Here is a 115,343-nt window from a genome sequence, read left to right on the forward strand (position 1 = left end):
TGAGGCGTTCAAAAACGCGAAGATCGGTCCCAAACGCCGCATTTAGGGCTGTATTGACAAAAGGTTTCTCAAATCAGAAAGCGACAGGGTCAGCCATTTCAAGAAAGCGGCAAAATGCATTGACTAGTTGAATGTGACTTGGCGTTTTACAGTCCGCTTCGAACACTTCCGGGCAAGCTACCAAAATAGCCATGCATTGCGCTCGGGATATCGCAACATTGAAGCGATTGGCGCTATAGAGGAATTCCATGCCGCGTGGGGCATCAGCATGGCTTGATGTTGCCATGGAGTAGATAGCGATGGGTGCTTCCTGCCCTTGAAACTTGTCCACGGTTCCGACGAAAGCACCGGGCAAGCGCTCCTGAATTTCAAAGACTTGGGCGTTGTAGGGTGTAATGATGACGATGTCGCCTAGCGTCAGCGGTTTCTCATTGCCCGTGCGGTCAACCCAGCTTGTCTTGCTTGCAAGAATGTCTTGAACAAGGCGTGCGATGACTTCTGCTTCCTCGATAGATGCGCTCTTGTTACCGGTATGCGTCACCGGAAGGTAACGAAGGCCGCTTCCTGATATCGGGCCGGTAGATTTGATGGTTTGGTTCTCGCAGCCTCCCTTGGCGGCAAGCTTGCCGTCATAGAACAGCTCGGAATGGAACGCGCAGATGTCCGGGTGAAGGCGGTATGTCGCCTCGAGAAATAGGCCACGATCCGGCGCAATCGTATGATCGCCGTCCAGCACATGTTCGAGCGAGGAAACTTCAGTTCCGTCCGGATGGCTGCCCTGCGTCGGTTGATCAAGCTGTTGTGGATCGCCAAGCAGAATAAGCGTTTGCGCGGCTGGCGCTACCGCAGTCACATTGGCCAGCGACATCTGAGCGGCTTCATCGACAACCAGAACGTCCAAGGCATTTGTCGCATCCTCGCGCGCCCACAAGAAATGCGTTGCCCCGGCGATCTGGGCGCTACCAGAGGCGAGCGCCTTGAACAGATCACTATTGCTCTTCGCAAAGATCAGCCTGTCCTGATTGGGCTCCATTTCTTTGGGCTTCTGGATGCAGCGGAGATCGATATTCATCTCTTCTGCGGCTTCGATCACCTTATCCAGAAGGTTCCGAATGACCTTATGACTGTTGGCAGTGATGCCGACCTTTTTGCCTTCCTGAACAAGGCGGCAGATCATCCGCGCGCCGGTGAAGGACTTGCCCGTGCCGGGTGGTCCTTGAATCGGGAAGACGCCGCCCTCAAGTGCTGATGCCACGCGTTTTGCTGAATCTAGCGCCTCTTCGCCAGCGGCTCTGATCGGCTGGGTTCCGATTTGAGGAGGCTCATTCAGGAGCAGGGCGCGGGCGGCGCGGAAATCGCCGACGCCTTCGATCCCGTGCTCGGCAACATAGGCGCCCAGACGGAACAGCGAGCCTGCCTGTTCTATGCCAGGGATGAGCTTGTGCGCAAAAACTGCATCAGGGTGGTTGTTGGCGGTTGCGCCCGTCTTCTTTATGTCGATAGTTCGGTTCTCGGTATCAACGGCCACAGCCTTGCCGATCTTGTCGCCGCCCATTGCTCTGAGATCTTCATCACCGCGCAAATCCGTGTCTTGCAGGGTGAAGCGGTAGCGGTGCGTTGGAATTCCCGTCTTCGTTTGATCGACTTCGCCAACAAGCGTGAGGTTTGCGAGCGCGGCGCGTTCATCAACGAGCTCATGTGCCATCAGACCTGCCAGCCGGAAATACTCCCACCAGACGGCCTTTTCTTCGCGGCGGTGCCAGTCAAGAAGGTAAGCCAGAACCCATCGAGCCTGCTGTTCACTCGTACGTTCTTCTGGGTCCACCGGAATATCGACCGTCAAGCGTTCGATCAGGTCTGCAATTTTCTGTTGGCGTTCGCTGAGCTCTTCGCTCGGTCCTTCCTGTCCAGGGGCCGGGCGAGGAACGTCGGTTCCGCCTGTGACCAATTCGGTGCGGCACTTTTCCAGCCAGTCGCGAAGGAACTGCGTCGATGCGCAGTCATCTTCGTTGTAGCCTTGCACCGTTTGGCGATCCTCGACGCTGATTGAAGCAACGTCCGCAAGTTCGAGCCCCGCTTGCAGGCTCGCCAGCGCGACATTGGCGTCGGGCAGTGCGGTTGAGCGTTCAAAGCCATAGAGCGGCTCAAGCTTCTTGATCGAGTAACTCTCAACACCGGCGCGAAGGCCATTGCGAACAACGCTGTAGAGGTCGACGAGGAGTTTTCCGCGCAGGAAATTGTCGATCTCGTCCTCGCGCGAGGCATAGCGACCCATGAGCCGTTTCAGCGTGCCGGGCTCGTATGGTGCGTAGTGATATACATGCAAATCCGAATAGGTTTTGCGGCGTTCAGTGACTAGATCTACGAAGCGCTCGAAGATGGCCTTCTCGTTCTCGCGGTCGAATGCCCAGTCGCCGGTATAGGTCCATTCTCCGTTCTCATCGCGATAGCGATAGCCGAAGAGATATTCGAACCCATGTTCCCCGACATGAGGATCACCTTCGATGTCAAAGAAGATATCGCCCTCGGAGGGTACCGGCAAAAGGCACAACCCTGTCTCAGGAACTGGAGGCAAAAGTTCGAAGCGCAAGGCACCAGCTTCGCGGCTTTCGATCTGGATGCGGGCTTGCTCTCTCACTCTTTCATAGGATTGGGCAGCTCCCCGCACGGGCTTCCAGGTCAGCGGGGTCGGCATTTCCGCGAGCGCGGTTGTGGTGTTGATCCCTTGAGTCTTTAGCTCGGCAATCTGGTTGGTGCTCAGGCCAGCCACCAGACACAAATGGTCATCATCGCGGCGGCTCTTGTCGCACTGATCCCGCCACCGGCAAATATCACAGTGCTCTTTGGGATCGGGATAGGCGTCCGGCGGTGTTTCGGCAGATGTTGCTGCTTCTATCGCGGCCTTCGCCTTGCGGAAGTAGGCCACGTAGTCTGCGAAGCGGAATTGCTGCGGTTCATAGTTCGACCAAGGCGCAACAACGTAGACATATTCCGGGGCTATGCCTTGCGCGTCCTCCAGAAGGTCGGCATAGAGACAAAGCTGCAATACCGTTCCACCCTTGGTCTCGCGTGCAAGCTTGGTGTCAATGATCTCATAGGACCAGGCTCCGAGGTTGCTTGGAGTTTCCACGCGCCGCAGCACATCGGTTCGGCCCGACCACCGTCCATGCTGCAACGCCCCTTGAATGATGATTTCCGTACCCGAAGCCATTGCCGCTTGTGTCGCACTTACACTGGCAGGCGTGATGTCAACGCCGTCGATTGTTGCGATCGAGACCCCTTCGGCTTTGAGGTGGTCAACAAATCCCTTCTCATGCCGACGGCCCCGCTCTTGAAGGATTTCCAACAACGGGTCCCATCGTTTTGGTTTGGGAAGGGAGCCTTCAGCTACTCCGATATCGAGCGCCGTCAGGTGTTTACAGTTCAGATGGCCGACAAGATCGGTAGCACTCAAATGAATTGAGGTGTCGTTGATCCTCATAACAAACCCTCATGCAAATTGGAAATCAAGTTGACAAAGAGCCATTCCGAAACCCATCGAGAATTTACCTCAACCTCGCTTCGTAGCTGTTAGGGACGACTCGATTAATAAAAGAATTCAAGCCCTCTCCCGCTCTGGCAAGTTGGATCATCTGATTGAGATTGGCTGCGCCCACAGAGCGTGAGCTGTAGCGATAAGCCGCGCCACTTTTAAACTGAACATCTATATAGGATGAACCAATTTCATACGCAGCCACGCCAGAATCGTGGTCAGAATCTTCGTAAGGGGTCATGTTGTCCTCCATATATATTTTACACCTTAGCTTGCGCTATCTATAAACTGCAATCAATTACTCACCTTGCCGCGTGGAACTTTTCTAGAAGCTTGATGCTGACGAGTGGACCTTGAAACTGAGAAATAGCAATCACCCCCACGCTCGATGGTAACGTTTACCTTGAAACATTGGGACCGTAGTAGATTGGCTTTGATCTGGAAGTGCTGTAGCGGCATTGACACCCTAGGTGCTTCCATCAATGTCCGCTTTTCCATTTGGGATCCGACATTTCATATCTGCGGAAAACATCTCAACTGTTTGCCGTCCAGTCATCTGCCCACCAAGAATGCTGCACCTCGCTCCAATGGCGGCAAGGGGGAGGTCGTCTTGCAGCATATACCGACCAACGAACGGCAGGTAATGGGATATTGCGACGCGGAATCCTTTAAGGATCGAATGTCGGGATTGGTGAAGGATTTTCGATGCGGGTCGCGGCGCGATTTTTCGGCTGGATGGAATTTCGACCCGCGTTGGAAATCCTCCCAAGGAAGAAGCCTGCGGGGACTGCGCTCAGTCTATGGGGAAAGTGTTTCGAAGGTTGGTGCGATGGTGCAGCACGGCAGATGATCAGGAGGCAGGCTCATCGTTACCCAGGCGTCTGAAGCTGGCCAAAACATCGAGCTTGATGTTGTTTTCTGTCGTGACAAGCCGCTTGAGACCAGATTTCCGAATTTGGCCGCAGGCGATCCTGTCCGGCATAACTGAAGCAGCCGGTTCTGTTTGGACCAGATGTGCAAGATATCTTTCATGCAGCCTGTTCCCTTGGAGGTGCCCGGGATAGAGGTTTCTGACCTCGCCGGAAGATCTCGATAATCCGCATGGGGCCACCGCAACAGGGACAGGGTTCTCGCAGGGTTGGCGGGCTGACCTCTGCAGCCGGTTCCTGTTTGTTATCTTCCTGCAGTTGCTCTACTCCAAGGATTGTGCGGATCCTCGCAATGTTGGCTTTGCGATTGGCGCTGGCCAAGAACCCGTAATGCCGGATCCGATGGAAGCCGGCAGGCAGGACATGGAGCAGAAAGCGACGGATGAACTCGGGCGTTGCCAACTGCATGATCTTTTGTCGATCTCCCGATTTGATACGGTAATCCTTCCAGCGGAAAGTCACAGTGCTGGCATTCGCACTGATCAGCCGGTTATTCGAGATTGCCACCCGATGGGTGTATCGACTGAGATAGGCCAACACAGCTTCAGGACCGCCAAAGGGAGGCTTGGCATAGACCACCCATTCGGTCCTGCGGAATGGTTGGAGCCAAGCGGCAAACGCCTTCGGTTCCGACAGTCCTGCCAAATCTCCGAAGAAGGCGAGCTTGTCAGACTGATGCAGATCCAACAGTCCTTCCAGAAACAGCCGTCGGAACAGCCGGGATAGCACCCGCACATGAAGGAAGAAGCCGGGCTTGGATCCCACCCACCTTGTGCCATCTGGTGACAGGCCTCCGCCGGGCACGATCATATGGATGTGGGGATGATGCATGAGGGCCGATCCCCATGTGTGCAGCACAGAGGTCATACCCAGCCTGGCACCCATGCGTTTGGGATCGGCAGCGATGGTCATCACCGTTTGTGCAGATGCCCTGAACAACAGCCCATAGAGTGCTCGCTTGTTCCAGTAGGTAATCTGGGCAATCTCCGCAGGGAGGGTGAAGACGAGGTGGAAATACTCGACCGGCAACAAGTCCTCGGCGCGTGCCTCCATCCAGTCACGGGCAGCTGGACCCTGACACTTCGGACAGTGGCGGTTCTTGCAGGAATTATAGGCAATGTGATGGTGGCCACACTTGGCACAGCCTGCCACATGCCCGCCAAGCGCCTCCGTTCGGCAGGTCTCTATTGCTGACATCACCTTGAGTTGGTCAAGGCTTATATGTCCTTGGTTGGCTTGGCGCCAGGCTGGGCCGTATCGTCGAAAGATATCGGCTATCTCCAGCTTTGCACGCGGCACCACAAGGGCCGCTTATTCCAGGCTTCGCTTCACGGTTTGATCCTGCAAGCTGGCCAGCATCTCAAAGGGGCTGACGGTGTCCCGGATTGTCTTGGTGGCAACATGGGTATATTGCGCCGTCGTAGACAGCTTGGCATGGCCGAGCAAGACCTGTATCACCCGCACATCCGTGTTGGCTTCGAGCAGATGAGTGGCAAAGCTGTGCCGCAATGTATGCAGGGTCGCGGTCTTCCGGATCCCGGCCATATTCTTTGCCGACCCAAAGGCACGGCTCAATTGTCGTGGTGAAATCGGGTTGATCGTCGGCTTGCCCGGGAACAGCCAACCTCCCGGGCGAGCCTCGCGCCAATAGGTTCGCAATAGATGCAGCAAGCCCGGAGACAGCATGACCTTGCGGTCCTTGCTTCCTTTGCCCTGTTCGACATGGATCAGCATCCTGTCACTGTCGATGTCACAAACCTTGAGATTGCAAACCTCGGATGCCCGCAGCCCGGCCCCATAGGCGATGCTGAGTGCGGCTCGATACTTCAGCCCCGGTCCTGGTGCGGCCATCAGCAGATCTGAAACCTCTTCAATGCTCAGAACCACTGGCAGCTTGCGCGGCTCTCTGCGGAACTGCATATACCGCTTCATCTCCTCGCGACCACAGGTCATGGTGAAAAAGAAGCGGAGCGCCACGATACGGGCATTGAAGGTTGTCGGTGTTATGCCGGCATCTGTCATGTGAAGTTGGTAGGCACGTAATTCTTCCGCTGTGGCGTCGTCCGGGGAATGACCAAGAAAAGCTGCAAAATCCTTGATCGCTCTGATATGGGCCTTTTGCGCTTTGTCGCCCATTCCGCGTATGCGCATATCTTCGATCATTCGTTGGCGTAAGGGTGTGGTTCTCTCCTCCGTCATGGAAACCTCCTGTCTGATAATTGAGAACGCCTCAATCGTCAGACAGACGGCGGTGATCGCAAAACAGACTTATCTCAGAGGGTTAACGGAGCCTCCCCAGAGCACCATTGCCGCGCGAGCGGCTTCGTCCTTGGGCCGCTATCGAAGATTAGGAGCTGGGATCACACTATTCCATTGACGCTCCACCTAGGACAACTTCGAACTCCTTCGACAAACTTGTAGCAATTTTTGCCAATTCTGCATCGCCGGGATGGGGAAGGGATTTATAGGTCAGATTCTTTTCGACTATATATCGAGCAGAAGTGATATCGGTCTCCTCAACCACTGGTACAAGATGACAGTGTGCGTGGGCAATATCGCCGCCGGTGAAAAGAAGAGCGACCCTCTTGACGCTGAAAAGAGATTTCTGTCGGCGAGCAATTTTCTGACCCAAATCTATAATTTTATGGGCAATACCAGATGGCAAATCGTCAAAGTAATCGTAGTGCTGGATTGGAATGATCTGGATATGCCCGGGCCTGATCGGCCCTATATCCAAAAATGCGACCAAATCTTCATCCCGATATACCTCGTGCACTTTAATTTCGGATTTGGCAATCCTGCAGAACACGCATTCTTCGCTCATTTTATCAAACCCAGACAGCACTGATTGTGAAACATAGAACACCACTGTCTTATCATTTCATGTCTTCTTTGTCCGCAAAGTCCGCTCACCTGTCACCCGGTATCTGAAAATGCTGCGGTTTGCACGAGTGGCAGCTTCCAGAAAGCCGAAATCAAAACCCGAAAGTCGCCTATGGGCCGCGATTGCAACTCACGACCCAGATGAGCAATTTCGGGTGATGATGCGCTGCGCTAGGCCGCTTGGAGCCCTTTGCGGACAGTGGGAAGGTTATGTTAACAAGCACCATGTTTACTTTCAGACCTTCAACAGTTCAGGACTTGCCGCGCGTCATGGAGATATGGCGTCGGGCGGTCGACGCCACTCATCACTTCCTTGCGCCCGTCGACAAGTCGGCCATTGAGGCCGAGCTTATGGAGTTCTTCCCACAGGTGTGTCTGCAACTTGCAGTCGATGCCGCAGACATACCACAGGGTTTCATGTTTCTGCATGACGGTCATCTGGGGGCACTGTTTATCGACCCGGATCAACATGGAAAGGGTATCGGCAAAGCCTTCATATCGCGAGCTATCGCGGCCCATCCTGAGCTGTCAACCGATGTGAATGAGCAAAACCCAGAGGCGCTCGCGTTCTATGAGCATGTCGGTTTCGTCCGCACGGGAACGTCTTCCCATGATGGGCAGGGAAGGCCTTATCCCCTCATTCATTTGCGGCATCAGTCACGTATGTGAGCGGCGGCCCCGTTGCCTTGCTGTCGGACGCAGCGTTTCTCTTGCTCGTGCGGCGAATGACCGAAAGGTCCGCATTGCATCTAGTTCTGCGACGAGCCGCTGCAATGCGAAGACTTCAGTCCGGTGACCAATCGCCTTTGCTCGTGCCAATAAATCGGGCAACACACGCGCAAGCTCCTCGTGGCGCCCCCGTCCCAACATAACACGACCATATATTGAAAGTGCGCGGCTGAGGCGCAAGTCAATCAGTCTGAAGCAGATGATCTAATTTTTTGCAACAGAGCCGTCAGAACCTATCTGAACTTTGAAGTAAGAAATCAACATTAATGCTTTGAAGCTCTGGATGATTAGTCGTATTAAATATTTCTATAATATAACTACCTCTTTTTATACTCAATTCCCCGACGTTTCTCATCATATAAGTAGACGAAGTGGCGTTTCTGCAAAGTGAATTAAATTCCTTTTTAATGGGAGCTAATTCTCCCTCCAACGGCGTTAGAAAAACTTGAAAATGGATTGGGACTCCTGCAATATCTCTTTCTGTTTCGAAATTAGTACTCCTATAATTGTTGCTTCGGCAGTATTTCTTCCGAGCTCCATTGCCAACCAATGCCCTAACATCATCTTTGTTGGTGTCGTTAAAGTGAAACCTTAGCTGAAGTTCATAGTCCGTATTGACGGGAATTTCTATTTTCTGATTAATTAGGGGGCCCTTTTCTGCTAGTGAGACTGGAGTTGAATCGATAACTGGAGGAAAAGCGCAAAGACCGGTTACAAGCATCAATAAGCTAATGCCTTGGCTTTTACAAAGACTATAGGTTATTGGTCCCATTTTTCCCCTCAACAAAAAACAGTAAGCTATTTACATAAGTTTATCTTGCAGAACAGGCTGGTGCTCACATTCTAACAACCAGTTTTAGACTAGACAAACTACTTTTCCTTCATAGCGTGGTCGATCTGATCCAGCATGTGACCTGCGACCCAAGTCTCTACCAGCTTTAGGGAGAGTCCATGGGTTTAAGTTGCCTTCATCCGCTTTCTTGCCAACCAAACAATCACAATCCTCTCCGCCAGTCTTGAACAAGAGAGGTGGAAATGTTGTATTCTGACTTGGCTTTCATCAGGAGTTGCGAATGTTATATGCAGTTGCTTTACTGTTCTGGCTTTTTCAAGGAGAGCCAGCAATAGCCTTTGAACCAAAAGGTTTTACAGGCGAGAAATTTCTAGGGGCGTGCCTTAGCGATGATCCGCTTCAACAGAGAGCCTGCAATGACTACTTTTCCGCGGTCATCCAAAGTTACAAGATGGGTGGTGGAGTTGTTTACGTGCAAACTCACGCACGCATAGAAGACGAGAAAGAACGTAGCCGCGCGATTTGGGAAGCTCTGCAAGTTTGTCACGGAGCAGCATTCAACCCCAAAGAGGCACAATCTGATGTTATCAAGCACCTTCAGCAGAATCCTTCCATGCAAAGGAGCTCTGCTGACTTGATGATCATAGTGTCTCTAATGGAGATGTTTCCCTGCAATTAGCAGATCTCGTCTGTATGGGTGGCTGCCACTCGCATTTGCGGGCAGAAACATACCGAACTTCCGTTTCCTTTGTCTGTTAGCGAAGTCCGCACTGTCCGCACACCAGAAGTTCGCCTGTAGCCGATGCTGCGACGCAATGGAAGATGCGTTGCCCCAAACAGTCGATATAAAGGCGATGTGTTACCAAATCCGGGTAACTTCGGCCTACCGGGCGTAATTTATCGTTATATTCCAGTGCCCATCTTTATCCCGTAGGGCGTACCACTTTCGACTAAAAGCCCTTGCAGCTCAGATAGTTGCGAGGGCTTTTGTCCAACCTGAGGGTAAAGGTTGGACATCATTTAAGCCTCGCCATGGCATTATCAGCCATCTTCTTCCTGTTCGCTGCCTTTACATATTTCCGTGCTTCCTGCGGCGTTTTGTGTCCCAAGAAGGTCATGACCTCATACTCGGAGCCTCCGGCCTCTGCAAGTTTTGTAGCGCCGGCTTTGCGCAATCCATGCGCCCGCCCACGAACGCCGGCTTCCTTGCATTTCTCACCAAACCAATTGCCGAACGATTCGGTGGTATAGCTTTCATCAGCAGATTTGGTTTGAGTGATGAAGGTTTTCTGATGGCTTGGAATGTTGATCAGAAACTTTTCTAGGTTGGCATGAAGAGGAAGGTCCACCAATTCGCCCGTTTTGCCACGATTGTAAAAGATCCTGTTGTTGTAAATGCTGTGCCAGCCCATTCTGTTGACGTCTTGACGGGCTGCTCCTGTATAAAGGATAAGGTTTAGGACGACAGCGGGAAGAGACCCATCACCATGATGATTCATGAATTGAGAGATTTCTGCGTCTGTCCATGTATGATAGCCTTCGTCATTGGTTGCTAAGGGCTTGACGCCCTGTGTGGGGTCCGTCATCGCATAGCCGAGATCATTGATTGCATAGCGACATAGGCGTCCGATAAGCTTCTTGAGCTTGTTAGCCGCTGCCGGGGTTTTGCGCTTGGCGTCCATCAGTGCCTCAACATGTCTTTTCTTGATGCCCGTGACGCTGCGCTGCCCGTGATCTTTCCGAAAGCGTTCCATTTCAAGCGAGAGGTAACGCTTGTAGACCGGACCAATGTCTTTGAAGGTCTTTGTTTTCATATATTGTTCAATCAGCCAGTCAAAGGTTCCCGGTTTCGCCCTTGATTTAGGGAGAACATATGGTTTGTCGTTCATTGCGGCTTCATAGGAAGCCTCAAATTCCTTCGAACCATATGCGCCCTTGATATAGCATTCCGTGCAGCCCTTCTTTCTGAAGCGCCAACGAATCTTGCCATGCCTGTCTTTGACCCTTGTGACGCCCGGATAGGGGTTCTTTCTTCTCATCAAAGGATCTCATCCCACTCATCTGGGGGCGCGGTATCTGTGCTGTCTGAATCCTTCAGCGTGAATTTGATCTCTCCGCGGGCAGTGATCTGCATTGCTGTTACAACTGTTCCTGCATCCTTGGCTCCTTTGATCGCCCGTTTGATGCTTGCCTGGGTGAATAATACTGTCTTCTTCATTTTCCTTCTCTCCGCATATCGGGGTTGGTGGCAGGCTCGAGGAACCCGCCTGGATAAAGGGGAGATAGGGACATCTTCGGTTTTGGGGGAAGAATCTCAGAAAATCTTATAAGTTACTGATATGACGTCATATTTTTTGACAAAAACACTGATGGGCAAACTTTCGTAGGCAGAGCTATGGGAGATAGACATTCCCAATGGCCAACAAAAAGGCTCCGCTTGAGACCGTTTCTATGGCGGCAGGCGGCTTCTGATGGCCGAAATCGCAAAAATAACGCCTGGGGCTCAAAAAATCGGGGGCAATAGATATAGGAACTTTGGGAGCGAAACAGAAATAAATTCTTGTATTATCGTCAAAGTCGCCGAATTGGTTGCCCAGATTATTGGCAAAAAACCGCAAAACAAGGATATGGGGTCTTTTACAGAATTGGCCATAAAAACATCTCCATCGAAGATGTTCTGATAGATGGCTCTATTTGAGAATTCTTATAAGTCACTGATATAATGTTGTTATCTTGATTTGTAGCGCCTTGGTGGCGGTCATATCAGTTTCAGGATGTCATCAAGCCAAAGGCCTGTGTCGGGGCTGTAAAGGCATTCGCTGTTATTCATAGGGCTCAGACTGGCATCGATCTGCTTTGAATAGATGATCGCGTACCGTAGATGTGTAGAGATCTGCAGCCTTACTTCCAACGGCGCAAGGCGCTCATCATGCTGTATGGCTTGTTGTATCAATTCGATTGATCGGCAATATTGCCCGTTGCATAGTCCGGCTTCACAGATGGCCTCCTCCAAAATAGAGATCTCCTCGGCGAAAGATAGACGATCGCTTGGGGCAACCGCCTCCATCAAGGAAAGCGCAGCACGTAGGTTCTTTGTTGCCGCATCGTTGCTTGTTTTTATCTTAGACAAATTTTCTTTGGAGATAATCCGCATGGGATAGAAAGCAACGGCGTCATCAAGAACGTCAATAAAGGGTGTCATGGTTGTCCTTTCTAAGATTCTATTCGACGATGGGGGATATTTGCGAGGCATTGATCGACTTACCGTATTGCTGTGCTGATGGCAGCCGCCAGCGCCACTAAATCGAGCGGATGGTTGGCGACTGCTATCTTTGTTCAGGCTGGTGCTATCTTCTGGTCAGGCTCTGAAAAAGCTCACTTGGATTTCGTGCCGGACTTCAAGCTGCCGCGAAAGGCCTTGATTTTATTCTCAGCTGCAATCAGATCGGCGACACGGAGAGAACCGTTCATCGAGAGATCCAAATAGTGCCTGGCGTTTCTCAAGGTATCCTCGTATTGCTGATCGATCTGAAGGGAAGAGAGTTGTTTAAGAACAATCCGGGCAGATTGGTAGAATTGTTCATTGAGCAGGTCTTTATTGTCCGCCAAAGTTTCGAGCAATTCTAATGCCGTGTCATCAATGTTTAGAGCCTCTGACGGTAAGGCATAAATGGCATTTAAAGCTGTTCTGGCTGCATCAATTGCATTGGCCAGCCTTTCATGAAGGCTTTCCATTTCACCGGGTTCTCTCTTGAAGAAATGAACGAGGTGATATGTCTTGTCACTGGACATGCTGATGGGTGCGTGGAGCATTGTTTATTCCTAAATCTATAGTGATCGGGGATTGGGAGCTTTCAACAATGTCCGGTCCTCAATCTGTAAGGACCGGATAGGTGTTGCAGGGCGGTTTCGTTTATCGGCCAAGGCTGCGGTCAAAAGACAAAGGCGCAAGAACGGCCGGGCCTGAACCAACAGAAACATCGGTGTGGTTTGCTGATTGACGCTTATGTTTGCGATCCGAATGGCATTTGGCCTTCATATCTGTAAAGGCCTGAAGGCGAGCTCTTACGCTATTGAGGTGATGGCGTTCTTCGCCGATAAGCTTTCCGATGATTGGTGTGCCGTTTGAATTTGAAATGAAGCCTTCGTGCATCACCGAGACGATAACAAGCCCGCGACAGTTGAAAATCATGGGACGCTTCAGGCCCGCGGATTTTAGTGCCTCTGATCGAGCCACAAGGATTTCGTGTGAGCGATGAGGCAATTGGCCAACGATCTTGCCCGGTGCAAGCGTCATGTATCGCATACCAACGAAGTCATTCACGTCGACGACAAGCCATGGATGGTCATAGAGAGCCTGTTGTCCGATGTCATGGCGACGAGATGGAAGATCGAAGGCAACAATATCACCCCAGTGAATGGTTGTTTGCCAGTTATTGGTCTGCGTATGGATGGACTTGATTGCAGTTGTCATGGATTTCTCCGTTTTGGGTGAAAATCTGACGACTGCTTCATTGATTTTTTAATTGGCAAAATCGGATGAAGTGCGCCGTCAAAGGACCTGGCGCTCTTCAATCGATTGGCATTTTTCTGCTCAACATTTGTTGGAAAACAAACGGCATGCCTGAACGATCTGCCGACGAAGTTGCTTTCGCTTTTGTGGTCGAGTTGGCAAGTTTCAGGATGCGAAGTGTCAGAGAAAAATGATCGTTCAGACCGCTAAGAGCGAGCCTATTTCAGTCCAAAGAGACGATCGGAGCTGGGCTTGTTTTAGTAAAGAAGCACAGAATCGATGATCATTTATATTTGGTCAGGACGACTGGTCGCAAACAAGAGAGGGGTGATCCAAGAGGTGGGCGCGATAGCCCCCTTTCGGCCACCGTGGAGCGGCTTGGAGTTGGGTTAAGGGAAGAGGGTAGGGCGCCTTTTCCCTTATAGGTGTTGGGTGTCGGGAAGGGCTTTGCCATAACCTGACCGAGCAGAGACGTGCGAAATTGCCATAGCCATTTTCGCACGTCTCTAGTGAGTACAATGTCTTGAGATTCAATTTATATGGATGTTTGAAAATATGACCGCTTTCGACACCCATGAGATGGGTTTTGAAAAAAATGTCTGCAGCTTTTTAGAACGCCCCCATCTCCATGTTAAACATAGGAGAATGTTATGGCTAAGCATGGCGGAACACAAAATGGCTATTCGGAATTGCTAAGAGCTGATGGTCTCTATCCGATAGTTTTGCGCTTCAAATCGATATATCCGAAAGATGTCAAAAGCATGATTGCGCATGCTAAGCGAACAATCGGCGATCATTCGCATTGTGATCCTTCCCGACAACCTCTGAACCGAATTCTCGTAGGCAGCGACGAGATTGCTGATGAAGTGATGGAGCTCGAAAAGGTATTAAAGGGTCTCAATCACATATCCCTTATTGAAGGGACAAAAAAGTCTCGCGGTCATGACGCGTTTTTAAAAGCGGTCGAGAAAGGAGCCAAAAACCCCTGGCATGAAAATCAGAAATCCGGGGGACCACTAAGAGAAGTACTCATGAGTTTGCATCGAGATTACTTTCGGGCTGGTGACGATTGTCCCCCAGATCGGATGCTCAAGTTTCTGGATGATGACGGCTGTGTTGCGCAATTTGATACGAACATTTGTGACAAGTTTGTTGAAGAGGCCATTGGGTTTTTGCAAGAGAATTTCCAAGATATGCTTCAATACTGCCGGGTCGATATGGATGAGCAAGCGATCCATCTTCAGGGTCTCATCTTTGATATTGAGGAGTTGCCTCCTTCTGCTCGGTATGCAAAGGGTCGCAGTCTTTTTCGTTGCTCACACCATAAATTGTTGTCTGGGACTAAAGATAAACAAACCGGCAAGACTGGTTATGAATTGGCTCAGGATGCTGTCGGCGATTGGTTCCAACAACCATGCAGATTGGACATGGATATTGTGCGAGGAGAAAAAAGAGCGGAAGCAAAGCGGGAAGCCTATGAGCTTGGAAAGCAGGCTATCGAATATGTCGAGGCAATGGATTTATCAGACCTTGTTTTCTATCAAGATCGGCAGCCTCGTAAAAGTCCAATCCCCTCAGGTTCAAAAGCTGCGCAAATGATTTACGCCATTAAGGAAAGGGCAAGTCTGAGTGCTGAGCAAGGTAAAATGCGGTTGGATGAACGTCAAAAGCTCGCGATTCAATTGTTGGAAGCCGGGGGGATTGTTCGGCATGAGGAACAAGAAAAGGCTCGGACACGCAAGCTTAGAAAAGCTCTTTTGCAGCAGCATGAAGGGGCTTTCGGAACAGTAGACGAGATTGTTTCAAATCCGGAGAAAATAATTGCTCATTTAGAACGCGAGGCTGAAAAGGTTGAGAGGCAGAAATCGGAATTCGAGGTGAAGAAATACTTGCAGCGAGAATTCGCGTGCCAAGGAGTTGAGGATACACCTGATGGTTTGCAAGTCGGTCGGCTCTATCAGGGGCTTGTCGACAAGAGCGTCAAAAGAGACGTTGCTGCGAAACTCGATAAAATGAAGCAGAAGTACCCTGAAACGGTCGAAGAGACGCGCGCAGAATTAGTTGCATGGCAAAAGTTGCTTGAAAAAGCTGCAAGCAAGAAAGCTAAAGATGAGGTTGCAGAAGCCCGAAAACAGATAGATGCTTCTTTGGGATTCATTGAAGGCTTTGCCGCAGGTTATCTTGACCCCGACCCTGATAAGCCTCTGGGGTGCAAGGTCAAGGAAGATGTGGACACTGAGTTAGCAGAGCCTTATCTCAAAAGGATCAAAAGCAATCCCGTTGCTGCTAAGAAAGCCGTAGACAGCATAACCGCTGCATTGAATGTGGTGCGTGTCAAAGAGGAGCATATTGAAGCACAATTTGCTTCAGTGAAATTGGTCGAAGAAGGTTTTCTTGAATTCGATTTAGACCGCAACCAGGATCATTTTGTGGCTGTGCAAGACAAAAACCCTGAAGTGTCCAATCATCTTTGGGGCCAAGTACAAAAAGATCCTGAGGCTTCATCGGCCACCTTGAATAGCTTGTTCTCTTCGATGAAAACGGCCACGCAAGCAGCAATAAAGAAGGCTGCGGCAAAAGTCGACAAACTGGAAGCAATGCTCAGCAAGGCGTTTGAAAGCATAGCCCAAACTGTGAAACAGGCAGAAAAATTTGTGAAACCTCATAGACTGCCTGAGTTCAAGAAGATGTTTACAGGTCTCTCCGTTGAAGTGTCTAATATACTCCAGAGATCAGGAAAGACGAATAATAAGGATAGTGATCAACGCTAATATGCTGTTATTGTGGAGGCGTAGGTATGTCGCATGTGTTGCAATGCACTTCCGAGTAAATAGGGCGGTAAGTGGATGTTTGCTGCGGTCTGCACGAATGACTGCAAGGGAACCGTTTCTGGACGATCAGCTTTCTATAGCAGAAACGGAAGAACTGCCTTCTGGTGCGCCAGACTAAATAGGCGGCTGCCGATAGTAGTTCCAACGGGGAATGGCGTCTCATTGCAACCTTCCACCGCTGAACGGACCATTTTTCCAACCGTTTCGTTACTTCCTTTTGAGATTCACACGTATGTCATCACCTGAGAACCAACCGCCTCCCTCGCTCCATGAAGAGATAATACCTCGATTATCGAGCCATTCTACCAAGCCACGATTCTCATCTGAGTTCGACAATCTTGGTATATGGTATCCAATCGTGATCTCAGAAAAAGGTTTCGGAAGCGATGCGAGGACTTGGCGAACTTCCTCTACAGTCATCGTTGAATGTAACTTGCAAAAGAGAGAGAGCTGCGTCTCAACAGGTTCAGTGTTCAGGATCAGAGATCGTGCTGACAGTGAGTCTAGTTGAGGCAATTGTATATCGGTGCGATCAAGAATCGGACCGATCAGTGCTGCTCGATCCGGAAACTCGGTGAGCGCGTTCATATCCATAAGGTCAACGATCGCGCGCTTAACGCTATCACTTATTGCCATCCGAAGGAGCGACGCCCGGAAGTCGTCGTCAAGCGCAAACTCGTCAGGACTCTCGAGATAAGATTCGATGTTTTCTGCTACGAAAAGCACGGGCAAGTCCGTCTCGACGTCAAGCAAGTCGAGGTTTTCCTTTGAAAAAGTGATCTTATGCTCTTTGATAAGTATGGCGAGCTTCGAAGAAGCAAGCTCCTTGGGAAATTTCTTGAACGGGTTGGGCAATGCTCGGACATATTCCCGATAGCTTTCGTCGCTAAGTGCATTCGCGTCAACAATGGTTTGGCGTAGCGGCAGTGTCTCCGTATCGCTCGGCATAGGGTGCTTCAGGATCACCGCGCGCACATCTCCTCGATTAAGATAAGCCAACAAGATCTCTGCCGCATATCCACTGCTTCCCAAGAATGTGATACAATTCTCCCATGTCGGCTCGATACGTCGCAGCTCAAACACCATGGCGTGGAACCTTTCTGGAACTCCATCTAGCGTTGGCAGAAGAGCCGTTTGACGTCCGAGAAACATGCGCAGATTATCTTCATCAATTTCCTTACGGGATAGGACATCAATTATGGCCGCGACATTCTCTTCGGAATTGTCGCCAAGCTTGAGAAGCACATCGCTAAGATAGAGCCCGAAATCGCGTTCAACCCTCGTCATCAGTGTCGGATCCGAGAATGAGCGTATTGTTGTGTAGTTGCACTGGCGAAATGCCGTGAGATTGGTTTCCCCCATAACCTCTCGATAGACATGTTCAAAATTGGCTATCGAGAGTTCAAATAACCCTTTCTTTACCATGAAGCGTACGGTGCCGTGATACATACCTATTGCTGGAAGATCGTGGACTTCGACGCCAATACACTCTAGGCGTTCGGGAGCCAAGTCAGATGCGAGTGCCAGAATTTCAGGTAGGTTCGTCGCGACGAACTCAGGGAAATCGTCGTAATCCGCGGCCACTTTTGAGAGCACATCTTCAGGAAGGTTCGTCAACAATTGCGCGACATGGTACAGACTACGCTTACTTGCGATAGCCGTTGGAACGAACCGCCTCCACTTTTTGATCAGGCAGGAAAGCAACTTGGCAACTTCTTGTCCCGTGTCGTAGTAAGTCCCGAAGAAAGCTTCGCAGCCATCAAAATTGGACGCTATATATTCCATGAGCCTCCGAGTTTGGTCGCTATACCGGCTTGTCTCGCTAAGAAGGCTATCAACCAGTTTGACGTTGAGGACATAACTTTGACCGAAGTCCTCAGCGCGCATCGCTGCGATGACCTCTTTGGGGTTGTCGATTGGAAAGGCTGGATCGGGTGTAGCAAACGCTCGAATCTGAATGAGGTACTTATTGTCGTTGGGCGACAGTCGTCCAGAATGGAAGAGCGATGTATACTGGTAGTAAGTGTCATCAAGATGACCTTCTAAAACAAGGAATCGCGCCAGTTCTCCCCTCTCTCCGAAGCCGTTGAAAAGATCGGTTGTCTGCTGGGCGCCTAAACGCACAAGTTCATTGAACTTGCTTGCCCGAAGAGGTGCGATTTTCTCTCTAAGCTCACGAATCCGTCGCAGGCTTTCGTTCTTGAAGGCCTCAGTTTTGTTTTCGACTTCCTCCTTGCGCTCCAAGTAGGTTTTTTGACTATTTACCTCTTTTTGAAAGGTGGAGATATTAGTCCGCTGTCTGTAATTATTGGCGTCTCGGTGGACAATTTGCGGAGCTGCAATTATCCGTTCAAACTCGTCGTGCCCAGAAAGTTCGGGAAGTCCGATCCAAGAGTGCCCGTCTAGGCTGATGCTAGTAACGTTCGCAGGAAGCGTCTCGACGAGCGCCATTGCGTAGATTTGACGCAATTCTTTCACGTCTGAAGGTGTCTGCCGTTCGGCATTTTCAATCTTTTGTTCGAGCTCCGCTATCTCGGCTCTACCCGCAGCCTCGCCCCGTGAAACAAATTCATCGCGGCGGCTCAAAAGTCCTGCGAGATTGCCTTTTCCCCGGTGCAGTTTTTCGAAATCGTCGGGGTAAGCGTTCTTATAGATCAGTATAGCAAGCAGTTTGTTGGCGTCGAGATTATTTTCGTTGTCTATTTCCAGATTGGCGGCGTAGATGGCATATTCATTGAAAATGTTTTGAATCAGTCTCAAGTCATTTAGATACCTGGATACCTCTCGGAGGAACTGACGATCAAGACGCCCGTCGAGCGCCAGCCTCTTTCCTTGCTTCAAAACCATATCGATCGAGTTTGAGGTGTTAATGATCGGAATGACTGGTATTATAAATTCGAAGAATTTGGTTCGATCAGTGTTCACAAAAACGTCATCGCGTAAGGCATAAAGAAACCTGATGGTTCGCTTGACGCCTGCGTTCTCGTTCACCAAGCTGTTGATTTCACGCAATGTCACGAAGATTTCGGGGTCTTTGAAGCGGTCTAGGTCCTCAATGATGACGAGATCATATTCTGTCGATTGGAAGAAGTAGATAATTTCATCTAGGTGCCGGTTGAGGATGGAATCCTGATTATCCGATGCCGGCCTTATCTCAATGTCTTTCAATGAGAAACTCTTCAGCGATAGTCCAAAGCTGGCCACGTAAAAGTAATGCAGCATTGCCCAGAGAAATAACGCTGCGAAGGCGAAGCCTGCTAGATTAAGCCAATTGCTCATTGCGAATGGACGGAAGAAACTGCCGTCTAGAATGACTTCGCGCTTTGCAAAGACGTAACAAAGCGAACCCAGCCCGATAGTGATGTACAGCGATTTAAGTATCGACAGAACGCCGGGCGGAGCTATAGGTGAATCTGGTGTTTGGAGGATTTGAAAGTTGGCGGTGCATCTGATTGGATCGTCGTTGCTACGCGAATCCACCAATCTTCGAGGACGCACCACCATGGATGAGAATACCATCGTCGAATTGCGCGGTCGAGATACCGTTGCTGACCCATTGACAGAATTGCTGCGCAAGGGTGCGCGGCAACTTCTGCAAACGGCTGTCGAGGCGGAATTGGAAGCTTTCCTACAGGAGTTCAAGGAACAGAAGACACCTGATGGATTGGCCGGAGTTGTCCGCAATGGCCATCACCCCGAACGTGCTGTTCAGACCGGAATTGGTCCTGTCACGGTGAAAATCCCCAAAGTCCGCTCCAAGGTCGGCAAACCGGTCACCTTCCGGTCAGCCCTTGTTCCGCCATATGTCCGCAAGTCCAAGTCTATCGAGGCAGCCTTGCCCTGGCTGTATCTCAAGGGCATATCGACCGGTGAGATGGAGGACGCTCTGAAGGCACTTCTCGGGCCGGACGCGACCGGGTTCTCTGCCAAGACAATATCTCGGCTGAAGAAACAATGGGCGGCAGAGTATGAGGATTGGCGCAAAGCTGACATCAGCCGTGATGAATGGGTCTACATCTGGGCGGACGGCATTTACAGCGGCCTGCGTGGCACTGATGACCGGCTCTGTGCCCTGGTGGTGATCGGGGTGAACTCGCGAGGTGAAAAGCATTTTCTGGCTATCGACGATGGCGTCCGCGAATCCACCCAGAGCTGGCGAGAGGTTCTGCTGGGCCTTCAAAAGCATGGCCTCAAGGCACCGAAATTGGCCATCGGCGACGGAGCCATGGGATTCTGGGCGGCGCTGGAAGAGATATTTCCATCCACCCGTCAGCAACGCTGTTGGGTCCATAAAACGGCAAACGTGCTCAATTATCTGCCCAAGCGATCCCAGCCCAAGGCCAAGAAAATGCTGCATGATATTTGGCAGGCAGAGACCCGTGAGGATGCCAATCTCTCTTTTGACCTGTTCATCGAAAGCTATGAGGCCAAATACCCCAGGGCAGTTGAATGCTTGATCAAGGATCGCTCAGAACTCCTGACATTCTTCGACTTTCCCGCTCAGCATTGGCAGAGTATCCGCACATCAAATCCGATTGAGAGCGCTTTTGCCACCATCCGCCATCGCACCAAGCGAACAAAGGGAAGCCTGAGCAGAGAAGGTATGCTGCATATGATGTTCAAACTCGGCCAATGCGCCGAGAAAAACTGGCGAAAGCTTCGTGGCTTCGCTCATCTCGCTGACGTCATTGAAGGCGTCGACTTCGTCAACGGCATCAAGCCGTCAAACCAACAAAAGGCCGCTGCTTGAAAAGCTTCAAACACCAGAATTGACAATAGCTCCGCCGGGCGACTGAATTCGCTTAAAGCGCGACAATGGGAGTTTGTTGGCGTCGGCGCCGTAGAGCATCTGCTCCAGTATGCTTCTTTCAATTTTTTGACGTCTTCCTTCTCCACTAACTGCATCCGCTTCGTGAGCAAACGCCGCGAGAGATATGTGAAGCGTAGGTCTCTGATATTTTTTGAGGAAGGATTGGACAATGCTGCTTTTTCCCGACCCATAGGGACCTGTCAGCGCGATATTGTATACCTTCGGGTCAGTCGTAGCGAAGTCTAGAGCTTCGAAATATACACCGTCCTTATCAGCTTGGTCTGTTGGCGCGAGATTTACGAACTTGGATGGCCTAGCCGCCGAGCTGCCCATACGTTTCAAAACGTTCGCCAAACCAATGAGCCGTACCGCCAACCAGTTTGTGAGTGCTTCAATGCGTTTGCTCATAAGTACCTAACAATCAAAATTCCAGGCGGTAAATATTTATCTGGTCTGGAAATTACAGAATTTTAGCCGACAAGAGGTCCGCATTTGGGAATCAAGCGCTAGAACTCCAATGTCCACAATTATAACGCGTAGTGAGAAGCGACAATAGTTTTGTGAAGGGCACCGAGTGAACGATCACGATATCAGCCGAAGCGACCGGAATGCCCGCAGAAGCAGGCATTAACCCAACATCTCACGAATGTCGTCTTTGGTGAAGGATTTTCGATGCGGGTCGCGGCGCGATTTTTCGGCTGGATGGAATTTCGACCCGCGTTGGAAATCCTCCCAAGGAAGAAGCCTGCGGGGACTGCGCTCAGTCTATGGGGAAAGTGTTTCGAAGGTTGGTGCGATGGTGCAGCACGGCAGATGATCAGGAGGCAGGCTCATCGTTACCCAGGCGTCTGAAGCTGGCCAAAACATCGAGCTTGATGTTGTTTTCTGTCGTGACAAGCCGCTTGAGACCAGATTTCCGAATTTGGCCGCAGGCGATCCTGTCCGGCATAACTGAAGCAGCCGGTTCTGTTTGGACCAGATGTGCAAGATATCTTTCATGCAGCCTGTTCCCTTGGAGGTGCCCGGGATAGAGGTTTCTGACCTCGCCGGAAGATCTCGATAATCCGCATGGGGCCACCGCAACAGGGACAGGGTTCTCGCAGGGTTGGCGGGCTGACCTCTGCAGCCGGTTCCTGTTTGTTATCTTCCTGCAGTTGCTCTACTCCAAGGATTGTGCGGATCCTCGCAATGTTGGCTTTGCGATTGGCGCTGGCCAAGAACCCGTAATGCCGGATCCGATGGAAGCCGGCAGGCAGGACATGGAGCAGAAAGCGACGGATGAACTCGGGCGTTGCCAACTGCATGATCTTTTGTCGATCTCCCGATTTGATACGGTAATCCTTCCAGCGGAAAGTCACAGTGCTGGCATTCGCACTGATCAGCCGGTTATTCGAGATTGCCACCCGATGGGTGTATCGACTGAGATAGGCCAACACAGCTTCAGGACCGCCAAAGGGAGGCTTGGCATAGACCACCCATTCGGTCCTGCGGAATGGTTGGAGCCAAGCGGCAAACGCCTTCGGTTCCGACAGTCCTGCCAAATCTCCGAAGAAGGCGAGCTTGTCAGACTGATGCAGATCCAACAGTCCTTCCAGAAACAGCCGTCGGAACAGCCGGGATAGCACCCGCACATGAAGGAAGAAGCCGGGCTTGGATCCCACCCACCTTGTGCCATCTGGTGACAGGCCTCCGCCGGGCACGATCATATGGATGTGGGGATGATGCATGAGGGCCGATCCCCATGTGTGCAGCACAGAGGTCATACCCAGCCTGGCACCCATGCGTTTGGGATCGGCAGCGATGGTCATCACCGTTTGTGCAGATGCCCTGAACAACAGCCCATAGAGTGCTCGCTTGTTCCAGTAGGTAATCTGGGCAATCTCCGCAGGGAGGGTGAAGACGAGGTGGAAATACTCGACCGGCAACAAGTCCTCGGCGCGTGCCTCCATCCAGTCACGGGCAGCTGGACCCTGACACTTCGGACAGTGGCGGTTCTTGCAGGAATTATAGGCAATGTGATGGTGGCCACACTTGGCACAGCCTGCCACATGCCCGCCAAGCGCCTCCGTTCGGCAGGTCTCTATTGCTGACATCACCTTGAGTTGGTCAAGGCTTATATGTCCTTGGTTGGCTTGGCGCCAGGCTGGGCCGTATCGTCGAAAGATATCGGCTATCTCCAGCTTTGCACGCGGCACCACAAGGGCCGCTTATTCCAGGCTTCGCTTCACGGTTTGATCCTGCAAGCTGGCCAGCATCTCAAAGGGGCTGACGGTGTCCCGGATTGTCTTGGTGGCAACATGGGTATATTGCGCCGTCGTAGACAGCTTGGCATGGCCGAGCAAGACCTGTATCACCCGCACATCCGTGTTGGCTTCGAGCAGATGAGTGGCAAAGCTGTGCCGCAATGTATGCAGGGTCGCGGTCTTCCGGATCCCGGCCATATTCTTTGCCGACCCAAAGGCACGGCTCAATTGTCGTGGTGAAATCGGGTTGATCGTCGGCTTGCCCGGGAACAGCCAACCTCCCGGGCGAGCCTCGCGCCAATAGGTTCGCAATAGATGCAGCAAGCCCGGAGACAGCATGACCTTGCGGTCCTTGCTTCCTTTGCCCTGTTCGACATGGATCAGCATCCTGTCACTGTCGATGTCACAAACCTTGAGATTGCAAACCTCGGATGCCCGCAGCCCGGCCCCATAGGCGATGCTGAGTGCGGCTCGATACTTCAGCCCCGGTCCTGGTGCGGCCATCAGCAGATCTGAAACCTCTTCAATGCTCAGAACCACTGGCAGCTTGCGCGGCTCTCTGCGGAACTGCATATACCGCTTCATCTCCTCGCGACCACAGGTCATGGTGAAAAAGAAGCGGAGCGCCACGATACGGGCATTGAAGGTTGTCGGTGTTATGCCGGCATCTGTCATGTGAAGTTGGTAGGCACGTAATTCTTCCGCTGTGGCGTCGTCCGGGGAATGACCAAGAAAAGCTGCAAAATCCTTGATCGCTCTGATATGGGCCTTTTGCGCTTTGTCGCCCATTCCGCGTATGCGCATATCTTCGATCATTCGTTGGCGTAAGGGTGTGGTTCTCTCCTCCGTCATGGAAACCTCCTGTCTGATAATTGAGAACGCCTCAATCGTCAGACAGACGGCGGTGATCGCAAAACAGACTTATCTCAGAGGGTTAACGGAGCCTCCCCAGAGCACCATTGCCGCGCGAGCGGCTTCGTCCATGGGCCGCGATTTCCAGTACGATTGAATACTGAAAGCTAGATGTTTTTGCGTTGCACCAGTCCGCTCCGAGCCCAAACGCGACATTGAAAAGGGTGGCACGTTCGCATGCTCGAAAGGGGCGCCCGGAAACCGCGGTCCATTCCCGATATTCGCTAGTCAACGCTTGTTTCAACGAGGCTTTCCCATTGCTGTCATTCGAGCGAGCTGCAGCATTTTGGAAGGGTGGGGCACTCCGAAGGTAAAACAAACAGAACTTTTTATCTGGTGGCCCTAGCTTGTTTGAGGAGGAAGTTAGGTGGCCACAGCACCTTCTAAAGAAACACTTTGTTTATGTTTTGTTCTGACAAAAACATCAAGCCGACATGATGCATGCCGGCTTGATAGCTTATTAGTCAGCGGCTTGCAGATTGACTGCAGAGCTTTTTCCATCGCGACCGGCTTCCAACTCGTAGGAGACCTTCTGGCCTTCTGTAAGGGAGAAGATATCAGAGCGTTCGACCGCTGAGATGTGAACGAAAGCATCTTTGCCGCCGTCATCAGGAGCAATGAAACCGAAACCTTTGGTGGAATTGAAAAACTTAACTGTACCAGTAGTCATATTACTGAGTTCCTTTTAAATATAACGCCCGCGAAATGCGGCGAATTGGCAGCCTCAACGTCGAATGCTGGGCCGAAAGGAACAGAATTACGAAATTAAATAGCATTCTTTACTTAGACTGTCTGTTCGGAAATAGCTAGCGTTATTTTTAAATTTCGAAAAATATCATTTTCCCTGATAGTATTTTCGCAAATTTTACATCATTGTAATAACAGTTGAAAGCAGGCCAACTCAAGGTTTCAATTCGGCGCCTTTTATCGAGTCTTCTGGCGTCTTCGTACTGGGCTTTTTGTCACATTTCGGGTTTGGTCTTCGCTTTCTTTGGCGAGCCGTAACGCTCTAAGCCGAGAGATATTTTCGCGGGTTTTAAAGGCCCGCTCTTCCTGTTCGCTTATAGCCTCCTTTTGAGACTTTTGAACAGCGGCGAGCCGTGCTTCTGCCTTGGATCTGGCAATACTGATCATTCACTACTCCTTATGTGAGAAGATTGCGCCCATGCGCAGTCAACGATATTTTTAATCAACGAGTTGGAGATTGATGGCCTGCCGTTTGCCGCAAGTGTTTTTATGCAGGTCATAGGAAAGCTGCAAGCCGTCGATAAGGCTGGTCAGTCCTGCCCGCTCGATATCTGAGATATGAACGAAAGCCTCTTTGCTGCCGTTGTTCGGTGCAATAGCGCCAAAGCCTGTCGTTGCATTGTAGTATTTTACTGTACCAATTGTCATGATTGATGCCTCTTCGAACATGTCCAGCCTCAGACCCGCTCTGAGAAACATACAAAACCAAGTAGACCTCGGGAAGCAGGCTTTCAAAATCTGGAAATTTTGACTGGAAGGCAGAAAGAATTTTCGCGTTGTCTTCGCGTATATACTATATATAGAGACAAATATTTATTTTGCAAGTTTATAAAATATCGACCAATCCTAATCATAAAATTTAGAATCAACTTTATAAATACAATAAATCTTCAACTTCATGCAAAAATAATATTTTTATGCGAATGGGAAATTGCAGATTTATATAGTCTTAGTATGGAGAAACTACTTTCTCACACTTTATCTATCCAGACCGAGAAACCCGTGAGCTCGTGTTGTCCGAAACTGTGAGCCATGGGCACATCAGCCGCATCACGACCGCGCGCAATAAGAACGCGACCGAAGCGGAGGTCGTTGTTGCGCGGATCGAATACCCACCAGCGTCCTCCGAGGAAAACCTCCATCCAGGCAGCAAAGTCCATAGGCGCATCCACCACTCCCTGACCCACATCGCTAATGTAGCCCGTGCAGTAACGTGCGGGAATATTGAGGCAGCGGCAAAAGGCTATTGCCAGATGGGTAAAGTCGCGACACACACCAACTCTCTCTTGATGCGTTTCCAGGGCTGTCCGGGTTGGCCTCGAATGCTCGTAGCCAAAGAGAATTTGATTATGAACATAATCGCAAACGGCCTGAACACGCTGCCATCCCAAAGGAGTGTGGCCAAATCTCTGCCATGCGAAATCGGAAAGCAGGTCAGATTCGCAATATCGGCTGGGCAGAAGATAGGTCAGCACCTCGCTCGGTAATTGCTCAACCGGCATCTGAAGAGCGTTTTCATTGATGGGATCCGGAGAGCCCGAATCTCTGATGACGCCGTCAGAGGAAACCGTAACCGAACCTGCTGGTGCCAATATCCGGTTGCCCCAGTTTCCAAAAGGGTCCCTGAATGCGTCGATCGGAGTGGCAGGATCAACAACAAGAAGGTCTGGGCGTTCGAGATCGCTGGCTCTTGAATAGTGCACATTGAGCAACAGGATCATAGGCGTGGGGGCAGGAAGGGAAAAAGAAAATCGGCACCCAAAGTGCATTCGCATATCTGTGTTCCTTCAGCTTGAAATCGATGGGGGCTGAAAGAAATCGCAACCAGATCAGCCGACTGGTTGAGCTGATTTTATCATAGACAACCGATGGCTGCACGCTTTCATCTCGAGAAGCCTCATAACTGTCCGCTTCGGCTGGCGGTATCCGAGATCTCTCACCAGCATCGAATGATGGCTTTCCGCCCATTTGCCAGAAGCGCACACCGGCGCATGAAATTTCGGCGTTGCACCCAATGCCCGCTTTGTCCGCATTGTTGGCATCTGATTTCCAAGTTTGCTGCACCATTGATCAATGTCTGGAATTGAATAAGGCGAGAGCGAAGCCCAAATCGCTGTAAAATCGGTTGGACATTTTGCAGAAAAGCCTAATGAAATGAATGGTGCCTATTTGTTGGTTGGACAATGCTAGCGCATTGAAAAACAACAATTGTTGCACTCCCGTAGGGCGTACCAATCGTTTGCTAAAAGCCCTCGCAATTTTCTTAATTGCGAGGGCTTTTGTCATTTCGGGGACAATTTCCATTCTCTTAGCAGAGCTGAGCCTCGGGACTATAAATGTTACCCCGCAGGTAGCCCAACCCCTACATTTCGATCTGCATCAGCTTTATCAGTCGGTCCCTGTCCTCAAGTGCTTTTTGAGTTGCGTCCGGAGTGGCTGCGGCACAGCCATTGATGATGCATTCGGCAAGAAGCATGAAGGTTGAGATGGAGTTGGAAATAAAGCTCGTCTGATGAGGTGAAAAGAGTGCTTCGTCAGAGAATTTTACAAGGGGGGATGCGGGCGAATCCGTGATGACCAGTGTTTGTATGCCACACTCATGGGCCGCTTCAACCGCCTTGACGGTTTGAACGGAGTAGGGCGCGCAGCTGCCGGCTATCAACAAGTCTTCGGATGAATATTGGGCCATTCCTTCAGCCAGTCCCAAGGCGTTGCTGTCCAACAAATTCACATCCGCGCGGATCATCCTCAAGCCATAGGTGAGAAAACTCGCAAAAGCATGAAACTGCCGAATTCCGTAGAGGCCAATGCGCGGTGCGTTGGTGATCATGGACACAGCATGATCGAATGCAGCGGTATCGAAGCTCTCAATCAGGCGATCGGTGTTGGCTTGGCTCTCATGGCACAGCTGGGAAACCTTGGAGAGGCTCGGCTTATCACCGCTTTGCAGGGTTTGTTGTGCCTTCTTGGAATAAAACTCTCCCGGTGAGGATATCGAGGCCTTGATCAAAACCTCTTGAAAGGCGCCAAAGCCGGGATAGCCAAGATTGCGCGCCAGCCGGGTTATGGTTGAGGCATTGACCTCGAGACGATCTGCAAGGGTGGTGATGGAGAATAGTGCAGGGTCACCCTGCAGATTGAGGATTTTGCCCAAGGCTGCCAGCGCCTTGGGGCCGAGGTGAATATCACTCTGGCCTCGGCCAACCTTGATCATCAAGTCCCGCAGCCCCTCGATGGTCGAAGGCGGCAGGCCATTCTCACCTGTTGGTGTAGAAGCTGTCGTCTGAGAGGGTGTCATAAATTGTCCACTTCACCTTGTCTTTACAAAACTCAAATAGGCCGGTCGCCAACGTATTCTCATTGTCGGGGTCGTCTGGCTGGTCCCGCCTTATGGGCAGGCCTTGCCCGTCGATATCGCGCAATATAGCCAATGGCAACGCATCTTTCTCTGTTAGAAGGTCCTGAGCGCGCTTTTGTCTGTCGCGTGATGACTCAGTCACGATCTGTCGTTTGGCAATGAGGAGAGCATGATTCGCATGAGCAAAGGGAGTGGATATTTCCTTCGTTGCCAGCGTGCCAGCTCCAAATTCGATGGAAACAAGGCGCATATTGGCCTCTTGGCTGCGTTGTCCCAGCAGAACGTGAAATCCTCCGCTGGTCGGAATGCTATGCAGCATTTTTAACACGCCTTCCAAGCTCGAACAGGCCAGCATGGCGCGCCCGATCACCATACGCGGCATGCCAAACGGGGCTTCCTCCAGACGCAAATTGTTGACGGTCTGAACCATCCCTGTCTCGGTGATCGCAAATGTGTGGCCGGGAATTGAGCCCGGATAGCAGAATGAAGTAAAGGCCGGGCCTGCGTCAGGTCTGATATCAGCCAGAAAACAGGCCCCGCGGAAGAAGGGCAAGCCGTCTTCATTGTGTGCCACGACGGGATTATCTCCGGGCAAAGCGACCGTGGTGCATCCATCGGGCGCTGAGGCAAGCAGGTCGCCGCGACAATTCCACGCCACAACCTGATCAAGCGGCAATTCCAGCCCCTCGGCCAAGCCTTTCAGTTCTTCCCAGATGCGAGGAAATTGCTCTTGAACCATCCGGCTCATCTGTTGAATTTTTCCAGCCTCGGCTTTTTCCGTTACCTGTTGCCAGATCTCGCTTGGGAGCAGGTGTTCGTGAACACTCTTACACCCTTCTTTTCCAAGGCGATATCCAATCTGAAATGGTGTTCCTGCGGCTTCTATCCTGCCCAGATCGCGGGGCTTATTCGACATGGTGCAAGAAGTCCTTCATGCGATCATTAGGCGGGTTGTCAATCACGTCGCGCGGATTACCATCGACGGCAATCTTGCCATGCTCCATGAAGATGAGGCGCGACCCGACCTTTTTCGCAAAGGCCATTTCATGGGTTACGACAACCATGGTCATGCCTTCTTCAGCCAATTGTTGCATTACACTGAGCACTTCATGCTTGAGTTCGGGATCAAGCGCAGAGGTCGGCTCGTCAAACAGCATGACCTTGGGTTTGACCGCCAGGGCGCGGGCAATGGCTACGCGCTGCTGCTGGCCACCAGACAGCTCCGATGGCAAATGGTCGGCCTTGTCTTCCAGCCCGACCTTCTTGAGCAGATCTCTGGCAACGCTTTCCGCCTCTGACTGGGAAAGATGGCGCACTTGCCTTGGCCCGAAGGCAACATTCTTGAGAGCTGTCAATTGTGGGAACAGATTGAACTGCTGGAACACCATGCCGGCCTCTTGCCGGATTTCGCGCAATTGCCGCGCATTGCCCTTGACGCTCAATCCGTCAACGATCAGGTCGCCGCCGGTAATCGTCTCCAACGCATTGATGCAGCGCAGTAGGGTCGATTTGCCCGATCCGGAAGGCCCGACAAGCACGACCACTTCACCAGCATCAATGCTGAGGTCCACTTCGTCCAACACCGTTAGAGGGCCGAACGCCTTTGACGTTTTATGAAATTCGATGATGCTCATAGGATCTTCATCCTCTTTTCAACGACCCGCAGGAGTAGGGTCAGAGCCCCGGTCATGATCAGATAGAGAACGGCAACAGCGGTCCAGATTTCTACAGCCCGGAAGTTGGAGGCCATGATCTCTTGCCCTGTCCGGGTCAGCTCAGCCACGCCAATGACGATAAACAGCGATGTATCCTTAAGCGAAACGATGAACTGGTTGCCAAGCGGCGGAATGAGGCGACGGAAGGCGAGCGGGCCAACGATATAGACCAGCACTTTCCAGCGCGGCAATCCCAGAGCCAGCCCGGCTTCGCTCAACCCTTTGCCAATCGAAAGGAAAGCGCCGCGCACGATCTCGGCGATATAGGCCCCGGCATTGACCACGATTGACAGAACGGCGGCCCCCATCGGATCAATCCGGATATCGGCGAGCACCGGCAGCGCGAAATAGAGAAACATGACCTGAACCACGATTGGCGTGCCACGGATCAGCTCGATATAGACGAAGGCAATAGCATTGAGGATACGGCCACCATAGGCGCGCATGAGACCGGCTATAGAGCCCAGCACCAGCCCCCCGACGAGGCCTAGAATGGTTATGTATATTGTCGTTTTTGCACCCTGCAGCAATTGCGGCATGTAGGTGATGACGACTGACCAGTCGATTTCCATGGGAAGTCTCAATTTTTGAGAAAAAGAAAGGCCGAGCGCGTTTGGCCCGGCCTGAAAGCATGAAGGCGCTTATTTGGCAGGAACGGTGCCGAACCATTTTTTATAAATAGCGTTATAGCGGCCGTCTTCTTTCATCGCGGCCAAAACCGTGTTGACTTTGCTGACCAGATCGCTGCCTTTGGGGAAGCCGATGCCATATTGCTGGGCCATCATCTGCTTGCCAACGGTTTTTACCTGACCGTTGCCAGCCTTTTTGATGTAGTAAAGCACGTTTGGCGTGTCATGCATGGCGGCATCCACACGGCCGGTACGCAGCTCGAGATAGGCGTTGTCGATATTGGGGAACTTGCGCAGCTCGGTGCCTTCGAAATTCTCGGTCGCATAGTCAGAAGCGGAGGTGCCGGTCTTCACGGCAAGGGTCTTGCCCTTGAGATCTTCTGCGCCCTTGATGTCACTGTCAGAGGATACCATCAGCAAAAAGCCGCTCTCATAGTAGCCGTCGGAAAAATCGATAACCTCTTCGCGGGACGGTTTGATGGTGATGCCAGCCAGAGCAACATCCACCTGACCGGTCTGCAAGGCAGGAATGATGCCGGAGAAATCCATCGGGCGCAGTTCGTAAGAGAGGTCTAGATCCTTGGCGATCGCTTCCCACATGTCGATATCAAAGCCTGTATATTTGTCGCCATCCTTAAATTCGAATGGCACGAATGCGGTGTCGGTCGCAATGATAAGGTCTTGGGCATTGGCCGAGCCGGTGAAAAGGGCACCCGTGAGGGCAATGGCTGCAGCGCAAGCCAGATTGAGGAGAGATTTCATATTGGTTCCCACATGGTTGATTTGGTGATGCTGAATTTTTAGGCACAGAAATTTGCGTGCAATTTTATTATGCAAATTTATTTGCATATATTCAGCCTGAGTGCAAGGCTATTGTTATAAAAAAGTAGAAACTGAAGGCGAATGCTGGGCAAAATGGCAGAAATCTGTGGTGGTTATGAGAGCGCTCTGTCGTCACTTTTCATAAAGTGCCGCCATGATTTGTGCGAGATCCGCCATCGCTTTCTGCAATCGGGCGGGCTCCAATACCTCGATTTCATGACCAAGGTGCAAGAACTCGTGAACAGCCTGATCTGGAGGGTCACCATGAGCTTGTTTTGCGCGGAGGCCAACAGGGACCCGAGCCCAAGGATGGCCGCAGGGCCAGACATTCCGGAGAAGACCAGCGCTTCGGCTTTTCTGGATGACATGCCATTCAGGCGAACGCGATATCCTTCCAGCAATTTGTATCCACCCTCGGGGCCTCGTTCGCTATAGACCGGAATGCCGGCAGCAGAGAGCGCGTCAATGTCGCGATAGATGGTGCTGTTCAGCCGCCCCTGCGGCAACGAGGCTTCCCAACAAGCTAAGCTCTGTAGCGGGCGCTGCTTTCCAGCAAATGCTTTGAATATGGGTGGTCGGCTTGCTGCTGGCGCATTTTGTCGACGGTCATCATTTCAACCACAGCGCCATGCTGCATCACGGCGACCTCGTCGCACATATGTCCCACCACGGCCAGATCATGGGAGACCATGACATAGGTGAGATTATGCTCGGCGCGCAGATCACACAGCAGATTGAGAATTTCCGCCTGAACCGAGACATCCAGCGCCGAGGTAGGTTCGTCCAGCAAAAGAATTTCCGGTTCTGGCGCCAGTGCGCGGGCAATGGCCACCCTCTGGCGCTGGCCACCCGAGAGCTGATGGGGGTAACGGAAGCGAAAGGCGGCACTGAGCCCGACGTCATCCAGCAGCTTCGGAATTTTGGTATCGATATCGCCAAAGCCGTGAAGCTGCAGGGTTTCGCTTAAAACCCGATCGACCGTGTGGCGCGGGTGGAGAGAGGCATAGGGGTCCTGAAAGACCATCTGCACCGTCTTGTAGAAGGCTCTATCCCGTTTGGCGCCGAGCTGTTTCTGGTCGACGAGAATGTCACCACTCCAGTTTGGCACCAAACCGGTGATCGCGCGCAGCACTGTTGACTTGCCTGATCCGCTTTCTCCCACCAAGCCGAAACTGTCTCCCTGCTTGATGGCAAAGGAGACGGATTTGACGGCGTCGACACGATTGGGCTCTTCACCGAACCAGACATTGAGATTGAGAATTTCCAGCGCTTTTTTCATAGCAGCCCACTTACACTTTCTTGGTCACGCCATGCCGGATCACGGTTCAGCACTTCCAGTCTTTCATTCTTATGATCAAGCTGAGGCATGGAATTCAGCAGGCCTCGGGTATAGGGGTGGGTGGCTTGATCCAGTTTGCCGGATTCGCAGATCTCGACAATGCGCCCGCCATACATGATCAGGATTCGGTCGCAGAAATTGGACACCAGACGCAAATCGTGGCTGATGAAGATCAGCCCCATGCCACGCTCGCGGACAAGTTTGTCCATGATTTCCAACACCTGAATCTGAACGGATACGTCAAGGGCAGAGGTTGGCTCGTCGGCGATCAGGATTTTCGGGTTGGCGATCAGCATCATGGCGATCATGACCCTCTGTCCCATGCCGCCGGAAAGTTCGTGTGGGTAGGCGTCATAGACCCTTTCCGGATCACGGATAACCACGGCCTCGAGCATTTCCAGCGCCTTTTGGCGCGCAAGCTTTTTGTCGACCTTCTCGTGAATCGATAGGGTTTCGACGATCTGCTCACCAACGCGCATGACCGGATTGAGCGAATATTTCGGGTCCTGCATGACCATGGAAATATCTCGGCCACGCAATTTGCGCATCTCTTTTTCAGGCAGAGACATCACGTCATGCCCGAGGATTTGCATACGGTCTGCTTCGACGATACCGGGTTTTCGGATGAGGCGCAGAAGAGCCCGTCCGGTCATGGATTTGCCAGACCCGCTCTCTCCAACGATGCCGAGCCGTTCCTTTCCCAAGGAAAAGCTGACGCCGCGCACCGCATCAAACAGGCCCGTGCGGGTGGGGAACCGGACCCAGAGATTTTCTACATCAACCAGATTGCTCATCGGCCATTCTCCTTGGGGTCCAGAACATCGCGCAAGCCATCACCCAACAGGTTGAAGGCAAGACTTACCATGAAGATGGCAAGGCCGGGCATTGTGGCGACCCACCAGTGGTCCAGAATGAACTTGCGCCCTTCAGAGATCATGGCGCCCCATTCGGGTGAAGGAGGCTGAGCGCCGAGGCCAAGGAAGCCAAGCCCGGCTGCCGTGAGAATGACGCCTGCCATATCGAGCGTGACACGGATAACCAGCGAGGAGATGCAAAGCGGCCAGATATGTTTGGTGATGATCCTGATGGGACCGGCACCCTGCAGTTTGACCGCCTGAATGAAATCGGATTTGCGGATTGTCAGCGTCTCTGCCCGGGCGATGCGGGCATAAGGCGGCCAGGCTGTTAGCGAGATGGCCAGAACCGCATTTTCAATGCCGGCGCCCAATGCGGCCACAAAGGCCAAAGCAAGCACGAGCTTTGGAAAGGCAAGGAAGATGTCGGTGATCCGCATGAGCACAACGTCCACCCAGCCGCCGGCATAACCGGAGATGGTTCCGACGATGAGGCCCATGATGGGGGCGATGATGGCCACCAGCGTCACGATATAGAGCGTGATGCGGGAGCCATAGAGCAGGCGGCTAAGAATATCGCGCCCCAGCGAATCCGTTCCCAGTGGGTGCCCCTCAAAGCCGAGCGGCTGAAGGCGATTGGCTAGATCCTGACTGAACGGATCGTGTGGTGCGAGCAGGGGGGCGAAGACCGCGATGAAGACGACGGCAACAAGAATACCCAGTCCCGCCATTGCGAGAGTGTTGCGTTTGAGGGCCAGCCAGTTCTGATACCAGGCTGCCATGCGCGCATGGTTGCGTGACGTTGGTACCTCGGCCAGCAACCAGGCACGCAAGCTTTGCTTTTCTGTTTCTTTTACTAAGCTCATCACATGGTCTCTACTGTTTGGCGCGAGGGTCGAGTAAACGATAAAGAATATCGGACAGGACGTTCAGGCAGACAAAGACCAGCCCGACAACCACGGTGCCGCCAAGAACGGCAGCCATATCGGCAGAAAGCAACGAGGTTGTGATGTAGCTGCCAATGCCTGGCCACGAGAAAATGATTTCTGTCAGCACTGACCCTTCCAGCAGCCCGGCATAGGAAAGAGCGACCACGGTGATCAGCTGAACACCGATGTTGCGGAAGGCGTGTTTCCAGATAACGCGGGCTTCCGAGAGGCCCTTGACGCGAGCGGCTGTAATATATTCCGAATTCAGCTGCTCAAGCATGAAGGAACGCGTCATGCGGCTGATATAGGCCAACGAATAATAACCCAGAATGCTCGCAGGCAGCACGATATGGGAGAAGGCGTTCGAGAATACATCAAGATCACCGGCCAGCAGGCTGTCGATCAGGATCATCCCTGTTACCTGCGGGACGAGGTCTTCATAAAAGATGTCGAGACGGCCCGGGCCGCCGACCCAGCCCAGAATGCCATAGAAGATGAGAAGGCCAACAAGTCCGATCCAGAATACGGGAATGGAATAGCCGATTAGTGCGATGAAACGGGCAATCTGATCGATCCATGTGCCGCGCTTGACGGCCGCCAAGACCCCCAATGGAATGCCGACAATGATGCCGATAATGGTCCCAATGGTTGCCAGTTCCATGGTTGCTGGAAAGAAGCGCTTGATGTCCTCGAACACAGGCAGGCCCGTGCGAATGGAAACGCCAAGATTGCCGTGGAATACATCGACGAGATAGTAGAAGAACTGCACCAGCAGCGGTCTATCCAGTCCAAGCGCGATGTAGGTCGCATCATATTGTTCCTGGGAGGCGCGTTCCCCGACAATGGCCAATACCGGATCAACCGGCATGACGCGCCCGATGATAAAGGTGATAAACAGCAATCCGACCATAGTAACGACGATCGTCGACAGGGTCGAGATCGGCTTGCGCACGATGGGCGGAATGGACAGCCACTTACGCTGTCCATCCAGATTTTTCATGATAATTGTTCCAACTCGAACTTAGTCTTTGGTGACCTGCCAGTAAGACGTGGTTGTTATGGCCCCGCCGAGTGAGAAGTTGGCTACGTTGGAGCGGAGAGCAGCCTGTTCGGTCTTCTGGAACATGATGCCGAATGGACTGGACTTCTGGAACTCCTTCTGCAGATCGATATACATCTGCTTACGCTTTTCAACGTCGTTTTCAACGACTGCAGCAAGGGTTCGTTCGGAATATTCAGGAATATCCCAGGCGTTACGCCATGCGAGATAACCGGTGTTGCCTGCATCATCGGCATTGCCCGGGTTGAGGGCGAAGGTGCCTGCGTTGGTGTTCGGATCGGGATAATCCGGACCCCATGCGCCAACATAGATGTCATGTTCGCGGGCACGGTATTTGTCCAGTGTCTGGGCGCCGGTACCGACGGTGATGTTCAGCTTGACGCCTGCCTGGCCCCAGGTGTTCTGAAGCGACTGGGCGATGTCGATGCGCTCTTGGGCTTCGCGCACAATGGCATTGATTTCAAAGCCATCTGGATATCCGGCTTCTGCAAGCAGAGCCTTGCCCTTTTCAACGTCGAGGGAATAGGGGGTATCTTCCAGTGCGCCAAGATAGGTCAGCGGCAGGAAGGACTGGTGCACCGAATACTGACCCTTGAGGAAGCTGTCTGCCATGCCCTTATAGTCAGTGAGATATTTTAGCGCTTCCAGGACCTTCGGATTGGTCAGGATCTCGTTCTTCTGGTTTGCCGCCCAATACATGATACGGCCACGCAGCTCGGAGTGGATAGTGATGTCGTCGCTTTCGCTCACCGCGGCCACGTCTTCAGTGGAGAGGTTGCGTGCAACGTCAACATCGCCCTTTTCTAGCAGCAGGCGCTGGGAGGCGCTTTCTGCAACTTGACGGATGAAGATCTGCTTCATGGCAGGCGTTTCGCCCCACCATTTCGGGTTGGCGACCAGAACAACGCTTTCGTTCGGCTTCAGGCTCTTCAGCGTGTAGGCACCAGAACCAGCGCTATGGTTGCGCAGCCATGCATTGCCCATATCGCCATCGACTTCATTTTCCATGGTCAATTTGCTGTCAACGATGGCGGCGACGTTTGCCGTCAGGCAGTTGAGCACGAAGGAAACGGCATATGGTTTGTCGGTGGTGATGGACAGGGTATAGTCATCCGTTGCGACAATCTTTTCCTTCACATTCTCAGGGGTGAAGCCAAACTGGCTGAGAATGAAGCTTGGTGTCTTGTTGAGCAGAATCACGCGCTGCAGGGAAAAGGCGGCATCCTGAGCGGTAATCGGGTTGCCGGATGCGAATGTGCGGCCTTCAGCGATTTTGAAGGTGATGGTCTTGCCATCTTCGGACACTTCCCAGCTGGAGGCGAGATCCGGACCGTAGCCTGCATCCAGATCCAATGGATTGGTGTTGATCAGGAAAGAATAGAGGTTTCTGTCGATTTCGTTGCCGGTGAATTCAAAAGACTGTGCCGGGTCAAGTGAAATGATATCGTCGATGCGTTCTGCGACAACAAGCATGCTCTTTGGTGTTTCGGCGAGCGTCGGCATCGCCGTGACCGTGACGACTGCTGCTGCAGCCAAAAGAGAAATCTTGAAATGTTTCATAGCTCTGTTCCTCTGGATTGATCCCGTGTTAATGGTTTTGGTATGCAATTTATCCGGTCTCGCGGGCTTATGCCTCTTGCTTGAGACCTTCCTTAGGTGATTGATTTCTTTATTGTTCTTTCCAGGTTTTCTGGAGTGCGCGCATCCAGTTGCTGTGGCATAGTTTGGCCATCAACTCCTCGCCATATCCATGCTCCCGCATGGCTTCGCGCAATCGGGTCAAGCCGGAAAGATCTTTGATGTTCTGGGGGATATCTGCACCGTCAAAGTCGGACCCGAGCCCGACACGGTCTTCACCGAGCTTCTCCATCAAATAGTCGAGATGGCGCAGCATGAGCTCGATGTCCGTGTCCACATTCTGCTGACCATCTGGACGCAGGAAGGCCACGGCGAAGTTCAGTCCAACCATGCCGTCGCTTTCAGCGATGACCGCTAGTTGACGGTCGGTCAAGTTGCGGGCATGGGGGCAGATGGCGTAGGCATTGGAGTGGGTTGCGACAATCGGGGCGTCTGTCATAGCCGCCAGATCGTCAAATCCCTTCTCGTTGAGGTGCGATACGTCAAGCATGATGCCGAGGCGGTTGCACTCGGTGACAAGTTTCTTGCCAAGATCGGTCAAGCCCGGTCCTGTGTCGCCCGTTGACGGATAACGGAAGGGAACGCCGTGGCCGAATTTGGTCGGGCGGCTCCAGACCGGCCCGATGGATCGTAGACCGGCGGCATACAGCACTTCCAGAGTTTCGAATTCTTCATCAATGGCTTCGGCCCCTTCCATATGAAGGACGCCAGCGATTGTGTCATTTTCGAAGGCGGTGAGGATGTCTCGGGTGGAGGTACAGCCTTTGAGGAATCCTGCCTTTTCCAGCTTTTTGAAGGTGGCAACCTCTGACAGGACCACCTTGATGGCGTCATTCCACTTGACCTCTTCGGGCAGCGGTAGGTCGTAGCTGGGCTCATTCATCTTGTCTTCGTAGCTGGCGCGGGATGCGGTCCCTAAGTCGCTGGGAACATAAAGGGCATAGAATCCTCCGCCAAAGCCACCGGCTTTCGCCCTTGGAAGATCCATTTGACCTGTGTCTGTACCTTTAAGTGCGTCAGTGATTGTCAAGCTTTTCCGATAAAACCGTAGCAAAAAGTCGTTGTGACCGTCGAAAATGATTGGGCTGGTAGTATATGTCATGAAAAATCTGCGTTTTTATTGTGTTAGTTGCTACTTCGTTTCTGAGGCGGTATGTTTCATAAGTGCCTGATCAGAAAGAAAAATATCTTGGATTTTTTGGGGGGTGTTAGAAAAGCTATTTCTTCTTGCTTATGGAAATGAGTATGAATGAACTCAATATGTTCGCAAATACAAAGTCAAGAACTCATGCGAAAACGACAGGCACGATGATTGTCTGTTCTTAAATGTGCCGTTTATTTTGGCATCATCTTTCATTTGATAGAATTGAAAGATCGCCGGTAAGGCCTTCTAATAGCGATTAATCATTCTGACTAGAAAAGCAGTGGTTGCGTTGAGTGGCGAAAAATTTGGCAAATTGTGCTCTTTTGACTGTTTTTTGGTCAGGTGATGAAATCTTTGGATATGTGCACAATTGGGTGGCAAGCGAGTGTGGTACCCAGAGGGGTCTCTCGAAATCCCGAGATTATAATCTTAGTTCTGCCAGCATGTACCACTGATCGATATGTTCCAGTATAATGGGCTCTATCGCACCGTTGATCCTCTTGATGGTTGTCTCTATGTCGGCCGCGCGATCGCCGCTATTGGCCTGCTCGATCGGGGGGAGAAACGTCAATTGATAGTTGGCTCCCTGTGTCCGGATCATGAAAACCGGGATGAGCGTGGCGCCCGTTGCCTTTGCCAGCTTGATGGCAGCAACGGCATTGCCTTTGGTTGGCGTAGGGCGGCCGAAGAGAGGCAGGTGGATCTGGTTTTCCCTGACATCATCGACATAGAACAAGCCGCAAGCCTCATTGGCCGCAAGAATCCGGTGCAGCCTTATTCCGGACTTCCTGCCGGGTGGAAATAGATATTGCCCCCGCCGTTTGCGCAGATTGTGGATCAAGCGATTTGTGAAGCGGCTCGGTTCTGGTTGGAAAGGGCCTGTAACCTCGATATCCAGTGTCTGGTGCAAGGCGGATACTTGAGCCTCCCAGTGTCCCACATGAACCGATAGGAAGATGACCCGTTTGCCTTGCGCTTGGACTGTATGGAAATGCTCCGCTCCGACCAGTTCGATTTTTCCATCCGGATGATGGCGGCTTGTCTTGGAAAATTCTGCGAAGACACGACCGGTATTGGTCCACCAACCAGAGAGCAGTTCGTTTGCTCCCTGTTCGGAATCTGCTCGGTCAGGGCGTAGTAATCTGATGTTTTTTAACAGGCGTTGCGCGAACTTGGCTTTCGCGAACCGCGCCTGCGCCAAAGGCGCAATCAGGGCACCGAAGCGGGAACAGGCTGAAAGCGGCAAGGGGCGCAGGGCATGGTGAGTGAAATAGTTTAGCGCGCCCATGGTCGGTTCGAGCAGCCAGAAAAGGCGCCAGTCAGACCGCTTCTTGCTGTCGGCTGAAAAGGCCCAAGAAAGGGGTGGGCCTTCAGGTTCAGGGGATTTCGTTTCTTCAAACGGGATGTCGTGCAGGCGCATCGGGTCAAATCGCCTAAGCTTGTGCTGTTCTCTGACGGCGATGGACCGTCATCGGCAGATGATCTCCTGGACGGACAGTCAAGCGACAGATCGGCTGTACATCTTCGCCCTGTTTCAAGCGAAGCTCCACATCGCGGGCCAAAATAGCAAGGCTCAATACGGATTCCGTCATGCCGAAGGCGAGACCGGGGCAAATGCGCGGGCCAATGCTGAAGGGGACATAGCTGTATTTGGAGCGCTTGTCGCCATCAGCTTCCACATGGCGCTCAGGCCGGAAGATATGCGGATCATTCCATAGCTTGGAATTGCGCTGCAAGAGCCATGGCACCACCAGCAGCAGGGTTCCCTTGCCGACGGGACGGCCATCAATGCTCGTGGCCTCTATTGCTTCACGGCCCAGAATGGGCACTGGCGGGTACAAGCGCAGGGTTTCTTCCACCACGGCCTTTGTATAGGGCAGATTTCTGACATCGGCAAAAGTCGGACTTCTATCTCCCAGAATGTGATCGATCTCTTGGGTCAATCGGCTGGATACCTGAGGGGATTGGGACAGAAGATACCATGCCCATGCAAGCGTATTAGCCGTGGTTTCATGTCCGGCCATGAAAATCACCGCCGCTTCATTGCGGATTGCCTCGCGGCTCAGCGGAACGCCATCTTCATCACACGCTTCCAGCAGGCCGCCAAGCACGGAGACATTGCTCTTGGATTTGGAGACCGCATACTGATCGATGATCTGGTCGAGAACGGTGTGGATGCGTTTAACAGACTTTCTGATAGACGGTTTGACGAAGCGTGGCAGCCATTCGGGCAGCCCCAAAAGAGACACAAGGTCGATCTGGTCGATCTGGCGTTGATAATCGGAAAAGGCTTCCACCACTTCTGTGGCGAACTGGCGCCCCAAATCTTGACCGAAAATCGTGCGGCAGATGATTTCTGCCGTCAGGTGGGCCATCTCCGCCAAGGCGTCAATCTCACCTCCCTCGGGAAGATCCAGCCATTCCTTTTTCTTCTCTTCGATGGTCTCGATCATGATGGGCGCAAAACCGGGCACTCTGGAGCCGTGAATGATGGGTGCGACCATTTTGCGCCGAGCCGCCCAGATATCGCCATCACTGATGAACAAGCCATCGCCGATGAGAGGACTGAGGGCGTTGCGCATTTGCGGCGTTTTGCGCTGCAAGGCTTCATGGTTGGTCTGGAAGGCTTCTTTCACCACGTCCGGTGCGTTGCAGACCATCAATTGACGGTTCAGGATTTTGAAATCGATGAGCCGCGTGTCAAAATCTTTCAGGGACCAAATCGCCAGATAATTCTTTCTCGCCTGCTTTAACAGGCGAAGCACTTTGACTCTTCCCGGATCTCGGGTGGGAAAGGGAGGGCGGAAATCTTCGCCAGAATAATTTGCAATGCTTGGTTCGTTTGACACTATGGCGCCCTGCTAGAAAAAATGTCTGCTATGTGAATCTTTAAAGGGACACTATTGCCGAATATCGGCAATGTCACCAGCCTTCATTCGCAGTTTTTCGTATTAAGTCGTCGACAGGCCCCCTGTTGCCTCGGCTGCATCTGCGCTTCAGGGCTTATTGGGGGGCTGAAGGGGCAAACATTAAGCTTCTGTCGTTGGCGTACTCATGGGGTGGTAGGCGTCGAGCCTAAATTGGTAAGCCATAGGCAACAGATAACGATAATGGCGTACTTTATAAAGGCCGTTTTTAAAGGATGTAATCCTTTTTTATGTATGTAACCAGACGTGGGTGTTTAAGGATAACTCTATGATTTTTATCGTTTATTTCAGTCACTTTTTGTTGACTGATGAAAGTTTTGTCGGTGTCTTGAACAACGGCATTCCGATTTCTATCTCATGAGTGTCGCAGGAAAAAAGGTGTCGCATCGATAACAAAGAAAAGGAATAAATCGATGAAAAAACCAGCTACTGCTCTTTCCGTTCTTGCCATTGCGGCAATTGCTTCCACGTCTTCCGTATTTGCTGCAGCTCAGGTTGATAGCCGTGACCTGACCGCCAGCCAGGCAAGGCAGCTTGTTCAGGAACAAGGCAGCGTTCTGATTTCTACCGGTGCAAACCAGTTTGACCGCTATGTTGCCAACGGTTCTTATTGCGGCGTTGGAAGCGATGCACAGCCTGCATATATTCCGACAGCCAACTCTGATGCCAGCCTCGTGGGCTATACCTGCGAAGCAATTCAAAGCAACAGCTAAGCCTAATCCAGTCAAATTGGCTTTCTCGCGCTTTTGATCTTCATAAAGTCAGTTCATGTCCGTCGCGGCGCTGCATCCATGATTGCAGCTGCCGCGGCGGTTTTTTGTTTGGAGCTGCGCTGCGCGTCTTACCCCGGCCGGTGCAAGTGCTTTTTTACGCCGCGCTTTGCTATTTTGCGTTTAATTATCTGGACCTTCTTGCTTTTTTTGTTTGAAACCAAGAGGGGAGAGGTCTAGTGTGCACCGAAGTGAGGTTGGCGGTCACTTTCTGTGATCTCGCTTTGCTCATACCAAGCGCCCTTCGTCTAGTGGTCTAGGACGCCGCCCTCTCACGGCGGCAACACGGGTTCGAACCCCGTAGGGCGTGCCAAACTTTCTATCAAACCTGCTGTTGCTCTGCATGCTTGGCCAAGCATGGTACTCTTTTGGGCGCATTTGTTGCCTTTTAGCCCCTTAGGTTTCTAATTTCTCTTGCAATTTTTAGATGAGCATCGCAAATTTTGGCCAGTTTCGTTGTTTTCCGTAGGTGTTTTTTGTGAGGGGGCAAATGACCAGCAGGCCCGGATTTGATGAATGGGTGCTTGATTGCGCCGATGCTGTTGCCAAACGGAGTCGAGATCCGTCCACCAAGGTGGGATGTGTCATTGTTCGGCCTGACAAGAGCTTTGCTGCGGTTGGCTATAATGGCTTCCCACGCTCCATGGAAGATAGGCCGGAATGGTATGAGACACGCGAGGAAAAATATGATCGTGTGATCCATGCGGAGATGAATGCGCTGGCTGCGATGAAAGAACCAGCCAAGGGCTGCATCGTCTATGTAACCCATCCGCCTTGCAAGGAATGCACGAAGTTTCTGGCTGCTCATCAGGTGGGTAAAGTGGTCTGGCGCCATAATGAGGGCATTCAAGGCCGGTTCGATACCACGCGCAGTGAAGAAATTTTCAAGGATTGCGGTATCGAATATAAGGTTATCGGCTGAGGGGCGGGGCCTTACTAGGTGACTTTGCCTGAGCTGATGTTTGCCCAGCTTTCACCTCTTGCTTCCCTTCGTCCGGGGGCATAGAAAAGGGCGAGCCATTCGGCTTGTCTTTTATTTTTACAAGATTGTTCCCCAGGTACTCCCATGTCCGATAGTACGCCCGCAACTCAGGCCCTCAAGAAGGGGAAAGTCGACTTTTCCCTGTTGCATTATGAGTATGATCATGAGGCGGATCGGGTCGGGCTGCAAGCGGCGGAAGCCATCGGGGCAGATCCGGCAGAGGTCTTCAAGTCATTGATGGTGGAACTTGATGGCAAGCCGGTTTGTGCCGTGGTGCCCTCTGATTGCGAAGTCAACATGAAGAAGCTTGCCAAGGCCCTTGGTGGCAAGCGTGCGGCCATGATGCAACCTGCTGATGCCGAGCGGATGACGGGCTACAAGGTTGGCGGTATCAGCCCGCTTGGCCAGCGCAAGCGCGTGCCGACGGCCCTTGATATCAGCGCCATGGACAAGACGCTCATTCACATTAACGGCGGGCAAAGAGGATTGCAGATCAAGGTTGCTCCCAAAGCGCTGGTGGATTTTATGCGCTGCGTGGTTGCCGATCTGGTGCGGTGACTTGCCCTCAAGGGCGTCAGGGCACTCTATAGGCCATGCCGATGGAGTCCGGCGCTGTTGCTTCAAAACCGAATTGCTCATAGAGCTTGTCGGCAGGCAGGTCGGCGATGATCGTTACATAAGCCTTTGAATTCAAATTATTCTGCACATAGTCCATTAGGCTGGCCATGATGGCCTTGCCCAGCCCGTTGCCTTGATGGGCGGGGTCAACGGCGATATCGCAAATGACAAAAACGCAACCGCCGTCGCCAACAAGGCGACCGATGCCGACCACCTGTTCGCCATAATAAACGGTGGCGGCGGCAATCGTGCCCTTGAGGCCTTCTTTGGCTGCTTCCTCTGAATAGACTGTGAGGCCGGTGATCTTTCTCAAACGTAGAAAATCTTCCAGAGGCGGGGTTTGGGGCTCGATGCGATAGTTAGGCTGATCCATAAGTCGACCCTTTTCATGTGCTTCAAATATCTGCCGATTTGCAGAATTGTCTCCGGATGTCTTTGTCTGATTTTTATGACAAGCATGCGGTTTGGGAAAGCCCGTGCGGGTGAAACTGATCACTATGCCCATAATGTTGCCACAGATCCGGTGTTGTTGAAGGCATGTTGGCCGCTTTGGACGGCTCGAACAGAATGTGTCGCAAGGGGGCATAGAGAATGGTTAGTCAAAGTGATTTGGGAATGAAGCGCCTGTTTTCGTGCCGTGTGTTATTCGCGTCGCTGTTTCTGATGTCGTCCGGTCAGCTTTCACTGGCGCAATCTTCCAATGACAAAGCCGTTCCGCAAGTCGAACAGGCTCCGATGGATGAAGACTGGCACAATGAGGTCAGCACCAAGGCTTTGCTCAGCGAATTAACCCGTTTGGCAACCCAACTGGACGAGCAGCGCAAGGAAAATGCCAGTCTGGCTGCAAAAATTGACCGTCTGACCAAGCGCCTTGATGGCATGCAGGCGCAGCTGGCCGATGCTGGATATGTACTCGGAGCGCACAAGGTGCCAAAAAGCTTGCCGGAGAATCTGGATAGTGGGGCTGGTGTTGTTTCCTTGTCAGATGATCCCGCTCCGGAGGCGTCAACAAAGGATGCTGCTTCGCCAAAAGCTCTGCCTCTGGCCGGCGCGTCCACCAGTTCCGATGGTGCAACGATGGGCAAGCAGGAAGCTGCCAAAGAGGGTGCCGTGGAACGTGCGCCGCTTACTCCTCTGGATGCTCCTGAAGGGACGGGCACTGCGAGGCGCAGCCCTGAAGAGGGGGGCTATTTCTCGCGGCTTGTGAAAAAGAGCGAAAAGATGATCGACCAGATTACCGACTGGTGAAGCTGTCGAAACCGGTTGGCGCTCACTTGTTTTACGCCAGCCTATCACAGGCAGCAGGCTTGCGGCTGCCTAGTGGCCTCATTATCGGGTTGTTGCCTAGTGGCCGCCGACCAGTCCCATCAGACGGTAGGTGAGGTTGGCTGCGGTGAAGTCCCAGGCCCATTGCCCTTCGATGGGCGCCAGTTCCACCACATCCAGACCAACGCATTTGCGGCCCTTGAGGGCATGGGCAATGAGCTGGAGGCTTTGATAGTAGCTGAGGCCCCCCGGCACAGGCGTTCCTGTTGCTGGCATGATGGATGGGTCCAGCCCGTCGACGTCAAAGGTGATATAGACCTGTTCGGGGAAGTCCTCAGGCAGGTCAACTGCAGAAATCCCTTCCGTGACAAGCTTTTCCGCATCAACAAACTGAATATGCGCCTCATTCATGCGTGAATCCTGCTCCTCGCTGCAAAGAGCGCGGATGCCGAACTGCATGAGAGGCAGGCGGCGTTCCACGGCGCACAGATGCATGACCGAGGCGTGGGAATGCTTGTGGCCCTGATAGGCGTTGCGCAAGTCTGCATGCGCGTCGATCTGTATGATGCCAACCGGCTCATCCAGCGCGTCCACGACGCCCATGATGGCACCATAGGAGAGGCTATGCTCTCCGCCAAGAGTGACGGGAATGCGTCCGGCTTCCACGCTGGCTGCCGTGCGGGCGCGTAGATCCTTCATGACCTGCTCGATCGGTTGATCGCAATTGATCACGTCAGAGGTGATGATGCCCTTTTTGATTGGGAAGCCCTTGCCGTCAAAACGCTCCAGTTCCTGACTTGCCTCCAGCAGCGCCAGCGGTCCGGCAGCAGTGCCTGCGCCATAGGAAACCGTCTTTTCCAGCGGGCAAGGAATGACTTCAAACAGGGCTGTTTGCGGGTCGCTTTCAGCGTCGGAGAGTTCCGAAGCCAGAAAAGCAGGATAGGTCAAATCAAGCATGATGGTTGTCCCGTGTTGTCCGACTTACGACAGGCGGTCGCGGAATTCAGCATAGGTGAACTCGCGGATGACGTCGAGCTGGTCTGTTTCTGAATCCCAGATGGCGATGGATGGCAGGCGCACGCCGTTGAAGGTGTTTGTCTTGACCATCGAGTAATGAGCCTGATCGAGAAAGGCGATTCGTTGGCCGAGCTCCATATCCGAGGAAAAGGCATAGTCGCCGATGACGTCGCCCGCAAGACAGGACGGTCCCCCCAGACGATAGGATGTGCCGCCCTTCTGCTCGCCCAGAAGAGCAGGGCGATAGGGGGCTTCGATCACGTCGGGCATGTGGCATGTGGCCGAGATATCCATGATGGCGATGTTGACGTCGCCATTGCGCGTCACATCCAGCACTTCGCCCACCAGAATGCCAGCATCCAGCGCTACGGCTTCGCCGGGCTCAAGGTAGATTTCGACATCATATTTGGCCTTGATGGTCTTGAGGAAGGAGACCAGTTCATCGCGCTGATAATCGTCGCGGGTGATATGGTGGCCACCACCGAAATTGAGCCATTTAAGCTTATGCAGCCATGGCGCAAGGCGTTCTTCTACGGCTTCGAAGGTGCGTTTGAGGGGCGTGAAATCCTGTTCGCACAGGGTATGCATATGGATGCCGGAGAAGGGGGCGAGATCTTCGTCGCTCAATTGGCTGATGGGGGTGCCAAGGCGTGAACCAATGGCGCAGGGGTCATATTTGGCGATATGCCCTTCTGAGTGTTCGGGATTGATCCGGAGGCCGAAGTCGGGCGCATAGCCCCATTTGCGCGCGGCGTTGATCTGCGGCGTGAAGCGGTGGAATTGTGCCGGGCTGTTAAAGATCAGGTGATCGGACAGCTCCAGAATTTCAGGTATTTCCTCGGCCTTGAAGCCTGCGGAATAGGTGGCCAGTTCGCCGGAAAATTGCTCCTTGGCCAGCTTGGCTTCCCAGAGGCCGGAAGCGCAGGTGCCGTCAAGATAGTTGCCGATGAGGTCGCCCAGCGCCCAGCAGGAAAAGGCCTTGAGCGCCAGCAGAACCTTGACGTCGGCCGCTTCTCCGACTTGAGAGAGAATGCGCAGGTTGCGCCGAATGGCAGCCTTGTCGATAACAAAGCAGGGCGAAGGCACACGCGCGAGATCGAAGGTCGCAAAGGCTCCGGCATCGCCTGCCTGCGTTTCCATTACTGGCGCATCGGTCATGTCGGTTTCTCCAAAAAGAACTGGTGGCCACTTCACTTGGCCAAAGGGAATAGAGGCAAGGGAGCCCGGCGGGGCCGGGCTCCTTCATTCAAACCGGATTAGAAATCCAGCGGTTTGTCCAGCTCATGCGCTTCCCATGGCAGGCCATGCTTGTTGAGCATGTCCATGAAAGGATCCGGGTCGAGCTGTTCCATGTTGAACACGCCCTTGCCAGACCATTGACCGGTGAGCATCAGGGCTGCGCCGATCATGGCGGGCACACCAGTGGTGTAGGACACGGCCTGAGAGCCAACCTCTGCAAAGCATTCTTCATGATCGCAGATATTGTAGACATAGACGGTCTTTTCCTTGCCATCTTTCTCGCCGGTCATGATGTTGCCGATACAGGTCTTGCCCTTGGTTGTCTTGCCCAGATCACCCGGGTTTGGCAGCACGGCCTTGAGGAACTGCAGCGGGATGATTTCCTTACCCTCATACATGACAGGATCGATGCGGGTCATGCCGACATTCTGCAGTACTTCCAGATGCTTGATATAAGCATCACCGAAGGTCATCCAGAAGCGGGCGCGCTTGATTTCCGGCAGATGCTTCACAAGGCTTTCCAGCTCTTCGTGATACATCTGATACATGTTTTTCTCACCCACGGCGGGGAAGTCAAACGGCTGCTTGTTGGACATGGCCGGGGTGGTGACCCATTCGCCTTTCTCCCAGTGATGCACGGGTGCGGTCACTTCGCGGATGTTGATTTCCGGGTTGAAGTTGGTGGCAAAATGCTGGCCATGGTCGCCGCCGTTGCAATCGAGAATGTCGAGTGTGTCGATACGGTCGAGCAGATGCTTCTTGGCATAAGCGGTGTAGATGTTGGTAACGCCCGGGTCGAAGCCAGAGCCGAGTAGCGCCATCAGGCCTGCTTCTTCGAAGCGCTGCTGATAGGCCCACTGCCAGCTATATTCGAACTTGGCCACATCCCGCGGCTCATAGTTGGCTGTGTCGAGATAGTTGACGCCGGACTTCAGGCAGGCATCCATGATGTTGAGGTCCTGATATGGCAGGGCCACGTTGACCACCAGAGACACACCAAGCTTGTCGATGAGAGCCGAAAGGGCTTCCACATCATCGGCATCCACTTCTGCGGTCTTGATGGTTACGCCGGTGCGCTCTTTCACGGAAGCGGCAATCTCGTCGCATTTGAAAATGCGGCGCGAGGCCAGCGTGATGTCTGCGAAGATATCGGAAAGCTGCACCATTTTATGAATGACGACGGAGCCGACGCCACCTGCGCCGATGACCAGAACTTTGTTCATATCAATGTCCTTCTTTTCAGAGGGATATCTGCCAGCCTGACAGACCTGCCTGTCTCCCATACTGCACCGGCAAAGATGCCGAAACCATGGCACCTTTGTCGATTGGGAGCGTGATGTTTATGTTATAAGGGATCGCTCTTGATGGCGGTTGCTTAATGCTCGAAATAAGTATAGCCGTTCATGCTTTCCTTGAAAGCATTCATCATGGCCTTGCGTTCCTTCACGGTCAGCTTTTTATTGGAGACCGCTTCTTCAACCATCTGCTTAAAGTTGTTGGACAATGCTGTCGTGTTATATTCCACGTAGCTGAGCACTTCGGCAATGGTATCCCCTTCCACTTCGTGGATGAGGTTGAAGTCGCCGTTCGGCTTGATCTCGATGGTTGCCACGTTGGTGTCGCCAAACAGATTATGCAAATCGCCCAGCGTTTCCTGATACGCGCCGACAAAGAAGACGGCCATGCAATAATGCTCATCTTCTTCCAGAGCATGCACTGGAAGAGACGAGGAAATGCCATCGGCGAGCACGAACTGATCCACCTTGCCATCACTGTCGCAGGTGATGTCGGACAGGATCGCGCGTCGGGTTGGCGTTTCATTCAGACGCTGGATCGGGATGATCGGATGCAACTGGTCAATGGCCCAGACATCGGGCAGAGACTGGAACAGCGAGAAGTTGGCGTGATAGATGTCAGCCGCCGATTCAAGGGCGCTTAGCACGTCATCGGAGACCCATTCATCGGCCTCTGTTGCCTTGCGCATCTTGGCGATCAGGTTGAGATAGAGTTTCTCGGCCTTGGCGAGATCGCGCAAGCCCACTTCGCCGCGTCCGAAGTTGCGGCGCACTTCATCGCGGTAGAAGGTGACGTCGTTAAGGCATTCCTGCAAGCGGCTCGGCGTCAGGTAAGTCTCGACATCGCGCATATCGCGAATGGAACGATCATCATCCTCGGAGACCTCGACAATATTGTCTTCTTCATAATGGGTCACATTGATGATGTTGAACAGCAGCATGGAGCTGTAGGCCACTGTTGCGCGCCCGCTTTCGGTCACGATGGTGGGGTGTTTCTGCTCCGCATCGTCCATCGTGTTTTTCACGGCCTCGACGATGGAATAGCAGTATTCGTCGGTGGAATAGTTGATGGAGTTCTCGGTGGATTTGTGCTCGCCTGTATAGTCAATACCCAGACCGCCGCCCAGATCGATATAGTTGAGCGGAGCCCCTTCCTTGCGCAGTTCAACAAAGAAGCGACAGGCCTCAGCCGCCGAACGGCGTACGTCAATGATATCCGGGACCTGGCTGCCCAGATGAAAATGCTGCAGTTGCAGGCAATCCAGATAGCCTTCATCGCGCAGACGGTCGATCACATACAGCACGTCCGGTGACGACAGGCCAAAGGCTGACCGATCCCCCGAGGAGGAAGCCCAGTTGCCGGTGATGCGGTTGTTCAGCTTGATGCGGATGCCAAGTTGCGGGCGGATGTTGAGCTTCTTGGATTCTTCAAGCACCAGATCCAGCTCAGCCTTGCTTTCCAGCACGATGATCGTGTTGAAGCCGAGTTTGCTGGAGAGCAGGGCCAGATTGATGAACTCACTATCCTTGATGCCATTGCAGATGAGCAGCGCATCTTTGGAAAGGCGCTGGCCCAGAGCAATGATCAATTCCGGTTTTGAACCGACTTCAAGTCCAAAATTATGCGGCGCACCATATTCGACGATCTTTTCGATCACATGGGCCTGCTGGTTGACCTTGATGGGGAACACGCCGCGATAGCTGGCTTTATAGTCAAGCTCTTTCATCGCGTTGGCGAAACTCATATTGATGCGATCAATCTGGTTTTTCAGGCTGTTGGCCACGCGCAACAAAATGGGGGAGGCGATGCCGCGCTCTTCCAGTGAATGCAAGATAGAAGTCAGGTCCGTTGTGACGGGCCCTTCTGCGTGATCTGTGATGAGGCCAATGTTGCCATTGTCCAGAACTTCGAACCGATCATTGCCCCAGCGCTCAATGCCATAGATTGCGCAGGGAGCCTCCTGTTCCGTAGTGCTCAATCGCCCGTCCTCTTGATGAAAAAACAGCCCGTTACCGGGCTTCTGTTTCTATTGCGTCAACATGTGCTTGCGTTGGCCTGCATATGGCTGAAAGCCATGACCAGTGCAAGCGATAATTCGCGTATAACACATATCATATTCGCTGCCCGTGTACAGGGGGCCTATTTGTTGGCAATCCCTTGCGGGTTGGTGCTGTTCAGGGCGCAATTGTTTGGCTAGTGTGGGTGTACAAAAAAGCAAATACCATAAAACAGTCGGAGAAGAATTATGGGATATTTGAAGCAATTTCCAAATAAGGAAGGCTATTTTGGTGATTTCGGTGGCGCTTTTCTGCCGCCACAGCTGGTGCCCCATTTCAAGGAAATCGGCGAAGCCTATGAACGCATTGCCGTGGACAGCTCCTTCATAGCGGAGCTTCGCTATATTCGCGAGCATTTTCAAGGCCGCCCGACGCCTGTCCAGCATGCCAAGAATCTGTCGGAAAAGATGGGGGGAGCGCAGATCTATCTCAAGAGGGAAGATCTGAACCATTCCGGAGCGCACAAGCTCAATCACTGCATGGGTGAAGCGCTTCTGGCCAAATTCATGGGCAAGAAGAAGCTGATCGCCGAAACCGGTGCTGGACAGCATGGTGTGGCGCTTGCTACGGCCGCGGCCTATTTCGGCATGGAATGCGAGATTCATATGGGCGAAGTGGATATCGCCAAGGAACACCCCAACGTGATCCGCATGAAATTACTCGGGGCTGAGGTTGTGCCGGTGTCCTTTGGTGGCAAGACCCTCAAGGAAGCGGTCGACAGTGCTTTTATGGCCTATCTTGAGCAAGCTGACGAGGCCATCTATGCCATCGGATCTGTTGTCGGGCCTCATCCTTTCCCGAAGATGGTGCGCGACTTCCAGTCTGTGGTCGGCTTCGAGGCCAGAGACCAGTTCCAGGCCATGACGGGGCTGGACCCGGATCATGTGGTGGCGTGCGTCGGTGGTGGCTCCAATGCCATGGGGCTGTTTTCCGGCTTTCTCGACAATGAAGATGTAAAGCTCTATGGTGTTGAGCCGCATGGCAAGGGCTCCGAACTCGGCCAGCATGCCGCGACGATCACCTATGGGCATCCGGGCGAGATCCACGGTTTCAAATGTTTGGTGCTGACCGATGACAAGGGCGAACCGGCGCCGGTGCACTCCATTGCTTCTGGCCTTGACTATCCCGGTGTCGGACCGGAGCATTCCTATCTGCACACTATTGGCAAGGTGAATTACGGCTCTGCCAGCGATGAAGAGACCTTGAAGGCCTTCTATGCGCTCAGCAAATATGAAGGCATCATTCCGGCGCTGGAGAGCTCTCATGCGGTGGCTTATGCCATGAAGATGGCTCCGGCGCATCCGGGAGAAAGCATTCTGGTCAACCTGTCCGGTCGTGGCGACAAGGACATTGACTATGTGACCGAGAATTTCGGCTTTGGCGAAGACTTCTCGCTTTAGGATCAATCCTTTGATCCAGAAATTGAATTCCGGCGATCTCTATAGATTGTCGAAATTCGTCTCATTTTCTTTTCGAATTGTGCGCAAATGATACAGTTTTTGAAAGAAATGCTATTGTCAGCCCTTTCTGGTTTGGTTTAAACAGGGGGCAACTGATTGCGTCCGATATTGCGCGACGCAAGGATCTGCACATTCTGACAACTCTCGCTTGACTGACGAGTGTCACCCTTTCCTCTGAAGGACTTTATAATGCCTGACTATCGTTCCAAGACTTCGACCCATGGCCGCAATATGGCTGGTGCCCGCGCGCTTTGGCGTGCGACCGGCGTTGAAAATGGAGATTTTGGCAAGCCGATCATCGCGGTGGTCAACTCCTTCACCCAGTTCGTGCCGGGGCATGTTCATCTGAAGGATCTGGGGCAGATGGTGGCACGCGAGATCGAGGCTGCCGGTGGCATCGCCAAGGAAATGAACACCATTGCTGTGGATGATGGCATCGCTATGGGCCATGACGGCATGCTCTATTCGCTGCCCTCTCGCGAGATCATCGCAGACAGCGTCGAATATATGGTCAATGCCCATTGCGTTGACGCCATGGTTTGTATTTCCAACTGCGACAAGATCACCCCGGGCATGATGATGGCGGCCATGCGCCTCAATATTCCTGCTGTCTTTGTCTCTGGTGGCCCTATGGAAGCTGGCAAGGCGGAAGGCGTCGATCACAAGCTCGACCTCATCGATGCCATGATCATGGGCGCTGACCCTCAGGTCTCCGATGAGCAGGTGCAGAAAGTGGAAGAATTCGCCTGCCCGACTTGTGGCTCTTGCTCGGGCATGTTTACGGCCAACTCCATGAACTGTCTGGCTGAATCTCTGGGCTTTGCCTTGCCGGGCAACGGGACCATCGTGGCAACCCATGCTGATCGCAAAGAGCTGTTCCTTGCAGCAGGCCGCAAGGCGGTGGAACTGTGCAAACGCTATTACAAAGAAGAAGACGAAAGCGTTCTGCCGCGTAACATCGCCAACTTCAAAGCGTTCGAGAATGCCATGACGCTTGATATCGCCATGGGCGGCTCCACCAACACGGTGCTGCATCTGCTGGCAATTGCGCAGGAAGGCGAAGTGGACTTCACCATGGGTGATATTGACCGCTTGTCGCGCATCGTTCCAAACGTTTGCAAACTGGCACCGATGACCCAGAAATATCATGTTGAGGATTGCAACCGCGCCGGTGGCATCTTCGGTATTCTGGCCGAGCTGGATCGTGCCGGTCTTATCCATCGTGATTGCGGCACCGTGCATTGCAAGACCCTCGGGGAAGCGATCGATACCTATGATATCATGGGCGCGCCGAGCGCAGAGGTGGAAAATCTCTACAAAGCCGCTCCGGGTGGGGTGCGCACCACCGAGGCTTTCTCTCAGGCAAGTCGTTACAAGGAACTGGATAAGGACCGCGCAGAAGGCTGCATCCGCGCCAAGGAGCACGCCTATAGTCAGGATGGTGGTCTTGCGGTGCTGTTTGGCAATATCGCGCTGGATGGCTGCATCGTGAAAACCGCCGGCGTGGATGAAAGTATCCTCAAATTCTCCGGTCCGGCTCGCATCTTCGAAAGTCAGGAAGCTGCTGTGAAAGGCATCATCGGTGGCAAGATCCAGTCTGGTGACGTGGTCATCATTCGCTATGAAGGGCCACGCGGTGGTCCGGGCATGCAGGAAATGCTCTATCCGACCTCCTACCTCAAATCCATGGGGCTGGGCAAGGAATGTGCGTTGATCACCGATGGTCGTTTCTCGGGCGGTACCTCGGGGCTTTCCATCGGTCATGCGTCTCCGGAAGCTGCCGCCGGTGGCGCCATTGGCCTCATCGAAGAAGGGGATGCCATCGAGATCGATATCCCGAACCGTTCGATGAATGTCGCTGTTTCCGATGCCGTTCTGGCTGAGCGCCGTGCGGCCATGGATGCCAAGGGGGCTGATGCCTGGCAACCGGCTGAAAAGCGTGAACGCATTGTTTCCCGCTCCCTTCAGGCCTATGCCCTGATGGCAACATCTGCTGACAAAGGCGCCGTGCGGGACCTGACAGGATTAAGACGCTTTGATGATTAGTCATCAATAACTTCTATATTTGTTGATCTAATCAATCCCGAAATCCGGAAGCAATGCTTCCGGATTTTTTTTGGTGCTTTCTTCATATTTCTTGGTATAAATGGGTTTTAGTTCTTTCCTTTTATTTATTGGTCCGGAGTGTTCGAATGCATCGACCTCAACGTTTTAGTTTTGGCTTGCTTGTTTTTGTAGGATTGTTCTGCCTGTCTTTTACGGCGAATGCGTCTTCTCAACATTTGGCAGCATTTGTGAATTTCGTGAAAACGAAGAATTTTACGCAGGCAAACTTCTATTTGCGGCAGGGATATCTGAAGCAAGAGGACCTGGATACATCGCAAATCTATTTTCGCATTGCAGTCGCACATGATGAAAGTGATGTTGAGGTTCTGCCGCAGGTCTATCACTATCTGAACGCACTTAAGACGATTGATCTCAATCGGCAGTTTCTTTGCAAGTCTTCCGGAAGCAATAAATACGAGAAGCCCTGCTACATGGTGAATCTGCTCGCTCGAGGACAATCGGTCGACAAATTTCAATTCTATGCGGAGCGTGGTCTCAATCTCAATGCTGTGTTCGCGGACGCGATTCCGGCGCCGTTCCTAATTATAAACCGATTGGGGACGAATTATTACAGCCTTGCCAATATCAACCAGCTTACTGCTATGGGAATGGTCTTTGGTGATGAACTCTATGACCCTAGCCTGATGCAGGATCCAGGTTTGAATCGGGTCGTGCTGCCTCTTGATACAGGAGCCGTGACCTCATTCCATTTCATGGATATGCTCACCATTTCTCTGGGTAACGTAGATGAACAGCATCAGGGTGTTTATAACCGGTTTGGCATGAGTGAGCTACAGCTTAGTCGGCGGGACGAACTCATGTGTTCGTTCATCTCACATTCTGCGCAAAAGTTTGCTCCAAGCTTTGACTATCTTCGTTACTTGATGGATATGCGTCAATCATTTCGCGCAGAGAACTTGAGAGCGCAGCCAGATCCTCATAGTCGAATTTACTTCAGGGCATTTCCTAATGCTTGCGTACAGTTGGTTTCAGCGTTGGCGCGGAGCCATCCTCATCTGGAAACGATGGTTTCCGAGTTTGCTGCCAAAGGGGATGTTGAAACAGCCCAGTGGCTTCTGACTTTCCAGCAGCAGCGCTAACCAAGAGTTTTGATAGGAGCGTTTTATGAAGAAACTTATGGTGCTTGCCATTGCCTACACACTCGGAAGTACACAAATGACCGCACCTGTCTATGCGGGGAGTGGTGACTTTTTTGCTGGTGCGCTTGTTGGTGGTGCTGTTGGTCTTATTGCCGGAGGTGCCAATAAGGCAAGGGCAAAGAGTAATCGCAGCCATAAGGGCACGTCCTCACGGTCTAGGATCGACCCTACGCAACGGGAAAATAACCGGGATTTGCAACGCCGATTGAACGAGCTAGGCTATGATGCCGGCACGCCTGATGGGGTCTTGGGGCGTAGGTCAAAGGCCGCGATTTCCGCTTTTCAGCGAGACAATGGTTTGCCGCCTACGGGTAAACTATCCAATGAGCAGACCGCCTTGCTTTATCAACTGTCCGAGGGGCAGGCTATGGGGATGAATGGTGGCATGGGCATGCAGGCTCCTGCCATCCCTGGGGCCGCCGGTCCCGCTTTCCCATCTATCAATAACGGTATGAACAATGGCGGTACACTCAATGGTCCCGCTTTCCCTGACATCGGTGGCGGCAATGTCAATCAGATGCAGATTGGCACGCCCTCTGGGGGGCAGTTTGACAATGCGATGCCAAGTTTTGGTACGCCGGCGGCTTCCTTTGGAAAGCCGATGGCCGGCGCAGCGGCGGGAACTGGAACTGCGGCTGCTGTGACTGGCATGCCTGCTGTCTCAAACATGAACGAGGCTGCGCTTGATGATGGGGCTGCCGTCAGTACTGCCAATACCGATCTGAGTTTTGCTTCAGGACAACCATCTATTCTTGGAATTGAATTGGGCGAATCCTTCAAGAGCGGTTTGAGTAAACTGGAAGAAAATGGATATCAGAATTGCGCTGGGCAGGAAGAATTCATTACCTGCTCTGCTCAGAAAACAGGCGTGACTGAAACCATACGTATCGCACGCGGATTGGAGCAGGCTGATGTTCCTGTTTACCTAATGGACAGAACGACCCTATTGAAGGTTGATGTTGACCAGTCTGTCATTGATGCAAAAATCGCTGAAGCCTATCCAGAAATAGCTGCTGCTCCCCATCATATTCTAAGCAACAGTGCTGAGTGCGCAGCCTATATGAGTGATCTGAACAATATTGATGGCTTCGTGAATGCTTTGGACCAGCTTCGTCAACAAGAGAAGTCGGTAAATGAATGGCTCGAGAAATCTCTCGAGGTTTGCCACAGCTTCTACAAGCTCAATGTTAATCACGACGGCGAGCAGTATCGGGTGAGAGTCATTCTGTTTGATGGCAGTTACTTGGACAATGAAGTTGCCAGATTTGGACAAAAGAATATCGACAAGGTCAATAGTGCTTTGAAGTTCTGATTGATCAGGCCTTGAGCTGTCGCAATAGCTAAAAGAAAACCCGGAGCTGGTTTGGCTCCGGGTTTTTCTTTGCTTTGTTGCTATGCGCGGATTGTCCCGCTCAGGCTTCGGTCTGCACCAGTTCTCGCGTTTTCATGAAGGTGATGTCCGGGTGTCGTTCCTTGGTGAAGTCGATTTCCCACTGGCTCTTTGCCAGAAAGACCGGGCTGCCTTCGCGGTCATGCACGATATTGTTGACGTTGGCCGAAAGGAAGGTCTTCATCTTGGCCTCGTCATCGCATTTGACCCAAACCGCCATATTGTAGGTGATGGGCTCGAAGTCGATTTCGACGCCATATTCCGCTTTAGCGCGGGACTTGAGCACGTCGAGCTGCAGGATACCCACCAGACCAATGATCCAGTTGGAACCGATGTTTGGTTTGAAGACCTGTGTGAGGCCCTCTTCAGCCAAGTCTTCAAGGGCACGACGCAGCTGTTTAACCTTGGTGCCATCGGGCAGGCGCACACGGCGCAACACTTCCGGCGCAAAAGCGGGTAGGCCGGTGAACTGCATTTGCTCGCCTTCCGTGAAGGTATCGCCAACGCGAATGGTGCCATGGTTGGGAATGCCGATCACGTCGCCGGGGCCGGCTTCCTGCGCGATCTCGCGATCCTGTGCGAAGAACATGATGGGGCTGTGCACCATGATGTCCTTGCCGGTGCGGACCTGACGTAGCTTCATGCCGCGTTTGAAGTCGCCCGAGCAGATACGCATGAAGGCCACGCGGTCGCGATGGTGGGAATCCATATTGGCCTGCACTTTGAAGACGAAGCCGGAAACCTTTTTCTCTTCTGGTGAGACCGTGCGTTCGGTTGTCGGGGACGGGCGTGGCATGGGCGCGATATCCGCGATGAGATCAAGCAGGGCGGTTGGTCCAAAATCTTTCAGCGCCGAACCGAAGATGACCGGCGAGAGATGGCCCTCGCGATAGCTTTCCAGATCGAAATCGGAATAGCCAACAGACGCCAATTCGATCATCTCACGGCTTTCTTCCAGCAACTGGCTGTCGACCAGATCATCGAGCTTGGCATCATCGATGCCGGAGGTTTCAACGATCGTGTCGAAGGCATCCCCTTTGGTCTTGGCGGTGTAATAGTCGCCATTGGTCACGTTATAGCAACCATGGAAGGTGGAGCCGGAGCCGATGGGCAGAACCATGGGGGAGACATCCAAGGCGAGCGTCTCCTGAATTTCATCCATCAGCTCGAACGGGTCTTTGGCCTCACGGTCGCATTTGTTGACCAGCGTAATGATGGGAATGTCGCGCAGGCGACAAACCTCGAATAGTTTCAGCGTCTGGGCCTCGATACCCTTGGAGGCATCGATGACCATGATGGCGCTGTCGACGGCGGTCAGCGTGCGGTAGGTATCTTCGGAAAAGTCTTCATGGCCCGGGGTGTCGAGCAGGTTGAAGATCAGATCCTTATGCTCGAAGGTCATCACCGATGAAGTGACCGAGATGCCGCGCTCCTGCTCGATCTTCATCCAGTCCGATTTGGCGCGACGTTTCTCGCCACGCGCCTTGACCTGACCGGCCATGCGGATGGCGCCGCCAAAATAGAGAAGCTTTTCAGTGAGAGTGGTCTTACCGGCATCAGGGTGCGAGATGATCGCGAAGGTGCGGCGGGTTTCATGAGATGATGGCATTGATATCTTGTCTTTCTGGCCAGTGCTCTGGCTGCTTTTTATTCGGTGCTCAGCGCGTATGCATCAGGGCAGGCGCGATCTACCATAAACAAGGGATCCGATTTGGGCCGGACCATAGGGGATACAAGGGAAAATTTCCATAGAAAAAGCTGTCAACCTTTATAGCAGCGATCAGTGCGGCGCATTTTGCGGTTGGCTGAGAAAAGCAGCTTCTCAATAGGGCGTTGCTGCACGATGGCAAAGGCCGCCAGAATGATGATGCCGGCCCCCAAAAGAGTGCTGCTATCGGGATATTCGCCGAAAATGAAATAGCCGAACAGGGCAGCATAGATCAGCGAGATATAGTCGACGCTCTTGACCAGCCCCGCTTCACCAAGTCGCAATGCTCGAATGCCGATCCAGTTGCCCGCTGCCGATAAGCACCCCATACCCAGAAGAAGGATGAGGTCTGTCAGGTCTGGTTGCCGCCAGAGCCAGATCATGGGAATGCCCGATAAAAGGCCAATGAAAAGAGCCTGATAGGAGAGCAGGGTGGTGGTGGATTCGGTCTGGGACAGCTTTCTTACCGAAAGCGCTGCCAGAGAGGCGCCAAAGGCAGCTGCAAGGGCAATCAGGCTGAAGCCGTCCAGAAAGCTTTCTGGCGTCGGTTTGATGGCGATAAAGACGCCGATAAACCCTGAAACAATGGCGACCAGACGGAATGGGCCAAGCCTTTCGCCAAGAAACTGGTGCGCGAGCAAAGAAACAAAGAAGATATTGGCAAAGCCAAGGGTGGTTGCGGTGGTCAATGGCAGACCGCTCACAGCCAGAATGCCAAGAGACAAGGCAGCGAAAGCGCCGGAAAGGCGTAAGGAGTGAAGCCCCGGATGGCTGGTCTTGAGCGCGTTTGGGAAATCTTTGACGAGGAGCGGCAGGGTTGAAAGAAGAATGACGATCTGTCGGAAGAACAGGATCTGGAGCACGTGATAGTCATGTGCGGCCAGCTTCGCCAAGCTTGCTGTTGCCGTCATCAGGGCAGTTGAACATAAAGCGAGGAGGACGGCTTTTTGATTGCTGGTCATGACAATTTATCCGCATTTTAAGAGAAATGGTACCATGGTACCAAAATACAGATAAGTAAAGTGCCTTGTTGTCACAGGTGGTGAGAGAGTGGCATCTTGAATGCGAATCAGAATGATGGAAGAGAGGCGCGGCCGTGGCGAAAAAAATTGAGCGTGTGCAGACTGGCGTTCGTCTGGAAAAGAATGTCCTGAAGGTAATGAAGGCTCTGGCGGCGCATCTGGAAATCGGTCTGGGAGACCTGATCGAGGGGATTGTGCTACACAGTTTTGAAGGCAAGGCGCCCTTCAGTCCCGAGACGCTGGACTTCATCGAGACCATACGCAAAGCCTACGGGCTTGAGCTGACCGCAGCTGATAGCCACAAGCTGGAAGAATGATGCAAGGCAGATGGGCGCAGATGGTCTCTGTTTGTAACCGGGCTCAGCCAGATCAGCTTTCGCCCAGTTCTTCCTGCAGGATTTCCAGCTCTAGCCATTTTTCTTCGGCTTTTGCCAGCAGTTCTTCCTGCGCTTCCAGTGCCTTGGCGGCCTTGTTGAAGGTCTCGGGATCCTTGCTGAACAGGTCGGGGTCTTCCAGACGGGCGCGCAGGCGATCGATTTTGCCTTGAATATCGTCCATCTTGGCCGGCAGCGTCTCGAGCAGATGCTTGTCCTTGAAGGTGAGGCCCTTTTGCTGTCTGGGCGCCGATGTCTCCTCCGTGGAGGTGGATTGGGCTTTTGATGCCTTTTCCTTCTTGGCGGCTTTGCGTGCGGTGACGCCCGAGCCACGCTGGGCAATCATGTCGGTGTAGCCACCAGCATATTCGGTCCAGCGGCCATCGCCTTCCGCATAGAGGGTGGTGGTACACAGACGGTCAAGGAAATCACGATCATGACTGACGAGCAGCACTGTGCCTGAATAGTCGTCGATGACTTCCTGCAACAGATCAAGCGTCTCCAGATCGAGGTCGTTGGTCGGTTCGTCCAAGACAAGGAAGTTGGACGGCTTGGCAAGGGCGCGGGCCAGCATCAGCCGACCGCGTTCGCCGCCGGAAAGCACTGATATCGGGCTTCGGGCCTGTTCAGGGCGGAAGAGGAAGTCCTTCATATAGCCGACCACGTGGCGGGAGCTGTCGCCCACCTGTACCATGTCACCGTCATGGGTGGTGAGGGCTTCCTTCAGCGTCCAATCGGGATTGAGGCTTTCGCGCTTCTGGTCGAGGGTCACCATCTGCAGGTTCGTACCCAGCTTGACCGAGCCGCTATCAGGCTCAAGGCCATCGGTGAGCAGGTTGATGAGGGTCGATTTGCCTGCGCCATTGGGGCCAACAATGCCAATGCGATCACCGCGCAGGATCTCCATGGAGAAATCCTTGACGATGGTGCGCCCGTCAAAGCTCTTGGAAATATTTCTGGCCTTGATGACCGACTTGCCGGAATTTTCCCCTTCTGTCGCGCTCATCTTCACATCGCCCTGCGGGCGGTTCTGGGCCATATGCTGCTTCTTCTCGCGCAGGGCACCCAGCTCGCCAAGGCGGCGCACGTTGCGTTTGCGTCGGGCAGTGACGCCATAGCGAATCCAGTCCTCTTCGGCCAGAATCTTCTGCTTGAGCTTTTGCTCTTCAATCTGCTCCTGCTCGAAAACTTCATCGCGCCAGGCTTCGAAATTCGCGAAGCCTCGGTTGGACCTGCGTGCAGTGCCGCGATCGATCCAGACCACGTTGCGTGTGAGATTCTCCAGGAAGCGACGGTCATGGCTGATGATCACCTTGGCCGAGCGGATCAGCTTGAGTTCGCTTTCCAGCCATTCGATGGCGGGTAGATCGAGATGGTTCGTTGGCTCATCCAGCAGCAGGATATCAGGTTCCGGTGCCAGAACACGGGCGATAGCGGCCCTGCGGGCTTCGCCGCCGGAGATGTCACTTGGGTTTTCCTTGCCAGTAAGGCCCAGCTCTTCGAGCAGATATTGCGCCCGATAGTGGGCGTCGCCGGGGGCGAGGCCTTCCTCGACATAATCCAGCACCGTATCAAAGGCGGTAAGATCCGGCTCCTGCGGCAGGTAGCGCAATGTGGTGCCCGGCTGGAAGAAGCGGTCCCCTCCATCGGGTTCGACTATAGCTGCTGCGATTTTCAGAAGCGTGGATTTGCCAGACCCGTTCCGGCCGACCAACGCGATGGAATCCCCTTCATGCACGGCCAGTTCGGCGCCAGCCAGAAGAGCCTGTCCGCCAATTGCCAGATGAATATCCTGAAGGTGAAGGAGCGGTGGTGCCATGAAAAGTCTGTCCGAAAATGAGTTGGAAAGCTTGCAGGAATAGTCAAGCGATTGCTCGTCCTTGGCTTTAAACAAAGCCGAAGCTGTTGGCAAGGCCCACGGTGGATTGCGCGCTTGCCTTTCATCCGGTCAATGAGGTGCTAGTTGGAGCTTTTTTCCAGCTCCCGCACCTGATCAGCAAGAGAGAAAACTTGCGACCACGGGTCCTGTTTTGCGCTTTTGGGGTCCGGGCGTTGGTCAGACGCATCATCCGAATTTTCGTCGGAGCTGTCGTCGTCGGTGTTTGAGGCTTCAGAATTTGACGCCTCAGACGCATTCTGCAGGTTGGCTGCCGTTCTCTCGACCCTTTCGCTGATCTGGGATGCCCGGATCACTGTTGCCTTGATCGCTTCGGCCTTTACCGAGGCGGTATCTTCACTGTCATCGTTGGCGTCTGCCTTGGGAGTGGTGAACTCGGACAGGCGGCTTGCGATCTGTTTGATTTCGTCACGAAGTATCTGCTCACGCGTGGTGAGAGGGCCACTGGGTATTTCCTCTCCCTTGTTGTCTTGGAGCTGTTTTTCGAGAGCATCAAGACGTGTTGCAAGATCCTCGTTGTTGGCGAGCGCTTTATCCAGTTCGTCCTGTAGCACCTGCTTTTCCTTTTCGAGGCCATTGATGACGTTAGACAGATTTTCTCCGTCTTGCAGTTTCTGTTGGGTTTCCAGCTGCATGGCCAGATTGGCGATCTTGGCTTCTGCTTCCATACGACGGGTTTCTGCTTCTGCCAGAAGGGTATCGCTGTCGCTGCCGCTTTCTGCCGACTGCTGATTGGCGCGATCAAGCTGAATGGACAGCGTGTCGATTTTGCTGTCTCTGTCGGCAAGGTCGGCTTGCAAGCCATCGACTTTGTCCTGTAGAGCCGTGAGGCGCTCCTTGGTGCGCTCCAGTTCATTGGTGCGCTGGCCAAGCAGGGATTCTGCCTTACTGCGCTCATTGGTCTGTGCGGTGAGCTGGCTGGAGAGGCTGGAAATCTCGTCCCTGAGATTTTCTATGCGGGCCATCTGGGCGGCCAACTCGACCTTTTGTTCGTCGACATTGGTCTCCAGATAATAGATTTCCTTGTTGAGGTCGACCTTGTCCGTTTCCAGATTTGCGATCGCCTGACGGGCTTCAGCCAGCAGGGCTTTCGTGTCCTGCAGTAGGTCAGAGATCTGGTCGGTTTCTGCCTTTTGATCGGACAGCGTGCTCTTGAGGGATTCTAATTCCTCTTCATGCTGCTCGATCGTGCTGTCCCGCTTCTCAAGGGTGGCGTTGAGGCGGTCGATCTTGATGGTCTGATTGGCTAGTTCATCTTGCCGGCGGTTGGATATGACCTCTAGTCGGCGCATGTCGACAGCCATTTCCGCGCGGATATGGTCCTTCTCGGCCTGAAGCTCGTTGTAGCTTATGGGAATTTCCGCCACGAGCCTTTTTTGGGTCAAGCGGACGGCCCGGCGCCAGATCATCGGAACCACAAGCAGCATCAGCAGCAGAGTGACAAATACCCCGAGCAATATGTACATGATGATTGCGATCACGGTGTTTTTCTTCCTTGCTGGCGTGCCTTGGCAAACTTGAAATCTATGCGCCCATCAGATGGTCTTGTCAGCTTTCCAGATACAGACCGGCCAAACGGTGTGCAGCCGAAACCTCGACATTCAAACATAATCTCATATAGGCAGACAATCTGCCTTTCATGAAAAGAAAGGCTGTTATCGCCTAGATAGCAGCCAATCTTGCTTAGCGGAATTAAAAAATAGCGTGACACTGCGCTTTCTGACCGGAAATGCCGGTTGGAAAGAGCAGTGTCTATACAGTGTCTATGCAATCACAATCAAAACGGGTTCCAGGTGGCTTTGCGTGTGAATTTCAAATAGCCGATATTCACGCCCAGCCTTGCGCCTACGCCGGAGCGAATGGGAACAATGTAATATTGCTGGTCAAGGCTCAGAACGGTAACACCGAAGCCGCCAACCAGATATGCTGAGCCATTGACCCCGACCCAGCGGCGATAGAGATAGTCAACGCTGGGTAGATGATAGACCAGCATCATGGTGCGGTTGCCATCACCGCCAAAATCCCAGCCGATCGAAGGCCCCTGCCAGAAGACTTTGTGTGTACCCATATTCTTGGTGTAGAGATCGCCTTCGCCATAACGTGCGCCGGCAACGAAAGCTCCGCTACCTTCCTGACCAAGAATGTAGCCGTTTGGCAGGCCATATTTCGAGACGGCTTTTTCAACCGCAGATGCCAGGCCGCCGGTGACAGTTCCAAAGAATTTGTGGCCAGTGGCCACGATTTCGTTCGTCGTGTAATGCTGGTTTGTCTGTGCGCGTGCCGTTGATGCGAAGACCGTCAGGGCCGCGATGGTGAACGCAAGCAAAAGCAATTCCTTGCCTTTGTTTCTCAGTTCGTTTGACCAGGCCAGATTTGCCATCATGAATATCCTTGTAATGCTGTGGCAGCTTTTCCACCGATCTTCCTTCATTCTGCTTGCCATTTTTTACAGGAGTGGCCTCACTTGCAAGTGAAAATGAAAAGCTTTTGTTTACATTGATCGTTGGATGACACTTTTATTTAACGGAAAGACTCACAATCTGATTTTAACCCGAAATAAGAGCAAAAAAGTGATTGCCATTGCATCTCATCCACTGTTGCCCCTTTTTTGTGATAAAAAGGCGGATGCATTGCTTCAGAAACGAGTAATGCGATGCGGGCGCTCCATGGTTGGTCGACAAGGATTTCTCTGTATGCGTCTTCTCCTTATTCTGCTTGCTCTTGTCTTTTCAGCAACGGGCATGAGCTCGACTGCAGAGGCGACAGCGCAGTCACGCAGGATTGTGACCGATTCCCGTTCGGGCTATGCCATCTACGGGTATGACCCGGTTGCCTATTTCACGGAGCATTCGGCAGTCTTAGGCCTCAGAGAGCATGAATATGTCTGGAACGGGGTCTCGTGGATCTTCTCTTCCAGAGCCAACAAAGCCGTATTCATGCAGAACCCGGATGTTTACGCGCCTCAATATGGCGGGCACGGTGCGTTGGCGATGGCCCGGGGCTATGCATCGGACAGCAACCCCAATGTCTGGGCGATTTACAGGAACCGGCTGTTTCTTTTCTATTCCTATACTGCGCGTGCGGCCTGGGCCGAGGCGGTTGACCTGCATGTGGAACGTGCCGATGGCGAATGGCCCGCGATCGAGGGCACCTTGTCGCGCTGAATTGTGTAAAAGCGTGTCTAATCTTTTCAATCTGCGTTGCTGGCTGCGTGAAAATGCGCAAGCGTCTGTGAAACAGGTCGATTGTGCGGCTTCTGGCCTTGGCAGCGGGGGGGCTAAAAGGTAATGCTTCCAATTGTGCGAAAGGTTGATTCGTATTCTAATAAATCTGCTAACCTTTGGGGTCCGTTGAGTATCAGGAACCAGAGCTGGTGTTGAACCGAGCCCAAAGCTATGCCGCTGCTTTTAGAGGGTGCAATGTCTGGTATTGATACACTGTCTTCGATGGATTTGGCCGCGCTGCTTTGCAGCCGTGTTTGTCACGATATCATCAGTCCTGTCGGGGCCGTCATCAACGGTCTGGAAGTTCTTGAAGAAGATAATGGCGAGGAGATGCAGACCTTCGCCATGGAGCTTATTACCAAGAGCGCCAGCACGGCATCTGCCAAACTTCAGTTCGCACGCCTCGCATTCGGTGCAGCAGGCTCTGCCGGGGCGGAGATCGATACCGGGGATGCAGAAAGTGTTGCGCGTGGCTATATGAACTCCGAGAAGGCTGAAATAGAGTGGGAAGGCACCCGCGTATTGATGCCGAAAAATCTGGTCAAGCTGCTGCTCAACCTGATCATGATCAGCATTTCAACCATTCCTCGCGGGGGGACCATCAAGGTATCTCATGAGGGCGATCCCAAATATCCGACCTTCAAACTGGTTTCCGAAGGCAAGAATGCCCGCATCCCGGCAAGCCTTGATCGGCTGCTGCGCGGTCGTCCGGCTGACGAACAGGGATTCACTGCCAACTCAATCCAGCCTTATTATACCGGCCTGCTTGCGCGGGAAGCCAAAATGGACCTCGCGTTTGATTGGGTTGATGACACCATCACCATTCAGGCCAAGCCGGTTCACATTCCAAGTGCCGATGAAATGATCGGTCAGGCGATCCCGTGCGAGGAGCCTTCCGAAGCTTGAGGTGATCCGTAGAGTTACTTATCGTAAACGGATAATATTCTGGACAGAACTGTATCCAGACTATTGAATTTATTCTACATTAATCAAGTATAGTCATTCATACCAAAGTCGCGAAACTTTTATAAACAGATGCCCCGAGAATTGCATCAAGTTTGAATGTTTGTGTGCTTTGCTTCAGCTTAAATTAACGCTTTGGCCCGAGACTGAAGCGGAATAACTGTCTATTCGGACCGGTTTCCGCCAAGAATCAGGGTTTTAGGCCATGGATGATCTTTTACGTGAATTTATCGAGGAAACGAATGAAAGCCTTGACGTTGTAGACGTTGAGCTTGTCAAATTTGAGCAAGAGCCAAATAATGCTCAGATCCTCGATAACATCTTTCGTCTCGTACATACTATCAAAGGGACTTGCGGTTTCTTGGGGCTTCCAAGACTAGAAAGCCTTGCGCATGCCGCCGAGACCTTGATGGGCAAGTTCCGAGACGGGGCTCCTGTGACAGGAGAAGCTGTTTCCATCATTCTTGTCTCGCTTGATCGAATTAAGGAGATCGTCGGAGAGCTGGAGGCGAATGAGGCGGAACCAGAAGGCTCTGATGATGATCTCATTGATCAGTTGGATCGTTTGTCTGGCGTAGGAAAGTGGGCCGGGCAGGGAACCTCTGTGGTGGATCAGGCCAGTGGCGGCGGCGCTGAAGCGCCCGCAGCAGACGTTGCTGAAGAAACCCCGGCAGCAGAAGCGCCATCCGAAGGCGAACCCGCTCACGAAGTTTATCAGGTTCTGGAGCGTGAGCTCAAGGCCGGTGAGGTTTCTCTGGATGAGTTGGAACGCGCTTTCCGCGAGGCCGACGGTCCAGAAGATTTCGACGTAGCCCAGAGCGCAAAGGAAGCTGCCGAAGCTGCCGTTGCCGATGCTGCTGCGCAGAAACGTCTAGGCAAGGTGCCAACGACCAAGGCTCCTGCCGAAAAGGCGCCTGTGGCCAAAAAGAAAAAAGAAGAGCCCAAAGCCGAGAAAGAGCAGAAATCGGGCGGCGGGGCACATCAGTCCATCCGCGTGAATGTCGAAACGCTCGAACATCTCATGACCATGGTTTCCGAGCTGGTGCTGACCCGCAACCAGTTGCTCGAAATCGTGCGCCGTCATGAAGATTCCGAATTCAAGGTTCCGTTGCAGCGTCTCTCCAACGTCACCGTTGAACTGCAGGAAGGGGTCATGAAGACCCGTATGCAGCCAATCGGTAACGCCTGGCAGAAACTGCCACGTATCGTTCGCGATCTGGCCAACGACCTGCACAAGGAAATCGATCTGGTCATGATCGGTCAGGATACTGAACTTGACCGCCAGGTTCTAGAACTGATCAAAGATCCCCTGACCCACATGGTCCGCAACTCTGCCGACCATGGTCTGGAGAATGGTGAAGAACGTGTTGCCATGGGCAAGCCGGCCAAGGGCACTGTGACCCTTTCCGCTTATCATGAAGGCGGGCATATCATCATCGACATTTCCGATGACGGGCGCGGTATCAACACCGAGAAGGTCAAGGAAAAGATCCTCAAGAATGAGCTTGCGACTGAAGCTGAGCTGGACAAAATGTCCGAACAGCAGATCAACAAGTTCATCTTTGCGGCTGGCTTCTCTACTGCCGAGAAAGTGACCAACGTGTCCGGTCGCGGTGTCGGCATGGACGTTGTTCGCAACAACATCGAACTGATCGGTGGGTCCGTTGATCTGAAGTCCATTCCGGGCAAGGGGTCGACCTTCTCCATCAAGATCCCACTGACGCTGGCCATAGTTTCCACATTGCTGGTCGAGGCATCGGGTGATCGTTTTGCGATCCCGCAGCTCTCCGTTGTAGAGCTGGTTCGTGTCCAGAATAATTCCGAGCACAAGATCGAACGGATCAAGGATACGCCGGTGCTGCGCTTGCGCAACAAGCTGCTGCCGCTCATCCATTTGAGCAACCTGCTTGGCATTGATAACAAGGGCGAGACCAACGATATCGAACTGGATGACAATGGCTTTATTGTCGTCATGCAGGTTGGTGCCCAGACCTTCGGCGTTGTTGTCGATGCTGTCTTCCATACTGAGGAAATCGTGGTCAAACCTATGGCGACCATGCTGCGCCACCTGACCATGTTCTCCGGTAACACCATTCTGGGTGATGGTTCCGTGATCATGATCCTTGATCCCAATGGTGTGGCTCAGGCCTTCGGTAGCCATGTTGGCACCGATGTGGAAGCCAGCACTGAAGCTGCAGAAAAAGAAGCGCTGCCAGAGGAACAGAATACTGTTTCGCTGCTCATCTTCCGCGCCGGTTCGCCAGAACCGAAAGCTGTGCCGCTTTCACTGGTCACGCGTCTGGAAGAATTCGAAATCGAACAGATCGAATTCTCCAATGGTCGCGACATGGTTCAGTATCGAGGCAGCCTGATGCCGCTGGTTCAGGTCAACGACTTCGTGCAGCGTCGCACCGAAGGATCCCAGCCGATGCTGGTCTTCTCTGATGCAGGGCGCTCCATGGGTCTGGTGGTAGATGAAATCGTCGATATTGTCGACGAACAGCTCAATATCGAGGTGTCCTCAGAAGTTCCGGGCATTCTTGGTACGGCAGTGATCAAGGGCAAGGCAACCGAGATCATCGATGTGGGGCACTTCTTGCCACAGGCTTTCGAGGACTGGTTCCATCGCAAGGAAATGAGTGACGAGGATCTTCTGACCAAGAAACTGCTGTTTGTTGATGACTCCAGCTTCTTCCGTAACATGCTCGGCCCAGTGTTGAAAGCGGCCGGTTATGAAGTGACGATTTGTTCGTCCGGTTCAGAGGCTCTGTCTGTTCTTGAGAGAGACCCGAGCTACGAGATCGTCGTATCGGATATCGAAATGCCCGAAATGAACGGCTTCGAGCTTTGCGAGGCAATCCGCCGTCAGCCAGCGACCCGCGATATTCCAATTATCGCCCTGTCATCGCTGTGCACGCCGGCTGCTATCGAGCGCGGTCGTCAGGCTGGCTTCAATGACTATGTTGCCAAGTTTGACCGTCCTGGCCTCATTGCCTCTCTGAAGGAACAACGCATTGAATTGGGAGTTGCAGCATGAGCAACCATCATATGACACCAGAGCTGGAAGATGACAGCGTCAATGAAACTATCCAGTATGTGACGATCTTCATCTCCGGCCAGCTGTTTGGCTTGCCAATCAACCGCGTTCACGACGTTTTCGTTCCCGAATCTGTTACCCGCGTTCCTCTGTCTCAGGTGGAAATTGCCGGTGTGCTGAACCTCCGTGGACGGATCGTGACGGCAATTGATATGCGCAAGCGTCTTGGTCTGCCCCCTCATGAACATGAGGGAAGCATGATGGCTATCGGAATCGAGTTCAAGGAGGAATCCTACGGCCTGATTATCGATAGCGTTGGGGAGGTTCTGGATTTGAGCGAGACGAGCCGTGAGGCCGTGCCAAGCAATCTTGATTCCCGCTGGGCTGACATTGCAGCTGGCGTGCATCGCTTGGACAGGGAACTCATGGTTATTCTCGATGTTGATCGTGTTCTGGGCGATATGGTTACAACGGGCGTTGCTGCCTAGTTGATCCCGCTCGGCGGTACCTTTGGAGACAAAGAATATGAAAACGTGTCTGGTAGTTGATGACTCCAGTGTGATCAGAAAAGTTGCTCGTCGCATTCTTGAAGATCTCGACTTCGAGATTTTCGAGGCGGAAGATGGCAAGGAAGCTCTTGAGAGCTGTGCGGCTCAAATGCCTGATGCCGTGCTGCTTGACTGGAATATGCCTGTCATGGACGGTCTGGATTTTCTTATGGAGCTTCGCAAACTGGAAGGCGGAGCAAATCCGAAGGTTATCTTCTGTACCACTGAAAATGATGTTGCGCACATAGCAAAGGCGATCCGTGCTGGGGCAAACGAGTATATTATGAAACCGTTTGACCGCGACATCGTGGAAGCCAAGCTTCAAGAAGTCGGTCTGATTTAAGTCAGTTTTCCTCTTGTGTGAGTTTTTAATATGGGTCTGATGTCCGCTGAGGCTACTGTTGCGAAATCTCCTTCACGACAAGTGAAAGTGATGGTAGTCGATGACTCTGTTGTCATTCGTGGTTTGATTAGTCGGTGGGTCAGCGAGGATCCGGCGCTTGAACTGGTTGGATCGCATCGCAATGGCCGTTTGGCTGTTGAGGATATCGCCAAGTCAAAACCTGATATCGTTGTTCTGGACATCGAAATGCCCGACATGGACGGGCTCACTGCGCTGCCTCTGCTTTTGAAAAACTACTCAAAAGCGAGAATTCTGATGGCTTCGACGCTAACCCGTCGTAACGCCGAAATCAGTTTGCGTGCGCTTTCGCTGGGCGCTACCGATTACGTGCCCAAGCCGGAATCGAACAGCCAGATCACCACATCCCGTGAATTCCGCACAGAGCTGCTGGCCAAGATCAAGGCTATTGGCGGCGCTGTTGAGGATGGCCCTGCGCAGTTTCGTGCATCGCGTGCTACGGCTGGCCGTCTAGGCGCAGCACCGACCGCACGCGCACAGCAAAGCCGACAGGCCCTTGCTGCCGATACTGCCGCTGGACGCAAGCCTGCGACTGCAACGGCTGCTTCGGCTCCAGTAGGGACTGTTGCGGGTCCAAACGGGATCATGCTGCGCAAGATGGGGTCTGCTCGCCCTCGTGCGTTGTTGATTGGCAGCTCTACTGGTGGGCCACAGGCTCTTGAAAAGCTGCTTCAGGAAATCGGGCCACAAATGCGTTCGGCGCCAATTCTGATCACCCAGCACATGCCGGCGACCTTTACGGCCATTCTAGCCGATCATTTGGCCCGGGCTTCCGGAATGCCTTCAGCGGAAGCGCAGGATGGAGAGGTGGTGCAGAACGGGCATATCTATGTTGCCCCTGGTGGCAAGCATATGGAATTGACCAAACAGGCCGGCCAGGCTGTTATCAGGCTCACCGATGGGCCGCCGGTGAATTTCTGCAAGCCAGCAGTTGATCCATTTTTCGAAAGTGCTGCTCAGGTCTATGGTGCAGCCGCTCTCGGTGTCATTCTGACCGGTATGGGCCATGATGGCGCTGCAGGCGCTCGCCACATTGTTGATGCCGGTGGCAGTATATTAGCTCAAGATGAAGCAAGCAGTGTTGTTTGGGGCATGCCAGGAGCCGCCGCACAGGCTGGTGTCTGCGCTGCCGTCATACCGCTCAATCAGATTGGCTCCAAAGTAATGCGTGTATTTAGGGGGGAGCGGACATGACGCCACAGGAATATTCTTTCTTGCAGGGCTTCTTGAAGGAAAAATCAGGGTTGGTGCTCTCGAATGACAAGCAGTATCTCATTGAGAGCCGCTTGATGCCGATCGCACGCAAGGCCGGATTGCAAACCATCAGCGAACTGATTGGCAAGCTGAAAGGGTTTGGCGATCGCACATTGCAGACGGCTGTCGTCGAAGCGATGACCACCAATGAGTCCTTCTTCTTTCGTGATAAAACACCCTTCGAGCATTTCGTTGATACGATTGTTCCGCATCTGGTTGAAACCCGTAAACGGGGCCGTGTGCGCATTTGGTGTGCTGCCGCTTCCACAGGGCAGGAACCCTATTCTCTGGCCATGAGCCTCAAGGAAAATGCGTCGAAATTGGGTGGGCTGAGCTTTGAAATCATCGCAACCGACATTTCTCACGAGGTGTTGGAAAAGGCGAAGGCCGGATTTTACAGCCAGTTTGAAGTGCAACGCGGTCTGCCTGTACAGCTGCTGTTGAAATATTTCACACAGCATGGGGAAATGTGGCAGATTGCACCGGAAATCCGGTCTATGGTTACGTACAAGCCTTTCAATTTGCTGGAGAGTTTCTCCGCCATGGGGCAATTCGATGTCATCTTTTGCCGAAATGTGCTGATCTATTTTGATCAGGCAACAAAGACAGACATCATGCAGCGGCTGGCCAAGCAAATGCCTGATGATGGCTACTTGCTTCTGGGGGCTGCCGAAACCGTAGTTGGCCTGACAGACGCCTTTCAGGCAGTGCCCGGCAAACGAGGGCTCTATTGCAACGCTCGTGGTGCAGCAGGGAAAACCGCCAGCCCGACGCAACCAAAGATTGCCGTTGGACAGAGTGCCCAAAGCAATTTTGGGTCTCGTGCCTTGGGAGCGGGGCAAACCGTTGCGAAGCCATCCGTGTTTTCGTCCTCGAGACTGTCCAGCATTCCCGGTGGACGCAAATAACCAGACGCAGCGGAAAATTCCCTTCGCTATAGAAAAAGAAACCGCTCTGATAGGCATCAGGGCGGTTTTTCTTTGTGTGATACAAGTGGCTTCCTGGCTTTATTGGCAGGGGCCCCTAGCTTAAGCCAAAGAAACCGGAAAAGAACCAAAGTGAATAGGGACGATTGTGCCAAAGAAAAAGCCGCCCGTAAGAGGCGGCTTTTTCTAAAGAGGATGTGGATTGCAATACTGATCGATAATCCGGCATTTGGCGGCCGGGCCTAATCAGTCATCAGTGTCTTTTCAGGCGCTTTCTCTCATACCCTCTTCGTCAGGTTCGCGCAGCACATAGCCACGGCCCCATACGGTTTCGATATAGTTGCGCCCGCCGGTCGCTGTTGCGAGCTTTTTGCGCAGTTTACAGATGAACACGTCAATAATTTTCAACTCTGGTTCATCCATGCCACCATATAGATGGTTCAGGAACATCTCTTTGGTGAGGGTCGTTCCCTTGCGCAAGCTGAGAAGCTCAAGCATCTGGTATTCTTTGCCTGTCAGATGAACGCGCTGGCCTTCCACTTCGACAGTCTTGGTGTCGAGGTTTACGGTCAACTCGCCAGTCGTGATAACAGACTGTGCATGGCCCTTCGAGCGTCTTACGATCGCATGAATACGGGCTACCAGCTCATCCTTGTGGAATGGCTTGGTCATATAGTCATCTGCACCGAAGCCTAGCCCACGAACCTTGTCCTCAATGCCGGCCAGACCGGAAAGGATAAGAATCGGAGTTTTCACCTTGGAAACGCGCAGAGTACGAAGTACCTCGTAACCGCTCATATCCGGCAGGTTCAAGTCCAGTAGAATAATGTCGTAGTCGTACAGCTTACCAAGGTCAATGCCTTCTTCACCGAGATCGGTTGTGTAGACATTGAAGCTTTCAGACTTAAGCATCAACTCGATGCTCTGTGCTGTGGCGCCGTCGTCTTCAATTAGCAAAACGCGCATGCCAATCCTCTTTGTTTGCCTATTCTGGGCTCGGAGCAATCTGCAGGGTCGCAGCCGACAAGAACCAAATTTTTAACCCAGATTCCGAGGCTAGTACATAATGGTTAACAAATACTGATTCCACTGCGCAAGCCTGACGTTGGAACTTCACAAAGAAAAGTGATATCCCATTGAATCCTAGGAAAATTGTTCCCAGTACCAGACGTAAAGTTTCACATTAAGAAAAATTATTAAGTGATACTCTGTATCTGGCGTTGTCGGTTTTGACCTACTAGGAAGAATTTCCCTAGCAAACCCACTAGAGATAATAATTAACCAATCGGGTAAACGAATCATTACCATGGAAAAGAATTATTAAAGGCTTGGCAATGGTACAGGAACTGATCAGTAAACTGGAGGACATAAACCCGCGGCATTCCTTTGGCCGGGTTGCGTCGATTCAGGGCCATCTGGTGGAAGTGGTGGGGCCGCTCTTCGAAATGAGCGTGGGCTCCATGTTGCATATCCATGTGGATGGACGCGAGCCGATCAAATGTGAAGTGGTGGGGTTTTCCTCAGATCGGGCTCTCTGTCTGCCCTATTCGGAGTTGGATGGGATTCGCCTGGGTAGCCGGGCAGAGTTGCATGGGCCAGCGGTCGTGCGTCCGACGAAAGACTGGCTGGGGCGCATGATCAATGCCTTTGGCGAGCCGATTGATGGCAAGGGGCCTTTGGGGCGCGGGCATGACACCGTATCCCTGCGCGGAAAGCCTCCAGCTGCGCACAAGCGCATGCGCGTAGGTGGCCCTATGGATCTTGGGGTGCGGGCACTCAACACCTTTGTCACGCTTTGTGAGGGCCAGCGCATGGGTATCTTTGCCGGCTCGGGTGTTGGTAAGTCGGTTTTGCTCTCGATGTTGGCACGCAATGCCAGTTCCGAGGTCAATATTATCGGCCTGATCGGTGAACGTGGACGTGAGGTGCAGGAATTTGTCGAGGATGATCTGGGCGAAGAGGGCCTCAAACGCTCGATCGTTGTGGTTGCCACGTCAGATGAAATGGCGTTGATGCGCAGACAAGCGGCCTATCTGACGCTGGCTCTTTCCGAGTTTTTCCGCAAACAGGGCAAACAGGTTCTCTGCATGATGGATTCGGTGACACGCTTTGCCCAGGCACAGCGCGAAATCGGTCTGGCGGCCGGTGAACCCCCGACTTCCAAGGGATATACCCCCACAGTTTTTGCAGAATTGCCCAAATTGTTGGAAAGAGCGGGGCCTGGCGAAAAAAATGAGGGTGCCGTTACAGGTCTTTTTACTGTTTTGGTGGAAGGTGATAATCACAATGAGCCCGTAGCGGATGCTGTTCGTGGTATTCTGGATGGACATATCGTTATGGAAAGGGCCATTGCTGAGAGGGGAAGGTACCCGGCGATAAACATTTTGAAATCTGTTTCGCGTACTCTCCCCAAGGCTGCCGATCCGGCCTTCTGGCCTGATGTGCTCAAGGCTCGGCAATTTATGGCGACCTATTCGGATATGGAAGAGTTGATCCGGTTGGGAGCCTATAAACAGGGAAGCGATCCAAATGTGGATTTGGCTATCGCTCTTCATGAACCACTGGAAACCTTCCTGACGCAAAATAAGGGGGAGGCCACCAGCATCGAAGAGGGATACCAAGCGTTACAGTCCATTTTGGGAACGCAGACCGCAACGGGTAATTCGGGGCTTTAAGGAGTATTGAGTAATGAAGTCGCGTGAAAGTCTTATTCGCCTGAAACGGTTTCAAGTCGATGAGAAACGTCGTCAGGTCGGGCAGATTGAACTGATGGTCACTGAGTTCGAAGGCATGATCCGTGATCTTGATGCGCAAATTGCGTTCGAGGAGGAAAAGGCCGGCATCAGTGATATCGCTCACTTTGCTTATCCAACCTTTGCGAAAGCTGCTATTCAACGCAAGGAAAACCTTCAGGTTTCGATCGATGACCTCAACGAACAGCTGGAACGGGCGCAGGACCAACTGCGTGAAGCTGTCGCTGAGATGAAAAAGGTCGAAATGCTTGAAGAGCGCGATCATCATCGTGAGCAGGCCGCCAGAGATCAGGCCGAGCAGGATGAACTTGATGATTTTGCGATGATTGGCCATCGCCGCGGGCACTAGTCCTGACGAATCTGGTTTCAGGAGCTTTGGGCCCGCTTTCTGTCGGGCTCGTGCGCTCTTGTATACTCCTTTTCGGATTTGCCACCATCCATTGGCAAATCCGAACCCTATTTGTGACTTTGTCACATATGGGCCTTTCGAGCGGTGGTCTCTTGCCGGGATATCGGGTAAAGCTGTTGCTGCATTGATCACATAAGCAGCAGTTTTCTAATGGCAAAAATCGCTCTTTTCTTCGTTAGCCAGGATGGCCAGACGAACAAAATCGCCCACACGCTTTCCAGTCATCTTACCAGTTCAGCCCATCGGGTCACTCTGTTTGATCTCAGGGACACTGCTGTGTCAGCCTCTGATATCGAGGAGGCTGATCTGGTGATTGTGCTTGCAGCAATCCGTTATGGCTTCCATCTCAAGCCTGCGGAGCGCTTTCTTTCGACATATGGGGATAAGCTGTGCAAGAAACCGCTTGTCATGCTGTCGGTCAATCTTACGGCCCGCAAACCACATAAGCGGACCATCGAGCATAGCGTCTATTTGCAGAAATGGCTCAAGCGCCATCCGCTTGAACCGCGAATCGTGCGGGCCATCGCCGGAAAACTTGATTATCCCAGCTATCGCTTTTTTGATCGCTTCATGATCCAGCTGATTATGCGGATCACCAAGGGGCCGACCGATCCGAGCGTGACGGTCGAGTTTACAGACTGGGATCAGGTAAAAGAGCTGGCCGAAGAGATCTCCCAGCTTGTATAAGGGAATTTGAGTGCAGGAGCCTCGGGTGCATTTCGCGCGTTTAAAGCTTCATGTGTTCAGTTTCTTGATGTCGGGAGCCTGTTTGTGAGATCTTTCCTTCTGCCAATCCTGCTGGCGATCGCTGCCTTTTCTTTCGGCTTGGGCCTCACATTGCCGCTGGTTTCTCTCGACAAGCTGCTTTTCTTTACAGAAACCCCATCGCTCAGAACCATCATTGCAGGGCTCTGGGAGCAGGACGAGCGGATTCTGGCACTGGTGATTCTGGCCTTTTCGGTGCTTCTGCCCGCAACCAAGATCTTGCTGCTGCATGTTGCCGTTTACAGGGGCAAAAGATCCCGTTCGCTGGCCGTGCTTTCCGTGGTGAGCAAATGGTCCATGATGGACGTGCTGCTCGTGGCCCTAGTCATCTTTTCAGCCAAGACCAGTGGCCTTGCAACGGCCTCGGCGATGCCCGGAATCTGGTTCTATGGTGCGGCCACGCTGGCCTCTGTGATCGCCTCTGTGATGGTCCGGAAATAGCCGTCAAAAGGCCCCAATGGTTACTTTTTGCGGCCTTTTGTTAAGTGGCCCTTTCGCAAAAAGCCGCAGCCTTGATTATCCATTTTAGCCCGCTGTGTCAAATTGACCCAACAGTCTTAAGACGGACCCGCGTATGGACCTCATTCTGGCTCAGAACCGTGGTGTGAGCCCGGAAGCGTTCGATGATGGAGCGGACATAGGGCCGGATGGCTGGAGAGGTTAACAGCACCGGAATTTCCCCTACCTGTGCTGCATCTTCATAGCCATCGCGCACGAGGCCTACGAACTCTTGCAATTTGCTAGGCGCCATTGCCAGCTGCTTCTCATCGCCTTCACCAATGAGCGCGTTGCTGAATTCCCGTTCCCATTTGGGGGAAAGGGTCAGGATGGGCAAATAGCCTCCGGGGGCTTGGTTGGCAGCGCAAATCTGCAAAGACAAACGGCGACGCACATGTTCGGTCATGGTCTGGATAGAGCGGGTGAAGCCCGAGGCATCGGCGACGCCTTCCAGAATTGCCGACAGATCGCGGATGGAAATCCGCTCGGCCAGCAGGGACTGAAGCACGCGCTGAATGCCGGAGATGGTGATCTGACCGGGAACGATGTCGTCGATAAGCTTTTTCTGCTCGGCAGGCAATTCGTCCAGCAGACCTTGTACGACCGCATAGGAGAGCAGCTCGCCCATGTTGGCCTTGATGATCTCTGTCAGATGGGTGGAAATGACCGTGGCCGGATCGACAACCGTCAAGCCGAGAATCGCAGCCTCTTCACGCAAGGAGCCGTCAATCCAGACTGCAGGCAGGCCGAAGGTCGGTTCCTGCGTCTTGATGCCCGGCAGGGAGATATCGGCACCGGTCGGGTCCATGGTCATGAACTGGTTCGGATAGACGACGCCGCGCCCGACTTCGACTTCCTTGACCTTGAGGACATAATCATTGGCCTGCAGCTGGACATTGTCCATGATGCGTACCGCAGGCATGATGAAGCCCATTTCGGAGGCCAGCTGTCGACGCAGGGCTTTGATCTGGTCAGTGAGTGCCTGAGACGCATTGCCATTGGCCATGCTGATCAGGCCATAGCCGAGCTCGAGGCGTAATTCGTCCATTTTCAGCACTTCACTGATCGGCTCTTCCTTTGGAGGCTCGGCTTCCTTCAGTTCTTGCTGCTTCTTCTCGATCACTTCCTTGAGGGCCTGTTGCTTGTGCTTCTGGCTGGCCTTGTAGGAAAGGTAGCCTGCACCAACGCCAAGGGTGAGGAAGGGGATGATCGGCATGCCGGGCAGGAAGGCCATGACGACCATCACTGCCGATGACATGCCCAGCGCTTTGGGATAGCCCGAAAGCTGATTGACCAGTGCCTTGTCTGCAGACCCACTTACACCGGCCTTGGAGACTAGAATACCGGCAGCAGTGGAGACAATCAGCGCCGGAATCTGGGAAACCAGTCCGTCGCCGATGGTCAGCAGGGTGTAGGACTGGGCCGCATCGGTGAAGGCCATGTCCATCTGAGCAACGCCGATGATGATGCCGCCGAGCACGTTGATGAAGGTGATGATGAGACCGGCGATGGCGTCACCACGCACGAACTTGCTGGCACCGTCCATGGCGCCGAAGAAGGTGCTTTCGTCAGACAGGTCCTTACGGCGCGTCTTGGCTTCTTCCTCATTGATGAGCCCTGCGGAAAGGTCCGCATCAATGGCCATCTGCTTGCCGGGCATGGCATCGAGGGTGAAACGGGCGGCGACCTCTGCGATACGGCCAGAACCCTTGGTGATAACCACGAAGTTCACCGTCACCAGAATGGCAAAGACGATGACACCGATGACAAAGTTGCCGCGGGTCACGAAACTGCCGAAGGCCTGAATGACATTGCCCGCCGCGCCGGGGCCTTCATGGCCATAGGCCAGAATGAGGCGGGTGGACGCAAGGTTCAGCGCCAGTCGCAACATCGTGGAGACCAGCAGGATCGTCGGGAAAGACGAGAATTCCAGCGGGGCCCGGATGAACAGCGAGGTCATTAGAATGAGCACGGAAAAGATGATGGAGATTGCCAGAAACATATCCATGAAGGCAGACGGCAACGGCAGGATCATGACCACGAGAATGGTCATGACGCCGATGGCGAGCCCTAGATCACCTTGCCTGAGGAAGGTAATGACATTGCCCAACTGGTCGAGCGGAGACGGTCCCCGAGGGCCGTCGGCTGCCGGAGCTTCTGTGGCGCTCGCTGGTTCCGCCGTCATTGTTGCGTCTGCATCACTCATTTTGAGGGTCCATCACACGAAGGATAGTCTATGCATTTATCTCTTGATTCTCGGCAATTCCAAACGGGAGTTTGACACTTATCCCGCTTGTCTGGCTTCGCCCGGCTGAGGGATGTCGACACCCTCGTCGGAATATTGCTTGAGCTTGTTGCGCAGGGTGCGGATGGAGATGCCCAAAATGTTGGCCGCATGGGTGCGGTTGCCAAGGCAATGATCCAGCGTATCCAGAATGAGGTCCTGCTCCACTTCAGCAACGGTGCGGCCAACAAGCGTGCGGGTCACACCTTCGGCTGCGATAACGGCTTGTGCCGCCGGTCCGCTGGCCATGCCGATGATGGTGTCATCCATGCGGCTGCCGTCCGGCATGCGTAGGGCTTCGGCTCCGATTTCCACGCCCGTTGCCAGAAGCACGGCGCGATGGATGGTGTTTTCCAGCTCACGCACGTTGCCCGGCCAATTGTTGGCGTGCAAATGGCGGTGGCATTCGGTGCTCAGCTTGCGCTGGGGCAGGCCGTTGGCTTGCGCATATTTGTCCGCGAAATGAGCGGCCAGCAGATCGATATCCTGCGGGCGTTCGCGCAGCGGCGGGATCTGCAGATTGATCACGTTGAGGCGGAAGAGAAGGTCTTCGCGGAAGGTGCCCGCACGTACTTCGTCTGACAGATTGCGGTTCGAGGTCGCCAGAATGCGGATGTCCACCGGTACAGGCTTGGTGCCGCCGACCCGGTCAATGACACGTTCCTGAATGGCACGCAGCAATTTTGCCTGCAGGCGGATATCCATTTCTGAAATCTCGTCCAGCAGCAGGGTGCCGCCATTTGCTTCTTCAAACTTACCGATACGACGGGCAACTGCGCCGGTGAAAGCGCCCTTTTCATGGCCGAACAGTTCGGATTCCAGGAGGTTGTCCGGAATGGCCGCACAGTTGACAGAGACAAAAGGTTTTGTTGCCCGGCGGGAATGCTGGTGCAGGTGGCGGGCAAGAACTTCCTTACCTGTGCCGCTCTCACCAGTGATGAGGACCGATGCGTCGCTTGGGGCAATCTGGTTGGCCAGCTGTACCACATTGTTCATGGCCGGATCACGATGGATCAGATCGCCCTGATCCTTGGAAACAGCTTCCAGAACAGCAGCGATGATTTCCGGATCTGGTGGAAGAGGAATATATTCCTTTGCACCGGCCCGAATGGCGCTGACTGCCGCGCGGGCATCATTTTCAACGCCGCAGGCAATCACCGGAATGGTAATATGCTCCTCTTCCAGAGACCGGATCAGGCTGGCGATGTCGAGTTTCACGTCGATCATCATCAAATCCGCACCGCGTCCAGCGCGCAGGTGGCTTACGGCCATTTGCGCGGTTTCAGCGTGGGAAACCTGAGCTCCACGGTCCAGAGCAATTTTGGTTGCCTGGGAAAGCTGGCCATTCAGGGTACCGGTAATAAGCAGGCGCATCGTTTTCTTCCAACCTATTTTTCAGATTTGATGATTTCAGTCATGGTCACGCCGAGCTTCTCCTCGACGAGTACGACTTCGCCACGGGCAACGAGGCGTGAATTGACATAGATATCGACGGCTTCACCGACCTTGCGGTCGAGCTCAAGCACATTGCCGACATCGAGTTCGAGCAGGTCGCTCACGGGCATCTTGGCGCGCCCCAGAATGGCGGAAACCTGCACGGGAACATCGAAGACCGCTTCCAGATCGGCTGCGTTCTTTTGGTTTGCATCCTCTGCAGCGCCAGCATCGGCGATTGCCTTGGCGTTTTGTTCCTGCAAAGTGAGGCCTTCATTTTCTTCATTATCGCTCATTCATTTTCTCCCTTTGCGGTGGGGGGAGCTGCATCGGTGTCAGTGTCAATGTTGATGACCTCTTGATCGAGTGCAGCCTCTGTGCTTTCAGCTGGCGAACCCGACATGGCGTCGGCGGGTTGTGTCAACTCCTGGCTATTCGGGTCCAGTTCGCTGACAGGGGCGCCTGATTGTTCGCTGTCTGTCGGGTTCGCCGCTGTCGCAGTCTCTTGGTCTTCTGCATCTGCCGATGCTTCGTTCTTCTCTTCAGCCTCTTCAGTGTCGCTTGCCGTGGCGTCCTCTGCGGGCGTGTCGTCTTCGTCCTCATCCTGCTCCGGGTCTTCGGGCACATGAGAGAAATGGTCTTCGAGCAGTTGCTCGACCTGACGCACGGCGGCACGCAGGTTTCTGCCAATGCCACCATCGACCCATTCAACTTCGCAGTCACCGGGCATGACAACCGGATCGGGCAGAATGGTCAGCTTGCCGGTGAAGCCGAGTTCGGCCATCTGCTCATCAACCGCCACCTTGATGTCGTCGGCAACAGCATCATTAAGCCGGATCGAGATGTGCGGCGTTTTGCGCAAGGGGGCTAGAATCTGGTTCAAAAGCCCCATGATTTCCCCTTTGGGTTCCTGCGCAACAAGCCGTTCGGCAAAGCGGGAGGCGAAGGCGAAAGCCAGATTGCTCGCATCGCGCTCCAGACGTTGCATCAACAGGCCGACCTCGGTGTAGACCATCGAAATTTCTTCGATGATCTGCTTTTCCAGTGCCAAATTCTGCTCGCTTGCCAGTTGCTCGCGATCTTCGCGGGCCTTGGCTTCCCCTTCGGCAAAGGCCTGGGCTTTCGCTTCGGCAAGCAGGCGCTCATGCTCGGCAACCGTGATCATCGGTTCGGGCGGAATTTCCTCGATCTGTTCCTCTACTTCCGGTTCCGGCGGGGCCGAAAAATCCAGATCGAAGAGATAACGAGCTGCCTGTGCCATTCTTTGGTTCCAATTTGCCGTTTCTGTTTGTCGGCGGTTTCGGTTGTCTCTCTGCAAAGCGGGGCGCCATGCCGATCCGGTTTGCTTTATTTTAAGCGAGAAGGGCGGCCTAGTAGACCAACTCGTCTTCACCATTGCCTTTGGCGATCATGATTTCGCCGCGCGCGGCCAGATCCTTGGCCATGTTGACCATTGCGCCTTGCGCTTCGTCGACGTCGCGCAGACGAACAGGACCCATACCTTCCATGTCTTCCTGCAACATGGCACCAGCGCGCTGGGACATGTTGTCCATGAACAGGGTTCTGATGGTTTCGTTGGCACCCTTGAGGGCAAGGGCCAGAATGTCCTTCTCGATATTCTGCAGCAGCGACTGAACGCCGGTGGAATCCAGCTTGCTGAGATCTTCGAAGGTGAACATCAGCTGCTTGATCTTTTCCGCCGACTCGCGGTTTTCTTCTTCCAGAGCAGCCAACAGGCGTGCTTCGGTCTGGCGGTCGAAATTGTTGAAGATGTCGGCCATTACCTCGTGTGCATCGCGGCGTTGGGTGGTCGACAGGTTCGACATGAATTCCACGCGCAGGGTCTGTTCGACTTTCTCCAGCACTTCCTTCTGCACAGCTTCCATTGACAGCATGCGGTTGATGACTTCCAGGCCGAAATCTTCCGGCATGATGGAAAGCACTTTTGCGGCATGATCGGACTTGATTTTGGACAGCACCACCGCGACGGTCTGCGGATATTCGTTCTTGAGATAGTTTGCGAGCACATTCTCCTGAACGTTGGACAATTTCTCCCACATGTTGCGACCGGCTGGACCGCGAATTTCTTCCATGATGGCGTTCACGCGCTCTTCAGGCAGGAAGGACGCAAGCAGGCGTTCGGTTGAATCGAAGTTGCCCGTAACGGCCCCCTTGGAGGATAGGCGCGAGACGAATTCAATGATCAGATTGTCTAGCATGTTGGGCGTAATGCCGCCCAGCTTCGACATGGAAATGGACACCTGTTTGATTTCGATATCATCAAGACGACTCCAGATTGGCCCGCCGTGCTCATCTCCGAGCGCAAGCAGAATGATAGAAGCCTTTTCCGCGCCATTCAGCTCGCGTTCTTCGTGTTCTGTTGACACGGACGCATTTGCGTTTGCCATGTTTGTTAGGGCTGTTGCCGGCATTGCTTACCTCACGCTGCGTCTTGCAGCCAAAGACGGATAATCTTGGCAGCTTCTTCTGGGTTTTCTTTTACGAGGTCACCAACTTTGACCAGTGTGTCGGACTGCAAAGCGCCCTGGAGCTGAGCCAGCTCGATGGCTTCCATGGTCGGATGCTTCGGATCATCTTCTCTTAGTGGCGCGGGGATCAATTCCCCTGTTTCACTTCGGATCATCGCTACCCCATCCGGGCCGATGATGACGTCCAGGTCGTCTTTCTGTTCGTCTGCTTTTTCGAACATGCGTTTCATCAGCGGACGGACGACCATGAGCAGTACGAGTAGAGTCATAATGAACATGACTCCGAGTTCCGTAAAGCGCATGTAATCATCTTTGGTAAACGCAAAGAGTTCATCGCCTGTATCGTCGAAGATCGTTTGCGGTCCTTCGGCGAATTGCAGGTTGATCACCTCAACCCGGTCACCACGTGTCTGGTCATAGCCAACGGCAGAACGAACGAGGGTTGCGATCTGTTCAAGCTGTTCTGGGCTCCTTGGAGAATAGACCAGTTCACCATTCTCGTTTCTCTCGTATGTGCCGTCCACGAGCACTGCGACCGACAGGCGTTCGATGCGTCCGCCCTGTACGACTTCAGTGGTCGTCTTGCGCGAAATCTCGTAGTTGATCAGCTCTTCTGTGGTGGCTGAATTTTCTTGTGTGCCAGCGGGATTTTCATCGGCATTCGCATCTGGCAATTCATTGCCGACTGTCACGCCACCAACTTCACGATCCTGGCTATTGGCATTCTCTGTGCGGGTCTGGGTGGAGCGTACGACCTGTCCGTCCGGATCATACATGTCGGAGGTTTCGGTCACCTTGTTGAAGTTCATCTCTGCGGAGACTTCAATGCGGGCGCGGCCCTGGCCGACGACGGAGGAGACGATGTCATCCACCTGATCGCGCAGACGGCTTTCCATCTGCACCTGACGTTCTTCCATATGAGCGGCAAGATAACCTTCGTCATTGCCGCGACCGGATGCCAAAAGGCGGCCGCGCTCGTCAACGATGGTCACGTTCTCCGGATTCAAACCTTCAACGGCCGAGCCAACCAGATGTTGGATGGCCTGAATCTGTACTGTGTTCAGATTGCCTTGCAGCTTGACGGCGATGGATGCGGTCGGTTCCTTCTGGTCGCGTTTGAAAAGCTGGTCTTTGGGAATGACCAGATGAACACGCGCTTGACGAACGTTGCGAATGGTCCGAATGGAGCGGGAAAGCTCGCCCTCAAGAGCCCGAAGATGGTTGACATTCTGCACAAAACTCGTGGTGCCCAGAGTTTCGCTTTTGTCAAAGATCTCATAGCCGACATTGCCGCCCGTTGGCAGACCGCTCTCAGCCAACTGCATGCGCAGCTTCAGGATGTCTTCCTTTGGTGCTAGGATGACAGCGCCTTCGTCGCGGATTTCATGTTTGATATTTTGAGCTTCGAGCAGTTTGGTGATCTGAATGGAGTCATCAAAGGACAGGTCTGTATAAAGCGGGGAAAGCGTAGGTTCGGTCACCCGCATCATGATGAATGCGAAAAATCCGATCAAGACAGCCGTCACCACGCCCATAGCGGCCAGACGGGCAGGGCCAAGCGTTTTGAAAAATTCGAATAGACCGTTCACACCAGTTGCCTTGTCGTTCCAGAGATGTACCAAATCACTAGGCAATATTTTCCTAGGAGATAGTTAACAACATGTTAAGGGTTTGGTTAACGAATGGTTAACGGCCCATTATGCAAGGGTTAATTAACGGAAATTTCCTGAGAAATTGTCTGTATATGTCTGAATTTTCTGTGGGATGTTGATAGATGCCGTCTGTTGCAGCAGCTTGCGTCGTGCTTGTAAGTGATTGTGCTGATTAGAATTTCAAGGCAAATGCAGCCTGGTCAAGCGGCGAGGATGCAGAATAAAGAAAAAAGGCCGAGGACAAAGCCCTCGACCTTTTCTTATGCACTACAGAGAGGAAGCCCTCTCTGCAAATGTCTAGCGATACTGTTGAACCCGCGTCGCTCTCAAACCTGCCAGTCCATGCTGATCGATGGAACTCTGCCAACTGAGGAATTCCTCAACTGTCAGGGTATATTTCTGGCAAGCCTCTTCGAGGCTTAGCAGGCCACCGCGAACGGCAGCAACAACTTCCGCTTTGCGCCTGATAACCCAACGCCTGGTATTGGCAGGAGGAAGATCAGCCACAGTCAAAGGACTCCCATCAGGGCCGATGACGTATTTTACTCTAGCACGTATTTGATCGGTCATTGTACTCTCACACTCAACCTGACCTCATCGAAGTTGAGAATAGGACAATGCCTTTAAAAAAGAGCTAAGCCACTGGATAGATTTTAGTAATAGTTTTTATCAATATGAAGCAGTCCTTGCAAAACGACAGGGATCGCTGGCTTTTGGACGATGTTTTGCGGAATTCGAGTTTGTTGCAATATGGTTAACGCGCCGGGCCCAAGGCCCGGCTTCGTGCACATTGCAATCATGTCAAACAGGGGGAGATTGCGCTCGTCTGGCGTCTTTTAAGCGTCGGGATCAATGCCAACGGACTTGATCTGCGATGTCTGAATGGCCTGTCCATTGACCATCAACATGGGCACACTGGATGAGAGATCGACATCTGAGACGACGCCCACCGTATCCGTATCAATCGTCACTTCGGTGTCACCGTCTTCGTTGGCGGTATCGAAGTGGATGACATAAGTGCCCTTGGGTAGGCGGTTTCCGGAATTGTCGGTGCCGTTCCAGGTGAAGGTTTGCTCGCCCTCGGTAATGTTCACATCATTGGTAGTATAAACGGTGTTGCCATCCAATGTACGGATGGAAATGTCTGCCGTTCCGGCTGCATCCGAGCTGAAGCTGTAGCTCGTGCTGCCAAAATCATTGAGATAGCTCTGGGAGCCATCGACCTTGACTGTGGTGCCGACGAAATTGAGCACACCAAGCGCATTGGACGACGTCATCATGGAGGCGAGATTTTCCAACTGTTCGTTGGACTTGATCTGCTGTTCCACGCCGGAAAACTGCACGAGCTGCTGGGTGAACTGGCTGGAATCCATCGGATCCATGGGGTCTTGATGCTGTATTTGCGTCGTCAGGACAGTCAGGAAAGTCTCATAATTCTGAATGAGACTCGAGCTGTCCGCTGATGCGCTTGTGACGGCTTGCGATGTGATCGATCCAATCGAGGTCATCGTCTAAACTCCAAAACCGGGGTCAGATTACCAAATTGAGGCCGCTCGTCGCGGCATAATTCTGTGCGGCGCGTTGCTGGGCTTGTTGAAGCGAAGAGGCAGCGCCGTCCGCTACAGGGTCGGACGAGGAGGCTCTGTCGGAATAGTAGTTCGGCTCCTGCCCCGACTGGTCCTGCCCGGCCATCTGGCCGCCCTGTTGCCCCTGATTGCCCTGATCCATCAGGGAATATTCCAGACCACCCTTATCCTGAAGGTTCAGGCCGCTCTGTTGCAGGCTGCGTTCCAGAAAGCGCTGGTCGCGGGACAGCATGTCCAGTGTCTCAGGCCGTTCGACGATCAGATGGGCATGGGTTTTGCCATCATTGCCGATTGTCATGCGCACATCGATCTTGCCCAGATCTGCCGGATCGAGGCGGATTTCAAAGCGGGTCTCTCCCTTCTTGACGAATTTGGAGATTTCCACGGCAAGCGCATTGGCGTTGGCGAGGCTCATCTGTTGCGGCGTGTGACCTGCCGTCATCATGCCGTGCATGCCGGTAAGGCGCACCGAAGCACTGGCTGCGGCGATTGATGAACCGGCCACATCTGACGAGTTGGTCGTGTTGCTGGCCAGCACGGAGTTGTCATCCGCCATAGCCATCATCTTTGAGAAGGCATCACCCTTTGGCGCGTTGCGGGCTGCATTCTTGGACTCTTCGGATTTTGATGCGCTGGCATCGGCCTCAGATGTGTTGCCATCCTGATTGGCCGTCTGGTTCTGAGCGTCGGCTGTGCTTGCCACACTGTTGGGCTGGTTGGCGGCAGGTGCAGCAGCATTGGCGTTGGCTGGTTGTGGAGCTCCTTCAACGCGGCCCTGAACCTTGTTGACCTGCTGGCCAGCTTCAGAGGTGGCTGCCATCTGGGGCTGCTGAGTGTTGGCCGGATCGGCAACGGCTTGTTTTGCGCTCTGTTGCGTGTCCTGCGCCCCATCATCGGACTTGGCTGCTGCAGCAAGGGCTGCGGCTTCTGCAGTCTTGGCGGTTGCCTTGGTCTGATCGGCAGATTGGGCGTTGACGGCTTTTGCGTCTTTACCATCAGCATTGAATGTCTCGGTGGGTACTCCAGAAGCATTCTGGGCTGTCTGGGAGCCTTGCGAGGCTTTTTCCGTGACGATCTTGCCATCCGCTGACTTTATCGCCGTAGCGACCTCGGGCAATGTCTGCTCGGCATCCGTTTGAGGGGACGATGCGGCGGCTTGGCTGCTTCGGGTACCATCGATCACTGCCTGATTGGCTGCGTTTGTGCCATCGGCTTTGGCGGCTACCGAATTTGCTGCGGTGCTCGCTGACTGGTTGGCTGCGTCTTTGGCTGCGCCTGAGGTTGCAAGATTATCGTTGTTCGCCACAGCCTGGCTTTCGGCGGCGTTACCGCTCACTGTCTGTGCTGACAGCGTCGCTGCGTCAGAGCGACCGGTACTTGCATTTGGACGAGCGGAATCTGGCGCTTCAGTCGATTGGGACTGAGCGGAAGGCTGGGGTGATACAGGCTTTTGGGCGGCATCTTCTGCGTTAGAGCCTTGGATGCCTCCTGCCACTGAAGCTTGAGAGGCTGTAGCGCTGGCCTGTTGCGCAGCACTGGCCTCGGCGTTGGTCTGTCCTGCTTGAGCATTTGCCTGAGACTGAGAGTTGGTTTGGGCTACCTGCCCATTGCCATTCACGGCCCTTTCATAGCCGGAAGTGGTTTGCGTTGCAGGGCTTGCGCCATGGCCATCTACAGGCTTTGCCGCGCCTGCTTCCACACCCTCAAGCAACGGTGTCCGAGCGGCTTGTGTTCTATTGGAGACCGCGCTGTTGCTTGTCGATGCTGTCTCGCCAGCCACAGACGCGGCCGTCTGTCCGGTCGTTCCTGCTGCTTCAGGGGTTGCTGCCAATCCCGCTACGCCTTGCGTCTGATTTGATACGGCTGCCTGACCTGCCATCTGACCGGCTATCTGACCTGCCATCTGACCTGTCGACTGGCTTGCCGTTTGGCCGCCAGATTGCGCGACATTCTGCTGGGCAGAAGCTGCTTCGCCCGTCATCGGGGTGGCTGAAGGACCGGCGGGGCGTGATAGGGCATCCACTCCATCCGTGCTATTCCCAGAAGCAGAGCTGCTCACGCCAGCTGCTGCGGCAGGGGCGCCCGAGGCAGCCAGCAGGATGTCCTGCGGAGATTGAACCTCATAGTTTGCAGCGGCGCTGCTATCGCCTGATGCTTCGGGCTTTTTGTCTGAGCTTTTGCCGCCACTGGCTGTTTCATCTACAGCAGCTGTGCGATCATCGCTGGCTGTCTTGCCGTTGGCTTTTTGCTGTGCGCTGGCAACCGCGCTCTCTTCAGCAGCTGCCTTGGCAGCGGCTTTTTGACTGGATTTGTTTTGAGCCTCGGTCGCGGCGGGAGCCTTGGAGGCGGCATTCTGGCCTGCATCGTTCGTTTGTCGGGTACTGGTCTCGCCTCTGGCTCTTTCTGCGTTCAACTGTTTCTGAAAAGAAGACAGGCCATCCGAAGAGCTGATTGAGGTGCTGCTGGATTTGCTTCCCGAATTGCTTTGCGATCCGAACGCACTTTTGGCGTTGGGAGCGGGAATCATGTTCATAATTGAAGAATACTGGGAAGCCATTACCAACCTCACTACACACTGACGAAACTATGTATTCAAGAATTGTGCCAAATTGTTTCTGGGGTGAAATGAGCCCAAAATGGCTTGTTTGTGCGATTCTGAAAGGTTTTTTGGATGGGGGTGTCCCAACAGATCGGGGCTAAACTTGCCGGGTTATGGCAAAAAATGCCGGGTGGCATCTGCAGTCTTTTCCAGTTTATACTTTTCAACAGACCAAAAGACGCTATATAAGGGCTAAAACTAGTGTCGGCAGCTCAACAAGCAGGACCAGAGCTTGCTGCCGAATGGAAAAGAGAAAGATCGATTGATGCTAAACAGTCTCGATTTGCCTGGTCGCCCCGAAGACACCCGTGTTGTTGTTGCCATGTCTGGCGGCGTTGACTCGTCCGTCACTGCAGCGCTCTTGAAACATCAGGGCTATGATGTCATCGGCGTGACCATGCAGCTATATGATCATGGCAAGGCCATGCACCGTGTTGGCGCCTGCTGCGCTGGAACCGATATTCAGGACGCGCGCCGCGTGGCTGAACATCTGGGTATTCCCCATTATGTGCTCGATTATGAAAGCCGCTTCAAGGAAGCGGTGATTGATCGCTTTGCAGAAAGCTATCTGGCGGGCGAAACGCCTGTTCCGTGCGTGACCTGCAACCAGACGGTCAAATTCGAGGATCTTCTGGAAGCAGCCAAAGAGTTCGGGGCCGACTGCATGGCGACCGGCCACTATATTTCGTCCAAGATGGTGGGCAACCGCCGGGTGCTGTTCCGCCCTTCCGATGAGGATCGTGACCAGACCTATTTCCTGTTTGCCACCACTCAGGAACAGATCGACTTCCTGCGCTTTCCGCTGGGCGGCATGTCCAAGCCGGAAGCCCGCCAGCTCGCTCATGAGCTGGGGCTTGTGGTTGCGGACAAGAAGGACAGTCAGGATATCTGTTTCGTGCCAACGGGCAAATATACCGACATTATCGAACGCCTGCATCCGGGGGCGGCCGAGCCAGGCAAGATCGTGCATATCGATGGCACGGTGCTGGGTGATCACAAGGGGATCATTCATTACACCGTCGGTCAGCGTCGCGGCCTTGGGGTTTCCTATGGGGGCGGACCGCTCTATGTGGTCAAGCTTGATCCGGAGCAGAAGCATGTGCTTGTCGGACCGCGCGAAGCGCTGGTTACCCGTCGGCTGAAGCTGCGCGATGTCAACTGGCTCGGTCTACAGACCTTTGCCGAATTCCCCGAAAGCGGGCTTGAAATCTATGCCAAGGTGCGCTCAACCCGTCCGCCCAAGGAAGCTTTGCTCTATGCTCTGCCCAACGGTGAGTTCGAAGTTGAACTGCTCGATGGCGAAGAAGGGGTTGCGCCGGGGCAGGCATGCGTCTTCTATGAAGGCCTTGCCAAGGAAGCTCAGCTTTGGGGCGGCGGCTGGATTGATCGCACCGTAACCGAGCTGGCCATTCCTGAAACGATTGGCGTTTCTGCCGCCGAGTAGGGCTTTGGGTATCTGAAATCAAAAAAGGCCGGTCCTGATGGGACCGGCCTTTTTGTTTGCTTGCTTTGGAATGTGCCTGCCTCAGGCCAACGTTGCCAGATGGGCGCGCTCGAAGGAGCTGATTGCGTCGATGCGATTGGTGCGCACTTTCGCCGCCCAAGCGGCATCGCTGATGAGCGCCCGTCCAACGGCAATGAGGTCGAATTCGTCGCGTTCCATGCGCCCGATCAGCTTTTCAAGGCCCGTCATGGTGGCATCTTCCCCGCCAAAGGACGACAGGAAGTCAGTGCTGAGGCCGACTGAGCCGACGCTGATGGTTGGCTTTCCGGTAAGCTTCTTGGCCCAGCCAGCAAAGTTGAGACCGTCTTCGCCATCCGCATCGGGGAATTCCGGTTCCCAGAAACGGCGCTGAGAGCAATGGAATATGTCGACACCAGCGTCAGCCAAAGCGGTCAGCCAGCTTTCCATCTCTGCCGGACTTTTGGCCAGCTTGGCTGTATAATCCTGTTGCTTCCACTGGCTGATACGCAGTATCAGCGGGAAAGCAGGGCCAATCGCCGCGCGACAAGCTTTGACGACTTCTAGCGCGAAGCGGGAGCGATCCAAGAGGCTATCGCCACCCCATGCATCGGTGCGCTTGTTGGTGCCTTCCCAGAAGAACTGGTCAATGAGATAGCCGTGGGCGCCGTGTAGCTCTGCCACGTCGAAGCCAAGATCCTTGGCACTTTTGGCTGAGGCAGCATAAGCGGCAATGGTGTCGGCGATATCGGCATCGCTCATGGTGTTGCCGCGCGGATCTCCCGGGCCAACCAGCCCTGAAGGGCTTTCCACCGGTGCACCGGGATCCCAATCACCACTGCGGGTAGAGCCCGTGTGCCAGATCTGCGGGCCCATCGCGCCGCCAGCATCATGAACAGCGTCTATCACCTTCTGCCAACCGGCCAGGGCGTCTTTGCCGTGGAAAAAAGGAATATGAGGCTGATTGCGAGAGGCCGGGCGGTCGATCACGGTGCCTTCGGAAAGGATGAGGCCCACTTCTCCTTCAGCTCGGCGGCGATAATATTCCGCATTCTTCTCGTTGGGGACGCCCTCTGGGGCAAAATTGCGGGTCATGGGGGCCATGACGATGCGGTTTTTGAGATTGAGGGAGCCCATAGAGAAGGGGCGAAACAGGCTGCTTGTATCAATATCTGTCATCGTATCATAACTGTCTGTGGGGTTTGAAAGGCGTTGCGGGAGGAAAAGGGCAACGGGAAACCTTACTTCTTCCATAAGGTATTCACTGTATGGCCGGTTTCAATAGGTGGTCTGATGGGCGTTCTGTTTTCGCGGCGAGCCATCCTGCCATGAGGCGTCCACTGAGGGTAGGGTGTTGATAGAGGTATTTCGCATGCGCCTTTTTTGCAACAAGCCACAAGATCTGGCATGCATGGTAGTGCGGATGGTTGCTCTTTTCTCTCTCCGGCTGTATGAAGCCGCGAAACCAACCAAAAAGGGGTGTTTTTTGTCGCGCTATTCCGCATCAGAGAATGTAACCAGCGCCGCATCGGCTTTCATCAAGCAGATGCGGAACGGTCGTCCTGTGCGTTGATCAGCCGCTCCTAAAGCTTGCTGCTGTCATACCAGGTCGATCTGGCTGGCAGCAAAATCTCCAACTTCCAAACATTCGGTCGAGATTTTGTCCTGCCCAATCATCTATTCCAAGATGTTTGGCAAGACCTCATGTTTTACGACAAAAAAAACCACGGGCGGAGCAGCTTCCGCACCGATGACACCCCCTATCGCAAGAAAAGACAACACAAGACCAAACGGTGGCAGAACTCGGACAGGGAATTTCGATGCGCGCACTGCAAGCAGATGGTTTTTCTGACCTCTGACATGGGCACGGTTCATCGCAACCATTGCCCCCATTGTTTGCATTCCCTGCATGTCGACACCAAACCGGGCAACCGTGCCTCCTTATGTCGGGCACGCATGGAACCGGTTGGCTTGACCTGCAAGCATAATGGCTTTGACAAATATGGCCGGGAGCGGGGAGGCGATATCATGATCGTTCACCTGTGCACCGGCTGTGGCACGGTGAATATCAACCGCATAGCGGCTGATGATTGCTGTGAGTTGATCCTTGCGCTGTTTGAACAGTCCCTGATCATGGACCAGAGGCAGCGGCGTCTTATAAATGAAGCCGGTATCCGGCTGCTGGACAGCCATGATGAGGAGCTTCTTCACATAGCTCTATTCGGCAAGAGATGGTCGCCATGAGTTGGATGGGCAGCGTGGAGGATAGACCAATGCGTTGCCCGTCTGTCAAACCGATCAATGGTATCGGAGCAGACCAAAGAAAAAGGCCGGGAAACCGGCCTTTTTGTCGTGTCACACTGTGTTGATCAGCCTTTATGAGGCTTTTCAAGCTCGTGTGTCAGCTCATCAAGAAAGCCGAGGCAGAGATCCAGCTGATCGATATCAACGAATTCATTCGGCTTGTGGGCCTGCTTGATGGAGCCTGGACCAACGATGACCGACGGGATCTTGCCAATGGTCTCGAACACACCGCCTTCGGAGCCATACGACACCTTGCCGCCCCATTCGGGCATAAGATGAGCGTGGCGTTCAAAGGCATCGGTGCCTCGTGCATCGCCCATGGCGGGATAGGCAAAGATCCTTTCCCACGTCACGCCGCTATTGGCCGCTTTGGAGGTCATCTTGGTCGCGATGTCGGCTTCAATGCCATCAAGCAGCGCCTTCATGTCGCCTTCAGCATCCATACCACTGATCGAACGCAGCTCGAAGGTGAAGCTACAGTCGCTCGGCGTCACGTTGGTTGCCACGCCCCCCGTGATCATGGTGGTCAACATGGTGGCATGAGGCACTGTGAAATCCTTGTCAAACGGACCTTCGACCTGATAGCGGTCTGCGCGTTCTGCGATGGTGCTGATCATACGTGAGGCATATTCCACCGCATTCACATGTTCTGGTGCGAAAGAAGAATGCCCCGACGTGCCCTTCACATGGGCGCGCATGGCGATTTTGCCTTTCTGGCCGGTGATGAGCTTCATTTCGGATGGCTCACCGATGATGGCTAGCTCGGGAGGCACATCCAGATCGGCCAACCAGCGCGCGATGGCAGGGGCTCCCAGACACCCTACTTCTTCATCATAGGAGAAGCAGATATAGATCGGGCGTTTGAGGTCAGCCGTGGCAAAGGAAGCCGCTGCCGCCAACACGCAAGCGCCAAAGCCTTTCATGTCGCAGGCGCCGCGTCCATAGATGCGACCTTCTCTCTCATCGGCTGAGAAGGGGGGGGTCACCCAGCTGTCTTCTGTGGCCGGAACCACATCTGTATGGCCTGACAGCACCACACCGGGCACATCGGCCGGGCCAAAACGGGCAACCAGATTGGCCTTGGTTCCTTCTTCATTGGGCAGGATCGTAACCTCTGCGCCCAATTTCTCGAGAGTTTCGGCTGCGTAGTCGATAAGCGCTCTGTTTGAACGACTGGATACGGAATCATATCCAATCAAAGCCCCCAGATGCGCCTTGGCCTGTTCAAGGGCAGGATGCTGGAGCGCGGGGGCTTCGATGGTGAGGCTCATTGGTCTCAAGCCTTTCTATTTCGGGATTTAAGGAATTCACGTCGGACAGTGAGCCCGACGACGAGGATAATCAGTGCGGCGAAAATCATCGTGATCGGAGAGGAAATCAGGACAGATGGATCTCCACGGGAAATTGCCAGTGCACGGCGCAGGTTTTCCTCGATCATCGGCCCGATGATGAAGGCGATGAGGAAGGGTGCTGCAGGGATGTTCAATAGGAACATGATGAAGCCGGTTACGCCCATGATGAGCAGAATGGCAACATCGAACATGCTGGAGGCGATGGAGTAGATGCCAAACAGGCAGAGCAGCAGGACCACCGGAGCCAGCAGGGATTGTGGAACGCGGGCAACATGGGAGAAGCCGCGCATGATGACCTTCCCGGCAAAGAACAACAGTACCGAGGAGAAGAGCATGCCGATGAACAGCATATAGACTTCGTGGATGTTGGTCTGGAACAGCAGCGGCCCGGGAGTGAGGCCCTGGATCATGAAGGCGCCGAGCATGACGCCGGTGATGACATCGCCGGGCACACCCAAGGCAAGCAGCGGGATCATGGTTGCACCGCAAGCCCCATTGTTGGCGGATTCGGAGGCGGCGATGCCTTCCAGCTCGCCCTTGCCGAAATTGTCACCATTCTTGGAGGTACGCTGCGCTTCGCCGTAGGAGAAGAAAGCCGCAGCTGAAGGCCCGATGCCGGGGATTGCGCCCAGCACAGCACCGATGACGGAGCCGCGCAAAATGGATTTGACCGAGCCGATGAACTCGCTCCGGCTCACTTTCTGGTCGCCCAGCTTGGCGGCCTCATTCTTGTGCGCGGCGCGGAAGACGATGAGTTTGAGCAGTTCTGGCAGGGCAAACAGGCCGATCAGAACCGGTGCAACCGAGAGGCCAGCCTGCATGTCATCCGTGAAGGCAAAGCGGAAGGAGCCATAAAGGTCTTCGCCTGCGGTTGCGAGCAACAGGCCGAAGGTTGCCGAGATGAGGCCGAGCAGCAGAGAATTGCCCGAAACGCCAGCAACTGTGGTGAGGGCAAACAGCATCAGCATGAAATATTCCGGCGGTCCGACGCGCAGAGCCAGAATGGCCAGTGGGGCTGCCAGAAAGATCAGCGACAGGTTGGAGATGAAGTCGCCGATAACCGAGGAATAGAGCGCCATATTGAGCGCCTTGCCCGCCTTGCCCTGACGGGCAAGGGGATAGCCATCAAGGGCGGTGCAGGCAGCTGAAGCGGTGCCGGGGGTCTTGATCAGGATAGCGGATACCGAGCCGCCATAGGTCGAACCCTTGTAGAGGGCGACCAGCAGCAGGATGGAGGGAACCGGTTCCATATAGAAGGTAAAGGGCAAGGCGAGAGTAACTGCCATTGTGCCGGTCATGCCTGGAATGGCGCCAATGATCACGCCGCCCCAGATGCCTGCGGCCATGATCAGGAGATTCTGCCAGGTAGCTACAGCCTGCAAGGCATAGAGAATGTCGTGTGCCATGAGTGTCTCCGATCAGAAGCCAAATTGTTTGGTCAGAATGCCAACAGGGAATTGTGTGCCGAGCGCCGAGTGGAACACCAACTGAAGCACAATCGGCCCCAGTAGCGTCAGGCCAATGGCCCAATAGCGATAGTTCTTTTCGCCGGTCAGAAGGATCATCGCACCGGTCAGGGCCATCGAGGCAATCAGGAAACCGACATAGGGCAACAGCAGAACATAGGCGATAAAGACGACCATTGCGCCAATGAAGCGGGTGATCAGAACGCTTTTCGGGGCATGGTCGGTTTCAAGTGCCTCGCTCTCTACCGCACGCCCGAGAAGAGCCAGAACGAAGAGAAGCAGACCAAGGGCACAGCCGATTATGGAGACGGTGCGGGGCCACATATCCGGCGGTGGCGCAAAGCCTGGAATGAAGGCCGGGCGCGGTACGTACACCGGGATGAGGGCAAAAATGACAAAGGCGAAGAAGGCCGCAATCAGCAGCCCGCAGAACCATGGGCTACGAAGAAAGGAAGTGTGCATGGCGGGAAGTCCCCAACAAAGGGCGTGGCCCTAATGGAAAGGGCCACGCTTGCTGTCAGATGATGTAGAGTTTTTACTCTTCTTGTTCAGCAGATAGAGCGTTTCTTATTCCGGCAGGTAGCCGAATTTCTTGGCAAGGCCATGGAACAGGTCATACTGTTCTTTGGCATATTTGGTCATGTCAATTTTGCCCACGGTGGAGATGGAGCCACGACGGCCAGCCAGCTTCAACCAGGTTTCATCGGTAGCCACTTTGCCAAGAACTTCGTCCCATTTGGCGATGACGTTTTCTGGCAGACCCTTCGGCGCATAAAGAGCACTCCAGCCGGTAACCTGACCAGCCTGCTCATAGCCCAGCTCTGCTGCAGTCGGAGTATCTGGCAGTTTTGCCATGCGCTCCGGAGCAAAGACCATCAGGGCTTTCATGTCGCCGCTTTCGATATGCGGGATGAGGGACCCGGCAGAAACGGCAAGGAAGTCAACATGGCCACCGAGCAGGGCGGTTGCCAGTGCGCCGCCACCTTTGTAAGGCACCAGAGTGGCTGCGGTCAGTGGGTCCATACCAGCATCAGACAACAGGGCCTGAGAGGTGAAACCGTCGATAGCCGTCGCGCCGGAAGCGGCATAGGTCATCGCACCATTGCTGTCTTTGACGGCTTTGAGAAGCTCTTCAACGCTGTTGTAAGGGGAATCGCCCTTCACTGCGAGAATCATCGGGGTTGCTTCAAGCACACCAAGGAAGGTGTAGGCGTCCCAGTTGACAGAAGCCTGCGGGTTGACAGCTGGGGTCAGTGCCATGCCAACGCGAGCCAGCAGCAGGGTGTAGCCATCTGGCTCTGCTTCTGAAACAGAACGGGCCCCGTTCATGCCGCCTGCGCCGGGTTTGTTGACCACGGTGATCGGCTGTCCGAGATAGGTTTTGGCGGTTTCAGCAAGAGCGCGACCGGCAAGGTCGGATGCGCCACCCGGGCCATAAGGAATGGTGAGGGTAACAGCCTGGGTCGGGTAGCTGTCTTCGGCCATAGCTGCGCCAGTGAAAAGAGCGGTCGCCATCGCGAGGGCGGAAACAATTTTTTTCATGTTTTAATGAACCTCTTAGACTGCGGTCCGAAAAAGACCTTTGGAAGGTGTTGGATAATCCACAAAAACTTTCTTTCACAGTATTCCCTTTTTTGCAAGAAAATAAGACAGTATGCATATTTGTAATACTGAGGCAGATCAAAATGATGAAAATCCGCGAATTGCAGGCGTTTGATGCTTATATCCGACTGGGCGGCATGCGCAGTGCTGCAGACGAGCTAGGGTTGAGCCAGCCGATGATCAGCCGGTTGTTGATGGCGCTTGAAACGCGGGTGGGATTTGCCCTGTTTTTGCGCAAGCGGAACAAGTTGATCCCTACGCCGGAGGCTTTCCAGTTTCATCAGACGGTGGTTCGGGGGCTGGAAAGCATCAGTGCCCTTTCCGAAGAAGCCAGCGCCATCGCCAACAACCAGCGCGGGCATCTGGTCATCGCCGCGCAGCCCATTTTCTGTGACACATTTCTCATTGATGCCATTGCCGAGTTTCAGAAGACACATCCACATGTGAGCGTCAGACTGCGTGATACCGGCATGAGCGAAATCATGCGCATGGTGGCTGAGCGCAGCTGCGATTTCGCTCTCGGAATCACGCTGGATGCCGACCCCTATGGTGCTGATGTGACATCGCTGGCGATCTGTGAAGCGCGCTGTCTCATGCCCAAGGGGCACAAGCTGCAGCATCTGTCGGAAGTGTCCCTGCAGAATCTGAAAAGGGAAACCTTTGTGGATCTGGCGCCTGGCAGCCCACTGCGCACGCGTATCGACTATATGATGCAGTCCATCGAAGTGGAGCGGGCGATTGTTGCCGAAACGCGCACCTTGCACGGGGTCGTGCGTTTGGTGGAGATGGGGGTGGGGTTGGCCATTGTTGACCCTGTTGCCTGTCTGCTGCTTGATGAGGACAAGGTCGTTGATTGTCCGTTGCTGCCATCCATCCGTTGGGATATCGCACAATTCGTGCCCAAGGATCGCCCCTTGAGCGGCATCGGGCTGGCCTTTGCGGAGGTGGTGGCTACCGAGATCGGGCGCTTGAAGACGGCCGGTGTGATCCTCTAGCCTTGAGCGTCCCGTGCCCGGTGCCACGGAACCGGAGAGATCAGTCCGGATTTCCCGGCTCGGTCTGGACGCCCAGATCCTTGAGCGTAACGATACGGTTGCCGCGCAGATCGTTGGCGCAGACCAGATAGCCGCGTTCTTCCATATAGGTCAGCAGGAAGCGGGCGCGAGAGGGAGAGCGGGTTCCATAGGCAGTTGCCAGTTCCAGATTGGTGGGGCAGGGCTTCTTGCCAAGGGCAGCCTTGGCGAGCAGCAGATACACCCCGCGCATGTCTTCGGGCAACTGGTCGGCTATGACGCCGGCCTGTTTCCACTGATCTTCGTCGAGTGTCTCTTCCTTTGCGTCAACGCCAGCGCGGGCAACGGCCAGAAGCTGGCGGAATTCCTGCAGGTCTGGCGTTGTCTTGAGGGTCTTTTCGATGCGGCAGCGCACCTGAAAATCCTGATAGAGCACGGATACCGGCTGATAGGCGGCATCCGGATCATCCAGAAGATCAGCGAGAATCTTATGCAGAATCGCTTCGCGCTCTTCGGCACTAAGGCCCGGGTCGAGATCAAGCTGCGGCTCGGTTTCGCCACCGAATTCGCGATCCAGCCTCAGATTGGCCAATTGCTGCATGACCTCTGCCGTGGTCGGGGGCGGAGGAGCCATGGCGGGTCTTGGGTCTTCATCTGAACCGGGCTTGAATAGGAGCTCATCGATATTGTCATGCGGCACATCGGGCAGCGGCATTAGCTTGGGGCTTGAGGAGCGTGCCGAGGTTTCCACTGCGCCGATGGTGACCGTTTCCGAGCGGCGGTAAAGCGCAGGGCCCAAGGCAACGAATTGACCGCGATCCAAATTGCGGAAGGTCTCAGCCTGACGGCGCTCAAGGCCAAGCAGATCGGCTGCGCGGGCCATGTCGATATCAAGGAAGGTTCGACCCATCAGGAAGTTGGAGGCTTCGGCGGCGACGTTCTTTGCCAGCTTGGCAAGACGCTGCGTGGCGATGATACCGGCAAGACCGCGTTTTCGGCCACGGCACATGAGGTTGGTCATGGCACCAAGAGAGGACCGGCGGGCCTCTTCGCTGACTTCACCGCCAGCTGCGGGGGCAAAAAGCTGGGCTTCATCGACGATGACAATGGCCGGATACCAATATTGCCGGTCGATATCGAACAGGCCATTGAGGAAGGCCGAAGCGGCGCGCATCTGGCGGTCGGCATCAAGGCCTTCCAGATTGAGCACGGCGGAAATGCGATGTTGGCGCACGCGGGCGGCGATCATGGTCAGGTCGGCTTCTGTGCCGACAGCATCCACCACCGCATGGCCGTATTTCTCGGCCAGCGTGACGAAATCCCCTTCCGGGTCAATGATGATCTGCTGAACCCATTTGGCGCTCTGCTCGAGGATGCGGCGCAACAGATGGGATTTACCCGATCCGGAGTTGCCCTGCACCAGAAGGCGGGTGGCCAGCAGTTCTTCCAGATCCATTTGGGCCGGCTGGCCCAGTTTCATGGTCCCCAGATCAATGCTGACGGTCATCGTGATACAATTATCCTGTGAGGAAAAAGAAAGATCGGCGGCGAACTTTTCAGATTCGGCGCTCCAGATCAATAGAGTTTCGTGCGATCGGGCCAAACTGAGTTAATAGCGGGCCTGTTGGCGGCGGATAGCCTCGGCTTTTTTCTCCGCAGCTACTGCATCGCGCAGGGTTTGGACACCGGATGCTTCCAACAGATCGATCAGGCGGAGCAGGAGCTGGGCCGTTGCCAGCGAGTCGCCCAGCGCCGTATGGCGCATTTGGGCAGGGATCTCGATGTCGAATTGCTCGGCCAGCGCATCCAGCGTCAGGCTGCTTGTCTGGCCTTGGAGATGGGCGGCGAGCAGCACGGTATCCAGAACCGGATTGGTGAAGCGGATGCCGGTTTCATCCTGTTTCAGCGACAGGAACTTCATGTCAAAGGCGGCATTATGCGCCACGAGTACGGCATCGCTGACAAAGGAATGAAAGCGAGGCAGTATGGTTTGAATTGGTGATGCATCGGCCACCATCTCGTTGCTGATATGGTGGATTTTGGTTGAGGCGGGCGGAATGCTTCGGCCCGGATGAACATACTGGTCAAAAATCTCGCCATGCATGATGCGCCCGTTGACGATGCGTACGCCCGCAATGGAAATGATCTCATCGCCACCGGATGGATCAAGGCCGGTTGTCTCGGTGTCGAAGACCACGAAATCCAGCTCCCGCAAGGGGCGGTCTTCGAGGGCGCCGAGATATTTGCGCTCCATCAGCTCAAAATCATAAAATTCCAACCGCTCAGGCAGCAGAAGCATCTGCTCGTCCTGTGGCTGGTTCGTGTGATGGTCGCGGGGAAGACTGAGCGGCAGGCGCAGATGGGCCGTGCCATCGGGAGCCGGTGCACTCCAGAAATCGGATTTGTGGCGTTGGAGCACGTCGCGGCTGGTGATGCCCCCCAGATCGGGATCAAGCGGATCATCGAGCCAGCCATTGATAGCGGCAACGCTGAGCGGTGCTCCATGCCAATGCAGATCGATATAGATCTTGTGATCCTGTTCGCTGGCCCGCAGCAGGAAGGCTCTTTGTCCGGTGATCTCGGCCACCTTGCGCAGGGCATATTCGATGAGTTCGACAATGGTGATGGAATCACAATGCAGCCAGACAGGATCGCCGATGAACTCGCAAGTCAGGTGCAGGTCCTCCGAACTGTTGCGTCGCAGGACCGAGTTGAACAGGGATGAGGAATAGACATCACTCATGGGCCACGCGCTGGTCAGCATGTCATGGGAGCGCTTGTCATATTGCTCAAGGCGCGTTGAGAGGCTATTGGCTTCTTCTGCCAGCATTTTTTCAAGGGTGTGACGTGCTTCCGGCGCAAGCGCATAGTCACCGGCCAGTATCTCGGCTGAGGCCAGAAGGTTGGCGGCCGGATGACGCAAATCGCTGAGGGCTGATTGTAAAAGGCTGTCGCGCTCGACATTGTCTGCAAGCTGGCGGGTCATGTCATCAAAGGTCACAATGAAGCCGGTGGGGCTTTGTTGTGCATCGTCAAGTAACAGCGTGATACGGCCTTGCAGCGTGTGTTTGCCATCGGCCGTAGCGCAGATGACAAGCTGGCTGAGCCCTTCCCTGTGATGCTTGTGGCGGCCTTCTTGCAAGCGGTGGCGCAGCCGTTCCAGAGCATGGCGAAAAGGGGCCGCCGAGACAATGGAAAATAACGAGCGCCCTAGGCCGATTTCGCCTGATACATGCAGGATTTTCAGGGCGCGCTTGTTATAGAGCGTGATCTTGTGATCCAGCGAGCAGATCAGCACACCCTGCTCAAGATTGCTGATGACGCTTTCAAGCCGTGCTGTCTGCTTGTGGGTTTCCTCTGTGGCGTCTGCGATCTGCTTTTCTGTCTCGTCTCGGGCCTCGGTCAGCGCGTTGGTGATTTCTCTGATGGCCGGATTGAGCAGGCCGAGATATTTGCCGGTTTCCTGATCCATCCCACGAGAGGCGCCAGCATGGACGAGGGAGCGTACATCCTTGGAGATATGCTCGATGGGCTGGGCGACATTGAGATCGAATTTCTGCCAAACCCAACCGGTGACAAAGAGGATCGCAAAGGCAGCAATGCCTCCAAACAGAACCAGATGTGGCGTGGCCTCCGGGCCTATGCGCTGAAGAGCAAAATAGAGACTGGCTGCGATGATGACTAAGGCGCTTGCGGCAATCAGCGCGAAAAACAAGAAGATGCGAAGCCTCAGGCTCAGTCGTTCCAATTTGTTTGTCGGTGGTGCCATGGTTGCCGGTTTCTTGCCTATGTCAGATAGTCTTTGATGGTCTTTGCCGCCGTGGCGAGCGAGAAAGGTTTGGTCAGGGCACCGTTCGCGCCGCAGGCCCGCCCCTTTTCCAGCTCGATTGGTCGGCTGGATGTGTTCATCATGATGATGGTGACATCTTCGTTCGCTCCATCCTTGCGGATGGTCTGGCAGATGTCATAACCATCCCTGTCTGGCAGGGAGCTATCGAGCAGGATGAGGTTCGGGTGGTCCTTGCGGGCACAGTCCAGAGCGCTTTGGCCGCTGCTGGCGGTTGTCACCTGATAGCCTTCAGCCTTCATGAGCTGCTCAAGCGCAAAGGCCATGGTTGGTTCATCATCCACCACCAATATCGATTTCGTCATGATGCTCCTCCCAGATCCCTCCTTTATGGTGTTTCTGTCCTAGTTCTCACAGGCGGCGTCAAACAGCGGATCACTCTCTTCAAGCTCGTACCATTTGGCTTGCCCCTCGAGGTCTTGCATGGTTGGTGGCATGGTGTGGGTCCAATCGGCGCGGCGCTTGCCCGGACAATCGATCAACTGCCAGATAGAGGTTGTCGGGCCATCCTTTTCTGCCTGAAACAATTCCGCCAGCTTGATACCGGGCAGATTGTCGTTGCTTCTCATGCTGGCCTTGTTCAAGGCAAGGAAGCGGTCCGTGCGGGGGATGATGTAGGAGAGAGGCTGCAGCAGACTTGTGCCCTCGGCGGTTCGCAGCACCACGACATCATCGCCGAAATCCGCAGTTGCGCGGGAATACCAGCCATAGTCGAGCACGATCTGCAGAAGGATCATGGCGACACCAGCGGAAATGGGAATAGCCCCCTTGGGGCGCGGGCGGCGCAGGATGAATTTATAGACGACGACGGCTGCCCCCGCTGCGCCGATGCCAGCTATGAAGGTTCCAAGCAAAATGAACAACATACAGAAGGGCTCCTTGCGGGTTGAACTTGAAGGGGGCTGCGTCGCTGACGTCAGGGCGGCGGGCATTCCTGTCCATGCTTTCTTGTGACACGGAATACAGCCCTGTGATAAGGCAGCATTTCGTAGGCCACCCAATGGCTTAGACGCCGGTATGGGGCAGGCTAGATGTTGGCACCCTGCGCGTGACCAAGGGCGGATTGCTGGGTCTTGATTATGATGAAAGCATCCTTGAGATGGTTGCGTTCCAGTTCACTGAGGCTCGCGGGAGCGAGGAAATTGTCCGGTGTCTTGCCCTCGCGGATCTGACGGGCCTGATGTTCCAGCCGTATGGTGGCGATCAGGTCATAGGCATCGATCAGTCCCAGTGCGCCTTCCTGGCTGATGGTGCCCTGATCTCTTGCCTGAATGAGACGCTCGCGGGTGTTGGCTGCCGTGATCGCTCCTTGCAGGGCATAGGCGCGGGCGAGGTCTACAATCGGCACGACGCCATTGAGCTTGAGGTCAACGGTGTCCTTATGCTCGCCCTTGCGGATCAGCGCAAAGCCACGAAAGAAGCTGAGCGGAGGGGTATGTCCCAGCGAATTGGAGATCATGTGCGCCCTGAATATGCTGTTCTTCTTCGCCTTCTCCAGCGTTTCCTGATAAAGGCCAGCAAAGAGGCTTTCATTGCCCGTGATGGGACGTAAATCAAACATGACACTGGCCAGCATCTGGGCCATGGGGTCGGGGCGGTCGATCCATTTGTCGAAATAACCGCGCCAGACGGAGACGGGCTGCCGCCAGCGGTGATTGGTGGCCATCATCTCGCCGGGGCAATAGTAGAAACCTGCCGCATCAAGCCCATCGGAGACGAAGCGGGCAAACTGTTCAAAATAGGCACCATGTTCGGCCTCGATAAAGCCCTCATCCAGAATGAGGCAATTGTCCTGATCGGAGACGCCGGTCTGCTCCTGTCGTCCTTGCGAGCCACAGGCCAGCCAGAGATAGGGCACGGGAGCGGGGCCGAATTTTTCTTCAGCCAATTGCACGAGACGCCGGGTCAGACTGTCGGTAACATTGGTGACGATGCGGCCGATATTATGGGCATCTACGCCGGAGCCTACGAGCTGGGCCAGCATTTGCGGCACCTTGGCGACGATGGTCGCAAGGCTTTCAAAATCATTCTGCCGTTGCAGGTCGCGAATGAGGAAGGGCGCGGAGACAGCCTGACGGTGCACCAGATTGGTGTTGGTCAGGATGCCGACCAGCTTGCCGTCTGCCACAACGGGCAGATGGGTGTGGGTGCGTTCCATCATGGAGAGGAGGGCGTCAAAGCCCAGAGCGTCAGGCCCCAGCGTAAAGGGATCGGCTGTCATGACGGCGCGCACGGGTGTGTCGAGCCCAAGGCCAGCGGCAACGACCCGATGAGCCATGTCGCCTGTGGTCAGGATGCCGATCAGGCGATCCTCTTGGGTGATCAGCAGACAGGAGATATTCTTGGCTCGCATCAACTGTGCAGCTTCCGTGACCGGCATGTCCGGACCGATGGTGATCGGATCGGGGGTCATCAACGCGCCGATGGTGATCGAGATGAGATCGGTGGTCGAATCGCTCTGTCCTGCGGCTGCTGCGCGTTTGATGAGGGAGCTATCGAAAAAGGCGTGAAAAGAAGGCAGGGTCTCCGTCAGGTCGAGAAATTCAGATTTGGGGATGAGAAACAGGGTGCAATCCTGATTGGCAACGGCGCGGTTAGGGGCATGGCCATCGCTCAGCATGGCGCGCTCGCCAAAGCAGTTGCCCACCGTGAGATGCAGAAGCAGTGTGTCCTCAGGCGTGATGAGATCCACTTCGCCAGACTGGATGAGATAGAGCCCTTCCACCTTCTGGCCAACGGACAAAATGGTCTCCCCCTTGGCAACCTCGATTTTGAGAGTGTTTCGGGCAAGCACTGCAAGACGGCTCATCTCGATGAGGTCAAACGGATGCCTGTGGCTGGCGAATTCTGCAAAATCCGGTAGGCTCATGTTTCCTGTCTCCGGCTGATTTGCGGACAAAAATCCCGCCGCGATGTGCGGCGGGATCTCTCGAATTGTCTTGTTTCAGGTCGCGAGGCCCCTCAAGAGATTCTCGCAGCCAGAGCCTTTAGTGATCAATCGCAGCGCCTGCACCTTTTGGCACGCGGATGCTTTCGACCAGTTCCTGAATCTCCTTGGGAGGTTCAGCGGACATGGAGGAGACCACATAAGCAACTGCGAAGTTGATGATCGCTCCAATGGTGCCGAACGCTTCTGGTGCGATGCCAAGGAAATGATTCTCCGTGGTGTTCGCCAGCATGTTGGTGCCCGGAATGAAGAACCAGCCCTTATACATGAAGATGTAGAGCAGGGTCGACAGGATGCCGGCCAGCATGCCGAAGATGGCGCCCTTGGAGTTTACCCGTTTGGAGAAAATCCCCATCATCAGAGCCGGGAAGATCGAGGAGGCTGCCAGACCGAAGGCCAGAGCCACAACCTGAGCGGCGAAGCCCGGAGGATTGAGGCCGAGATAGGCGGCAATCACGATTGCAACGGCCATGGCGACACGGGCATAGAGCAGTTCCTGCTTCTCGGTGATGTTTGGTGTGAAGGTGCCCTTCATCAGGTCATGGGAAACGGCTGACGAAATGGCCATCAACAGACCGGCAGCAGTGGAGAGCGCGGCGGCAAGACCACCGGCTGCGACCAGTGCAATCACCCAGTTTGGCAGTTTGGCGATTTCCGGGTTGGCCAGAACCATGATGTCACGGTCTACGAACAACTCGTTGCCTTTCCAGCCAAATTCGTCAGCTTTCGCTTGGAAGTCTGCGGATTTGTCATTGTAATACTGGATGCGGCCGTCGCCGTTCTTGTCTTCGAATTTCAGAAGACCGGTGGTTTCCCAATTCTTGAACCAGTCTGGACGGTTTTCATATTGCAGGTTGCCGTCTTCCGCACCAATGGTGCCGGTCTGGATGGTGTCCATCAGATTGAGGCGAGCCATGGCGCCAACGCCAGGAGCGGTGGTGTAGAGGATCGCGATGAAGACCAGAGACCAGCCTGCGGTCCAGCGTGCGTCGGAGACCTTCGGCACGGTGAAGAAGCGGATGATCACGTGGGGCAGGCCTGCGGTCCCGATCATCAGGGACATGGTATACATGAACATGTTGAGCGGGTTGGATGTAAAGGCGGTATATTCGCCAAATCCGAGGTCGGTCACCACCTGATCAAGCTTGGTGAGCAGCGGGGTGCCGGAAACATGGTCGGAGAACAGGCCAACCTGCGGCAGGAAGCTGCCGGTTAGTTCCATGGAGATGAAGATTGCCGGAATGGTGTAGGCAAGGATCAGAACGCAATATTGGGCGATCTGGGTGTAGGTGATGCCCTTCATGCCGCCCTGAACCGCATAAAGAAACACGATTGCGGTACCGATCAGCAAGCCGGTGGATGCATCCACTTCGAGGAAGCGGGAGAAAGCAACGCCAACGCCCTTCATCTGGCCGATAACATAGGTGATCGAGCAGATGATGAGGCAGGCCACGGCCACGATGCGTGCGGTGGAAGAATAGAAGCGGTCACCAATGAATTCCGGAACGGTGAATTTGCCGAATTTGCGCAGGTAAGGCGCCAGAAGCATGGCGAGAAGCACATAACCGCCGGTCCAGCCCATCAGGAACACCGATGCGCCATAGCCGTTGAAGGCAATCAGACCCGCCATGGAGATGAAGGATGCAGCCGACATCCAGTCAGCCGCCGTTGCCATGCCGTTGGCAACCGGATGGACGCCGCGACCGGCGGCATAGAATTCACCGGTCGATCCGGCGCGTGCCCAGAAGGCAATCCCGATGTAAAGCGCAAAGGACGCGCCCACAACGATGTAGGTAAGAGTTTGAAGATCCATAGTCTAGCCTCTCGCGTTCCTTATTCTTCAACGCCGAATTTCTTGTCGATCGCGTTCATGCGGATCGCATAGAAGAAGATGAGTCCCAAAAAGACCCAAATAGAGCCCTGCTGGGCGAACCAGAATCCCAGGTCGGATCCACCGACAGCGATGCCGGATAGGGCAGGACGAAGAAGCAGACCAAACCCGAAGGATGCGACGAACCAAATGACAAGGCAGATCGCGATCAGATTCAGGTTGGCTTTCCAATAGGCATGTCCGGAGTCAGTATTCTCGGTCATATTTCCCCCCATGGTGCTGAACCGCTCTGCGGCTCATGTTCCATTCTGAAAGGTCTGTTTTGGACGGCTATGTCTGTTTCGGCAGAGTTCCTCAGCTGCACCGCGACATTTTTTATTCCGACTTATGACAAGACCCTGTGAGTTGTAAGACACAGATAACCTGAATATAGGCATCTATCCTTGCTGTGATCTAAAATGAGAGGGTGGGGTAATTCAATTGATGTTTCGTATAATTCCTTTATCCTTTAGTCTCTTGATGTGTAAAAAGGATTTATACTGAAGTGTTGGATCTGATGGATGGCTTTGACTGGTCTTTTTACTTTAGTTTTATTTGTAGGAAAGTCTAATTTTGAAGCTTTATTTTGCATGCGCGAAGCCGCGTGAGCGGGCTTTGTTGCACTGCGGTATCGGTCGTTGTTTGGTGTGCTTCGGGCCGGTTTTGGGCGGGAAATCCAGTCTTTTCAAATGCGGTTGTCGGGCTCTTGAAAGGGGGGCGAGCCGTTAGGTGATTGACCTTGCCGCCGCGCTCATGCATATGAGAGCCATGTCACATCCGCCCAGCCTGACCCCGCCTCTGGTCAATTACAGCCCGCCCACTGAGCCCTATCTCGAAGTGCTCTATGAGGACGCGCATTTTGTGATCATCAACAAGCCATCGGGCCTGTTGAGTGTGCCGGGCAAGGCTGAAGAGCATTGGGATTGTCTGGATCACCGCGCGCGACAGCATTTTGGCGACACGCGAATCGTTCACCGGCTGGATATGGATACCTCAGGTATCATGGTGCTGGCGCGCACTGATGACTGCCATCGCAATCTGGGACGGCAATTTGAAAAGCGCAAGGTCGAGAAGAGCTATGTGGCGCGGGTCTGGGGCGCAATGGCCGAGGATCGGGGCACGGTCGATCTCCCGTTGATCTGCGATTGGCCGAACCGGCCCAAGCAGATGGTGTCCTTCGAGCATGGCAAGAAGGCGGTGACCGACTGGCAGGTGATCGGCCGCGATGCTGTCAGCACGCTGGTGCGGCTATTCCCCCACACGGGGCGTTCCCATCAGCTGCGCGTTCATATGCTCAGTCTGGGGCATGTCATCATGGGGGATCGCTTCTATGCGCAAGGCGAGGCTCTGCACGCTGCAGACAGGCTGATGCTGCATGCCGAAACGCTACGCTTCATTCATCCGGATAAGGGGGAATGGATGGATTTCATCAGCCCCTGTCCGTTTGGCTAGCCAAGTCGTCTGTTAAGTCTGGACGGTCGGGTCGTATAGCCAAGCGGTTTGGGGCATTCAGGCGCGTCGCCGTTTCAGTTGTTCCAGCGTTTCGTGCAGGCTTGAAAGAAAGCGTGAGCGATCGGCCTTGGAGAAGGGGGGCGGACCGCCGCCGATGTCGCTTGTCTCACGTAAATCCGCCATCAGGTTGCGCATGGCGACTGCCGAGCCGATGGAATTCTCGGTGAACGGCTTGCCGGTGGTGCCGATGACGCTGGCGCCCTTTGTTATGCAGCGTTGGGCGAGCAGAATGTCGGCTGTAACCACCACCGCCTTCGGGTGGGCAATGTCGGCGATATGGTCGTCGGCCACATCCGGTCCATCCTCCACCTTGACGAAAGAGATGGGCACCGCCCATTCGTCTTTGCGCGGCAGGCGCATGAACTGGTTGGCCACAAGCGTAACCGGAACGCCATGGCGCTCGGCTACCTTGTAGACCTCTTCCTTGACGGGGCAAGCATCGGCGTCGACCAGAATTTCGACCGGTCGGGAGGTTGCTTGCTCCGATTGTTCTTCACTCATTTGTCTTTGTCCACCAGACAGATCTGAATATCTGCGACGTTGGTGCCCGTGGCGCCGATCATCAGGTGATCTCCGGCAAGTTCAAGGGCCTTGTAGCTGTCATTGTTGGCCAGAAGCGCCTGTGGTCTTTCGCCGGTCTGGCGAATGCGGTGGAGGGTTTCGGCATCCACCAGCCCTCCGGCGCTGTCTGTTGGTCCATCGCGTCCATCGGTGCCGCCGGACAAGAACACCCAGTCCCCTTCAATCGGGTTGGCTTCATTGGCGGCTGCAAAGCGCAGGGCCAGTTCCTGATTGCGTCCGCCCTTGCCATCGCCCTTCAGGGTGACAGTGGTTTCGCCGCCCCAGATATAGACAGTCTTCTGCTCTTCGGGCGCGTTTCTGGCGGCTTCGAGCAACTGGGGGGCGATCTCTTCCACGTCGCCTTCGAGCAGGTCGTCCAGAATGAGGCCACGCCAGCCCATGGGCAGGGACTCCAATATGGCATCAAGACTGAGCCGGTTGGACCCTATGAGCAGGTTGGTCGTATTGGAGAAATCGATCTCCGTCTCTCCATCGTCTGTCTCCAGTGCGGCTTTGACCGATGGGGGCAACTGATCCACCAGCCCTTTGGCTTCAAACAAGGCCAGAGCATCTTTCTTGCTGCCAAGGGGCGGATTGGTCGGGCCCGAGGCGATGACGCTGAGATCATCACCAACCACGTCGGAGAGAATATAGCTCTGGACAGGCGCCGGCGCTGCCAGTTGGCTGAGCCCGCCTCCCTTGAGCTGGGACAAGCTCTGGCGCACCAGATTCATTTCCTGAATTGCGTAACCATGGGCCAGCAGCAGCTTGTTGACGGCAATCTTGTCATCTAGACTGAGGCCGGAGAGGGGCGCTGGCACAAGAGCCGAGCCGCCGCCGCTGATCAACACGATAACGCGATCCTCAGGGGTGGTTGTTGCCAACAGATCCATGATGGCTTTGCCAGCCTTCAGTCCGTTTTCATCCGGCACCGGATGGCCTGCGGCAAAGCAGGTTGCTCCCTCAATGGGGGCGTCATTTTCATAGTTGGTGATGACAAGACATTCAAAGTCGGTGCCTTCCGGCAGGGCCTTCAGACAGGTCTGTGCCATGGCGCCAGAGGCTTTGCCAAGGGCAATGACCAGATAGCGTCCCTCTTGCAGAGGGGTCAGTGGGGTTTGTTCGAATGTCTTTTCCAGAGCCAGACGTGGATCCGCCGCCGCAACGCCTGCCTCAAACAGGGCTGCAGCCAGATCGCGCAATTGTTCGATTTCATTTCCGGTGTCTGTCACCATCGCCTCCCGCGTTCGTTTGACTTGACTATAGTGGTGCGGCGGGAAAAGGACCAGTCATGTCTCCTTGTTGAGGGCATGCAAGCAGAGGGCTTGTGAAAAAACTTGCCCATTCTTTTTGGGTTCGGCTTTCGGGACTGTCTTGTTGCTTGTCTCAGGGAAGGCGAAAGGAGCGTTGGCACAAAAAAGATGCCCTGTCCCAGACGAGTCAGGGACAGGGCATGATTGCCACTTGGGCGGGGGTCGAATCTCATGCAAAATCGGGGAGGAGGCAGCATGAGACTAGAGGGGGTCCCCGTCGCAAATGACCTCGCCTCTTTGCAGAGGCTTCGTTGGCTCACTTACAAGGGACAGTTTAAGACTTTCGTCTTATGCGCAAAAGAGGTTTTATCGCCTACCAGCCTTGATGGGACTGCATGACTAGGCCCTAAATTGCGGATTTTCTTAGATATTTTTACGTATTTTAGTTGTCTCTGTGGTCGTAGAAGGTCATGGCGTCCCATTCGCGCGGGTTTGGATGAACGCGCGGCTCTGAGGATCCAAGATTCTGGAAAATCTTCAGGGCGAGGGAAAAGGGGTTGAGGCTTTTTTCGGACATGGGTTCCACTTTCTCGTCATCATGTGTGGTTCGTATCGTACGGCGTCTTGATGCATATTTTGGCGGTTTTCTGCAGATTTTGAAGAGACAAGTTTGCGACTCATTTATGCACCATATGCATATCTTCAAATTTGATGATGCAAATATGTGATGTCGAAGGGCGCTGACAAGGGACAAAAAACGTGATATGTTCCTATTATGTTCTTTTTCGGAGTGAGACATGTATGAGCGGTTTGATGAAGCCTTTCCTCTAAGAGGGGGACGAGCGCATGAGGTGACCGGACAGGGCGCCGCTGTCTTTGCCGCGATTGCTTGCGGGGTTGGGGTGCGAATGGATAAGCGGCCAGCCATGTGGCTGGTTGAAGAGTGGCGGGCGGAGGGGCTCAATCCGGATGGATTGGCGCTGTTTTGTGATCCGCGCCATGTGCTGCTGGTGCGGGTGTCTGATCAAAAAGCCATGTTGGCCGCTGCCGAAGAAGCTTTGCGGTCTGGCGCTGTTTCGACAGTGGTGGCTGAGGTGCCGCGTGATCTCACCTTCACGGCGGGGCGACGCCTGCAATTGGCCGCAGAGGAAGGCAAGGCTACGGGCATTTTGATGATCGGCGAGGGGATGGGCAATAATGCGGCGGAAAGTCGCTGGCATTGTACACCGCTCTTCTCCCCGAAATTCCGGCAAAATCAGGTGGCTATGCAGTCGCTTCAGACTCCCGACTCGACTCTTCAGCGTTGGCAGCTTATAAAGAACAAATCAGGAACATTAGGGTGTTGGGATCTTGTTTGGGATGCAGAGACGCGTCGTGTCATTGTGGTTTCCGAGGCTGGCGAGCGACCGCATTCTGCGGCGCGCGGTGGGGACGACTCCTTTTGCCCTCACGTTGCAGCAGAGTAATGCCGAGCGGCTTTATTGCCTGAATGAGAGCGCCGAGCGGGAAGGGCTTCAGCGCGGTATGGGGCTGGCAGATGCCCGGGCCCTGTGCCCGTCCTTGCAGACCATGCCGGCAGATCGTGAGGCGGACGCGCATTTCCTGCAATTGCTGGCGCGTTGGGCCGGACGCTTCTGCCCCTGGGTTGGGTTGGATGGCGACGACGGCCTGTTGCTGGATGTGACGGGCTCCACTCATCTGTTTGGTGGCGAACTGGCGCTGCTGGAGGTCATCGAGGAGCGTTTGGCGCGAGGCGGAATTTCCGTGCAGCAGGGGCTTGCGGATACGCGCGGTGCGGCTTGGGCGCTGGCCCATTATGGCGGCTGGATGCCCGATGAGGCCCGGGGGGATGCTTCCGGTTCTGGACATGTTGAGACGGAGGCCAGCACGGCGGCGCATGAGAAAAGATCTTCCGGCCTTGCGGTGCGGCTGGCTCTTTCGGGCAAGGCACTTGCTGCTATCGGGCATTTGCCGGTTGCTGCCTTGCGGCTGGAAGAAAAGGTCTGCACGGGGCTGATGCGGCTCGGTGTGCGCACCATCGAGGCGCTTTATGCCTTGCCACGGGCGACGGTGACCCGCCGCTTCGGGTTGGAGCCCTTGATGCGGTTGGATCAGGCGTTGGGGCACAGGGAGGAAGCCATCTCTCCTCTATCCGAGGCGCCTCATTACGGGGTGCGGATGAGCCTGCCCGAACCGATCGGGCTGGCCGATGATGTCATGGCGGTGGCGGCCAAACTGCTGGACCGGCTTTGCAACAAGCTGGACCGGCAGGGCGCCGGAGCGCGGGTGTTGCAACTGACCATGCGGCGCATGGATATGGAGGCCAGTCAGGTGGAATTGCGGCTGGCGCGTCCGATGCGGGAAGCGGCGCGGATTCTGCCTCTGTTCGAACGCAGCGTGGGCGAGGTGGATGCCGGTTTCGGGATCGACATGATGCGGCTGGAAGCCACTGTTGTAGAACCCATGGCCGATGACCAGATGACGAGCGTGGTGTTGAGCAATGGGGGCCGTGAGGCGGACAGGGAAGCCGCATCAAGGGGCGAAGATCACGCGCTGGATGATCTGGTCTCCCGGCTTGGTAGTCGCATAGGGCTAGAGAATATCCTGCGCTTTGTTCCTGCCGACAGCCATATTCCAGAGCGTAGTTTTTCTTTGCAACCTGCTGCATGGACCAAAGCGGTTGCCGCCTGGCCGGGGCTTGGAGGAAAAAAGGGGGCTGATCGGGACGCCCGCAAAGAGGGGACGCAGAACGAAGAGGCCAGCGGTCCCCGCTCACCGCGCCCTGTGCGGCTGTTTCCGCCTGAGCCCATCGTGCTGCCTTTATCCTCGGAGCCTGATCCTGTGCGCCGTGAGCCGCCAGCACATTTTCGTTGGCGACGGATGCAGCTGTCCGTGGCCTATGCGCGCGGGCCGGAACGGATTGCGCCGGAATGGTGGTGGGAGGATCCTGCATGGCGGTCTGGCATTCGGGACTATTGGTGGGTGGAGACGCGGCAGGGTTGGCGTCTCTGGCTGTTCCATACGCCACAAAACCGTTTGACCCATCTTTCCAGTTGGTTCGTGCAGGGTGAATTTGCATGACGAGTAATCCCACCCGCGCACAAGGCGCGGCCACGCCACCTGCAAAGGGGCCGACGCCGAATTCCGGTGCCGTGTCGCCCGAGCAGTTGGCCACGATGCGGCCGACCGCTTATGCGGAACTGTGTGTCGCGTCCAATTTTACCTTCCTTATGGGGGCGTCTCATCCTGAAGAGTTGGTCATTCGCGCAGCCGAGCTTGGGTTGGAGGCGATTGCCATCACAGACCGGAATTCTCTGGCTGGTGTGGTGCGGGCTTTTTCCGCACTCAAGGAGTTGAAACGCCAGATCGAGGAGCAAGCCGACAAGCAGTTGGAGGCGATCAAGCTGCGCTCTAGCCAGCGGATCGATCCGTCCAGCCGTCAACCACTGGACGCCGAGGGAACTGCTGAGCTATCGGCTGCTGGGGTGGTCAAGCTGCCGCGCCTTATTACCGGGGCGCGTCTGGTGCTTACCGACAGCTCCCTTGATTGGGTGGCGCTGCCCACAGATCGGGCTGCCTATCAGCGGCTGACGCGGCTGTTGACCCTTGGCAAGCGGCGGGCCGAGAAGGGGGAATGCCTTCTTCATTTTGCCGACCTGCTGGAAGCCGGATCGGGGATGATGCTGATTGCTCTGCCGCAGGCAGGGCTGGAATACCCCGATGTCGAGCCGCAGATCAGGCGGGCGGTGGCCCAGTTCCCCGGACGTGTTTTTCTGGGGGCCGCGCCTGCCTATAATGGGTCGGATCAGGCCTGGTTTGATGCCTGTTCTGCCCTTGCCTACAAGTTGGCTGCTCCCATGGTGGCGGTGGGGGATGTGCTTATGCATCACGGGCGGCGGCGGCAGTTGGCCGATGTGCTGACCTGCTTGCGCGAACATATCACCATTGATGATATCGGCTCCCGCGCTCTGCCCAATGCTGAGCGGAGGCTCAAGGGAGCGGCGGATATGGTGCGGCTTTATCGGCGCCATCCGGCGGCGATCCGGCGCGCCACTGAGATTGCCATGCGCTGTAGCTTCACCCTTGATGAGTTGAGCTATCAATATCCCGATGAGGTGGCGGGTGAGGAAAGTCCGCAGGCGCGGCTTGAGCGGCTGACCAATGAGGGGCTTGCCCGGCGCTATCCACAAGGGGTGCCGGAGAAATCCCGTTCTTTGGCCGATAAGGAACTGGCGCTTGTCGGTAAGCTCGGGTTCGCTGCCTATTTCCTCACCGTGCATGACATCGTGGCTTTTGCGCGCAGCAAGGATATCCTTTGTCAGGGGCGCGGCTCTGCGGCCAACTCGATCCTCTGTTTTGCCCTCGGGATTACCGATGTGGCGCCGGAAACCATCACCATGGTGTTCGAGCGCTTTGTCTCTGAGCATCGTGGCGAGCCGCCTGATATCGATGTGGATTTCGAGCATGAGCGGCGCGAAGAGGTGATCCAGCATATCTATGAGCGCTATGGCCGCCACCGCGCTGGCCTTTGCGCCACGGTGATTCATTTCCGTACACGCTCGGCCATTCGCGAGGTGGGCAAGGTGATGGGCCTGTCGCAGGATGTGACGGCGGCACTTTCCGGCCAGATCTGGGGCTGGTCGACCGATGGGGTGGACATGAAGCGGATGCGCGAGCTGGGGCTTGATCCGAGCGACCGGCGGCTGATGCAGACCATTGCCCTGATTGCCGAGATCATCGGTTTCCCGCGTCACCTCTCTCAGCATGTGGGCGGTTTCATCATTACGCGTGGGCGGCTGGATGAGCTTTGCCCGATCGAGAATGCTGCGATGGAAGACCGTACCATCATCGAGTGGGACAAGGATGATATTGATGCGCTGGGCATCCTCAAGGTGGATATTCTGAGCCTCGGCATGCTGACCTGCATCCGCAAGAGCTTCGATCTGCTCAAGGATCATGAGGGGCTTGTGCATAGCATCGGCTCGGTGCCGCAGGAGGACGGGGCAACTTATGACATGCTGTGCGTGGCCGATGCGGTGGGGGTATTTCAGGTAGAGAGTCGGGCGCAGATGAACTTTCTGCCCCGCATGCGCCCGCGCACCTTTTATGATCTGGTGGTCGAGGTGGCCATCGTGCGGCCCGGCCCCATTCAGGGGGGGATGGTACATCCCTATATCAACCGGCGACAGGGGCGGGAGAAGGTCTGGTTCCCTTCCAAGGCGCTGGAAGAGGTGCTGGGCAAGACGCTCGGGGTGCCTTTGTTTCAGGAACAGGCGATGCAGATTGCCGTGGTGGCCGCTGGCTTTAGCCCCGAGGAAGCCGACCGGCTGCGGCGCTCGCTTGCCACCTTCCGGCGGATGGGCACCATTCACAGCTTCAAGGAGAGGTTCGTGGGCGGCATGCTGGAGCGAGGCTATGACAAGGATTTCGCCGAGCGCTGCTTTTCGCAGATCGAGGGTTTTGGTGAATATGGCTTCCCCGAGAGCCACGCGGCGGCTTTTGCCATGCTGGCCTATGTGTCGGCATGGCTCAAATGCCATCACCCTGCGGTTTTTGCTTGTGCCCTGCTCAACTCCCAGCCGATGGGATTTTATGCGCCGGCACAGATTGTGC

The 115,343-nt window shown here is 54.1% G+C and carries 97 protein-coding genes, 1 tRNA gene and 3 pseudogenes (1 of these 101 cut by a window edge); 33 read left to right on the forward strand and 68 right to left on the reverse strand.

The genetic code is table 11. The annotated features are described in order from the left end of the window. Nucleotides 1-73: 73 nt before the first annotated feature. The 5 genes from ACKPCT_RS21705 to ACKPCT_RS21725 all read right to left on the reverse strand — a co-directional run bounded on the left by ACKPCT_RS21705 (nucleotide 74) and on the right by ACKPCT_RS21725 (nucleotide 7,330). On the reverse strand, nucleotides 74-3,481 hold the full coding sequence (locus ACKPCT_RS21705; protein ID WP_319567947.1) for a TM0106 family RecB-like putative nuclease: 3,408 nt from the start codon (nucleotides 3,479-3,481) through the stop codon (nucleotides 74-76). A gap of 64 nt (nucleotides 3,482-3,545) precedes the next feature. Continuing rightward, complete coding sequence (locus ACKPCT_RS21710; RefSeq protein ID WP_319567948.1) at nucleotides 3,546-3,773, reverse strand: hypothetical protein; 228 nt, start codon at nucleotides 3,771-3,773, stop codon at nucleotides 3,546-3,548. Between the two features lie 787 nt (nucleotides 3,774-4,560). Then, nucleotides 4,561-5,760 carry an IS91 family transposase gene (locus ACKPCT_RS21715; RefSeq protein WP_319567050.1) on the reverse strand — a complete coding sequence of 400 codons (1,200 nt, stop codon included), beginning with the start codon at nucleotides 5,758-5,760 and terminating at the stop codon, nucleotides 4,561-4,563. A 12-nt stretch (nucleotides 5,761-5,772) separates the two neighbouring features. Beyond that, nucleotides 5,773-6,660 carry a tyrosine-type recombinase/integrase gene (locus ACKPCT_RS21720; protein ID WP_319567949.1) on the reverse strand — a complete coding sequence of 296 codons (888 nt, stop codon included), beginning with the start codon at nucleotides 6,658-6,660 and terminating at the stop codon, nucleotides 5,773-5,775. Between the two features lie 166 nt (nucleotides 6,661-6,826). Further along, a complete protein-coding gene (locus ACKPCT_RS21725) occupies nucleotides 6,827-7,330 on the reverse strand; it encodes an HIT family protein (protein WP_319567950.1) in 504 nt (167 codons plus the stop codon). Between the two features lie 239 nt (nucleotides 7,331-7,569). On the opposite strand from ACKPCT_RS21725, the gene ACKPCT_RS21730 reads away from it, so the two are divergent. Next, the gene (locus ACKPCT_RS21730; protein ID WP_319567951.1) at nucleotides 7,570-8,013 is read left to right on the forward strand and encodes an acetyltransferase; all 444 of its coding nucleotides are present in this window, start codon (nucleotides 7,570-7,572) and stop codon (nucleotides 8,011-8,013) included. Between the two features lie 286 nt (nucleotides 8,014-8,299). On the opposite strand, the gene ACKPCT_RS21735 is transcribed toward ACKPCT_RS21730, so the two are convergent. Beyond that, nucleotides 8,300-8,845: a DUF5625 family protein gene (locus tag ACKPCT_RS21735; protein WP_319567952.1), complete on the reverse strand. Its 546-nt coding sequence runs from the start codon at nucleotides 8,843-8,845 to the stop codon at nucleotides 8,300-8,302. A 301-nt stretch (nucleotides 8,846-9,146) separates the two neighbouring features. Between ACKPCT_RS21735 and ACKPCT_RS21740 the strand changes: the two genes are divergently transcribed. After that, nucleotides 9,147-9,545, forward strand: coding sequence for a Rap1a/Tai family immunity protein (locus tag ACKPCT_RS21740; RefSeq protein ID WP_319567953.1), 399 nt, complete (start codon nucleotides 9,147-9,149; stop codon nucleotides 9,543-9,545). A gap of 337 nt (nucleotides 9,546-9,882) precedes the next feature. Here ACKPCT_RS21740 and ACKPCT_RS21745 read toward each other — a convergent pair whose 3' ends face one another. Together ACKPCT_RS21745 and ACKPCT_RS21750 are read right to left on the reverse strand one after the other, a co-directional pair. Continuing rightward, on the reverse strand, nucleotides 9,883-10,905 hold the full coding sequence (locus ACKPCT_RS21745) for a tyrosine-type recombinase/integrase (RefSeq protein ID WP_319567954.1): 1,023 nt from the start codon (nucleotides 10,903-10,905) through the stop codon (nucleotides 9,883-9,885). Then, entirely contained in the window at nucleotides 10,905-11,084 is a 180-nt protein-coding gene (locus tag ACKPCT_RS21750; protein WP_319567955.1) for a hypothetical protein, read from the reverse strand. The genes ACKPCT_RS21745 and ACKPCT_RS21750 overlap by 1 nt, the downstream gene beginning before the upstream one ends. Before the next feature lie 253 nt (nucleotides 11,085-11,337). On the opposite strand from ACKPCT_RS21750, the gene ACKPCT_RS21755 reads away from it, so the two are divergent. Beyond that, nucleotides 11,338-11,547, forward strand: a complete 210-nt coding sequence (locus ACKPCT_RS21755; protein WP_319567956.1) for a hypothetical protein — start codon at nucleotides 11,338-11,340, stop codon at nucleotides 11,545-11,547. A 77-nt stretch (nucleotides 11,548-11,624) separates the two neighbouring features. On the opposite strand, the gene ACKPCT_RS21760 is transcribed toward ACKPCT_RS21755, so the two are convergent. The 3 genes from ACKPCT_RS21760 to ACKPCT_RS21770 form a co-directional block, all read right to left on the reverse strand. Further along, a complete protein-coding gene (locus ACKPCT_RS21760) occupies nucleotides 11,625-12,068 on the reverse strand; it encodes a hypothetical protein (protein ID WP_319567957.1) in 444 nt (147 codons plus the stop codon). A gap of 173 nt (nucleotides 12,069-12,241) precedes the next feature. Continuing rightward, a complete protein-coding gene (locus ACKPCT_RS21765; protein WP_319567958.1) occupies nucleotides 12,242-12,679 on the reverse strand; it encodes a hypothetical protein in 438 nt (145 codons plus the stop codon). Nucleotides 12,680-12,779: 100 nt separating this feature from the next. After that, nucleotides 12,780-13,340 (reverse strand): hypothetical protein, encoded by a 561-nt coding sequence (locus ACKPCT_RS21770; RefSeq protein ID WP_319567959.1) that lies wholly within the window; start codon nucleotides 13,338-13,340, stop codon nucleotides 12,780-12,782. A 689-nt stretch (nucleotides 13,341-14,029) separates the two neighbouring features. Here ACKPCT_RS21770 and ACKPCT_RS21775 point away from each other — a divergent pair. Beyond that, nucleotides 14,030-16,150, forward strand: a complete 2,121-nt coding sequence (locus ACKPCT_RS21775; protein WP_319567960.1) for a hypothetical protein — start codon at nucleotides 14,030-14,032, stop codon at nucleotides 16,148-16,150. 267 nt (nucleotides 16,151-16,417) lie between these two features. On the opposite strand, the gene ACKPCT_RS21780 is transcribed toward ACKPCT_RS21775, so the two are convergent. After that, the gene (locus ACKPCT_RS21780; RefSeq protein ID WP_319567961.1) at nucleotides 16,418-19,714 is read right to left on the reverse strand and encodes a YobI family P-loop NTPase; all 3,297 of its coding nucleotides are present in this window, start codon (nucleotides 19,712-19,714) and stop codon (nucleotides 16,418-16,420) included. On the opposite strand from ACKPCT_RS21780, the gene ACKPCT_RS21785 reads away from it, so the two are divergent. Next, complete coding sequence (locus ACKPCT_RS21785) at nucleotides 19,713-20,960, forward strand: IS256 family transposase (protein ID WP_319567962.1); 1,248 nt, start codon at nucleotides 19,713-19,715, stop codon at nucleotides 20,958-20,960. The two genes, ACKPCT_RS21780 and ACKPCT_RS21785, sit on opposite strands and share 2 nt — an antisense overlap. Before the next feature lie 33 nt (nucleotides 20,961-20,993). On the opposite strand, the pseudogene ACKPCT_RS21790 reads toward ACKPCT_RS21785, so the two are convergent. The 21 genes and pseudogenes from ACKPCT_RS21790 to ACKPCT_RS21890 all read right to left on the reverse strand — a co-directional run. Further along, a pseudogene (locus ACKPCT_RS21790) lies at nucleotides 20,994-21,428 on the reverse strand (YobI family P-loop NTPase); the annotation flags it as partial. A gap of 587 nt (nucleotides 21,429-22,015) precedes the next feature. Continuing rightward, a complete protein-coding gene (locus ACKPCT_RS21795) occupies nucleotides 22,016-23,215 on the reverse strand; it encodes an IS91 family transposase (protein WP_319567050.1) in 1,200 nt (399 codons plus the stop codon). A gap of 12 nt (nucleotides 23,216-23,227) precedes the next feature. Further along, nucleotides 23,228-24,115, reverse strand: coding sequence for a tyrosine-type recombinase/integrase (locus tag ACKPCT_RS21800; protein WP_319567949.1), 888 nt, complete (start codon nucleotides 24,113-24,115; stop codon nucleotides 23,228-23,230). Nucleotides 24,116-24,635: 520 nt separating this feature from the next. Further along, nucleotides 24,636-24,845 (reverse strand): cold-shock protein, encoded by a 210-nt coding sequence (locus tag ACKPCT_RS21805; RefSeq protein WP_319567964.1) that lies wholly within the window; start codon nucleotides 24,843-24,845, stop codon nucleotides 24,636-24,638. A gap of 515 nt (nucleotides 24,846-25,360) precedes the next feature. Beyond that, entirely contained in the window at nucleotides 25,361-25,570 is a 210-nt protein-coding gene (locus tag ACKPCT_RS21810) for a cold-shock protein (protein WP_319567965.1), read from the reverse strand. Between the two features lie 323 nt (nucleotides 25,571-25,893). Then, complete coding sequence (locus tag ACKPCT_RS21815; protein ID WP_319567966.1) at nucleotides 25,894-26,697, reverse strand: transglutaminase-like domain-containing protein; 804 nt, start codon at nucleotides 26,695-26,697, stop codon at nucleotides 25,894-25,896. A 587-nt stretch (nucleotides 26,698-27,284) separates the two neighbouring features. Beyond that, nucleotides 27,285-28,220 carry a MurR/RpiR family transcriptional regulator gene (locus tag ACKPCT_RS21820; protein WP_090073309.1) on the reverse strand — a complete coding sequence of 312 codons (936 nt, stop codon included), beginning with the start codon at nucleotides 28,218-28,220 and terminating at the stop codon, nucleotides 27,285-27,287. Further along, nucleotides 28,180-29,196: a C45 family peptidase gene (locus ACKPCT_RS21825; protein WP_319567967.1), complete on the reverse strand. Its 1,017-nt coding sequence runs from the start codon at nucleotides 29,194-29,196 to the stop codon at nucleotides 28,180-28,182. Before ACKPCT_RS21825 ends, ACKPCT_RS21820 begins: the two co-directional genes overlap by 41 nt. Next, the gene (glnQ, locus tag ACKPCT_RS21830) at nucleotides 29,186-29,914 is read right to left on the reverse strand and encodes a glutamine ABC transporter ATP-binding protein GlnQ (RefSeq protein WP_090073313.1); all 729 of its coding nucleotides are present in this window, start codon (nucleotides 29,912-29,914) and stop codon (nucleotides 29,186-29,188) included. Before glnQ ends, ACKPCT_RS21825 begins: the two co-directional genes overlap by 11 nt. Next, a complete protein-coding gene (gene glnP / locus ACKPCT_RS21835) occupies nucleotides 29,911-30,567 on the reverse strand; it encodes a glutamine ABC transporter permease GlnP (protein WP_090073315.1) in 657 nt (218 codons plus the stop codon). The genes glnQ and glnP overlap by 4 nt, the downstream gene beginning before the upstream one ends. Nucleotides 30,568-30,636: 69 nt before the next feature. Beyond that, nucleotides 30,637-31,386, reverse strand: coding sequence for a glutamine ABC transporter substrate-binding protein GlnH (gene glnH, locus ACKPCT_RS21840; RefSeq protein WP_319567968.1), 750 nt, complete (start codon nucleotides 31,384-31,386; stop codon nucleotides 30,637-30,639). Nucleotides 31,387-31,578: 192 nt separating this feature from the next. Next, entirely contained in the window at nucleotides 31,579-31,677 is a 99-nt protein-coding gene (locus ACKPCT_RS21845; protein WP_448148846.1) for a hypothetical protein, read from the reverse strand. A gap of 11 nt (nucleotides 31,678-31,688) precedes the next feature. Further along, a pseudogene (locus tag ACKPCT_RS21850) lies at nucleotides 31,689-31,928 on the reverse strand (helix-turn-helix transcriptional regulator); the annotation flags it as partial. 41 nt (nucleotides 31,929-31,969) lie between these two features. Next, complete coding sequence (locus ACKPCT_RS21855; RefSeq protein ID WP_090073319.1) at nucleotides 31,970-32,725, reverse strand: ABC transporter ATP-binding protein; 756 nt, start codon at nucleotides 32,723-32,725, stop codon at nucleotides 31,970-31,972. Beyond that, nucleotides 32,722-33,495 (reverse strand): annotated as a pseudogene (locus tag ACKPCT_RS21860) (ABC transporter ATP-binding protein); the annotation flags it as partial. The pseudogene ACKPCT_RS21860 and the gene ACKPCT_RS21855, both read right to left, overlap by 4 nt. An 80-nt stretch (nucleotides 33,496-33,575) precedes the next feature. Continuing rightward, nucleotides 33,576-34,505: a nickel transporter permease gene (nikC, locus tag ACKPCT_RS21865; RefSeq protein WP_090073323.1), complete on the reverse strand. Its 930-nt coding sequence runs from the start codon at nucleotides 34,503-34,505 to the stop codon at nucleotides 33,576-33,578. Nucleotides 34,506-34,515: 10 nt separating this feature from the next. After that, the gene (locus tag ACKPCT_RS21870) at nucleotides 34,516-35,568 is read right to left on the reverse strand and encodes an ABC transporter permease (protein ID WP_090073325.1); all 1,053 of its coding nucleotides are present in this window, start codon (nucleotides 35,566-35,568) and stop codon (nucleotides 34,516-34,518) included. Between the two features lie 21 nt (nucleotides 35,569-35,589). Further along, nucleotides 35,590-37,188: an ABC transporter substrate-binding protein gene (locus ACKPCT_RS21875; protein WP_090073327.1), complete on the reverse strand. Its 1,599-nt coding sequence runs from the start codon at nucleotides 37,186-37,188 to the stop codon at nucleotides 35,590-35,592. Nucleotides 37,189-37,297: 109 nt separating this feature from the next. Then, nucleotides 37,298-38,368: a dipeptidase gene (locus ACKPCT_RS21880; protein WP_090073329.1), complete on the reverse strand. Its 1,071-nt coding sequence runs from the start codon at nucleotides 38,366-38,368 to the stop codon at nucleotides 37,298-37,300. A gap of 463 nt (nucleotides 38,369-38,831) precedes the next feature. After that, the gene (locus tag ACKPCT_RS21885; RefSeq protein ID WP_319567969.1) at nucleotides 38,832-39,830 is read right to left on the reverse strand and encodes a lysophospholipid acyltransferase family protein; all 999 of its coding nucleotides are present in this window, start codon (nucleotides 39,828-39,830) and stop codon (nucleotides 38,832-38,834) included. Between the two features lie 13 nt (nucleotides 39,831-39,843). Next, nucleotides 39,844-41,175, reverse strand: coding sequence for a cytochrome P450 (locus ACKPCT_RS21890; RefSeq protein WP_319567970.1), 1,332 nt, complete (start codon nucleotides 41,173-41,175; stop codon nucleotides 39,844-39,846). Between the two features lie 575 nt (nucleotides 41,176-41,750). Here ACKPCT_RS21890 and ACKPCT_RS21895 point away from each other — a divergent pair. The 4 genes from ACKPCT_RS21895 to ybaK all read left to right on the forward strand — a co-directional run bounded on the left by ACKPCT_RS21895 (nucleotide 41,751) and on the right by ybaK (nucleotide 43,647). Continuing rightward, the gene (locus ACKPCT_RS21895) at nucleotides 41,751-42,050 is read left to right on the forward strand and encodes a hypothetical protein (RefSeq protein WP_090073334.1); all 300 of its coding nucleotides are present in this window, start codon (nucleotides 41,751-41,753) and stop codon (nucleotides 42,048-42,050) included. 294 nt (nucleotides 42,051-42,344) lie between these two features. Next, nucleotides 42,345-42,420 (forward strand) — tRNA-Glu (locus ACKPCT_RS21900). A 177-nt stretch (nucleotides 42,421-42,597) separates the two neighbouring features. After that, nucleotides 42,598-43,029 (forward strand): deoxycytidylate deaminase, encoded by a 432-nt coding sequence (locus ACKPCT_RS21905; protein WP_319567971.1) that lies wholly within the window; start codon nucleotides 42,598-42,600, stop codon nucleotides 43,027-43,029. A 144-nt stretch (nucleotides 43,030-43,173) separates the two neighbouring features. Continuing rightward, entirely contained in the window at nucleotides 43,174-43,647 is a 474-nt protein-coding gene (gene ybaK / locus ACKPCT_RS21910; RefSeq protein ID WP_319567972.1) for a Cys-tRNA(Pro) deacylase, read from the forward strand. A 16-nt stretch (nucleotides 43,648-43,663) separates the two neighbouring features. Here the strand turns inward: ybaK and ACKPCT_RS21915 are convergent, their stop codons facing one another. Beyond that, nucleotides 43,664-44,080, reverse strand: a complete 417-nt coding sequence (locus ACKPCT_RS21915) for a GNAT family N-acetyltransferase (protein ID WP_319567973.1) — start codon at nucleotides 44,078-44,080, stop codon at nucleotides 43,664-43,666. Between the two features lie 218 nt (nucleotides 44,081-44,298). Between ACKPCT_RS21915 and ACKPCT_RS21920 the strand changes: the two genes are divergently transcribed. Next, a complete protein-coding gene (locus ACKPCT_RS21920) occupies nucleotides 44,299-44,955 on the forward strand; it encodes a hypothetical protein (RefSeq protein WP_319567974.1) in 657 nt (218 codons plus the stop codon). A gap of 96 nt (nucleotides 44,956-45,051) precedes the next feature. Here the strand turns inward: ACKPCT_RS21920 and speB are convergent, their stop codons facing one another. The 4 genes from speB to speA all read right to left on the reverse strand — a co-directional run bounded on the left by speB (nucleotide 45,052) and on the right by speA (nucleotide 50,503). Beyond that, nucleotides 45,052-45,930 (reverse strand): agmatinase, encoded by an 879-nt coding sequence (gene speB / locus ACKPCT_RS21925; protein ID WP_090073344.1) that lies wholly within the window; start codon nucleotides 45,928-45,930, stop codon nucleotides 45,052-45,054. 24 nt (nucleotides 45,931-45,954) lie between these two features. After that, nucleotides 45,955-47,148, reverse strand: coding sequence for a carboxynorspermidine decarboxylase (nspC, locus tag ACKPCT_RS21930; protein ID WP_319567975.1), 1,194 nt, complete (start codon nucleotides 47,146-47,148; stop codon nucleotides 45,955-45,957). 98 nt (nucleotides 47,149-47,246) lie between these two features. Continuing rightward, a complete protein-coding gene (locus tag ACKPCT_RS21935) occupies nucleotides 47,247-48,452 on the reverse strand; it encodes a saccharopine dehydrogenase family protein (protein ID WP_319567976.1) in 1,206 nt (401 codons plus the stop codon). A 152-nt stretch (nucleotides 48,453-48,604) separates the two neighbouring features. After that, nucleotides 48,605-50,503 carry a biosynthetic arginine decarboxylase gene (gene speA, locus ACKPCT_RS21940; protein WP_090073347.1) on the reverse strand — a complete coding sequence of 633 codons (1,899 nt, stop codon included), beginning with the start codon at nucleotides 50,501-50,503 and terminating at the stop codon, nucleotides 48,605-48,607. Nucleotides 50,504-50,770: 267 nt separating this feature from the next. Here speA and trpB point away from each other — a divergent pair, with 267 nt between their 5' ends. The 4 genes from trpB (at nucleotide 50,771) to ACKPCT_RS21960 (ending at nucleotide 56,620) form a co-directional block, all read left to right on the forward strand. After that, complete coding sequence (gene trpB, locus ACKPCT_RS21945; protein WP_090073349.1) at nucleotides 50,771-51,982, forward strand: tryptophan synthase subunit beta; 1,212 nt, start codon at nucleotides 50,771-50,773, stop codon at nucleotides 51,980-51,982. A gap of 249 nt (nucleotides 51,983-52,231) precedes the next feature. Continuing rightward, complete coding sequence (gene ilvD, locus ACKPCT_RS21950; RefSeq protein ID WP_090073351.1) at nucleotides 52,232-54,088, forward strand: dihydroxy-acid dehydratase; 1,857 nt, start codon at nucleotides 52,232-52,234, stop codon at nucleotides 54,086-54,088. Nucleotides 54,089-54,234: 146 nt separating this feature from the next. Next, entirely contained in the window at nucleotides 54,235-55,248 is a 1,014-nt protein-coding gene (locus tag ACKPCT_RS21955; RefSeq protein WP_319567977.1) for a hypothetical protein, read from the forward strand. A 37-nt stretch (nucleotides 55,249-55,285) separates the two neighbouring features. After that, nucleotides 55,286-56,620, forward strand: coding sequence for a peptidoglycan-binding domain-containing protein (locus ACKPCT_RS21960; RefSeq protein ID WP_319567978.1), 1,335 nt, complete (start codon nucleotides 55,286-55,288; stop codon nucleotides 56,618-56,620). Between the two features lie 100 nt (nucleotides 56,621-56,720). Here the strand turns inward: ACKPCT_RS21960 and ACKPCT_RS21965 are convergent, their stop codons facing one another. After that, on the reverse strand, nucleotides 56,721-58,307 hold the full coding sequence (locus ACKPCT_RS21965) for a peptide chain release factor 3 (protein ID WP_319567979.1): 1,587 nt from the start codon (nucleotides 58,305-58,307) through the stop codon (nucleotides 56,721-56,723). A gap of 152 nt (nucleotides 58,308-58,459) precedes the next feature. Next, nucleotides 58,460-59,368, reverse strand: a complete 909-nt coding sequence (locus tag ACKPCT_RS21970; protein ID WP_319567980.1) for a DMT family transporter — start codon at nucleotides 59,366-59,368, stop codon at nucleotides 58,460-58,462. Between the two features lie 134 nt (nucleotides 59,369-59,502). On the opposite strand from ACKPCT_RS21970, the gene ACKPCT_RS21975 reads away from it, so the two are divergent. Further along, a complete protein-coding gene (locus ACKPCT_RS21975; RefSeq protein ID WP_319514067.1) occupies nucleotides 59,503-59,745 on the forward strand; it encodes a hypothetical protein in 243 nt (80 codons plus the stop codon). 52 nt (nucleotides 59,746-59,797) lie between these two features. Here the strand turns inward: ACKPCT_RS21975 and ACKPCT_RS21980 are convergent, their stop codons facing one another. The 3 genes from ACKPCT_RS21980 to ACKPCT_RS21990 form a co-directional block, all read right to left on the reverse strand. Further along, entirely contained in the window at nucleotides 59,798-61,621 is a 1,824-nt protein-coding gene (locus tag ACKPCT_RS21980; protein WP_319567981.1) for an ABC-F family ATP-binding cassette domain-containing protein, read from the reverse strand. A gap of 140 nt (nucleotides 61,622-61,761) precedes the next feature. Then, the gene (locus ACKPCT_RS21985) at nucleotides 61,762-63,180 is read right to left on the reverse strand and encodes a hypothetical protein (protein WP_319567982.1); all 1,419 of its coding nucleotides are present in this window, start codon (nucleotides 63,178-63,180) and stop codon (nucleotides 61,762-61,764) included. Between the two features lie 296 nt (nucleotides 63,181-63,476). Continuing rightward, nucleotides 63,477-64,082: a DUF1134 domain-containing protein gene (locus ACKPCT_RS21990; RefSeq protein ID WP_090073363.1), complete on the reverse strand. Its 606-nt coding sequence runs from the start codon at nucleotides 64,080-64,082 to the stop codon at nucleotides 63,477-63,479. A 310-nt stretch (nucleotides 64,083-64,392) separates the two neighbouring features. Here ACKPCT_RS21990 and ACKPCT_RS21995 point away from each other — a divergent pair, with 310 nt between their 5' ends. The 7 genes from ACKPCT_RS21995 (at nucleotide 64,393) to ACKPCT_RS22025 (ending at nucleotide 72,054) form a co-directional block, all read left to right on the forward strand. After that, on the forward strand, nucleotides 64,393-64,863 hold the full coding sequence (locus ACKPCT_RS21995; protein WP_319567983.1) for a YHS domain-containing (seleno)protein: 471 nt from the start codon (nucleotides 64,393-64,395) through the stop codon (nucleotides 64,861-64,863). A gap of 255 nt (nucleotides 64,864-65,118) precedes the next feature. Continuing rightward, the gene (gene chpT, locus ACKPCT_RS22000; protein WP_319567984.1) at nucleotides 65,119-65,829 is read left to right on the forward strand and encodes a histidine phosphotransferase ChpT; all 711 of its coding nucleotides are present in this window, start codon (nucleotides 65,119-65,121) and stop codon (nucleotides 65,827-65,829) included. Nucleotides 65,830-66,091: 262 nt separating this feature from the next. Further along, nucleotides 66,092-68,923 carry a hybrid sensor histidine kinase/response regulator gene (locus tag ACKPCT_RS22005; protein WP_090073366.1) on the forward strand — a complete coding sequence of 944 codons (2,832 nt, stop codon included), beginning with the start codon at nucleotides 66,092-66,094 and terminating at the stop codon, nucleotides 68,921-68,923. Next, nucleotides 68,920-69,411, forward strand: coding sequence for a chemotaxis protein CheW (locus ACKPCT_RS22010; protein ID WP_090073368.1), 492 nt, complete (start codon nucleotides 68,920-68,922; stop codon nucleotides 69,409-69,411). Before ACKPCT_RS22005 ends, ACKPCT_RS22010 begins: the two co-directional genes overlap by 4 nt. A 37-nt stretch (nucleotides 69,412-69,448) precedes the next feature. Continuing rightward, a complete protein-coding gene (locus ACKPCT_RS22015) occupies nucleotides 69,449-69,814 on the forward strand; it encodes a response regulator (protein ID WP_090073369.1) in 366 nt (121 codons plus the stop codon). 30 nt (nucleotides 69,815-69,844) lie between these two features. Then, entirely contained in the window at nucleotides 69,845-71,086 is a 1,242-nt protein-coding gene (locus tag ACKPCT_RS22020; RefSeq protein WP_175528078.1) for a protein-glutamate methylesterase/protein-glutamine glutaminase, read from the forward strand. Next, nucleotides 71,083-72,054 (forward strand): CheR family methyltransferase, encoded by a 972-nt coding sequence (locus tag ACKPCT_RS22025; RefSeq protein ID WP_090073373.1) that lies wholly within the window; start codon nucleotides 71,083-71,085, stop codon nucleotides 72,052-72,054. Before ACKPCT_RS22020 ends, ACKPCT_RS22025 begins: the two co-directional genes overlap by 4 nt. A gap of 282 nt (nucleotides 72,055-72,336) precedes the next feature. Here the strand turns inward: ACKPCT_RS22025 and ctrA are convergent, their stop codons facing one another. After that, nucleotides 72,337-73,038 (reverse strand): response regulator transcription factor CtrA, encoded by a 702-nt coding sequence (ctrA, locus tag ACKPCT_RS22030; protein WP_090073375.1) that lies wholly within the window; start codon nucleotides 73,036-73,038, stop codon nucleotides 72,337-72,339. Nucleotides 73,039-73,406: 368 nt separating this feature from the next. On the opposite strand from ctrA, the gene fliI reads away from it, so the two are divergent. From fliI to ACKPCT_RS22050, 4 genes are all read left to right on the forward strand, one after another. Next, the gene (gene fliI, locus ACKPCT_RS22035; RefSeq protein ID WP_319567985.1) at nucleotides 73,407-74,747 is read left to right on the forward strand and encodes a flagellar protein export ATPase FliI; all 1,341 of its coding nucleotides are present in this window, start codon (nucleotides 73,407-73,409) and stop codon (nucleotides 74,745-74,747) included. A 13-nt stretch (nucleotides 74,748-74,760) separates the two neighbouring features. Next, nucleotides 74,761-75,174 (forward strand): flagellar export protein FliJ, encoded by a 414-nt coding sequence (fliJ, locus tag ACKPCT_RS22040; protein ID WP_090073380.1) that lies wholly within the window; start codon nucleotides 74,761-74,763, stop codon nucleotides 75,172-75,174. Between the two features lie 210 nt (nucleotides 75,175-75,384). Beyond that, nucleotides 75,385-75,921, forward strand: a complete 537-nt coding sequence (gene hemG, locus ACKPCT_RS22045) for a menaquinone-dependent protoporphyrinogen IX dehydrogenase (protein WP_090073381.1) — start codon at nucleotides 75,385-75,387, stop codon at nucleotides 75,919-75,921. Between the two features lie 84 nt (nucleotides 75,922-76,005). Next, nucleotides 76,006-76,440 (forward strand): paraquat-inducible protein A, encoded by a 435-nt coding sequence (locus ACKPCT_RS22050; RefSeq protein ID WP_090073383.1) that lies wholly within the window; start codon nucleotides 76,006-76,008, stop codon nucleotides 76,438-76,440. Between the two features lie 97 nt (nucleotides 76,441-76,537). On the opposite strand, the gene flhA is transcribed toward ACKPCT_RS22050, so the two are convergent. The 9 genes from flhA to ACKPCT_RS22095 form a co-directional block, all read right to left on the reverse strand. Then, nucleotides 76,538-78,703, reverse strand: coding sequence for a flagellar biosynthesis protein FlhA (gene flhA, locus ACKPCT_RS22055; protein WP_280141773.1), 2,166 nt, complete (start codon nucleotides 78,701-78,703; stop codon nucleotides 76,538-76,540). Between the two features lie 78 nt (nucleotides 78,704-78,781). Continuing rightward, nucleotides 78,782-80,155, reverse strand: coding sequence for a sigma-54-dependent transcriptional regulator FlbD (gene flbD / locus ACKPCT_RS22060; RefSeq protein ID WP_319567986.1), 1,374 nt, complete (start codon nucleotides 80,153-80,155; stop codon nucleotides 78,782-78,784). A gap of 14 nt (nucleotides 80,156-80,169) precedes the next feature. Then, on the reverse strand, nucleotides 80,170-80,511 hold the full coding sequence (gene fliN, locus ACKPCT_RS22065; RefSeq protein ID WP_090073389.1) for a flagellar motor switch protein FliN: 342 nt from the start codon (nucleotides 80,509-80,511) through the stop codon (nucleotides 80,170-80,172). Further along, the gene (locus tag ACKPCT_RS22070; RefSeq protein ID WP_319567987.1) at nucleotides 80,508-81,476 is read right to left on the reverse strand and encodes a FliH/SctL family protein; all 969 of its coding nucleotides are present in this window, start codon (nucleotides 81,474-81,476) and stop codon (nucleotides 80,508-80,510) included. Before ACKPCT_RS22070 ends, fliN begins: the two co-directional genes overlap by 4 nt. Nucleotides 81,477-81,585: 109 nt before the next feature. Next, complete coding sequence (fliG, locus tag ACKPCT_RS22075) at nucleotides 81,586-82,647, reverse strand: flagellar motor switch protein FliG (RefSeq protein WP_090073393.1); 1,062 nt, start codon at nucleotides 82,645-82,647, stop codon at nucleotides 81,586-81,588. A gap of 8 nt (nucleotides 82,648-82,655) precedes the next feature. Continuing rightward, the gene (fliF, locus tag ACKPCT_RS22080; RefSeq protein WP_319567988.1) at nucleotides 82,656-84,338 is read right to left on the reverse strand and encodes a flagellar basal-body MS-ring/collar protein FliF; all 1,683 of its coding nucleotides are present in this window, start codon (nucleotides 84,336-84,338) and stop codon (nucleotides 82,656-82,658) included. A gap of 315 nt (nucleotides 84,339-84,653) precedes the next feature. Continuing rightward, complete coding sequence (sciP, locus tag ACKPCT_RS22085) at nucleotides 84,654-84,926, reverse strand: CtrA inhibitor SciP (RefSeq protein WP_090073395.1); 273 nt, start codon at nucleotides 84,924-84,926, stop codon at nucleotides 84,654-84,656. A gap of 266 nt (nucleotides 84,927-85,192) precedes the next feature. After that, nucleotides 85,193-85,864, reverse strand: coding sequence for a flagellar hook assembly protein FlgD (locus ACKPCT_RS22090; RefSeq protein WP_319567989.1), 672 nt, complete (start codon nucleotides 85,862-85,864; stop codon nucleotides 85,193-85,195). A 22-nt stretch (nucleotides 85,865-85,886) separates the two neighbouring features. Then, the gene (locus ACKPCT_RS22095) at nucleotides 85,887-88,499 is read right to left on the reverse strand and encodes a flagellar hook-length control protein FliK (RefSeq protein WP_319567990.1); all 2,613 of its coding nucleotides are present in this window, start codon (nucleotides 88,497-88,499) and stop codon (nucleotides 85,887-85,889) included. Nucleotides 88,500-88,806: 307 nt separating this feature from the next. Here ACKPCT_RS22095 and mnmA point away from each other — a divergent pair, with 307 nt between their 5' ends. Continuing rightward, nucleotides 88,807-89,985: a tRNA 2-thiouridine(34) synthase MnmA gene (gene mnmA, locus ACKPCT_RS22100; protein ID WP_090073400.1), complete on the forward strand. Its 1,179-nt coding sequence runs from the start codon at nucleotides 88,807-88,809 to the stop codon at nucleotides 89,983-89,985. Nucleotides 89,986-90,066: 81 nt separating this feature from the next. On the opposite strand, the gene ACKPCT_RS22105 is transcribed toward mnmA, so the two are convergent. After that, a complete protein-coding gene (locus ACKPCT_RS22105; protein WP_090073515.1) occupies nucleotides 90,067-91,182 on the reverse strand; it encodes an NADH:flavin oxidoreductase in 1,116 nt (371 codons plus the stop codon). A gap of 525 nt (nucleotides 91,183-91,707) precedes the next feature. Here ACKPCT_RS22105 and ACKPCT_RS22110 point away from each other — a divergent pair. Then, the gene (locus ACKPCT_RS22110; RefSeq protein WP_139229283.1) at nucleotides 91,708-92,247 is read left to right on the forward strand and encodes an RNHCP domain-containing protein; all 540 of its coding nucleotides are present in this window, start codon (nucleotides 91,708-91,710) and stop codon (nucleotides 92,245-92,247) included. 125 nt (nucleotides 92,248-92,372) lie between these two features. Here the strand turns inward: ACKPCT_RS22110 and argE are convergent, their stop codons facing one another. The 4 genes from argE to ACKPCT_RS22130 all read right to left on the reverse strand — a co-directional run bounded on the left by argE (nucleotide 92,373) and on the right by ACKPCT_RS22130 (nucleotide 96,667). Beyond that, entirely contained in the window at nucleotides 92,373-93,578 is a 1,206-nt protein-coding gene (gene argE, locus ACKPCT_RS22115) for an acetylornithine deacetylase (protein WP_319567991.1), read from the reverse strand. Between the two features lie 5 nt (nucleotides 93,579-93,583). After that, nucleotides 93,584-95,065 carry a tripartite tricarboxylate transporter permease gene (locus ACKPCT_RS22120; protein WP_090073408.1) on the reverse strand — a complete coding sequence of 494 codons (1,482 nt, stop codon included), beginning with the start codon at nucleotides 95,063-95,065 and terminating at the stop codon, nucleotides 93,584-93,586. A 12-nt stretch (nucleotides 95,066-95,077) separates the two neighbouring features. Further along, on the reverse strand, nucleotides 95,078-95,587 hold the full coding sequence (locus tag ACKPCT_RS22125) for a tripartite tricarboxylate transporter TctB family protein (RefSeq protein ID WP_090073410.1): 510 nt from the start codon (nucleotides 95,585-95,587) through the stop codon (nucleotides 95,078-95,080). 105 nt (nucleotides 95,588-95,692) lie between these two features. Next, entirely contained in the window at nucleotides 95,693-96,667 is a 975-nt protein-coding gene (locus tag ACKPCT_RS22130; protein WP_319567992.1) for a Bug family tripartite tricarboxylate transporter substrate binding protein, read from the reverse strand. 143 nt (nucleotides 96,668-96,810) lie between these two features. Here ACKPCT_RS22130 and ACKPCT_RS22135 point away from each other — a divergent pair, with 143 nt between their 5' ends. Then, nucleotides 96,811-97,722, forward strand: coding sequence for a LysR family transcriptional regulator (locus ACKPCT_RS22135; RefSeq protein WP_319567993.1), 912 nt, complete (start codon nucleotides 96,811-96,813; stop codon nucleotides 97,720-97,722). A 40-nt stretch (nucleotides 97,723-97,762) separates the two neighbouring features. Here the strand turns inward: ACKPCT_RS22135 and ACKPCT_RS22140 are convergent, their stop codons facing one another. From ACKPCT_RS22140 to ACKPCT_RS22170, 7 genes are all read right to left on the reverse strand, one after another. Beyond that, complete coding sequence (locus ACKPCT_RS22140) at nucleotides 97,763-99,247, reverse strand: ATP-binding protein (protein WP_319514038.1); 1,485 nt, start codon at nucleotides 99,245-99,247, stop codon at nucleotides 97,763-97,765. A 102-nt stretch (nucleotides 99,248-99,349) separates the two neighbouring features. Continuing rightward, a complete protein-coding gene (locus tag ACKPCT_RS22145) occupies nucleotides 99,350-101,509 on the reverse strand; it encodes a 3'-5' exonuclease (RefSeq protein WP_319567994.1) in 2,160 nt (719 codons plus the stop codon). 17 nt (nucleotides 101,510-101,526) lie between these two features. Continuing rightward, complete coding sequence (locus ACKPCT_RS22150; RefSeq protein ID WP_090073419.1) at nucleotides 101,527-101,892, reverse strand: response regulator transcription factor; 366 nt, start codon at nucleotides 101,890-101,892, stop codon at nucleotides 101,527-101,529. Nucleotides 101,893-101,931: 39 nt separating this feature from the next. Continuing rightward, entirely contained in the window at nucleotides 101,932-102,453 is a 522-nt protein-coding gene (locus tag ACKPCT_RS22155; protein ID WP_090073422.1) for a hypothetical protein, read from the reverse strand. A gap of 161 nt (nucleotides 102,454-102,614) precedes the next feature. Continuing rightward, on the reverse strand, nucleotides 102,615-104,456 hold the full coding sequence (locus tag ACKPCT_RS22160) for a DUF294 nucleotidyltransferase-like domain-containing protein (protein ID WP_319567995.1): 1,842 nt from the start codon (nucleotides 104,454-104,456) through the stop codon (nucleotides 102,615-102,617). Nucleotides 104,457-104,574: 118 nt separating this feature from the next. After that, the gene (locus ACKPCT_RS22165; protein ID WP_090073426.1) at nucleotides 104,575-106,347 is read right to left on the reverse strand and encodes a sodium:solute symporter family protein; all 1,773 of its coding nucleotides are present in this window, start codon (nucleotides 106,345-106,347) and stop codon (nucleotides 104,575-104,577) included. A gap of 20 nt (nucleotides 106,348-106,367) precedes the next feature. Then, on the reverse strand, nucleotides 106,368-106,628 hold the full coding sequence (locus tag ACKPCT_RS22170) for a DUF4212 domain-containing protein (RefSeq protein ID WP_090073518.1): 261 nt from the start codon (nucleotides 106,626-106,628) through the stop codon (nucleotides 106,368-106,370). A gap of 544 nt (nucleotides 106,629-107,172) precedes the next feature. Between ACKPCT_RS22170 and ACKPCT_RS22175 the strand changes: the two genes are divergently transcribed. Continuing rightward, the gene (locus tag ACKPCT_RS22175; RefSeq protein ID WP_319567996.1) at nucleotides 107,173-107,856 is read left to right on the forward strand and encodes an RluA family pseudouridine synthase; all 684 of its coding nucleotides are present in this window, start codon (nucleotides 107,173-107,175) and stop codon (nucleotides 107,854-107,856) included. A gap of 57 nt (nucleotides 107,857-107,913) precedes the next feature. On the opposite strand, the gene ACKPCT_RS22180 is transcribed toward ACKPCT_RS22175, so the two are convergent. The 3 genes from ACKPCT_RS22180 to ACKPCT_RS22190 all read right to left on the reverse strand — a co-directional run bounded on the left by ACKPCT_RS22180 (nucleotide 107,914) and on the right by ACKPCT_RS22190 (nucleotide 110,307). After that, nucleotides 107,914-108,417, reverse strand: coding sequence for a YaiI/YqxD family protein (locus tag ACKPCT_RS22180; RefSeq protein WP_319567997.1), 504 nt, complete (start codon nucleotides 108,415-108,417; stop codon nucleotides 107,914-107,916). Beyond that, complete coding sequence (locus tag ACKPCT_RS22185) at nucleotides 108,414-109,709, reverse strand: glycerate kinase type-2 family protein (RefSeq protein ID WP_319567998.1); 1,296 nt, start codon at nucleotides 109,707-109,709, stop codon at nucleotides 108,414-108,416. The genes ACKPCT_RS22180 and ACKPCT_RS22185 overlap by 4 nt, the downstream gene beginning before the upstream one ends. 463 nt (nucleotides 109,710-110,172) lie before the next feature. Then, nucleotides 110,173-110,307 (reverse strand): hypothetical protein, encoded by a 135-nt coding sequence (locus ACKPCT_RS22190; protein ID WP_280141774.1) that lies wholly within the window; start codon nucleotides 110,305-110,307, stop codon nucleotides 110,173-110,175. Nucleotides 110,308-110,527: 220 nt separating this feature from the next. Here ACKPCT_RS22190 and ACKPCT_RS22195 point away from each other — a divergent pair, with 220 nt between their 5' ends. The 3 genes from ACKPCT_RS22195 to ACKPCT_RS22205 all read left to right on the forward strand — a co-directional run. Then, entirely contained in the window at nucleotides 110,528-111,196 is a 669-nt protein-coding gene (locus tag ACKPCT_RS22195) for an ImuA family protein (RefSeq protein WP_090073431.1), read from the forward strand. Further along, entirely contained in the window at nucleotides 111,105-112,811 is a 1,707-nt protein-coding gene (locus ACKPCT_RS22200; protein ID WP_244544705.1) for a Y-family DNA polymerase, read from the forward strand. The genes ACKPCT_RS22195 and ACKPCT_RS22200 overlap by 92 nt, the downstream gene beginning before the upstream one ends. Nucleotides 112,812-112,906: 95 nt before the next feature. Further along, nucleotides 112,907-115,343 carry the 5' portion of an error-prone DNA polymerase gene (locus ACKPCT_RS22205; RefSeq protein ID WP_407652504.1) on the forward strand. It continues 932 nt past the right edge of the window, so the window shows 2,437 of its 3,369 coding nt (coding positions 1-2,437); the start codon lies at nucleotides 112,907-112,909; its stop codon lies beyond the right edge, outside the window.

The sequence above is a fragment of the Cohaesibacter marisflavi genome, assembly GCF_963665895.2.
Taxonomy (GTDB): Bacteria; Pseudomonadota; Alphaproteobacteria; order Rhizobiales; family Cohaesibacteraceae; genus Cohaesibacter; species Cohaesibacter marisflavi.

Excerpts from the sequence above, each read along its gene's own strand:
- ACKPCT_RS21705 (WP_319567947.1), bottom strand. The coding sequence starts at position 3,481 with ATGAGGATCAACGACACCTCAATTCATTTGAGTGCTACCGATCTTGTC.
- ACKPCT_RS21710 (WP_319567948.1), bottom strand. The coding sequence starts at position 3,773 with ATGACCCCTTACGAAGATTCTGACCACGATTCTGGCGTGGCTGCGTAT.
- ACKPCT_RS21720 (WP_319567949.1), bottom strand. The coding sequence starts at position 6,660 with ATGACGGAGGAGAGAACCACACCCTTACGCCAACGAATGATCGAAGAT.
- ACKPCT_RS21730 (WP_319567951.1), top strand. The coding sequence starts at position 7,570 with ATGTTTACTTTCAGACCTTCAACAGTTCAGGACTTGCCGCGCGTCATG.
- ACKPCT_RS21735 (WP_319567952.1), bottom strand. The coding sequence starts at position 8,845 with ATGGGACCAATAACCTATAGTCTTTGTAAAAGCCAAGGCATTAGCTTA.
- ACKPCT_RS21740 (WP_319567953.1), top strand. The coding sequence starts at position 9,147 with ATGTTATATGCAGTTGCTTTACTGTTCTGGCTTTTTCAAGGAGAGCCA.
- ACKPCT_RS21745 (WP_319567954.1), bottom strand. The coding sequence starts at position 10,905 with ATGAGAAGAAAGAACCCCTATCCGGGCGTCACAAGGGTCAAAGACAGG.
- ACKPCT_RS21750 (WP_319567955.1), bottom strand. The coding sequence starts at position 11,084 with ATGAAGAAGACAGTATTATTCACCCAGGCAAGCATCAAACGGGCGATC.
- ACKPCT_RS21755 (WP_319567956.1), top strand. The coding sequence starts at position 11,338 with ATGGCCGAAATCGCAAAAATAACGCCTGGGGCTCAAAAAATCGGGGGC.
- ACKPCT_RS21760 (WP_319567957.1), bottom strand. The coding sequence starts at position 12,068 with ATGACACCCTTTATTGACGTTCTTGATGACGCCGTTGCTTTCTATCCC.
- ACKPCT_RS21765 (WP_319567958.1), bottom strand. The coding sequence starts at position 12,679 with ATGCTCCACGCACCCATCAGCATGTCCAGTGACAAGACATATCACCTC.
- ACKPCT_RS21770 (WP_319567959.1), bottom strand. The coding sequence starts at position 13,340 with ATGACAACTGCAATCAAGTCCATCCATACGCAGACCAATAACTGGCAA.
- ACKPCT_RS21775 (WP_319567960.1), top strand. The coding sequence starts at position 14,030 with ATGGCTAAGCATGGCGGAACACAAAATGGCTATTCGGAATTGCTAAGA.
- ACKPCT_RS21785 (WP_319567962.1), top strand. The coding sequence starts at position 19,713 with ATGGATGAGAATACCATCGTCGAATTGCGCGGTCGAGATACCGTTGCT.
- ACKPCT_RS21780 (WP_319567961.1), bottom strand. The coding sequence starts at position 19,714 with ATGGTGGTGCGTCCTCGAAGATTGGTGGATTCGCGTAGCAACGACGAT.
- ACKPCT_RS21800 (WP_319567949.1), bottom strand. The coding sequence starts at position 24,115 with ATGACGGAGGAGAGAACCACACCCTTACGCCAACGAATGATCGAAGAT.
- ACKPCT_RS21805 (WP_319567964.1), bottom strand. The coding sequence starts at position 24,845 with ATGACTACTGGTACAGTTAAGTTTTTCAATTCCACCAAAGGTTTCGGT.
- ACKPCT_RS21810 (WP_319567965.1), bottom strand. The coding sequence starts at position 25,570 with ATGACAATTGGTACAGTAAAATACTACAATGCAACGACAGGCTTTGGC.
- ACKPCT_RS21815 (WP_319567966.1), bottom strand. The coding sequence starts at position 26,697 with ATGCGAATGCACTTTGGGTGCCGATTTTCTTTTTCCCTTCCTGCCCCC.
- ACKPCT_RS21820 (WP_090073309.1), bottom strand. The coding sequence starts at position 28,220 with ATGACACCCTCTCAGACGACAGCTTCTACACCAACAGGTGAGAATGGC.
- ACKPCT_RS21825 (WP_319567967.1), bottom strand. The coding sequence starts at position 29,196 with ATGTCGAATAAGCCCCGCGATCTGGGCAGGATAGAAGCCGCAGGAACA.
- glnQ (WP_090073313.1), bottom strand. The coding sequence starts at position 29,914 with ATGAGCATCATCGAATTTCATAAAACGTCAAAGGCGTTCGGCCCTCTA.
- glnP (WP_090073315.1), bottom strand. The coding sequence starts at position 30,567 with ATGGAAATCGACTGGTCAGTCGTCATCACCTACATGCCGCAATTGCTG.
- glnH (WP_319567968.1), bottom strand. The coding sequence starts at position 31,386 with ATGAAATCTCTCCTCAATCTGGCTTGCGCTGCAGCCATTGCCCTCACG.
- ACKPCT_RS21855 (WP_090073319.1), bottom strand. The coding sequence starts at position 32,725 with ATGAAAAAAGCGCTGGAAATTCTCAATCTCAATGTCTGGTTCGGTGAA.
- nikC (WP_090073323.1), bottom strand. The coding sequence starts at position 34,505 with ATGAGCTTAGTAAAAGAAACAGAAAAGCAAAGCTTGCGTGCCTGGTTG.
- ACKPCT_RS21870 (WP_090073325.1), bottom strand. The coding sequence starts at position 35,568 with ATGAAAAATCTGGATGGACAGCGTAAGTGGCTGTCCATTCCGCCCATC.
- ACKPCT_RS21875 (WP_090073327.1), bottom strand. The coding sequence starts at position 37,188 with ATGAAACATTTCAAGATTTCTCTTTTGGCTGCAGCAGCAGTCGTCACG.
- ACKPCT_RS21880 (WP_090073329.1), bottom strand. The coding sequence starts at position 38,368 with ATGACATATACTACCAGCCCAATCATTTTCGACGGTCACAACGACTTT.
- ACKPCT_RS21885 (WP_319567969.1), bottom strand. The coding sequence starts at position 39,830 with ATGCGCCTGCACGACATCCCGTTTGAAGAAACGAAATCCCCTGAACCT.
- ACKPCT_RS21895 (WP_090073334.1), top strand. The coding sequence starts at position 41,751 with ATGAAAAAACCAGCTACTGCTCTTTCCGTTCTTGCCATTGCGGCAATT.
- ACKPCT_RS21905 (WP_319567971.1), top strand. The coding sequence starts at position 42,598 with ATGACCAGCAGGCCCGGATTTGATGAATGGGTGCTTGATTGCGCCGAT.
- ybaK (WP_319567972.1), top strand. The coding sequence starts at position 43,174 with ATGTCCGATAGTACGCCCGCAACTCAGGCCCTCAAGAAGGGGAAAGTC.
- ACKPCT_RS21915 (WP_319567973.1), bottom strand. The coding sequence starts at position 44,080 with ATGGATCAGCCTAACTATCGCATCGAGCCCCAAACCCCGCCTCTGGAA.
- ACKPCT_RS21920 (WP_319567974.1), top strand. The coding sequence starts at position 44,299 with ATGGTTAGTCAAAGTGATTTGGGAATGAAGCGCCTGTTTTCGTGCCGT.
- speB (WP_090073344.1), bottom strand. The coding sequence starts at position 45,930 with ATGCTTGATTTGACCTATCCTGCTTTTCTGGCTTCGGAACTCTCCGAC.
- nspC (WP_319567975.1), bottom strand. The coding sequence starts at position 47,148 with ATGACCGATGCGCCAGTAATGGAAACGCAGGCAGGCGATGCCGGAGCC.
- ACKPCT_RS21935 (WP_319567976.1), bottom strand. The coding sequence starts at position 48,452 with ATGAACAAAGTTCTGGTCATCGGCGCAGGTGGCGTCGGCTCCGTCGTC.
- trpB (WP_090073349.1), top strand. The coding sequence starts at position 50,771 with ATGGGATATTTGAAGCAATTTCCAAATAAGGAAGGCTATTTTGGTGAT.
- ilvD (WP_090073351.1), top strand. The coding sequence starts at position 52,232 with ATGCCTGACTATCGTTCCAAGACTTCGACCCATGGCCGCAATATGGCT.
- ACKPCT_RS21955 (WP_319567977.1), top strand. The coding sequence starts at position 54,235 with ATGCATCGACCTCAACGTTTTAGTTTTGGCTTGCTTGTTTTTGTAGGA.
- ACKPCT_RS21960 (WP_319567978.1), top strand. The coding sequence starts at position 55,286 with ATGGTGCTTGCCATTGCCTACACACTCGGAAGTACACAAATGACCGCA.
- ACKPCT_RS21965 (WP_319567979.1), bottom strand. The coding sequence starts at position 58,307 with ATGCCATCATCTCATGAAACCCGCCGCACCTTCGCGATCATCTCGCAC.
- ACKPCT_RS21970 (WP_319567980.1), bottom strand. The coding sequence starts at position 59,368 with ATGACCAGCAATCAAAAAGCCGTCCTCCTCGCTTTATGTTCAACTGCC.
- ACKPCT_RS21980 (WP_319567981.1), bottom strand. The coding sequence starts at position 61,621 with ATGGCACCACCGCTCCTTCACCTTCAGGATATTCATCTGGCAATTGGC.
- ACKPCT_RS21990 (WP_090073363.1), bottom strand. The coding sequence starts at position 64,082 with ATGATGGCAAATCTGGCCTGGTCAAACGAACTGAGAAACAAAGGCAAG.
- ACKPCT_RS21995 (WP_319567983.1), top strand. The coding sequence starts at position 64,393 with ATGCGTCTTCTCCTTATTCTGCTTGCTCTTGTCTTTTCAGCAACGGGC.
- chpT (WP_319567984.1), top strand. The coding sequence starts at position 65,119 with ATGTCTGGTATTGATACACTGTCTTCGATGGATTTGGCCGCGCTGCTT.
- ACKPCT_RS22005 (WP_090073366.1), top strand. The coding sequence starts at position 66,092 with ATGGATGATCTTTTACGTGAATTTATCGAGGAAACGAATGAAAGCCTT.
- ACKPCT_RS22010 (WP_090073368.1), top strand. The coding sequence starts at position 68,920 with ATGAGCAACCATCATATGACACCAGAGCTGGAAGATGACAGCGTCAAT.
- ACKPCT_RS22015 (WP_090073369.1), top strand. The coding sequence starts at position 69,449 with ATGAAAACGTGTCTGGTAGTTGATGACTCCAGTGTGATCAGAAAAGTT.
- ACKPCT_RS22020 (WP_175528078.1), top strand. The coding sequence starts at position 69,845 with ATGGGTCTGATGTCCGCTGAGGCTACTGTTGCGAAATCTCCTTCACGA.
- ACKPCT_RS22025 (WP_090073373.1), top strand. The coding sequence starts at position 71,083 with ATGACGCCACAGGAATATTCTTTCTTGCAGGGCTTCTTGAAGGAAAAA.
- ctrA (WP_090073375.1), bottom strand. The coding sequence starts at position 73,038 with ATGCGCGTTTTGCTAATTGAAGACGACGGCGCCACAGCACAGAGCATC.
- fliI (WP_319567985.1), top strand. The coding sequence starts at position 73,407 with ATGGTACAGGAACTGATCAGTAAACTGGAGGACATAAACCCGCGGCAT.
- fliJ (WP_090073380.1), top strand. The coding sequence starts at position 74,761 with ATGAAGTCGCGTGAAAGTCTTATTCGCCTGAAACGGTTTCAAGTCGAT.
- hemG (WP_090073381.1), top strand. The coding sequence starts at position 75,385 with ATGGCAAAAATCGCTCTTTTCTTCGTTAGCCAGGATGGCCAGACGAAC.
- flhA (WP_280141773.1), bottom strand. The coding sequence starts at position 78,703 with ATGAGTGATGCAGACGCAACAATGACGGCGGAACCAGCGAGCGCCACA.
- flbD (WP_319567986.1), bottom strand. The coding sequence starts at position 80,155 with ATGCGCCTGCTTATTACCGGTACCCTGAATGGCCAGCTTTCCCAGGCA.
- fliN (WP_090073389.1), bottom strand. The coding sequence starts at position 80,511 with ATGAGCGATAATGAAGAAAATGAAGGCCTCACTTTGCAGGAACAAAAC.
- ACKPCT_RS22070 (WP_319567987.1), bottom strand. The coding sequence starts at position 81,476 with ATGGCACAGGCAGCTCGTTATCTCTTCGATCTGGATTTTTCGGCCCCG.
- fliG (WP_090073393.1), bottom strand. The coding sequence starts at position 82,647 with ATGCCGGCAACAGCCCTAACAAACATGGCAAACGCAAATGCGTCCGTG.
- sciP (WP_090073395.1), bottom strand. The coding sequence starts at position 84,926 with ATGACCGATCAAATACGTGCTAGAGTAAAATACGTCATCGGCCCTGAT.
- ACKPCT_RS22090 (WP_319567989.1), bottom strand. The coding sequence starts at position 85,864 with ATGACCTCGATTGGATCGATCACATCGCAAGCCGTCACAAGCGCATCA.
- ACKPCT_RS22095 (WP_319567990.1), bottom strand. The coding sequence starts at position 88,499 with ATGGCTTCCCAGTATTCTTCAATTATGAACATGATTCCCGCTCCCAAC.
- mnmA (WP_090073400.1), top strand. The coding sequence starts at position 88,807 with ATGCTAAACAGTCTCGATTTGCCTGGTCGCCCCGAAGACACCCGTGTT.
- ACKPCT_RS22105 (WP_090073515.1), bottom strand. The coding sequence starts at position 91,182 with ATGACAGATATTGATACAAGCAGCCTGTTTCGCCCCTTCTCTATGGGC.
- ACKPCT_RS22110 (WP_139229283.1), top strand. The coding sequence starts at position 91,708 with ATGTTTTACGACAAAAAAAACCACGGGCGGAGCAGCTTCCGCACCGAT.
- argE (WP_319567991.1), bottom strand. The coding sequence starts at position 93,578 with ATGAGCCTCACCATCGAAGCCCCCGCGCTCCAGCATCCTGCCCTTGAA.
- ACKPCT_RS22120 (WP_090073408.1), bottom strand. The coding sequence starts at position 95,065 with ATGGCACACGACATTCTCTATGCCTTGCAGGCTGTAGCTACCTGGCAG.
- ACKPCT_RS22125 (WP_090073410.1), bottom strand. The coding sequence starts at position 95,587 with ATGCACACTTCCTTTCTTCGTAGCCCATGGTTCTGCGGGCTGCTGATT.
- ACKPCT_RS22130 (WP_319567992.1), bottom strand. The coding sequence starts at position 96,667 with ATGAAAAAAATTGTTTCCGCCCTCGCGATGGCGACCGCTCTTTTCACT.
- ACKPCT_RS22135 (WP_319567993.1), top strand. The coding sequence starts at position 96,811 with ATGATGAAAATCCGCGAATTGCAGGCGTTTGATGCTTATATCCGACTG.
- ACKPCT_RS22140 (WP_319514038.1), bottom strand. The coding sequence starts at position 99,247 with ATGACCGTCAGCATTGATCTGGGGACCATGAAACTGGGCCAGCCGGCC.
- ACKPCT_RS22145 (WP_319567994.1), bottom strand. The coding sequence starts at position 101,509 with ATGGCACCACCGACAAACAAATTGGAACGACTGAGCCTGAGGCTTCGC.
- ACKPCT_RS22150 (WP_090073419.1), bottom strand. The coding sequence starts at position 101,892 with ATGACGAAATCGATATTGGTGGTGGATGATGAACCAACCATGGCCTTT.
- ACKPCT_RS22155 (WP_090073422.1), bottom strand. The coding sequence starts at position 102,453 with ATGTTGTTCATTTTGCTTGGAACCTTCATAGCTGGCATCGGCGCAGCG.
- ACKPCT_RS22160 (WP_319567995.1), bottom strand. The coding sequence starts at position 104,456 with ATGAGCCTACCGGATTTTGCAGAATTCGCCAGCCACAGGCATCCGTTT.
- ACKPCT_RS22165 (WP_090073426.1), bottom strand. The coding sequence starts at position 106,347 with ATGGATCTTCAAACTCTTACCTACATCGTTGTGGGCGCGTCCTTTGCG.
- ACKPCT_RS22170 (WP_090073518.1), bottom strand. The coding sequence starts at position 106,628 with ATGACCGAGAATACTGACTCCGGACATGCCTATTGGAAAGCCAACCTG.
- ACKPCT_RS22175 (WP_319567996.1), top strand. The coding sequence starts at position 107,173 with ATGTCACATCCGCCCAGCCTGACCCCGCCTCTGGTCAATTACAGCCCG.
- ACKPCT_RS22180 (WP_319567997.1), bottom strand. The coding sequence starts at position 108,417 with ATGAGTGAAGAACAATCGGAGCAAGCAACCTCCCGACCGGTCGAAATT.
- ACKPCT_RS22190 (WP_280141774.1), bottom strand. The coding sequence starts at position 110,307 with ATGTCCGAAAAAAGCCTCAACCCCTTTTCCCTCGCCCTGAAGATTTTC.
- ACKPCT_RS22195 (WP_090073431.1), top strand. The coding sequence starts at position 110,528 with ATGTATGAGCGGTTTGATGAAGCCTTTCCTCTAAGAGGGGGACGAGCG.